Source organism: Pseudomonas sp. Marseille-Q5117 (assembly GCF_946901175.1).
Taxonomy (GTDB): domain Bacteria; phylum Pseudomonadota; class Gammaproteobacteria; order Pseudomonadales; family Pseudomonadaceae; genus Aquipseudomonas; species Aquipseudomonas iranensis.
Genome location: NZ_CAMPPP010000015.1, coordinates 35,001 through 150,343 on the forward strand (window position 1 = coordinate 35,001; position 115,343 = coordinate 150,343).

Annotated in this window: 93 protein-coding genes, 3 tRNA genes, 2 rRNA genes, 1 other RNA gene and 1 pseudogene (2 of these 100 cut by a window edge); 63 read left to right on the top strand and 37 right to left on the bottom strand. The window is 58.5% G+C overall.

The genetic code is table 11. The annotated features are described in order from the left end of the window. From OC605_RS21235 to OC605_RS21270, 8 genes are all read left to right on the top strand, one after another. A 23S ribosomal RNA gene (locus tag OC605_RS21235) occupies positions 1 to 2,021 on the top strand; it begins 873 nt to the left of the window's first position. Between the two features lie 147 nt (positions 2,022 to 2,168). Next, a 5S ribosomal RNA gene (gene rrf / locus OC605_RS21240) occupies positions 2,169 to 2,284 on the top strand. A gap of 153 nt (positions 2,285 to 2,437) precedes the next feature. Then, positions 2,438 to 5,890, top strand: a complete 3,453-nt coding sequence (recC, locus tag OC605_RS21245) for an exodeoxyribonuclease V subunit gamma (protein ID WP_262139288.1) — start codon at positions 2,438 to 2,440, stop codon at positions 5,888 to 5,890. Further along, the gene (gene recB / locus OC605_RS21250; RefSeq protein WP_262139290.1) at positions 5,887 to 9,573 is read left to right on the top strand and encodes an exodeoxyribonuclease V subunit beta; all 3,687 of its coding nucleotides are present in this window, start codon (positions 5,887 to 5,889) and stop codon (positions 9,571 to 9,573) included. The genes recC and recB overlap by 4 nt, the downstream gene beginning before the upstream one ends. After that, positions 9,570 to 11,678 (top strand): exodeoxyribonuclease V subunit alpha, encoded by a 2,109-nt coding sequence (gene recD / locus OC605_RS21255; protein WP_262139292.1) that lies wholly within the window; start codon positions 9,570 to 9,572, stop codon positions 11,676 to 11,678. The genes recB and recD overlap by 4 nt, the downstream gene beginning before the upstream one ends. A 119-nt stretch (positions 11,679 to 11,797) precedes the next feature. After that, positions 11,798 to 12,367, top strand: a complete 570-nt coding sequence (locus tag OC605_RS21260) for a YfiR family protein (protein ID WP_262139294.1) — start codon at positions 11,798 to 11,800, stop codon at positions 12,365 to 12,367. Next, positions 12,364 to 13,632, top strand: coding sequence for a diguanylate cyclase domain-containing protein (locus OC605_RS21265; RefSeq protein ID WP_110603516.1), 1,269 nt, complete (start codon positions 12,364 to 12,366; stop codon positions 13,630 to 13,632). Before OC605_RS21260 ends, OC605_RS21265 begins: the two co-directional genes overlap by 4 nt. 43 nt (positions 13,633 to 13,675) lie before the next feature. Further along, positions 13,676 to 14,131 carry an OmpA family protein gene (locus OC605_RS21270; RefSeq protein WP_262139421.1) on the top strand — a complete coding sequence of 152 codons (456 nt, stop codon included), beginning with the start codon at positions 13,676 to 13,678 and terminating at the stop codon, positions 14,129 to 14,131. On the opposite strand, the gene OC605_RS21275 is transcribed toward OC605_RS21270, so the two are convergent. Then, complete coding sequence (locus tag OC605_RS21275) at positions 14,128 to 15,075, bottom strand: LysR family transcriptional regulator (protein WP_076565624.1); 948 nt, start codon at positions 15,073 to 15,075, stop codon at positions 14,128 to 14,130. The genes OC605_RS21270 and OC605_RS21275 overlap by 4 nt on opposite strands. A 149-nt stretch (positions 15,076 to 15,224) precedes the next feature. On the opposite strand from OC605_RS21275, the gene OC605_RS21280 reads away from it, so the two are divergent. Both OC605_RS21280 and mmsB read left to right on the top strand, forming a co-directional pair. Further along, complete coding sequence (locus tag OC605_RS21280) at positions 15,225 to 16,751, top strand: CoA-acylating methylmalonate-semialdehyde dehydrogenase (protein ID WP_024011486.1); 1,527 nt, start codon at positions 15,225 to 15,227, stop codon at positions 16,749 to 16,751. A gap of 10 nt (positions 16,752 to 16,761) precedes the next feature. Then, positions 16,762 to 17,649 (top strand): 3-hydroxyisobutyrate dehydrogenase, encoded by an 888-nt coding sequence (gene mmsB, locus OC605_RS21285; RefSeq protein ID WP_016770578.1) that lies wholly within the window; start codon positions 16,762 to 16,764, stop codon positions 17,647 to 17,649. Positions 17,650 to 17,880: 231 nt separating this feature from the next. Here the strand turns inward: mmsB and OC605_RS21290 are convergent, their stop codons facing one another. Beyond that, positions 17,881 to 18,231 carry a cupin domain-containing protein gene (locus tag OC605_RS21290; RefSeq protein ID WP_016770579.1) on the bottom strand — a complete coding sequence of 117 codons (351 nt, stop codon included), beginning with the start codon at positions 18,229 to 18,231 and terminating at the stop codon, positions 17,881 to 17,883. 42 nt (positions 18,232 to 18,273) lie between these two features. Beyond that, positions 18,274 to 19,212 carry a LysR substrate-binding domain-containing protein gene (locus tag OC605_RS21295; protein ID WP_262139298.1) on the bottom strand — a complete coding sequence of 313 codons (939 nt, stop codon included), beginning with the start codon at positions 19,210 to 19,212 and terminating at the stop codon, positions 18,274 to 18,276. 215 nt (positions 19,213 to 19,427) lie between these two features. Between OC605_RS21295 and OC605_RS21300 the strand changes: the two genes are divergently transcribed. Continuing rightward, positions 19,428 to 20,192 carry a sulfite exporter TauE/SafE family protein gene (locus tag OC605_RS21300; protein WP_262139300.1) on the top strand — a complete coding sequence of 255 codons (765 nt, stop codon included), beginning with the start codon at positions 19,428 to 19,430 and terminating at the stop codon, positions 20,190 to 20,192. Here OC605_RS21300 and OC605_RS21305 read toward each other — a convergent pair. Next, positions 20,182 to 20,496 carry a putative quinol monooxygenase gene (locus tag OC605_RS21305; RefSeq protein WP_262139302.1) on the bottom strand — a complete coding sequence of 105 codons (315 nt, stop codon included), beginning with the start codon at positions 20,494 to 20,496 and terminating at the stop codon, positions 20,182 to 20,184. The genes OC605_RS21300 and OC605_RS21305 overlap by 11 nt on opposite strands. 182 nt (positions 20,497 to 20,678) lie before the next feature. Here OC605_RS21305 and OC605_RS21310 point away from each other — a divergent pair, with 182 nt between their 5' ends. The 7 genes from OC605_RS21310 to OC605_RS21340 all read left to right on the top strand — a co-directional run bounded on the left by OC605_RS21310 (position 20,679) and on the right by OC605_RS21340 (position 27,955). Continuing rightward, on the top strand, positions 20,679 to 21,269 hold the full coding sequence (locus OC605_RS21310) for an NAD(P)H-dependent oxidoreductase (protein ID WP_016771795.1): 591 nt from the start codon (positions 20,679 to 20,681) through the stop codon (positions 21,267 to 21,269). Between the two features lie 106 nt (positions 21,270 to 21,375). Next, on the top strand, positions 21,376 to 22,287 hold the full coding sequence (locus OC605_RS21315; RefSeq protein WP_125917861.1) for a LysR family transcriptional regulator: 912 nt from the start codon (positions 21,376 to 21,378) through the stop codon (positions 22,285 to 22,287). A gap of 103 nt (positions 22,288 to 22,390) precedes the next feature. After that, on the top strand, positions 22,391 to 23,284 hold the full coding sequence (locus OC605_RS21320) for an NAD-dependent epimerase/dehydratase family protein (protein WP_262139306.1): 894 nt from the start codon (positions 22,391 to 22,393) through the stop codon (positions 23,282 to 23,284). Between the two features lie 498 nt (positions 23,285 to 23,782). After that, positions 23,783 to 25,132 carry a GntP family permease gene (locus tag OC605_RS21325; RefSeq protein ID WP_073473925.1) on the top strand — a complete coding sequence of 450 codons (1,350 nt, stop codon included), beginning with the start codon at positions 23,783 to 23,785 and terminating at the stop codon, positions 25,130 to 25,132. Between the two features lie 16 nt (positions 25,133 to 25,148). Next, positions 25,149 to 26,009 (top strand): MurR/RpiR family transcriptional regulator, encoded by an 861-nt coding sequence (locus OC605_RS21330; RefSeq protein ID WP_130928126.1) that lies wholly within the window; start codon positions 25,149 to 25,151, stop codon positions 26,007 to 26,009. Position 26,010: 1 nt separating this feature from the next. After that, positions 26,011 to 27,468 (top strand): N-acyl-D-amino-acid deacylase family protein, encoded by a 1,458-nt coding sequence (locus OC605_RS21335; RefSeq protein ID WP_262139309.1) that lies wholly within the window; start codon positions 26,011 to 26,013, stop codon positions 27,466 to 27,468. A 118-nt stretch (positions 27,469 to 27,586) separates the two neighbouring features. Next, complete coding sequence (locus tag OC605_RS21340) at positions 27,587 to 27,955, top strand: glyoxalase superfamily protein (protein WP_042608820.1); 369 nt, start codon at positions 27,587 to 27,589, stop codon at positions 27,953 to 27,955. Between the two features lie 444 nt (positions 27,956 to 28,399). On the opposite strand, the gene OC605_RS21345 is transcribed toward OC605_RS21340, so the two are convergent. Further along, complete coding sequence (locus tag OC605_RS21345) at positions 28,400 to 28,765, bottom strand: DUF6124 family protein (RefSeq protein WP_262139313.1); 366 nt, start codon at positions 28,763 to 28,765, stop codon at positions 28,400 to 28,402. Between the two features lie 517 nt (positions 28,766 to 29,282). Next, the gene (locus tag OC605_RS21350; RefSeq protein ID WP_252868776.1) at positions 29,283 to 30,299 is read right to left on the bottom strand and encodes an AraC family transcriptional regulator; all 1,017 of its coding nucleotides are present in this window, start codon (positions 30,297 to 30,299) and stop codon (positions 29,283 to 29,285) included. A gap of 188 nt (positions 30,300 to 30,487) precedes the next feature. Between OC605_RS21350 and OC605_RS21355 the strand changes: the two genes are divergently transcribed. The 6 genes from OC605_RS21355 (at position 30,488) to OC605_RS21380 (ending at position 36,531) form a co-directional block, all read left to right on the top strand. Then, positions 30,488 to 32,092 (top strand): FAD-binding oxidoreductase, encoded by a 1,605-nt coding sequence (locus OC605_RS21355; protein WP_262139316.1) that lies wholly within the window; start codon positions 30,488 to 30,490, stop codon positions 32,090 to 32,092. Continuing rightward, complete coding sequence (locus OC605_RS21360; protein ID WP_262139318.1) at positions 32,089 to 33,684, top strand: glycerol-3-phosphate dehydrogenase/oxidase; 1,596 nt, start codon at positions 32,089 to 32,091, stop codon at positions 33,682 to 33,684. Before OC605_RS21355 ends, OC605_RS21360 begins: the two co-directional genes overlap by 4 nt. Beyond that, positions 33,681 to 35,231: an FGGY-family carbohydrate kinase gene (locus OC605_RS21365; RefSeq protein WP_262139320.1), complete on the top strand. Its 1,551-nt coding sequence runs from the start codon at positions 33,681 to 33,683 to the stop codon at positions 35,229 to 35,231. Before OC605_RS21360 ends, OC605_RS21365 begins: the two co-directional genes overlap by 4 nt. A 162-nt stretch (positions 35,232 to 35,393) precedes the next feature. Then, positions 35,394 to 35,699 carry a transposase gene (locus tag OC605_RS21370; protein WP_262139321.1) on the top strand — a complete coding sequence of 102 codons (306 nt, stop codon included), beginning with the start codon at positions 35,394 to 35,396 and terminating at the stop codon, positions 35,697 to 35,699. After that, positions 35,696 to 36,382: an IS3 family transposase gene (locus OC605_RS21375; RefSeq protein WP_262139323.1), complete on the top strand. Its 687-nt coding sequence runs from the start codon at positions 35,696 to 35,698 to the stop codon at positions 36,380 to 36,382. Before OC605_RS21370 ends, OC605_RS21375 begins: the two co-directional genes overlap by 4 nt. After that, the gene (locus OC605_RS21380; RefSeq protein ID WP_262139325.1) at positions 36,379 to 36,531 is read left to right on the top strand and encodes a hypothetical protein; all 153 of its coding nucleotides are present in this window, start codon (positions 36,379 to 36,381) and stop codon (positions 36,529 to 36,531) included. Before OC605_RS21375 ends, OC605_RS21380 begins: the two co-directional genes overlap by 4 nt. 555 nt (positions 36,532 to 37,086) lie before the next feature. On the opposite strand, the gene OC605_RS28215 is transcribed toward OC605_RS21380, so the two are convergent. The 13 genes and pseudogenes from OC605_RS28215 to OC605_RS21440 all read right to left on the bottom strand — a co-directional run bounded on the left by OC605_RS28215 (position 37,087) and on the right by OC605_RS21440 (position 50,032). Next, positions 37,087 to 37,950, bottom strand: a complete 864-nt coding sequence (locus OC605_RS28215; RefSeq protein ID WP_370593494.1) for a methyl-accepting chemotaxis protein — start codon at positions 37,948 to 37,950, stop codon at positions 37,087 to 37,089. After that, positions 37,945 to 39,006, bottom strand: a pseudogene (locus OC605_RS28220) (methyl-accepting chemotaxis protein); the annotation flags it as partial. The gene OC605_RS28215 and the pseudogene OC605_RS28220, both read right to left, overlap by 6 nt. Before the next feature lie 146 nt (positions 39,007 to 39,152). Further along, a complete protein-coding gene (locus tag OC605_RS21390; RefSeq protein WP_262139329.1) occupies positions 39,153 to 39,740 on the bottom strand; it encodes a GNAT family N-acetyltransferase in 588 nt (195 codons plus the stop codon). 238 nt (positions 39,741 to 39,978) lie between these two features. After that, positions 39,979 to 40,827, bottom strand: a complete 849-nt coding sequence (locus OC605_RS21395) for a hypothetical protein (protein WP_262139331.1) — start codon at positions 40,825 to 40,827, stop codon at positions 39,979 to 39,981. 1,093 nt (positions 40,828 to 41,920) lie between these two features. Further along, complete coding sequence (locus OC605_RS21400; RefSeq protein ID WP_262139333.1) at positions 41,921 to 43,264, bottom strand: adenylate/guanylate cyclase domain-containing protein; 1,344 nt, start codon at positions 43,262 to 43,264, stop codon at positions 41,921 to 41,923. 9 nt (positions 43,265 to 43,273) lie between these two features. Next, positions 43,274 to 43,810 (bottom strand): hypothetical protein, encoded by a 537-nt coding sequence (locus tag OC605_RS21405; protein WP_262139335.1) that lies wholly within the window; start codon positions 43,808 to 43,810, stop codon positions 43,274 to 43,276. A 300-nt stretch (positions 43,811 to 44,110) separates the two neighbouring features. Next, positions 44,111 to 45,241 (bottom strand): beta family protein, encoded by a 1,131-nt coding sequence (locus OC605_RS21410; RefSeq protein WP_262139337.1) that lies wholly within the window; start codon positions 45,239 to 45,241, stop codon positions 44,111 to 44,113. A gap of 10 nt (positions 45,242 to 45,251) precedes the next feature. Beyond that, positions 45,252 to 46,463, bottom strand: a complete 1,212-nt coding sequence (locus OC605_RS21415; protein WP_262139339.1) for an ImmA/IrrE family metallo-endopeptidase — start codon at positions 46,461 to 46,463, stop codon at positions 45,252 to 45,254. After that, positions 46,460 to 46,723, bottom strand: coding sequence for a type II toxin-antitoxin system HigB family toxin (locus tag OC605_RS21420; protein WP_262139341.1), 264 nt, complete (start codon positions 46,721 to 46,723; stop codon positions 46,460 to 46,462). Before OC605_RS21420 ends, OC605_RS21415 begins: the two co-directional genes overlap by 4 nt. A gap of 314 nt (positions 46,724 to 47,037) precedes the next feature. Beyond that, positions 47,038 to 47,334, bottom strand: a complete 297-nt coding sequence (locus OC605_RS21425; RefSeq protein ID WP_262139343.1) for a hypothetical protein — start codon at positions 47,332 to 47,334, stop codon at positions 47,038 to 47,040. Continuing rightward, positions 47,331 to 48,311 (bottom strand): integrase domain-containing protein, encoded by a 981-nt coding sequence (locus tag OC605_RS21430; RefSeq protein WP_262139345.1) that lies wholly within the window; start codon positions 48,309 to 48,311, stop codon positions 47,331 to 47,333. The genes OC605_RS21425 and OC605_RS21430 overlap by 4 nt, the downstream gene beginning before the upstream one ends. Then, positions 48,298 to 48,648 carry a hypothetical protein gene (locus OC605_RS21435; RefSeq protein WP_262139347.1) on the bottom strand — a complete coding sequence of 117 codons (351 nt, stop codon included), beginning with the start codon at positions 48,646 to 48,648 and terminating at the stop codon, positions 48,298 to 48,300. Before OC605_RS21435 ends, OC605_RS21430 begins: the two co-directional genes overlap by 14 nt. After that, positions 48,632 to 50,032, bottom strand: a complete 1,401-nt coding sequence (locus OC605_RS21440; protein WP_262139349.1) for a YfjI family protein — start codon at positions 50,030 to 50,032, stop codon at positions 48,632 to 48,634. The genes OC605_RS21435 and OC605_RS21440 overlap by 17 nt, the downstream gene beginning before the upstream one ends. A gap of 1,490 nt (positions 50,033 to 51,522) precedes the next feature. Between OC605_RS21440 and OC605_RS21445 the strand changes: the two genes are divergently transcribed. Next, entirely contained in the window at positions 51,523 to 53,301 is a 1,779-nt protein-coding gene (locus tag OC605_RS21445; protein ID WP_262139351.1) for a retron Ec67 family RNA-directed DNA polymerase/endonuclease, read from the top strand. Between the two features lie 327 nt (positions 53,302 to 53,628). Next, on the top strand, positions 53,629 to 56,259 hold the full coding sequence (locus OC605_RS21450) for a dsDNA nuclease domain-containing protein (protein WP_262139353.1): 2,631 nt from the start codon (positions 53,629 to 53,631) through the stop codon (positions 56,257 to 56,259). A 337-nt stretch (positions 56,260 to 56,596) separates the two neighbouring features. Here OC605_RS21450 and OC605_RS21455 read toward each other — a convergent pair whose 3' ends face one another. From OC605_RS21455 to OC605_RS21495, 9 genes are all read right to left on the bottom strand, one after another. After that, positions 56,597 to 57,853 (bottom strand): integrase domain-containing protein, encoded by a 1,257-nt coding sequence (locus OC605_RS21455; protein ID WP_262139354.1) that lies wholly within the window; start codon positions 57,851 to 57,853, stop codon positions 56,597 to 56,599. A gap of 186 nt (positions 57,854 to 58,039) precedes the next feature. Then, positions 58,040 to 58,428, bottom strand: a transfer-messenger RNA (tmRNA) gene (gene ssrA, locus OC605_RS21460). Positions 58,429 to 58,523: 95 nt separating this feature from the next. After that, a complete protein-coding gene (locus OC605_RS21465) occupies positions 58,524 to 58,799 on the bottom strand; it encodes a hypothetical protein (RefSeq protein WP_016771781.1) in 276 nt (91 codons plus the stop codon). A gap of 206 nt (positions 58,800 to 59,005) precedes the next feature. After that, complete coding sequence (locus OC605_RS21470; protein ID WP_016771780.1) at positions 59,006 to 59,287, bottom strand: hypothetical protein; 282 nt, start codon at positions 59,285 to 59,287, stop codon at positions 59,006 to 59,008. A gap of 110 nt (positions 59,288 to 59,397) precedes the next feature. Beyond that, positions 59,398 to 62,208: an FAD-binding and (Fe-S)-binding domain-containing protein gene (locus OC605_RS21475; RefSeq protein WP_262139357.1), complete on the bottom strand. Its 2,811-nt coding sequence runs from the start codon at positions 62,206 to 62,208 to the stop codon at positions 59,398 to 59,400. Continuing rightward, entirely contained in the window at positions 62,205 to 62,876 is a 672-nt protein-coding gene (locus OC605_RS21480) for a lactate utilization protein C (RefSeq protein WP_262139359.1), read from the bottom strand. Before OC605_RS21480 ends, OC605_RS21475 begins: the two co-directional genes overlap by 4 nt. Continuing rightward, positions 62,876 to 64,330, bottom strand: a complete 1,455-nt coding sequence (locus OC605_RS21485; RefSeq protein WP_262139361.1) for a LutB/LldF family L-lactate oxidation iron-sulfur protein — start codon at positions 64,328 to 64,330, stop codon at positions 62,876 to 62,878. Before OC605_RS21485 ends, OC605_RS21480 begins: the two co-directional genes overlap by 1 nt. Continuing rightward, positions 64,327 to 65,151, bottom strand: a complete 825-nt coding sequence (locus OC605_RS21490; protein ID WP_262139363.1) for a (Fe-S)-binding protein — start codon at positions 65,149 to 65,151, stop codon at positions 64,327 to 64,329. Before OC605_RS21490 ends, OC605_RS21485 begins: the two co-directional genes overlap by 4 nt. 149 nt (positions 65,152 to 65,300) lie before the next feature. Continuing rightward, positions 65,301 to 66,995 carry a lactate permease LctP family transporter gene (locus tag OC605_RS21495; RefSeq protein ID WP_262139365.1) on the bottom strand — a complete coding sequence of 565 codons (1,695 nt, stop codon included), beginning with the start codon at positions 66,993 to 66,995 and terminating at the stop codon, positions 65,301 to 65,303. Between the two features lie 263 nt (positions 66,996 to 67,258). Here OC605_RS21495 and OC605_RS21500 point away from each other — a divergent pair, with 263 nt between their 5' ends. Then, the gene (locus tag OC605_RS21500; RefSeq protein ID WP_016771775.1) at positions 67,259 to 68,026 is read left to right on the top strand and encodes an FCD domain-containing protein; all 768 of its coding nucleotides are present in this window, start codon (positions 67,259 to 67,261) and stop codon (positions 68,024 to 68,026) included. 134 nt (positions 68,027 to 68,160) lie between these two features. On the opposite strand, the gene smpB is transcribed toward OC605_RS21500, so the two are convergent. Continuing rightward, positions 68,161 to 68,643, bottom strand: a complete 483-nt coding sequence (gene smpB, locus OC605_RS21505; RefSeq protein ID WP_007953781.1) for an SsrA-binding protein SmpB — start codon at positions 68,641 to 68,643, stop codon at positions 68,161 to 68,163. Between the two features lie 119 nt (positions 68,644 to 68,762). Here smpB and OC605_RS21510 point away from each other — a divergent pair, with 119 nt between their 5' ends. From OC605_RS21510 to OC605_RS21520, 3 genes are read left to right on the top strand one after another with little or no spacing between them, the layout of a single operon-like run. Then, on the top strand, positions 68,763 to 70,166 hold the full coding sequence (locus OC605_RS21510; RefSeq protein ID WP_016771774.1) for a sodium-dependent transporter: 1,404 nt from the start codon (positions 68,763 to 68,765) through the stop codon (positions 70,164 to 70,166). 7 nt (positions 70,167 to 70,173) lie between these two features. After that, positions 70,174 to 70,608, top strand: coding sequence for a type II toxin-antitoxin system RatA family toxin (locus OC605_RS21515; protein ID WP_016771773.1), 435 nt, complete (start codon positions 70,174 to 70,176; stop codon positions 70,606 to 70,608). After that, positions 70,601 to 70,915, top strand: a complete 315-nt coding sequence (locus OC605_RS21520; RefSeq protein WP_262139370.1) for an RnfH family protein — start codon at positions 70,601 to 70,603, stop codon at positions 70,913 to 70,915. The genes OC605_RS21515 and OC605_RS21520 overlap by 8 nt, the downstream gene beginning before the upstream one ends. A 61-nt stretch (positions 70,916 to 70,976) precedes the next feature. Here OC605_RS21520 and OC605_RS21525 read toward each other — a convergent pair whose 3' ends face one another. After that, positions 70,977 to 71,504 carry an outer membrane protein assembly factor BamE gene (locus tag OC605_RS21525; RefSeq protein WP_110603496.1) on the bottom strand — a complete coding sequence of 176 codons (528 nt, stop codon included), beginning with the start codon at positions 71,502 to 71,504 and terminating at the stop codon, positions 70,977 to 70,979. A 97-nt stretch (positions 71,505 to 71,601) separates the two neighbouring features. Between OC605_RS21525 and fur the strand changes: the two genes are divergently transcribed. Further along, complete coding sequence (gene fur, locus OC605_RS21530; RefSeq protein ID WP_016771770.1) at positions 71,602 to 72,006, top strand: ferric iron uptake transcriptional regulator; 405 nt, start codon at positions 71,602 to 71,604, stop codon at positions 72,004 to 72,006. A 76-nt stretch (positions 72,007 to 72,082) separates the two neighbouring features. Here fur and recN read toward each other — a convergent pair whose 3' ends face one another. Next, positions 72,083 to 73,756 carry a DNA repair protein RecN gene (gene recN / locus OC605_RS21535; protein WP_016771769.1) on the bottom strand — a complete coding sequence of 558 codons (1,674 nt, stop codon included), beginning with the start codon at positions 73,754 to 73,756 and terminating at the stop codon, positions 72,083 to 72,085. A 240-nt stretch (positions 73,757 to 73,996) separates the two neighbouring features. On the opposite strand from recN, the gene grpE reads away from it, so the two are divergent. From grpE to OC605_RS21575, 8 genes are all read left to right on the top strand, one after another. Further along, positions 73,997 to 74,563 carry a nucleotide exchange factor GrpE gene (grpE, locus tag OC605_RS21540; protein ID WP_039759570.1) on the top strand — a complete coding sequence of 189 codons (567 nt, stop codon included), beginning with the start codon at positions 73,997 to 73,999 and terminating at the stop codon, positions 74,561 to 74,563. A 102-nt stretch (positions 74,564 to 74,665) separates the two neighbouring features. After that, entirely contained in the window at positions 74,666 to 76,582 is a 1,917-nt protein-coding gene (gene dnaK, locus OC605_RS21545) for a molecular chaperone DnaK (RefSeq protein WP_024011565.1), read from the top strand. A gap of 297 nt (positions 76,583 to 76,879) precedes the next feature. Then, positions 76,880 to 78,004 (top strand): molecular chaperone DnaJ, encoded by a 1,125-nt coding sequence (gene dnaJ / locus OC605_RS21550; protein WP_016771767.1) that lies wholly within the window; start codon positions 76,880 to 76,882, stop codon positions 78,002 to 78,004. A gap of 9 nt (positions 78,005 to 78,013) precedes the next feature. Then, on the top strand, positions 78,014 to 78,817 hold the full coding sequence (gene dapB / locus OC605_RS21555) for a 4-hydroxy-tetrahydrodipicolinate reductase (protein ID WP_016771766.1): 804 nt from the start codon (positions 78,014 to 78,016) through the stop codon (positions 78,815 to 78,817). Between the two features lie 258 nt (positions 78,818 to 79,075). After that, complete coding sequence (gene carA, locus OC605_RS21560; RefSeq protein WP_016771765.1) at positions 79,076 to 80,212, top strand: glutamine-hydrolyzing carbamoyl-phosphate synthase small subunit; 1,137 nt, start codon at positions 79,076 to 79,078, stop codon at positions 80,210 to 80,212. A 124-nt stretch (positions 80,213 to 80,336) separates the two neighbouring features. Further along, complete coding sequence (carB, locus tag OC605_RS21565) at positions 80,337 to 83,558, top strand: carbamoyl-phosphate synthase large subunit (protein WP_016771764.1); 3,222 nt, start codon at positions 80,337 to 80,339, stop codon at positions 83,556 to 83,558. Positions 83,559 to 83,560: 2 nt separating this feature from the next. Beyond that, a complete protein-coding gene (gene greA, locus OC605_RS21570) occupies positions 83,561 to 84,037 on the top strand; it encodes a transcription elongation factor GreA (protein WP_038861135.1) in 477 nt (158 codons plus the stop codon). A 28-nt stretch (positions 84,038 to 84,065) separates the two neighbouring features. Beyond that, positions 84,066 to 84,470, top strand: coding sequence for an MFS transporter (locus OC605_RS21575; protein WP_262139375.1), 405 nt, complete (start codon positions 84,066 to 84,068; stop codon positions 84,468 to 84,470). A 9-nt stretch (positions 84,471 to 84,479) separates the two neighbouring features. Here OC605_RS21575 and OC605_RS21580 read toward each other — a convergent pair whose 3' ends face one another. Further along, entirely contained in the window at positions 84,480 to 84,788 is a 309-nt protein-coding gene (locus OC605_RS21580; protein WP_016771761.1) for a YhbY family RNA-binding protein, read from the bottom strand. Between the two features lie 101 nt (positions 84,789 to 84,889). Here OC605_RS21580 and rlmE point away from each other — a divergent pair, with 101 nt between their 5' ends. From rlmE to OC605_RS21660, 16 genes are all read left to right on the top strand, one after another. After that, complete coding sequence (rlmE, locus tag OC605_RS21585; RefSeq protein WP_016771760.1) at positions 84,890 to 85,519, top strand: 23S rRNA (uridine(2552)-2'-O)-methyltransferase RlmE; 630 nt, start codon at positions 84,890 to 84,892, stop codon at positions 85,517 to 85,519. Positions 85,520 to 85,721: 202 nt separating this feature from the next. Next, entirely contained in the window at positions 85,722 to 87,629 is a 1,908-nt protein-coding gene (gene ftsH, locus OC605_RS21590) for an ATP-dependent zinc metalloprotease FtsH (RefSeq protein WP_016771759.1), read from the top strand. An 8-nt stretch (positions 87,630 to 87,637) separates the two neighbouring features. Beyond that, complete coding sequence (folP, locus tag OC605_RS21595; protein WP_110603492.1) at positions 87,638 to 88,489, top strand: dihydropteroate synthase; 852 nt, start codon at positions 87,638 to 87,640, stop codon at positions 88,487 to 88,489. Between the two features lie 16 nt (positions 88,490 to 88,505). After that, positions 88,506 to 89,843 (top strand): phosphoglucosamine mutase, encoded by a 1,338-nt coding sequence (gene glmM / locus OC605_RS21600; protein ID WP_262139377.1) that lies wholly within the window; start codon positions 88,506 to 88,508, stop codon positions 89,841 to 89,843. A gap of 65 nt (positions 89,844 to 89,908) precedes the next feature. Then, positions 89,909 to 90,664, top strand: a complete 756-nt coding sequence (gene tpiA, locus OC605_RS21605; protein ID WP_262139379.1) for a triose-phosphate isomerase — start codon at positions 89,909 to 89,911, stop codon at positions 90,662 to 90,664. A gap of 4 nt (positions 90,665 to 90,668) precedes the next feature. Next, entirely contained in the window at positions 90,669 to 91,052 is a 384-nt protein-coding gene (gene secG / locus OC605_RS21610) for a preprotein translocase subunit SecG (RefSeq protein WP_016771756.1), read from the top strand. 22 nt (positions 91,053 to 91,074) lie between these two features. Continuing rightward, a tRNA-Leu gene (locus OC605_RS21615) sits at positions 91,075 to 91,160 on the top strand. 97 nt (positions 91,161 to 91,257) lie between these two features. Beyond that, positions 91,258 to 91,334, top strand: a tRNA-Met gene (locus OC605_RS21620). A 139-nt stretch (positions 91,335 to 91,473) separates the two neighbouring features. After that, the gene (rimP, locus tag OC605_RS21625; RefSeq protein ID WP_007973115.1) at positions 91,474 to 91,932 is read left to right on the top strand and encodes a ribosome maturation factor RimP; all 459 of its coding nucleotides are present in this window, start codon (positions 91,474 to 91,476) and stop codon (positions 91,930 to 91,932) included. A gap of 47 nt (positions 91,933 to 91,979) precedes the next feature. Continuing rightward, positions 91,980 to 93,461 carry a transcription termination factor NusA gene (gene nusA / locus OC605_RS21630; protein WP_186618636.1) on the top strand — a complete coding sequence of 494 codons (1,482 nt, stop codon included), beginning with the start codon at positions 91,980 to 91,982 and terminating at the stop codon, positions 93,459 to 93,461. Positions 93,462 to 93,488: 27 nt separating this feature from the next. After that, complete coding sequence (gene infB, locus OC605_RS21635; protein WP_024011570.1) at positions 93,489 to 96,017, top strand: translation initiation factor IF-2; 2,529 nt, start codon at positions 93,489 to 93,491, stop codon at positions 96,015 to 96,017. Between the two features lie 159 nt (positions 96,018 to 96,176). Beyond that, positions 96,177 to 96,578: a 30S ribosome-binding factor RbfA gene (gene rbfA, locus OC605_RS21640; protein ID WP_016771753.1), complete on the top strand. Its 402-nt coding sequence runs from the start codon at positions 96,177 to 96,179 to the stop codon at positions 96,576 to 96,578. A gap of 4 nt (positions 96,579 to 96,582) precedes the next feature. Then, the gene (gene truB, locus OC605_RS21645; protein ID WP_024011571.1) at positions 96,583 to 97,500 is read left to right on the top strand and encodes a tRNA pseudouridine(55) synthase TruB; all 918 of its coding nucleotides are present in this window, start codon (positions 96,583 to 96,585) and stop codon (positions 97,498 to 97,500) included. Between the two features lie 143 nt (positions 97,501 to 97,643). Continuing rightward, positions 97,644 to 97,913 (top strand): 30S ribosomal protein S15, encoded by a 270-nt coding sequence (gene rpsO, locus OC605_RS21650; protein WP_016771751.1) that lies wholly within the window; start codon positions 97,644 to 97,646, stop codon positions 97,911 to 97,913. A 204-nt stretch (positions 97,914 to 98,117) separates the two neighbouring features. Next, a complete protein-coding gene (gene pnp, locus OC605_RS21655) occupies positions 98,118 to 100,223 on the top strand; it encodes a polyribonucleotide nucleotidyltransferase (RefSeq protein ID WP_024011572.1) in 2,106 nt (701 codons plus the stop codon). 291 nt (positions 100,224 to 100,514) lie between these two features. Next, a tRNA-Thr gene (locus tag OC605_RS21660) sits at positions 100,515 to 100,587 on the top strand. Positions 100,588 to 100,607: 20 nt separating this feature from the next. Here OC605_RS21660 and OC605_RS21665 read toward each other — a convergent pair. Both OC605_RS21665 and OC605_RS21670 read right to left on the bottom strand, forming a co-directional pair. Next, positions 100,608 to 100,949: a type II toxin-antitoxin system HicB family antitoxin gene (locus OC605_RS21665; RefSeq protein WP_262139384.1), complete on the bottom strand. Its 342-nt coding sequence runs from the start codon at positions 100,947 to 100,949 to the stop codon at positions 100,608 to 100,610. After that, positions 100,946 to 101,197 (bottom strand): type II toxin-antitoxin system HicA family toxin, encoded by a 252-nt coding sequence (locus tag OC605_RS21670; RefSeq protein ID WP_081489836.1) that lies wholly within the window; start codon positions 101,195 to 101,197, stop codon positions 100,946 to 100,948. Before OC605_RS21670 ends, OC605_RS21665 begins: the two co-directional genes overlap by 4 nt. A 355-nt stretch (positions 101,198 to 101,552) precedes the next feature. On the opposite strand from OC605_RS21670, the gene OC605_RS21675 reads away from it, so the two are divergent. Further along, positions 101,553 to 101,852 carry a DUF6388 family protein gene (locus OC605_RS21675; RefSeq protein WP_262139387.1) on the top strand — a complete coding sequence of 100 codons (300 nt, stop codon included), beginning with the start codon at positions 101,553 to 101,555 and terminating at the stop codon, positions 101,850 to 101,852. Between the two features lie 80 nt (positions 101,853 to 101,932). Here the strand turns inward: OC605_RS21675 and nadC are convergent, their stop codons facing one another. Beyond that, on the bottom strand, positions 101,933 to 102,781 hold the full coding sequence (nadC, locus tag OC605_RS21680; protein ID WP_016771747.1) for a carboxylating nicotinate-nucleotide diphosphorylase: 849 nt from the start codon (positions 102,779 to 102,781) through the stop codon (positions 101,933 to 101,935). Positions 102,782 to 103,047: 266 nt separating this feature from the next. On the opposite strand from nadC, the gene OC605_RS21685 reads away from it, so the two are divergent. The 4 genes from OC605_RS21685 to OC605_RS28225 all read left to right on the top strand — a co-directional run bounded on the left by OC605_RS21685 (position 103,048) and on the right by OC605_RS28225 (position 108,928). Next, positions 103,048 to 105,225 carry a DUF1631 domain-containing protein gene (locus tag OC605_RS21685; RefSeq protein ID WP_262139389.1) on the top strand — a complete coding sequence of 726 codons (2,178 nt, stop codon included), beginning with the start codon at positions 103,048 to 103,050 and terminating at the stop codon, positions 105,223 to 105,225. Positions 105,226 to 105,289: 64 nt separating this feature from the next. Then, positions 105,290 to 105,850 (top strand): 1,6-anhydro-N-acetylmuramyl-L-alanine amidase AmpD, encoded by a 561-nt coding sequence (ampD, locus tag OC605_RS21690; RefSeq protein WP_125927175.1) that lies wholly within the window; start codon positions 105,290 to 105,292, stop codon positions 105,848 to 105,850. Then, a complete protein-coding gene (gene ampE, locus OC605_RS21695; protein ID WP_076565795.1) occupies positions 105,847 to 106,686 on the top strand; it encodes a regulatory signaling modulator protein AmpE in 840 nt (279 codons plus the stop codon). Before ampD ends, ampE begins: the two co-directional genes overlap by 4 nt. Before the next feature lie 1,552 nt (positions 106,687 to 108,238). Further along, on the top strand, positions 108,239 to 108,928 hold the full coding sequence (locus tag OC605_RS28225; protein WP_370695133.1) for a methyl-accepting chemotaxis protein: 690 nt from the start codon (positions 108,239 to 108,241) through the stop codon (positions 108,926 to 108,928). Between the two features lie 124 nt (positions 108,929 to 109,052). Here OC605_RS28225 and OC605_RS21705 read toward each other — a convergent pair whose 3' ends face one another. Both OC605_RS21705 and cra read right to left on the bottom strand, forming a co-directional pair. After that, positions 109,053 to 109,829, bottom strand: coding sequence for a TatD family hydrolase (locus tag OC605_RS21705; protein ID WP_262139395.1), 777 nt, complete (start codon positions 109,827 to 109,829; stop codon positions 109,053 to 109,055). A gap of 3 nt (positions 109,830 to 109,832) precedes the next feature. After that, a complete protein-coding gene (cra, locus tag OC605_RS21710; RefSeq protein ID WP_262139396.1) occupies positions 109,833 to 110,828 on the bottom strand; it encodes a catabolite repressor/activator in 996 nt (331 codons plus the stop codon). Positions 110,829 to 111,133: 305 nt separating this feature from the next. On the opposite strand from cra, the gene ptsP reads away from it, so the two are divergent. The 3 genes in view from ptsP to OC605_RS21725 are tightly spaced (at most 11 nt apart) and all read left to right on the top strand, a layout consistent with a single transcriptional unit that may run on beyond the window. Next, positions 111,134 to 113,995 (top strand): phosphoenolpyruvate--protein phosphotransferase, encoded by a 2,862-nt coding sequence (gene ptsP, locus OC605_RS21715; RefSeq protein ID WP_262139397.1) that lies wholly within the window; start codon positions 111,134 to 111,136, stop codon positions 113,993 to 113,995. After that, positions 113,995 to 114,936, top strand: coding sequence for a 1-phosphofructokinase (pfkB, locus tag OC605_RS21720; RefSeq protein WP_262139399.1), 942 nt, complete (start codon positions 113,995 to 113,997; stop codon positions 114,934 to 114,936). Before ptsP ends, pfkB begins: the two co-directional genes overlap by 1 nt. 11 nt (positions 114,937 to 114,947) lie before the next feature. After that, positions 114,948 to 115,343, top strand: partial view of a PTS fructose-like transporter subunit IIB gene (locus OC605_RS21725; RefSeq protein WP_262139400.1) — the beginning only. Its footprint extends 1,338 nt past the window's final position; only the first 396 of its 1,734 coding nucleotides appear in the window; it begins with the start codon at positions 114,948 to 114,950; its stop codon lies off the right edge, out of view.

Genomic DNA, 115,343 nt, shown 5'->3' on the forward strand with positions numbered 1-115,343 from the left:
TCATCCCGACTTACCAAACCGATGCAAACTCCGAATACCTACAAGTGCCGAGCATGGGAGACACACGGCGGGTGCTAACGTCCGTCGTGAAAAGGGAAACAACCCAGACCGTCAGCTAAGGTCCCAAAGTTATGGTTAAGTGGGAAACGATGTGGGAAGGCTTAGACAGCTAGGAGGTTGGCTTAGAAGCAGCCACCCTTTAAAGAAAGCGTAATAGCTCACTAGTCGAGTCGGCCTGCGCGGAAGATGTAACGGGGCTCAAACCATACACCGAAGCTACGGGTATCACCTTCGGGTGATGCGGTAGAGGAGCGTTCTGTAAGCCTGTGAAGGTGAGTTGAGAAGCTTGCTGGAGGTATCAGAAGTGCGAATGCTGACATGAGTAACGACAATGGGTGTGAAAAACACCCACGCCGAAAGACCAAGGTTTCCTGCGCAACGTTAATCGACGCAGGGTTAGTCGGTCCCTAAGGCGAGGCTGAAAAGCGTAGTCGATGGAAAACAGGTTAATATTCCTGTACTTCTGGTTATTGCGATGGAGGGACGGAGAAGGCTAGGCCAGCTTGGCGTTGGTTGTCCAAGTTTAAGGTGGTAGGCTGAGATCTTAGGTAAATCCGGGATCTTAAGGCCGAGAGCTGATGACGAGTTACCCTTTGGGTGACGAAGTGGTTGATGCCATGCTTCCAAGAAAAGCTTCTAAGCTTCAGGTAACCAGGAACCGTACCCCAAACCGACACAGGTGGTTGGGTAGAGAATACCAAGGCGCTTGAGAGAACTCGGGTGAAGGAACTAGGCAAAATGGCACCGTAACTTCGGGAGAAGGTGCGCCGGTGAGGGTGAAGGACTTGCTCCGTAAGCTCATGCCGGTCGAAGATACCAGGCCGCTGCGACTGTTTATTAAAAACACAGCACTCTGCAAACACGAAAGTGGACGTATAGGGTGTGACGCCTGCCCGGTGCCGGAAGGTTAATTGATGGGGTTAGCTAACGCGAAGCTCTTGATCGAAGCCCCGGTAAACGGCGGCCGTAACTATAACGGTCCTAAGGTAGCGAAATTCCTTGTCGGGTAAGTTCCGACCTGCACGAATGGCGTAACGATGGCGGCGCTGTCTCCACCCGAGACTCAGTGAAATTGAAATCGCTGTGAAGATGCAGTGTATCCGCGGCTAGACGGAAAGACCCCGTGAACCTTTACTATAGCTTTGCACTGGACTTTGAATTTGCTTGTGTAGGATAGGTGGGAGGCTTTGAAGCGTGGACGCCAGTTCGCGTGGAGCCATCCTTGAAATACCACCCTGGCAACTTTGAGGTTCTAACTCAGGTCCGTTATCCGGATCGAGGACAGTGTATGGTGGGTAGTTTGACTGGGGCGGTCTCCTCCTAAAGAGTAACGGAGGAGTACGAAGGTGCGCTCAGACCGGTCGGAAATCGGTCGTAGAGTATAAAGGCAAAAGCGCGCTTGACTGCGAGACAGACACGTCGAGCAGGTACGAAAGTAGGTCTTAGTGATCCGGTGGTTCTGTATGGAAGGGCCATCGCTCAACGGATAAAAGGTACTCCGGGGATAACAGGCTGATACCGCCCAAGAGTTCATATCGACGGCGGTGTTTGGCACCTCGATGTCGGCTCATCACATCCTGGGGCTGAAGCCGGTCCCAAGGGTATGGCTGTTCGCCATTTAAAGTGGTACGCGAGCTGGGTTTAGAACGTCGTGAGACAGTTCGGTCCCTATCTGCCGTGGACGTTTGAGATTTGAGAGGGGCTGCTCCTAGTACGAGAGGACCGGAGTGGACGAACCTCTGGTGTTCCGGTTGTCACGCCAGTGGCATTGCCGGGTAGCTATGTTCGGGAAAGATAACCGCTGAAAGCATCTAAGCGGGAAACTTGCCTCAAGATGAGATCTCACTGGAACCTTGAGTTCCCTGAAGGGCCGTCGAAGACTACGACGTTGATAGGTTGGGTGTGTAAGCGCTGTGAGGCGTTGAGCTAACCAATACTAATTGCCCGTGAGGCTTGACCATATAACACCCAAGCAATTTGCGTCGAAAGGCCAGATTGCGGTGTGTGAAGACGAAACGAACCGAAAGTTCGAAACGCACAAACACCAGCTATCACATACCCAATTTGCTGAAGCGAGGCCATCTGGTCACGAGTCAGTACCCGAATTTCTTGACGACCATAGAGCGTTGGAACCACCTGATCCCATCCCGAACTCAGCAGTGAAACGATGCATCGCCGATGGTAGTGTGGGGTTTCCCCATGTGAGAGTAGGTCATCGTCAAGATTAAATTCCGAAACCCCAATTGCGAAAGCAGTTGGGGTTTTGTTTTGCCTGCGAGAAAGTTCTTACAGCCTTCGCAGACATCGTCCGGCTGTCACAGCCGGCCGACAATGCTAAGGTTCTGCCTCGGCTTCAGCGATTTTCCAAGGAATCCATATGTCGGACGCCCAGTCCCTCAACGCTGCATTCATGGTGGTTCAGAGCAACAGTCTCGATGAGCTGCGCAGCCTTGTGGTCAGCATCATGCGGCGCTATCCACTCGCACCCTTGGAAAATGAAATCGCTTTGGTGCAAAGCAACGGCATCGCCCAATGGCTCAAACTGGCATTGGCGGAGGATCCCGAAGACGACGACCTTGGCGGTTGCGGAATCGCTGCGGCGATTGACGTTCAACTACCCGGCAGTTTCATGTGGCAGCTCTATCGCATGGTATTGGGACGAGAAGAGATTCCGGCGAAATCCCTGCTCGATAAGGCTCCGCTGACCTGGCGCCTGATGCGCCTCTTGCCACAGGTAATCGATCGCCCCCACTTCGAGCCGCTGCAACGCTTCCTTACCCATGACAGCGATTTGCGCAAGCGCTATCAATTGTCAGAGCGTCTGGCCGACCTGTTTGACCAATATCAGGTCTACCGGGCCGACTGGCTGGAAGATTGGGCGGAAGGCCGCCACCAACTGCGCAATGTGCGAGGTGAAATCAAACCTCTGCCACCGACCAGTTGCTGGCAGGCCGAGTTGTGGCGAGCGCTGCTGGATGACGTCGGCGAACAAGGCATGGCGCAGAGTCGTGCCGGCGTCCATCAACGCTTCATGGAACGCATCAACACCCTTGATGAGGCTCCGGCTTCACTGCCACCGCGTGTGATCGTTTTTGGTATTTCTTCGCTACCCGCGCAGGTACTTGAAGCGCTCGCCGGTCTGGCACGTTTCAGCCAGGTGCTGCTTTGCGTACACAACCCCTGTCGCCATCACTGGGCCGATATCGTTGCCGACAAGGATCTGCTGCGGCATCAATACAAGCGGCAACAACGCAAAAGCGGGATGCCAGTGGTACTTGACGCCGAGACCCTGCATCAGCACGCGCATCCGTTGCTGGCCGCTTGGGGCAAGCAAGGTCGCGACTATATCAACCTGCTCGACAGCTACGACGACCCCAACAGCTACCGCGCAGCCTTTCGTGACGGCCGCATCGACCTGTTCAGCGAAGCCCAGCCCCACAACATGCTCAACCAGCTGCAGGACGACATTCTGGAGTTACGCCCCCTTAACGAGACACGCGAACTCTGGCCTGCGGTCGATTCAACCCAAGACCATTCAATACGTTTTCACATCGCCCACAGCGCCCAGCGTGAAGTCGAGATCCTGCACGATCAACTGCTGGCGCGTTTCAGTGCCGACCCGGACTTGCGCCCCCGCGACGTAATCGTCATGGTCCCGGATATCGACAGCTATGCACCGCATATCCGCGCGGTTTTCGGTCAGCTCGATCGATTCGACACGCGCTTCATTCCGTTCACTTTGGCGGATCAGGGCCAGCGTGGACGTGATCCGTTGCTAATCGCGGTCGAACATTTGCTCAAATTGCCGGACAGTCGTTTCCCGGTCAGTGAGATCCTCGACCTGCTCGATGTCCCGGCCCTGCGTGCGCGATTTGGCGTAGAAGAACGCGACCTGCCAACTTTGCATCGCTGGATCGAAGGCGCCGGCGTGCGTTGGGGCATGAGTGCCGAGCAACGGGCCGGTCTCGGTTTGCCGGAGGAACTGGAGCAGAACAGCTGGCATTTCGGCCTGCGCCGAATGCTGCTGGGCTACGCCGTCGGCAGTGCCGACGCATGTGCAGGTATCGAGCCTTACGACGAAATTGGTGGGCTTGATGCTGCCCTGATCGGTCCACTGGTGGCTCTGCTGGATGCCCTGGAAATCGCTCATCGGCAACTCACGCAACCGGCTCAACCGAAAGAGTGGGGGCTGCGTTTGCAGGCGCTGATGCAGGTGTTCTTTCAGGCGAGCAACGAGCACGACGACTACCTGCTGACCCAGTTGGAGGAGCTTCGCGAAACCTGGCTCGAGACCTGCGAGGCGGTCGGGCTGACTGACGAACTGCCGCTGACTGTCGTGCGCGAAGCCTGGCTCGCCGGGCTGGATCAGGGCCGTTTGTCGCAACGATTCCTCGCCGGTGCGGTGAATTTCTGCACTTTGATGCCGATGCGCGCGATTCCTTTCAAACTGGTCTGTCTGCTGGGCATGAATGACGGCGACTATCCGCGTGCCCAACCGCCTCTGGATTTCGACCTGATGGGCAGCGATTACCGACCTGGCGACCGCTCACGGCGTGAAGATGACCGCTACCTGTTACTCGAAGCGCTGTTATCCGCACGCACTCAGCTCTATATCAGTTGGGTCGGTCGCAGCATTCGCGACAACAGCGAACGACCTGCCTCGGTGCTCATCGGCCAGTTGCGCGATCACCTCGCCAGCGGCTGGCGTTCAATCGACCCAAGCCAGGATCTGTTAGACGCGCTGACCGAAGAACATCCCCTGCAACCTTTCAGCGCCCGCTATTTCCACGAAGGCGAGCAACTGTTCAGCTACGCCAGCGAGTGGCAGGTGTTGCATCAAGAGAAAGCGCAGCATAGTGAAGCACCCTTACTCGCGCCATATGTTCAAGAGGAACCGTTGACGCTGGCATTGCTGCAGGATTTTCTGCGTAATCCGGTTCGGCATTTTTTCACCCAGCGTCTCAAGGTCTATTTCGAGGCGGCGCAAGCGCCGTTGGCCGATGAAGAACCTTTCGTGCTGGACGCGCTACAGCGCTACACGCTGAGCGACAGTTTGCTGGAAGCCGCACTCAGCCAGCCGGAGGATGTCGAACAGGCGCTGCAAGCCCGGGCGCTGCGCCTGCAAAACAGTGGCTTGTTGCCGATGGCTGGCTTTGGCGAATGTCTGCAGCGCGAGTTGATCGAACCGCTGCCGGATCTTCTGCAGCGTTATCAACAGTTGCTGACGTTATGGCCGACGCCGTTGACCAGTGCGATCCCGGTCAGTCTCGACCTGCAAGGTTTGCGGCTGGAGGGCTGGCTCGCAAACCTGCATCAACGCGCCGATGGCGGTCTGCTGTCGGTCACGACCATTCCCAACAGCATCGGCTCGATCAAAACTCGCAAGTGGCATCGGCTGACCAAACCGTGGGTCACCCATCTGGTCGCCTGCGCCAGCGAGCATGCGTTGACCACGGCATTGGTCGCCAGTGATGACACATTGTTGCTGGAGCCAATGGAGCGAGACCGAGCGCTGCGTTTGCTCGGTGACCTGCTTCTTGCGTGGCAATCAGGCATGCGCCAACCCTTGCCGATTGCGATAAAAACCGCGTTCGCCTGGTTGTCTCAAACTGAGCCGGTCAAAGCCGAAGCCTCTGCACGAAAAGCCTATGAAGGTGACGGCCAGACCAGCGAGGGCGAGCGGCGTGAAAGCCCGGCACTGCTCCGGCAATATCCCGATTTCGATGCACTGTTGGCAGACGAAACCGTCACCGGCTGGTGCGACGCCTTATACCGCCCATTATTCGAAGCGCCTTGGCGTTCCTTGTCCAGCGAAGGTGCGCGCGCATGAGTACCAAAACACCGTTGGCACTGGCCTTCCCGCTGCGCGGCAGTCAGTTGATCGAAGCAAGCGCAGGCACCGGCAAAACCTTCACGATTTCGGCACTTTATCTGCGGCTGATTCTCGGTCATGGCGGCGAGGCAAGCGGTTTCGCACGCGAACTGCTGCCGCCGCAGATCCTCGTAGTGACGTTTACCGACGCTGCCACCAAAGAGCTGCGTGAACGGATTCGGACACGCTTGGCTGAGGCCGCGCGATTCTTCCGCGATGAAATCACCGCCCCCGACGGACTGATTGCCGAGTTGCGCGAACAGTTCGATCCGCAGCAATGGCCGGGCTGCGCCAACCGCCTCGATATTGCCGCGCAGTGGATGGACGAAGCCGCCGTCTCGACCATTCACAGCTGGTGTCAGCGCATGCTGCGCGAGCATGCGTTCGACAGCGGCAGCCTGTTCACGCAATCCCTGGAAACCGATCACAGCGATTTGCTTGGCGAAGTGTTGCGCGATTACTGGCGACTGTTCTGCTACCCGATGCAGGGCGATGCGCTGAACTGGGTGCGCAGCAATTGGGGTGGCCCCGCAGCATTGTTGCCTCGGGTACGAGGCTTGTTCGCCAGCGAGCGTGACACCGATGAAGGCAAGGTGCCTGCGGAGCTGATCGCCGAGTGTTTACTGGAGCGGCGAGCAGCATTGGTCGAACTGAAAGCGCCTTGGCGTGATTGGGCAGACGAACTGCTCGCGCTCTGCCATGAAGGCGTCGCCAGCAAAACCGTCGATGGCCGCAAGATGCAGGCGCGTTATTTCGAACCCTGGTTCGAGAAACTCAAGACCTGGGCCGAAGACGAGGCGCTTGAGCAACTGGACATTGGCACCGGCTTCACCCGTCTGACATCCGAAGGCATGGCCGAGGCCTGGAAAGGCCAGGCCCCGAGTCATCCGGGGCTGGACGCCATGTCCGCACTCAAATCGAGCCTCGACGCATTGCCGACGCCCGATGCCGCTGTTCTGCAACACGCTGCCAAGTGGGTCGGTGCACGCTTCGAAGAAGAGAAGCGTCGCCGCGCAGAAATGGGATTCGACGACATGCTGTTGCGTCTGGATGCCGCGCTGCAATCGGAGGGCGGCGAGCGTCTGGCAACGCTGATCCGCGAGCAGTTCCCGGTCGCGCTGATCGACGAATTCCAGGACACCGATCCGGTGCAATACCGCATCTTCGAAAGCATCTACCGCATCGAAGACAATCACCCTGACACCGGCCTGTTCCTGATCGGCGATCCCAAACAGGCGATCTACGCCTTTCGCGGTGCCGACATCTACACCTACCTGCGCGCACGTCAGGCCACCACCGGCCGTTTGCATACGCTCGGCACCAACTTCCGCTCCAGCCACGGTATGGTGACAGCGGTCAATCACGTATTCGAACGCGCCGAGTCTCGAGAACAGGGACGCGGCGCGTTTTTGTTTCGCGAGAAAACCGGCGAAAACCCGGTACCGTTCCTTCCGGTCGAGTCTCAGGGACGCAAGGAAACGCTGCGGATTGCCGGGCATGACGTCGCGGCACTGAATGTCTGGCTACTGCCCAGCGATCAGCCACTGTCCGGCGCGATCTATCGTCAGCAAATGGCCGCCGCCTGCGCGAGCCAGATCACCGCACTGCTCAATGGCGGGCAAACCGGTAGCGCTGGTTTCGTTCAGGCGGACGACTTCCGAGGTTTGCGTCCTTCGGATATCGCGATCCTCGTCCGCGACGGTAAAGAGGCCCAGGCCGTACGCGCCGAACTCGCCGCCAGAGGGGTGCGCAGTGTTTATCTGTCAGACAAGGATTCCGTGTTCGCCGCGCAAGAGGCGCACGACCTTCTGGCGTGGCTGAAGGCTTGCGCCGAACCCGATGTCGAACGCTCGCTCAAGGCTGCGCTGGCCTGCACCACCCTGAACCTGCCGCTGATCGAGCTGGAACGCCTGAACCAGGATGAAATGGTCTGGGAAGCCCGGGTCATGCAGTTCCGCGGCTATCGCGAGCTCTGGCGCAAACAGGGCGTGTTACCGATGTTGCGCCGCCTGCTTCACGATTTCCATTTGCCGCAGACCCTGATGCAGCGCAGTGACGGCGAGCGCGTGCTGACCAACCTTTTGCACCTCTCGGAACTGATGCAGCAAGCCGCCGCTGAACTGGACGGCGAGCAAGCATTGATCCGCCATCTGGCCGAGCTGCTGGCACTGTCCGGTCAGGCCGGTGAAGAGCAGATTCTGCGTCTGGAAAGCGACGAGCAACTGGTCAAAGTGGTGACCATTCACAAATCCAAGGGGCTGGAATATCCGCTGGTGTTCCTGCCATTCATTTGCTCGGCGAAACCGGTGGATGGCAGCCGTTTGCCGCTGCATTACCACGACGCTGCGGGCAAGGCGCAGATCAGCCTCAAGCCGACTCCCGAGTTGATCGCCTTGGCTGACGATGAGCGTCTGGCCGAAGATCTGCGTCTTCTGTATGTCGCATTAACGCGCGCGCAGCATGCCTGCTGGCTGGGCGTCACCGATCTCAAGCGCGGCAATAACAACAGCTCGGTGTTGCACCTGTCTGCGCTGGGTTACTTACTCGGTGGCGGTGCCGCTTTGGGCGAGTCCAGCGAATTGAATCGCTGGCTGCGCGATCTGCAGCAAGACTGCGCGGCAATTGGCATCGGCGAAATGCCTCAGCCCACTGACGAACATTACCAGCCGCCGCGCAATGAAGCAGTGCTACGAGCGACGCTACGGCCCAAGCGCAAAGCCAGTGAAAACTGGTGGATCGCGTCGTACAGCGCCCTGCGCATCAGCGACATAATGAGCATCGGCAGCGATGAAGCACCGGACAGTCCGCAGGCACAAAAGCTCTTCGACGACGAGCGCCTCGACCCCGACGCGCCACGAGAAATCATCAGCGGTGGCGCCGATATCCACCGTTTTCCCCGTGGCCCCAATCCCGGCACCTTTCTGCATGGCTTGCTCGAATGGGCGGGCGCTGAAGGTTTTTCGGTTACCCGCGAAGCGCTGGAAGATGCGATTGCCCGGCGTTGCAACCTGCGCGGCTGGCAAGGCTGGATTACCACGCTGACTGACTGGCTGCAGCATTTGCTCAAGTCGCCGTTGCCGATCGCTGGCGGGCAACCGCCGGTGGTTCTTGAGCAACTGAAGCAATACCGCGTCGAGATGGAGTTCTGGTTCGCCAGCCACAAAGTCGACGTGCTCAAGCTCGATGAACAGGTGCGCCAGCACACCCACAATGGCGTCGCTCGTGTTGCGGCAGAACCGGTGCAACTCAACGGCATGTTCAAGGGCTTTATCGACCTGACCTTCGAGCACGCTGGCCGTTATTACGTCGCCGATTACAAATCCAACTGGCTCGGCGTGGATGATCAGGCCTACACCGTGCAGGCCATGGAGCAGTCGATCCTCGATAACCGTTACGACCTGCAATACGTGCTGTATCTGCTGGCACTGCATCGCCAGTTGAAGGCGCGGCTGGCGGATTACGATTACGACCGCCATGTCGGCGGGGCGCTTTATCTGTTTCTGCGCGGAACGCGTGCGGAAAGTCGCGGCGTGTACTTCGTGCGGCCACCACGGGAATTGATCGAACGCCTCGACCGGATGTTCCAGGGCAAACCCGAACCCAAGTCCGAGCCCGCCTGGGAACAGGGAGTCCTGCTATGAGCCGCACATTCGCCGATCTGCTGCCGACACCGCTGGAAGCGGACAGCCTGTCGAAACTCTCGCCGCTGACCCGCGCCGATGATTTGCTGTTGTTGCTGAGCCGTTGGGTCGAGCGCGGTTGGCTGCGCGCGCTGGACCGCGCCTTTGTCGCTTTCCTGCATGAACTCGAGCCCGAGACCGACCCGTTGGTGCTGCTGGCGGCGGCGTTGACCAGTCACCAACTCGGCCATGGTCATGTGTGTCTGGATTTGTTCGAAACCCTCAAGGCGCCGGATTTTGCCCTGTCATTGCCGCCCGAAGGCGATGTGCAGGGCGGTGTGTTGTTGCTGCCTTCGCAATTGCTCGAAACGCTCGATGGAGCCCATTGGTGCAAAGTGCTGGCAAGCAGCTCGCTGGTCGCGCTGGCCGCCGATGCCAGTGAACCAGCGCAGACACGTCCGTTGGTGCTGTCTTCGAAACGCCTGTACTTGCGCCGCTACTGGACCTACGAACGCCGCATCGATGCAGCGTTGCGCCAGCGCTTGATGCAACCGGAGCCGACGCCGGATGATCTGCCGCAGCGTCTGAACGAATTGTTCGGCGGCGCGGAATCCGCAGCTGTCATCGATTGGCAGAAACTCGCCTGTGCGCTCGCTACGCGCAGCGCCTTCAGCATCATCACTGGCGGCCCGGGCACCGGGAAAACCACCACGGTGGTGCGCTTGCTCGCGTTGCTGCAGGCACCGGCCGTCGAGGCTGGCCATCCGCTGCGCATTCGTCTGGCCGCACCGACCGGCAAGGCCGCTGCACGTTTGACCGAGTCGATCAGTCAGCAAGTGCAATCACTGCAAGTCGCCGAAGCGGTGCGCGCGGCGATCCCCAGCGATGTGACCACCGTGCACCGTCTGCTCGGCAGTCGACCGGGCACCCGGCATTTCCGTCACCATGCCGGCAACCGCCTGCCGCTTGATGTGCTGGTGGTCGATGAAGCGTCGATGATCGACCTGGAAATGATGGCGAACTTGCTCGACGCCATGCCGGCCCATGCTCGGCTGGTGCTGCTGGGCGACAAGGATCAGTTGGCCTCGGTCGAGGCCGGTGCGGTGCTGGGCGATCTGTGTCGTGACGCCGAGGGCGGTTGGTACAGCCCGCAGACGCGGCAATGGCTGGAGTCAGTCAGTGGCGAGTCGTTGCAGGGCAGCGGTTTGCATGAAGATCGCGACGGCACCCACCCGCTGGCGCAGCAAGTGGTGATGCTGCGTCACTCGCGCCGCTTCGGCGAGGGCAGCGGTATCGGTCAGCTCGCGCGCCGGGTCAATCAGCAATTGGCCGATGAGGCGCGACAGTTGCTCGCCGCTGGCGGCTACGACGACGTGTATTCGCTGCCGCTCAAAGGCGAGCACGATCACAAGCTCGAACGCCTGCTGCTCGAAGGTCACGGCAACGGCCCGCAAGGTTATCGCCATTACTTGAGCGTACTGCGCGATCAGCGTCCACCGTCGACGCGGCCTCTTGAGCATGCGGACTGGACCGATTGGGCGCGGGAAGTCTTGCAGGCGTTCGATACGTTCCAGATGCTGTGCGCGGTGCGCAAAGGGCCGTGGGGCGTTGAAGGTCTGAACCAGCGCATTACCGCTGCGTTGCTCAAGGCGCGTCTGATCGAGAGCGATCAGCAGTGGTATGAAGGTCGGCCGGTGCTGATGACCCGCAACGACTATGGTCTGGGCCTGATGAACGGCGACATCGGCATCGCTCTGAAACTGCCCGAGCGTGAAGGCGCAGAGATCGGCAAAACCGTTCTGCGCGTGGCCTTCCCGCGTAACGATGGACAGGGCGGCGTGCGCTTCGTGTTGCCGAGTCGGCTCAATGATGTCGAAACCGTGTACGCCATGACGGTGCACAAGTCCCAGGGTTCTGAGTTCGCCCATACGGCGCTGATCCTGCCGGATGCGTTGAACCCCGTGCTGACCAAAGAACTGATCTACACCGGAATTACTCGCGCCCGGCACTGGTTCACCTTGATCGAGCCACGTGCCGGCGTGTTTGAGGAAGCGGTGCAGCGCAAGGTCAAGCGTCTGAGCGGGCTGATGCTGGAACTGGAGGAGGGCACCGAGTCTCAGGGATGAAGTGATGAATGACCGACAACGAATACTGACCAACCGGTCAGAGGCAGGTGCCTCGCTGGTGTTCTGGCGCTGTGCTATCGTTGCGGCATCATTTCGTTACGCTCCAAGAGAATCCCTCCATGAAGGTGGCCGTCTGGGCGACACAGCGTGTGGTTGCTTGCCAGCGCGCATTGCTGATCGTTTTGCTCTGGTTGTTCACGGGCAGCGTCATCGCCCAAGCGCAAACCGGGCCGGCCGAGCAACGGGCCAAAGCGGTCACGCAAGTGGTGCTTGGCATCCTCAGTTATGCACGCTGGCCGGTGGAACCGGCGCAATTGCGCCTGTGCATCGTCGGCCCCACCGAATACACCGATGACCTGGTCAAAGGCACCACCCAAGCCACGGGCCGGCCGGTGGCTGTGCGGCGTCTGCTGGCAGACAACCCGGGCATCGTCAGCGAATGCGATGCGGTGTACATCGGCAAGCTCACCGCCGATGAACGCAGTCGTCTGTTTGCATCGTTGATCGGGCACCCGGTGCTGAGCATCAGCGAAGCCGACGATCAATGCACCGTCGGCAGTCTGTTCTGCCTGCGCGTTGGCGATGAACAAGTGTCGTTCGAGGTCAATCTCGACTCCGTGGCTCGCAGTGGTGTGCGCATACACCCCAGCGTGTTGCAGTTGTCCCGTCGCAAAGCGGCGGCGCCATGAAGCTGTTCAGTTGGAAGGCTCGTCCCACCCTGGGCTCGGTCATCGGCCGTGGGCATTTGATTGTCGCGCTGGTGGCGGTGGCAATGGCCAGTGTTTCGCTGACCTTGCTGGGCGTGCTCGCGCTGCGGGTGTATGCCGACCACAACCTGCACTTGATCGCCCGGTCGATCAGCTACACCGTCGAAGCGGCCGTCGTGTTCAACGACAAAGCGGCGGCAACCGAGGCGCTGGCGATCATCGCTTCCACCGAGGAGGTGGCGGATGCCCGAGTGCTGGACGCGCAAGGCCAATTGATCGCGCAATGGCAGCGCGCCGAAACCGGCTTGTTCTCCGAGCTGGAAATGCAGATCACCCGCGCCATTCTGGAAAAACCGGTCAGCCTGCCGATCGAGCATCAGGACCGCGAAATCGGTCGGGTCCTGCTCATCGGTCACGGCGGCAGCCTGATGCGCTTCCTGCTCAGCGGCCTGGCCGGGATTGTGCTCTGCACCGCGATCAGCGCCTGGGTCGCGCTCTATCTGGCGCGGCGGCAGTTGCGCGCGATCATCGGCCCGTTGCACAGCCTCGCCGCCGTCGCCCACGCCGCCCGTAGCGAACGAGCGCTGGATCGGCGCGTGCCGCCGGCGCAAATCGCTGAACTGGATAATCTGGGCAACGACTTCAATGCCTTGCTCGGCGAACTCGAGTCGTGGCAAACCCATCTGCAGAACGAAAACGAAACCCTCGCCCATCAAGCGACCCACGACAGCCTCACCGGGTTGCCCAACCGCGCGTTTTTCGAAGGCCGCTTGATGCGCGCCTTGCGCAACGGCAAAAAACACGATGAGCGGGTCGCCGTGCTGTTTCTCGACAGCGACCGCTTCAAAGGCATCAACGATAACTTCGGCCACGCCTCGGGCGACGCCGTGCTGGTGGCGATCGCCAATCGAGTGCGAGCGCAATTGCGCGAGGATGATCTGGTCGCGCGGCTGGGCGGCGACGAGTTCGCCGTGCTGCTCGCGCCGCTGCACACGGTCGAAGACGCTGAGCACATCGCTGACAAGATCCTCGCCAGCATGGACATGCCGATCACCCTGCCCGGCGACAGCAGTGTAGTGACCTCGCTGAGTATCGGCATCGCCGTTTACCCCGATCATGGCGCCACGCCGGGTGCCTTGCTCAACGCAGCGGACGCGGCGATGTATCAGGCCAAGCGCCTGTCGCGTGGCGCGCAATTCACCGCCGGGTCGGAGCGCCCGGTCGATTCCGTTCACACCAGGAGCTGATGCCGTGTTCACTCTTCCCGTTCGACTTTTTTCCGCATTGCTGATGATCGCCGCGCTGACCCTGAGCGGTTGCCAGACCGCCCCGCAGAAAGGCCTGACACCGGCGCAGGTTGCCGTGCTCAAACAGCAGGGTTTCGAGTTGACCGACGACGGTTGGGAGTTCGGCCTGTCGGGCAAAGTGCTGTTTGGCAGCGATGTCGAAAGCTTGAACGCAGCCAGCACGGAAATCGTCGAACGCATCGGCAAGGCGCTGCTCGGCGTGGGTATCGAGCGCGTTCGGGTAGATGGCCACACCGATGCGTCGGGCAAGGAAACCTACAATCAGCAACTGTCGCTGCGCCGGGCCAAGAGCGTCGCCAACGTCCTCGGCACGGTCGGCATGAAGTCGGAGAACATTCAGCTGCAAGGCCTCGGCAGCAGCGAGCCGGTGGCTTCCAACGACACCGCAGCGGGGCGCACGGAAAATCGCCGGGTGTCGATTGTGGTCAGCGCCGATTAATCGGCAAAGCGCATCTCCCGCGTTTCACCCATCAACAGCGCCTGATTACGCTCAGTCACCTCGCGAATGTAATCCCACAACAAGGTAATCCGCTTCAACTTGCGCAGATCCTCGCGGCAGTACATCCAGAACTGCCGGGTGATGTCGATTTCCTCCGGCAACACCGGCAGCAATCGCGGATCCTGCGCGGCGAGGAAGCACGGCAGGATCGCCAGCGAGCGCCCCTGCTGCGCGGCGACGTATTGCGCGATCACGCTGGTGCTGCGCAAATGCGCGCTGGCGCCGGGCAGCACGTTGGCCAGGTAGAGCAGTTCCGAGCTGAACGCCAGGTCATCCACATAACTGATGAATTGATGCTTGCTCAAATCGGCCGGGCGGCGGATCGGTGGGTGTTTGTCCAGATAGTCCTGGGTTGCGTACAGCTGCAAACGGTAGTCGCAGAGTTTGCAGCAGACGTACGGCCCGTGCTCCGGCCGCTCGAGGGCGATGACGATGTCGGCCTCGCGCTTGGACAGGCTGATGAAGTGCGGCAGCGGCAGGATGTCCACCGAGATTGCCGGGTAGGCGTCGACGAAGTGGCTCAACTGCGGGGTGATGAAGAAACTGCCGAAGCCTTCAGTACAGCCCATGCGCACGTGCCCGGACAGGGCAACGCCCGAGCCCGAGACTTGCTCGCAGGCCATGTGCAACGTGCTTTCGATCGACTCGGCATAACCGAGCAAGCGCTGGCCTTCAGTGGTCAGGACGAAACCGCTGGTGCGGGATTTTTCGAACAGCAATGTGCCCAGCGCCGCTTCCAGCGAACTGATCCGTCGCGACACCGTGGTGTAGTCGACAGCCAGGCGTTTGGCGGCGGTGCTGGCCTTGCGGGTGCGGGCGACTTCAAGGAAAAACTTCAGGTCGTCCCAGTTCAGCGAGCCTAGCGAGGTGATGTTTTTTTGCATGATGGTCGGGCTTATATGTGCGTTCTTATTAGAAGTTTGCACATCTATACTCCAAAAACAGTCCGACAACCAATTCGTGACACACGCCTCATCTCAAGGCGAACCTTTCGCCTTGGCTCCTACGATAAAAACAAGTTCTGGAGACCAGCATGAACGCATCGCTTACGCCCAATGACACCACGCTGCAAAAGGTCAAACTGCTGATCGACGGCGAATGGGTCGAGTCGCAGACCACCGAGTGGCACGACATCGTCAACCCGGCCACCCAGCAAGTGCTGGCCAAGGTTCCGTTCGCCACCGCGGCAGAGGTCGATGCCGCTGTCAGCGCCGCGCAGCGTGCCTTCCAGACCTGGAAACTGACCCCGATCGGCGCGCGGATGCGCATCATGCTCAAGCTGCAAGCGCTGATCCGCGAACACTCCAAGCGCATCGCCGTGGTCCTCAGCGCCGAGCAGGGCAAGACCATTGCTGACGCCGAAGGCGATATTTTCCGTGGCCTGGAAGTGGTCGAGCACGCGTGCTCGATCGGCACCCTGCAAATGGGCGAGTTCGCCGAGAACGTCGCTGGCGGCGTCGACACTTACACCCTGCGCCAGCCAATAGGCGTGTGCGCCGGCATCACGCCGTTCAACTTCCCGGCGATGATTCCGCTGTGGATGTTCCCAATGGCGATCGCCTGCGGTAACACCTTTGTCCTGAAGCCTTCGGAGCAGGATCCGCTGTCGACCATGCTGCTGGTGGAACTGGCCATTGAGGCTGGCGTTCCGGCGGGCGTGCTCAACGTCGTTCATGGTGGCAAGGATGTGGTCGATGGCCTGTGCACGCACAAGGACATCAAAGCCGTGTCGTTCGTCGGTTCGACCGCTGTCGGCACCCACGTTTATGACCTGGCCGGCAAACACGGCAAACGCGTGCAGTCGATGATGGGCGCGAAAAACCATGCCGTGGTGCTGCCGGATGCCAATCGCGAGCAAGCGCTGAATGCCTTGGTCGGTGCCGGTTTCGGTGCCGCCGGGCAACGTTGCATGGCCACGTCGGTGGTGGTGCTGGTCGGTGCCGCAAAACAGTGGCTGCCAGACCTGAAAGCGCTGGCGCAGAAACTCAAGGTCAATGCCGGCAGCGAGCCGGGCACCGATGTCGGCCCGGTGATTTCGAAAAAGGCCAAGGCGCGGATTCTCGAACTGATCGAAAGCGGCATCAAGGAAGGTGCCAAGCTTGAACTCGACGGTCGCGACATCAGCGTGCCGGGCTACGAGCAAGGCAATTTTGTCGGCCCGACCCTGTTCTCCGGTGTGACCACCGACATGCAGATCTACACCCAGGAAATCTTCGGCCCGGTGCTGGTGGTGCTGGAAGTCGACACCCTCGATCAGGCGATCGCGCTGGTCAACGCCAATCCGTTCGGCAACGGCACCGGCCTGTTCACCCAGAGCGGTGCGGCGGCGCGCAAGTTCCAGACTGAAATCGACGTCGGGCAGGTCGGCATCAACATCCCGATTCCGGTACCGGTACCGTTCTTCAGCTTCACCGGCTCGCGCGGTTCGAAACTCGGCGACCTCGGCCCGTACGGCAAGCAAGTGGTGCAGTTCTACACGCAGACCAAAACGGTCACGGCGCGCTGGTTCGACGACGACAGCGTCAACGACGGCGTAAACACCACCATCAACCTGCGCTGAGGATTCGATCATGAAAATCGCATTTATCGGGCTGGGCAACATGGGCGCGCCGATGGCGCGCAACCTGATCAAGGCTGGCCACTCGTTGAACCTGGTCGACCTGAACAAAACCGTGCTGGCGGAACTCGAGCAACTGGGCGGCACCATCCGCGCTTCGGCCCGCGAGGCGGCGGAAGATGCCGAACTGGTGATCACCATGCTCCCGGCGGCTGTGCACGTGCGCAGCGTCTGGCTGGGTGAGGAGGGCGTGCTCGCCGGCATTCGCCAAGGCGTGCCGGCGGTGGATTGCAGCACCATCGATCCGCAGACCGCCCGCGACGTCGCAGCGGCCGCCGCCAAACACGGCGTGGCCATGGCCGATGCGCCGGTTTCTGGCGGCACTGGCGGCGCGACCGCCGGAACCTTGACCTTCATGGTCGGCGCTACCCCGGAACTGTTCGCCACCCTGCAACCGGTGCTGGCGCAGATGGGCCGCAACATCGTGCATTGCGGTGAAGTCGGCACCGGCCAGATCGCCAAGATCTGCAACAACCTGCTGCTGGCGATCTCGATGGTTGGCGTCAGTGAGGCGATGGCGTTGGGCGATGCGCTGGGGATCGACACCGGTGTTTTGGCCGGGATCATCAACAGCTCGACCGGCCGTTGCTGGAGTTCGGAGATGTACAACCCGTGGCCGGGCATCGTCGAAACGGCGCCGGCCTCGCGCGGTTATACCGGTGGTTTCGGCGCGGAGCTGATGCTCAAGGATCTCGGCCTGGCGACGGAAGCGGCGCGGCAGGCGCACCAACCGGTGGTGCTCGGCGCGGTGGCGCAGCAGTTGTATCAGGCGATGAGCCAGCGTGGTGACGGCGGGAAGGATTTTTCGGCGATCATCAACAGCTATCGCAAGCCGCAGTAATCGCGATCGGCCCTTTGTGGTGAGGGGATTTATCCCCGCTGGGTTGCGCAGCAGCCCCTGGATTGTGTCAGGTAAACCGGGTGCTCAGGGTTTGCGACTGCTGCGCAGTCGAGCGGGGATAAATCCCCTCGCCACAGGGTTCTCTATTTCCACAGGTAACAATGGGGGTGTTTAAAAATTGCAGTAGTGTTGCCGGGAAATCACGTCGGGTGATTTCCCGGCTTTTTTGCATCAGGCGAAGACGAAGTATTTGCGCACGGTCTCGACCACTTCCCACGTGCCCTTCATGCCCGGCTCAACGACGAAGATATCGCCGGCGCGCAGGTGGATCGGCGCCATGCCGTCCGGGGTGATCACGCAGTAGCCTTCCTGGAAATGGCAGTACTCCCACTTCACATAATCGACGCGCCACTTGCCCGGTGTGCAGATCCAGGTGCCCATGATCTTGCTGCCGTCTTCGCTGGTGTAGGCGTTGAGGTTGACGGTGTGCGGGTCGCCTTCGAGTTTTTCCCATTTGCAGGCGTCGAGCACTGGCAGCGGGTGGGTGTCGCGCAGAACGGTGATAGGGGCGGTCGCGGTCATGAGGGACTCCGGGCAAGTGGATTTGAGAATTGAAGTCGCACCCTATAGCGCCCGGTCGTCGCTCAGTTGTCTGGGGTCGACATCGGAGTGCTCAGAAACGCGCGCAGCGCTGAGCGCTTGTAACAACGCGTAGGCATAACCCGGCAGCGCGGCGAAGTCTCTCGCGCAAAGCAATAACCTGCGGCGCGCCCATGGCTCATTCAGAGTCACGCACTTGAACTGCTCGAGCATCGCGCGTTGGACCGCGGCCAAGGGCACGATGGCCAGTCCGGCACCACGGGCGACCATGCGCATCGCGCCATCAAAGCCATCGGCGCGAATGCGCACCTGCATCCGCGCGCCGCTGTGCAGCGCCTGTTCTTCCAGATAAATCGCCAGTGCGCTGTCGGCGCTGAGTCCGACAAAGTCGTGCTGCAACGCGTCGCTGAAACTGACCTCGGCGGCGTCAGACAACGGGTGATCGAGCGGCAGAATCAGCAGCAGCGGATCGTCGCGAAACGCTTGAGTCTGTAGGCCGTTGGTGTCGACCGCGTCGGACACAATCCCCAGATCCGCCGCTCCTTCCCGCAAGGCATGGGTGATCCGCGCGCTGGGCAGTTCCTGTAGATCGATGTCGAGATTGGGATGGCTGCGCAGGAAATCCGCGAGCACTTCCGGCAGGTACTCGGTGATCGCCGTGGTATTGCACAACAGCCGCACCTGGCCTTTGACGCCTTGCGCGTAATCGGCAAGGTCCTGCTGCATGCGTTCGGCCTGTTGCAAAAGGATGCGCGCATGGCGGGCGAGGGCTTTGCCGGCGGGCGTCGGGGTGACGCCACGGCGGCCGCGCTCGAGGAATTCAGCTCCCAGCGACGCTTCCATCGCGCGGATTCGGGCGCTGGCGGCGGCTAGGGACAAATGGCTGCGGGCGGCGCCGGCGGTGATGTTGCCGGTGTCGAGGATGTGCAGGTAGAGGCGCAGGTCGGTGAGGTCGAAGTGCATGAGGGTTGCCTGTGGTTTGCGGTGGCTGGGCTGGCCCTTTCGCGAGCAGGCTCGCTCCCACAGGGACTTATGTACAGCGCAGATCCCGTGTGGGAGCGAGCCTGCTCGCGAAGAGGCCAGATGCCTCAACGCCGATGTCAGCCTCTTGCAAAGGAAGAGGCTGCCTCAGTATATGGCAGATTTTCCCCCAGCCCGGATCAGTGCACATTACCCCAATGCACACACTAACCGACTTCTACCAAACCCTCGGCCTGACCCTGTCCCTGGTGGTCATCGCCACCTTCTTGCTCGCCGGTACGGTCAAAGGCGTGATCGGTCTCGGCCTGCCCACCGTCGCCATGGGCCTGCTCGGTCTGGCTATGGCGCCGGCGCAGGCAGCCGCGCTGTTGATCATTCCGGCGACCCTGACCAACCTCTGGCAACTGGCCTTCGGCGGTCATCTGCAAGGATTGATCAAACGCCTCTGGCCCATGCTGCTGATGATCTTCCTCGGCACCGGCATCGGCACCCTGTGGATCGGCATGGCCGGCGGCCATTGGGTGGTGCGCGGACTTGGCGCGGCGCTGTTGCTGTATGCATTGAGCGGACTGCTTCTGCCGACTTTGCACGTCAACCCGCGACATGAACGCTGGCTCGGCCCGCTGTGTGGCCTGATCACCGGCGTCATCACCTCCGCCACCGGCGTCTTCGTGATTCCAGCGGTGCCGTACCTGCAAGCGCTGGGGCTGAGCCGCGATGAACTGGTGCAGGCCCTCGGTCTGTCGTTCAGCGTTTCGACCTTCGCGCTGGCGCTCGGGCTGTTCTGGCACGACGCACTCGGCGGTGGCGAATTGAGCGCCTCGCTGCTGGCGCTGATCCCGGCCATGTTCGGCATGTGGCTTGGTCAGTGGCTGCGTCAGCGCATCAGTGCGGTGCTGTTCAAACGCGTGTTCTTTATCGGACTGGGCGCGCTCGGCGCCCATTTGCTGATCAGCGGTTAGCCGAGGATTCGCTGAGCATGTCGATCGCGCGGATATCGAAATCACGCTCCAGATAGTCCATGCGTTTGGCGAAGAACGCTTTCATGTGCGGCAATGCCGAGTGCTCATCCAGATGCGCCTGGCTGACCCAGATCTCGTAGAAGATAAACAGTGTCGGATCCTGCTGATCGCGCAGCATGTGGTACTCGATGCAGCCCGGTTCGGCGCGGCTCGGCTCCACGTAAGCACGGAACAGCGCTTCGAATTCGGCGGCTTTTTCCGGGCGGGTCTTGGCGTGCAGGATGAAACCCTGGCGTTCACTCATCACAACTTCCTCGAATGCAGAAAGCGCTGAATGCTACGGCAACAATTGGAGATCGATTCGTGCGTTTTGATCAAATGTATTTTGCGTCGATGTGGCTGTTTCCGCGCGAGATCGATGGTTAATCTGCCGCCATTCCAATTCCTGTTTCAATCCAGCCTTGAAGGCTGCGCCGAGGTTTTCCGATGAAGAAAGTGCTGTTGCTCAATGGCGGTAAAAAATTCGCCCACTCCGATGGCCGCTACAACACCACCTTGCACGAAACCGCGCTGAGCGTGCTCGATCGCGGCGGTGTCGACGTCAAGACCACGTTTATCGACGAGGGCTATGACGTTGCCGAAGAAGTGGCGAAATTCCTCTGGGCCGACGTGATCATTTATCAGATGCCGGGCTGGTGGATGGGCGCGCCGTGGACGGTGAAAAAGTACATCGACGAAGTCTTCACCGAAGGCCACGGCAGCCTCTACGCCAGCGACGGCCGCACCCGTTCCGATGCTTCGCAGAAGTACGGCAGTGGCGGTCTGATTCAGGGCAAGCAATACATGCTGTCGCTGACCTGGAACGCGCCGCAGCAAGCCTTCGATGACCCGACGGATTTCTTCGAAGCCAAAGGCGTGGACGCCGTGTACTTCCCGTTCCACAAGGCCAACGAATTCCTCGGCATGACTGCGCTGCCGACCTTCCTCTGCGTTGACGTAATGAAGCGTCCGAACATCGACAATGATGTAGTGCGCTATGAGCAGCATCTGACCGAGGTGTTTGGCCTCAAGGCTTGATGGGTTTCGGGCTACTATCCGGGTACAGCGAAAGATCGCAGCCTTCGGCAGCTCCTGCAGGGGGCATGGCGACAGGCTGCGATCGGCGATTCCAGCGAGGACACCCGTGAAAGCCAGATCCGATGAGTTGCAGATTTTCGTCTGCGTGATCGAGTGCGGTTCGATATCCGCCGCCGCCGAGCAGGTCGGCCAGACGCCGTCGGCCGTCAGTCGCACGCTGTCGAAGCTCGAAGCCAAGCTCGACACCACGCTGATCAACCGCACCACGCGGCGCATGGACCTGACCGAGGAGGGCAAGTATTTCTTCGAACAGGCCAAGCTGATTCTCGATCAGATGGATCAACTCGAAGAACGCCTGTCCTCGCGCCAGCAGACCCCATCCGGGCGCCTGCGCATCAACGCCGCCTCGCCGTTCATGCTCCACGCCATCGTTCCCTACATCGACGAATTCCGGCAGCTGTACCCGGACATCCAGCTCGAACTCAACAGCAATGACCTGATCATTGACCTGCTGGAACAAAGCACCGACGTCGCCATCCGCATCGGCACCCTCGCCGACTCGACGCTGCATGCGCGTTCGCTCGGTTGCAGTCCGTTGATGATTGTTGCCAGCCCTGCCTATTTGAAGAAGCATGGTGCGCCCCGGCAGGTCGCAGACCTGAGCGAACACACGCTGCTCGGCTTCACCCACAACGAAGGCCTCAACCAATGGCCGCTGCGCTATGTGCACGGCGACCGCTGGCCGATCAACCCGGCGATCAGCGCTTCCAGCGGCGAGACCGTCCGCCATCTGGCGCTGGAAGGGCAGGGCATTGCCTGTCTGTCGCACTTCATGACCATCGACGACATCCGTGCCGGGCGCCTGAAAGTCCTGCTCGGCGAATTCAACAGCGGCTACCGCCAGCCGATCAACGCCGTGTACTACCGCAACTCGCAACTGGCGTTGCGCATCCAGTGCTTCCTCGACTTTATCCAGAGCAAACTCGCCGCCTACGCCAGCGCCGAATTCAAGGGCTGATTCGTGATCCCTGCGCAAGAGTGAATTGGCCGAGAGCGGGTTTTTCACTGGGGTTCATCGGTCGATACTCGATGCATCACTTATTCACGCAGGGAGTTTCTCCATGAACGTATTCGTCACCGGCGCTGCCGGTTTTATCGGCGGTTCCATCGCCACCGGCCTGGTGCAGGCCGGGCACAACGTCACCGGCCTGGTGCGCAGCGCCGAGCAGGTTGATGAGCTGAAAGCATTGGGCATGAACGCGGTAATCGGCACCCTCGATGACAGCCAATTGCTGGCGCAACAGGCGCGTGCCGCCGATGCGGTGATCAACGCCGCCAGCAGCGATCATCGCGGTGCGGTGCAAGCGTTACTCGACGCTTTGCGCGGCTCGAACAAAGTCTTTCTGCACACCAGCGGTTCGAGCATTGTCGGCGACGCTTCCGGCGGCAAATCCAGCGACGACATTTACTACGAGGACAACCTGCCGGAGCCGACTGTCGACAAAGCTGCGCGCGTGGCCATCGACAACCTCGTGCTCGCGGCGGCGAAGGATGGCGTGAACTCGGCGGTGATCTGCAACACCCTGATCTACGGCCACAGCCTGGGCGTCAACCGCGACAGCGTGCAACTTCCGCGACTGCTCAAGCAGGCGCGCAAAAGCGGCGTCGTTCGCCACGTCGGAACAGGGCAGAACATCTGGTCCAACGTGCACATCGAAGACGTCGTCGCCCTGTATCAGCTGGCGCTGACCAAAAACGTGCCCGGCACTTTCTACTTCGTCGAGAGCGGTGAAGCCTCGTTCATCGACATGACCACCGCCATGGCCGAAGCCCTCAATCTGGGCGAACCGCAAGACTGGCCATTGCAAGACGCCGAAGCCGAATGGGGCTATGAAATGGCCAACTACGGCCTCGGCTCCAACAGCCGCGTACGCGGCAAACACGCCCGCGAACTGCTGGGCTGGACGCCAAAGCGCACCTCGGTGGTGGAATGGATTCGTAACGAAATGGTGTGAGTCCAGCGCGCACCGAGTGAAGCCATTCGCGAGCAGGCTCGCTCCCACAGGTTGACCGCGTTCGGCCTGAAGGAATGCGATCAAAAACTGTAGGAGTGAGCCTGCTCGCGAATGCGTCGTGTCAGTCAAATGATCTTGTTTTGACCCACCGCAATCGCGAGCAGGCTCACTCCTACAACTTGACCGCGTTCCAACTGGAGGAATGCGATCAAAAACTGTGGGAGCGAGCCTGCTCGCGAAAGCGGTGGGTCAGTCAATGAAGATGGTGAATGTGAAGCGGTCTTCGCGAGCAGGCTCGCTCCCACAGAGTTAAGTGGAGATTTGAAATGCCATGAAAATCCCGCCCTCTGATTTTCATTAATCACGACACGCCATACCCACCAACGACACCTCTTGTCTCTCCACGAAAATTACTTTCATGCGATTTGAAATCTCTATCTCGAAATGATTTATGAGTTTCACAACCCATTCGAACGTGACCCTTTCGAGGAGTACCGCATGACGCCTTCCCTCGGCTATTGGCTGCTGGTTTACGCCGCTGTGGCCATCATCGCGCTGATCGTGTTGATCGCCCGTTACCGGCTCAATCCGTTCATTGTCATCACCCTGATTTCCCTGGGCCTGGCGCTGGTGGCCGGGATGCCGCCGTCGGCTGTGGTCGGTGCGTATGAGGCGGGTGTCGGCAAGACGTTGGGGCATATTGCGCTGGTGGTGGCGTTGGGGACGATGCTCGGCAAGATGATGGCCGAGTCTGGCGGGGCTGAGCAGATGGCGCGCACGCTGATCGAGCGATTCGGCGAGAAGAACGCGCACTGGGCGATGGTTTGCATCGCATTTCTGGTCGGCTTGCCGTTGTTCTTTGAAGTCGGTTTCGTCTTGCTGGTGCCAATCGCTTTCACCGTGGCACGCCGCGTCGGCGTGTCGATTTTGATGGTCGGGCTGCCGATGGTTGCCGGCCTCTCGGTGGTGCATGCGCTGGTGCCGCCGCACCCGGCGGCGATGCTCGCGGTGCAGGCCTATCAGGCGTCGGTCGGGCAGACCTTGTTGTACGCGATCGCGATCGGCATTCCGACCGCAATCATCGCCGGGCCGCTGTACGCCAAGTTCATCGTGCCGCGTATTCAGTTGCCGGCGGACAACCCGCTGGAAAAGCAATTTCTCGACCGTGAACCGCGCGACAAACTGCCGGGTTTCGGCATTACCATGGCGACCATTCTGCTGCCGGTGGTGCTGATGTTGATCGGCGGCTGGGCCAACCTGATTTCCACCCCCGGCAGCGCGTTCAACCAGTTCCTGCTGTTCATCGGCAATTCGGTGATCGCGCTGTTGCTGGCGACTTTGCTGAGCTTCTGGACGCTAGGGATTGCCCAGGGTTTCAACCGCGAATCGATCCTCAAGTTCACCAACGAATGCCTCGCGCCCACCGCCAGCATCACCTTGCTGGTCGGCGCGGGCGGCGGCTTGAACCGGATTCTGGTGGATGCCGGCGTTACCGATCAGATCGTCGGCCTCGCTCACGAATTTCACCTGTCGCCGCTGATCATGGGCTGGTTGTTCGCCGCGCTGATGCGCGTTGCCACTGGCTCGGCCACCGTGGCGATGACCACCGCATCAGGCGTTGTCGCGCCGGTGGCCATCGGTCTGGGTTATCCACATCCTGAGCTTTTAGTGCTGGCGACCGGCGCGGGCTCGGTTATCTTTTCCCACGTCAACGACGGCGGCTTCTGGTTGATCAAGGAATACTTCAACATGACGGTCGCGCAGACGTTCAAGACCTGGACCGTGCTCGAGACGCTGATTTCGCTGGTCGCCTTCGCGCTGACCGTCGGCCTTTCCTACCTGCTGTAACCGGAGCCCGCCGCCCATGGACATCCTCTACCAGATCCGCGCCCGCCAGGATTCCTTCAGTGCCGGCGAGGGCCGCATTGCGCGGTTGATGCTCGACGATGTCGGGTTTGCCGCCAGCGCCAGCCTCGAAGACCTCGCACAACGCGCCGAGGTCAGCACCGCCACGCTGTCGCGCTTTGCCCGCACGGTCGGCTGCCGTGACCTGCGTGATCTGCGTCTGCAACTGGCCCAGGCCAGCGGCGTTGGCAGCCGGTTTCTCGATCCGGCGGGCACGCCTGAGCAGTCGGCGTTCTACGGGCAGATCGTCGGCGACATCGAAACCACGCTGCGCCAGCATCTGGCCGGTTTCGATGAATCGCGCTTCGCCGACGCAGTGAAATTACTCGGTCAGGCGCGGATGATTCACGCGTTCGGCATGGGCGGTTGCTCAACCCTGTGCAGCGATGAATTGCAGGTGCGTCTGGTGCGCCTCGGTTACTCGATTGCGGTGTGCCACGACGCGGTGATGATGCGCGTGACCGCCGCCAGTTTGAATGCCGAGCAAGTGCTGATCGCCTGCTCGCTGACCGGCATCACCCCGGAGCTTTTGGAAACCGTGGAGCTGGCGCGCAACTACGGCGCGCGCATCCTCGCCATCACTCGCGGCGATTCACCGCTGGCCGAACTGGCCGACGTCGTCCTGCCGCTGCAAGGCGCGGAAACCTCGTTCATCTACAAACCGACGGCGGCGCGCTACGGCATGCTGCTGGCTATCGACGTGCTCGCCACCGAGCTGGCGCTGGCCAGCCCTGAAGACAATCAAGAACGTCTGCGGCGAATCAAACTCGCCCTCGACGAATACCGTGGCGGCGACGATCACCTGCCGCTGGGAGACTGACATGCAGTACGACACCCTGATCCGCAACGCGCTGGTCATCGACGGCAGCAACACGCCCGGCTATAAGGCCGACGTGGCAATTCTCAATGGCCGCATCGAGCGCATCGGCGATTTGCCTGACGCCCGCGCCACCGAAGAAATCGACGCCGCCGGCCGGGTGCTGGCGCCGGGTTTCATCGACGTGCACACCCACGACGACACCGTGGTCATCCGCCAACCCGAGATGCTGCCCAAGCTCAGCCAGGGCGTGACCACGGTGATTGTTGGCAACTGCGGCATCAGCGCTTCGCCGGTCACTTTGAAGGGCAATCCACCCGATCCGATGAACCTGCTCGGCAGCGCAGCGGCGTTCGTCTATCCGCGCTTCAGCGACTACCGCGCCGCCGTCGAAGCGGCCAACCCCACGTTGAACGTCGCCGCACTGGTCGGCCACACCGCGCTGCGCAGCAATCACCTCGACGACTTGTTCCGCACTGCAACGCCCGGCGAAATCGCCGCCATGCGCGAGCAATTACGCGCCAGCCTCGAGGCTGGCGCGTTGGGTTTATCCACCGGCCTGGCCTACGCCAGCGCCTTCAACGCGTCCACAGATGAAGTCATGCAACTGACCGAAGAGCTGACGGCGTTCGGCGCGGTGTACACCACCCATTTGCGCAGCGAATTCGCCCCGGTGTTGGAGGCGATGGACGAAGCCTTTCAGATCGGCCGCCACGCGCAATCACCGGTGATCATTTCCCACCTCAAATGCGCCGGCGTGGGTAATTGGGGGCGCAGTCCGCAATTACTCGCAGCGCTGGAAGAGGCAGCGAAAACCCATCCGGTCGGCTGCGATTGCTATCCGTACGCGGCGAGTTCCTCGACCCTGGATTTGAAGCAAGTCACCGACGCCCACCGCATCACTATTACCTGGTCGACGCCGCATCCGGAAGTCAGCGGGCGCGACCTGATCGACATCGCTGGCGAATGGAACCTGTCGCTGGAAGAAACCGCGAAACGTCTGCAACCGGCGGGCGCGGTGTACTACGGCATGGACGAGGCCGATGTCAGAAGAATCCTCGCCCATCCGCTTTCGATGGTCGGCTCTGACGGACTGCCCGAAGACCCGTTCCCGCATCCGCGCCTGTGGGGCGCTTTCCCACGGGTGCTGGGCCATTTCAGTCGCGACGTCGGGTTGTTTCCACTGCACACCGCCGTGCACAAGATGACCGGCCTGTCGGCGGCGCGTTTTGGCTTGCAGGAAAGGGGCGAGATTCGGGAAGGACATTGGGCGGATCTGGTGTTGTTCGATCCGGCGACCGTGCGTGACGTGGCCGATTTCAACGATCCGCAGCGGGCGGCGCAGGGGATCGACGGGGTTTGGGTCAACGGCGTGTTGAGTTATCGCGATGGACAGGCGAATGGGGCGAGGGCAGGGCGGTTTCTTGCGCGACAGGGCGACCTGCGCGACCACTTTCGTTAAGGATTCGTGGTGTGCGTCACAGTGATGGCACATTGCAATTAAAGAAAGCCATCCACAAGCCGATTTGCTGACATCCTCCCCGTCTACACTGTGGGGCCAATCAGTCAGGGAGCACCCCATGAGCTTCGGCAAAACCACCCCGATCCTGCGGATCTTCGATGAGGCCAAGGCTGTCGAGTTCTACGTCGATTTTCTCGGTTTCAAGATCGACTGGCAGCATCGCTTCGAAGCGAATTTTCCGCTGTATCTGCAGGTGTCACGGGGCGAGTGTGTGCTGCATCTGTCCGAGCATCACGGCGATGCCTGCCCTGGTTCGGCGCTGCGTATCGAGACCGATGAGCTGGAGGCGTTTCAGCAGCAGTTGATGGCCAAGGATTACACCTTCTCGCATCCGCAGATTCAGGCGATGCCGTGGGGCAGCCAGGACATGACCATTGCCGATCCGTTTGGCAATCGGTTGGTGTTTACCAATGCGATCAGTCTTTGAGCTTGGCGCCTGAGATCAAAAGCCCCTCACCCTAGCCCTCTCCCGGGGGGAGAGGGGACCGATTGGGGGATGCTCGGGAGTTACGCCGACCTGAATGTGCTGTGCTGAATCCATAATCGAATTGAATGCATGGCGTCGAATCCATAATCGACTTGGTCTTTCAGGTCGACAGACAGCGCAAGACGACTGGGTCGGCCCCCTCTCCCTCTGGGAGAGGGGACCGATTGGGGGATGCTCGGGAGTTACGCCGACCTGAATGTGCTGTGCTGAATCCATAATCGAATTGAATGCATGGCGTCGAATCCATAATCGACTCGGTCTTTCAGGTCGACGGACAGCGCAAGACAACCGGGTCGGCTCCCTCTCCCTTGGGAGAGGGCTGGGGTGAGGGGCAACCCCTGACACCCCACAAAAACCAGCCCACACCAAATTCCTCAAAAACCCTCAATCAGTCGGCACCAACCGATCCAGCACCCGATTCACTGCCATCTCCGCGACCATCACAATCTGCGCGATGCCCTGCAACGTCTTGCGCTGCGAGCCGTTCACCAGCCCCGCCTGATCGTTGAGCATCACCGTCGCCGACCCTAGTGTTTCGCAGGCGTCGGCCAACAGCGATTCGTTGTCGGCCTCGGGATTGGCCATGTACAGCGTGTTGGACTTGTAGGGCGGGGCCATGAATTCGGCGCTGGATGGGCCGAGGTAATGGTCGAGGGCGCGGTCGGCGGCTTCGTGGAATTTCTTTGAGTCGGCGGATTCGTAGTGGGATGCCGAGTCGGTGGGTGGCGGGTTTGGGGTTACTTTGAACATATCCAGATCCTCATTTTGGCTGGCCACCGCTTTCCTACTAAAGAAAGTGGAGGCAGCTGTGCGCAGGTTAGTAGACCGGGGATCTGGGAAACCGGCGCGCCCGAGAGCGCCCTGCGCACAGCCACCATAAAGCTCAGGCGAGACCTGACTGTCTGATGAACGATGCACCCCAAATACTCCGGGCTACTAAACCCGATCACTGATAGGCAGTGACGCAATCACAGTAGCGATGAGGTCTGGGGCACACAAGCCGGCGGATTCTGGCGCAGGCGTAGGCAGCGGCGCAAGGAATTGTGGGTGGATTCGCGGAATGCCGTGTCGCTTTAAACAGTTGTGCCAAGACGTGTTTAATCGGTGTGGTGAATGACGCCTTCGCGAGCCTGCTCGCGAAGAGGCCATCAGCATCACCGCCGATTCCGCAGCCGAAACTCCCACAGGGGATCTGCGGTGAACTCGGAAATGCAGGCAACCGAGAACTACTGTGGGAGCGAGCCTGCTCGCGAAGAGGCCATCAGCATCACCGCCGATTCCGCAGCCGAAACTCCCCCGGCGGCATCCCGCGCCAGCTCTTGAAGGTGCGATGAAACGAGCGCGGTTCGGTGAAGCCCAGATACTGCGCAATGTCCTGAATCGGTAACGTACTGTTGAGCAAATAATGCTCGGCCAGTTCCTGACGCAGCTCATCAAGAATCTGCTGATACGACGTCCCGACCTGCTGCAACTGCCGCTGCAACGTGCGCACCGAGACGCTGAGCTGTTCGGCCACTTGCTCCTTGCGCGGCAGGCCCTCCTTGAGCAAACCGCGCAGAATGTTTTTCACCTGCTGCGCCAGCGACGCATCTTCCAGCGTCGCCAGCAGACCCATCGCGTGTTCTTCCAGGGTTCGCAGCAATTGCGCATCGGCCTGGCGCAGCGGCAACTGCAAATACGCCAGCGGCACCACCAGCGCCGAATACGCCTGATCGAACCGCACCGGGCAACCAAAAAACGCCTCGTACTCGGCCAGCGTCACCGCATCCGGCCGCGCATGCTCCAGCCATACGCAGGCCGGCGACAGCTGCGTGTCGGCGATCCAGCGCGCATAGTGCAGCCACGAACCGAGCACGTTTTCCACCAGATGCCGACGAATTCGTGGCCGCTCGTAGCGGCAGGTCCAGATCAGATGCACGTGCTCGCCCTGCACCTCGGCGCGGCTGACGCCCATGTCGCCGACGAGTTTTTCGAACGGCATGATCCGGCTCATCGCATCGCCCAGCGTCGCGCAATTCATGGTGATGTAACCGAGCACGCTCCAAGAATTGGGCAGGACGAAATTCGCCGCATGCAGCCCGAACAATCCATCGCCCGAGTGCTCGCAGAAATAATCCAGCAAGCGCTCGTGAACCTCACCCGGCAGGCGCAAGGTGTTGTCGCTCAACTGCTGCGCCTGCAACCCGGCCGCCGCCAACGCAGGCTCGATGGCCATGCCCAACTGTTCGGCGTGACGCAGGTATTTGAGCAGCGGCGGAACGGAAGTGAAGCCGAGCGATGGCATGGTCGCGGTCCTTTGATCGACGGCGCGTGAGCGAATGAATGCCGCAAGGTAAGTGGATTGCCCGGCGAAAGTAAATGCCCGGACGTTTGGCGCCATTGGCTACAGGTTCTGGCCGGATGCGACCGTGACAGATCTCCAGCGCTGACTAGTATGCAAGCTTGATCCAACGGCAGAAAAAGGACACACGCATGCGACGCTGGAACGGCTGGGGAGAGGCAGGCACGGTGGTCGAACTGCCGGCCCAGGGCGCGACATTTCTCCACGAACGCTTGGGCGCTGGCCGGGCATTGCCCGATGCGACACTGGCAGCGGCGTTGGCGCAAGTGCCGACCTCGCGCCTGGTGCCACATCGTTTGTACAGCGTCGATACTCACGACCGCCTGTTGCACGCGCGCGGCCAGAGCCTGCCGGACTGGCTGGCGTTGCGCGAAGGCGCACTGGGCACGTATCCCGATGCCGTGGCCTTTCCCGAAAGCGCTGAGCAGATCCGCCAATTGCTGGCGCTCGCCCATGATCAGGATCTGTGCCTGATTCCCTACGGCGGCGGCACGTCGGTGGCTGGGCACATTAATCCGCCAAACTCCGCGCGCCCGGTGCTGACGGTGTCGCTGGCGCGGATGAATCGCCTGACCGACCTCGACGAACAGAGCCTGCTGGCGACATTCGGCCCCGGCGCCAGCGGGCCGCAAGTGGAAAGCCAATTGCGCGCGCGCGGCTACACGCTGGGGCATTTTCCGCAGTCGTGGGAGCTGTCGACGCTGGGCGGTTGGGTGGCCAGTCGTTCCAGTGGCCAGCAGTCGTTGCGCTACGGGCGGATCGAGCAATTGTTCGCAGGCGGCACCCTGGAAACCTTCGCCGGGCCTCTGCAGATTCCGACGTTTCCGGCGTCGGCGGCTGGACCGGATCTGCGTGAAATGGTGCTCGGTTGCGAGGGCCGTTTCGGGATCATTTCCGAGGTCAAGGTGCGGGTCAGTGCGTTGCCGGCGGACGAACGTTTCTACGGTGTGTTCCTGCCCGACTGGCCGCAGGCGCTGCAAGCAATCCGGCAACTGGCGCAGGCGCGCGTACCGCTGTCGATGCTGCGCCTGTCCAACGCGGTGGAAACCGAAACGCAACTGGCGCTGGCCGGCCATCCGCAGCAGATCGCCTGGCTGGAAAAGTACCTCAAGCTGCGCGGCGCCGGCGACGGCAAATGCCTGCTGACCTTCGGCGTCACCGGCAATCGCCAGCAAAACGCACTGTCGCTGAAACACGCGCGCCAGCATCTGAAAGCCTTCGGCGGCGTATTCACCGGCACCCTGCTGGGCAAGAAGTGGGCGCAGAACCGCTTCCGTTTTCCTTACCTGCGCGAGAACCTGTGGAACGCCGGTTACGTGGTGGACACCCTCGAAACGGCCACCGACTGGAGCAACGTCGACCACTTGCTCAGCCTGATCGAAAACAGCCTGCGCGATGCCCTGGCCGCCGAGGGCGAGCGCGTGCATGTGTTTACTCATCTCTCGCACGTTTACGGCGAAGGATCGAGCATTTACACCACCTACGTGTTTCGCCCGGCAGCCGACTATGCCGCGACTCTTGCGCGCTGGCGGGTGCTCAAACACGCGGCCAGCCAGACCATCGTCGACAACCACGGCACCATCAGCCATCAGCATGGCGTCGGCAAGGATCACGCGCCGTACCTGTTGCGGGAAAAAGGCCCGCTGGCGATGCAGACGTTGCAGGCGCTGAGTGAACATTTCGACCCGGAGGGGCGCCTCAATCCCGGCACGTTATTGCCAGAGTCGCGGCCATGACGGCGAACTGGAACGCGCAATGGCGCGAGCAGATTCTGCCGACGCTGGCGGATGACACCTGGGACCTGATCGTCATCGGTGGCGGCATCAGCGGCGCCGGAATCGTCCGCGAAGCCGCGCGCCGGGGCTGGCGCTGTCTGCTGCTGGAGCAGCGGGATTTTGCCTGGGGTACGTCCAGCCGATCATCGAAAATGGTCCACGGCGGTTTGCGGTACATCGCCAAGGGCCAGTGGCGCCTGACCCGCGATTCGGTGCGCGAGCGTCAGCGCCTCCTCGACGAGGCGCCGGGGCTGGTCGAGCCGATGAGTTTCATGATGCCGCACTATCGCGGCGGCTTTCCCGGGCCGCGTGTCATGGGCGGCCTGCTCTCGGTGTACGACGCGCTGGCGGGGCGGCGCAACCATGCTTTTCATGACGCCCAGCAACTGCGTTTTCTTGCGCCGGGGGTGAAGGAAAACGGTTTGCTCGGTGGCAGCTGTTTTGTCGATGCGCTGACCGATGATGCGCGGCTGGTGATGCGCGTACTGCGCGAGGCCCGGGCCGATGGTGCGGTGGTGCTCAATGGTGTGCGGGTCACGCAACTGCTGCGTGAAGGCGGGCGGGTGTGCGGGGTTCAGATCGAAGATGGCGAGGGCGGGGCCACGCTGCAATTGCGCTCTGGCGTGCTGGCCGTGGCTACGGGCGCTTGGGCTGAGCGCTTGCGTCCCGTTGAGTCAGCGAAGCAATTGCGACCGTTGCGCGGCAGTCATCTGTTGCTGCCGGGCTGGCGTCTGCCAGTGGCGCAGGCGTTCACTTTTCTGCATCAGCGCGATCGGCGCCCGGTGTTTGTCTTTCCCTGGGAAGGCGCGACGGTGGTCGGCACCACGGACCTCGATCACCGCGAGGACCTCGACCACAGCGCGCGCATTTCCAGCGATGAACTCGACTATCTGCTCGCCGCGTGCCAGCAGCAATTTCCCGGCGCCGAAATTGGTGTCGACGACGTGCTGTCGACCTGGTCAGGCGTGCGTCCGGTGGTGGGCCGCGCGACGGGTGCGCAGCAGGACAAACCGTCCAACGAAACCCGCGAACATGTGCTGTGGCAGGAGCCCGGTTGCGTGACGTTGGCCGGCGGCAAACTGACCACGTTTCGCCCGCAAGCGATCGAAGTGCTCAAGGCGTGTGCGGCGATGCTCGGGCGCTCTTTTGTCGATGACGGCGCGCCCGTGTTTGCCGCTGTGCCGCCGCTGACAATTGCGGGACTGAGCGCCAGTCAATGGCGACGCTTGGCCGGACGTCACGGTCGAGACCTACCGAGGCTAAAGCAATTGCTCGGCGAACTCGGTCTGGAAACGGTTGGCGCCAGCGATACGTTGTGGGCAGAACTGGCGTTCGCCTGCGAGGCGGAAATGATTCTGCGCCTGGATGATTTGCTGCTGCGCCGCACCCGTTTGGGCCTGTTGCTGCCGCGCGGTGGTGAAGATTATCTGCCTGCAATTCGCACGCTCTGCCAGTCGCGATTGGCTTGGGACGATGAGCGCTGGCAGGCGGAAATCCAGCGCTACCGTTTGCTGTGGCTGCGCGATCACGGCTTGCCGGAGATCACACCATGAAATACCTACTGGCGATCGACAACGGCACTCAGAGCGTGCGCGCGTTGCTCTTCGATCTGCAGGGCAATCTGCTCGGCAAAGGCAAAGTCGATCTGCAGGCGTACTACTCGACGCAACCCGGTTGGGCCGAGCAGGATCCGGAGTATTACTGGGCGAAACTCGGCGAGGCCTGTCAGCAACTCTGGCAGCAGACTGGCATCGACCGAGCACAGATTGCCGGCGTGTCCCTGACCACTCAGCGCGGCACCGTGATCAATGTCGACGCCGAGGGCAAACCGCTGCGTCCGGCAATTGTCTGGCTCGATCAACGCCAGACCGAGGTCGAGGGCGGCATCAAAGGGCCGTGGGGCTGGCTGTTCAAATTGGTCGGCGCCCAAGCAACGGTGGATTATTTCCGCGCCCAGGCCGAGGCCAACTGGATCGCCCGGCATCAGCCCGAAGTGTGGGCGGCGACCGACAAGTTTTTGCTGCTCTCGGGTTTTCTGACTCATCGCTTGTGCGGACGCTTCGTCGATTCGGTCGGCTGTTGCGTCGGCTATCTGCCCTTCGACTTCAAACGGCTGAAGTGGGCGGCACCGCGTGACTGGAAATGGCAGGCACTGGCGGTGCGCCCGGAGCAGTTGCCGACCCTGCACAAACCCGGCGAAACCCTCGGCTACATCAGCGCCGAAGCCGCTCGGCACACCGGCATCCCCGAGGGCCTGCCGTTGATTGCAGCAGGCGCAGACAAGGCCTGCGAAGTAATCGGTTCCGGCGTGGTCGATGCGCGCACCGTGTGCCTGTCTTACGGCACCACCGCGACCATCACCAGCACCCGCTCACGCTACCTGGAAATCGTCCCGCTGATCCCGCCGTACCCCTCGGCCGTGCCCGATCAGTACAACTGCGAAGTGATGATCTATCGCGGCTACTGGATGGTCAGCTGGTTCAAGAACGAATTCGGCCTGCGCGAGATGCAGCAGGCAAAAGCCCAGGGCATCGAACCGGAGCAACTGTTCGATGCACTAGTCAACGAAGTGCCCCCGGGTTCGATGGGTTTGATGCTGCAACCCTACTGGTCACCGGGCATCCGCGAACCGGGCGTGGAAGCCAAGGGCGCGATGATCGGCTTCGGCGACGTACACACCCGCGCGCACATCTACCGGGCGATTCTCGAAGGCCTGGCCTACGCGCTGCGCCAAGGCATGGAGAACATCGAGCGACGTTCAAAGGTCTCGATCAAACGCCTGCGCGTCGCCGGCGGCGGCTCACAAAGCGACGCCGCCATGCAACTGACCGCCAACATCTTCGGCCTGCCGGCCGAGCGCCCGCATGTGTATGAAGCGTCCGGGTTGGGGGCGGCGATTTGCTGTGCGGTGGGGTTGGGACTGCATCGGGATTTCCCATCGGCCATTGCGGCGATGACTCGGGTTGGAGCGGTTTTCACACCGCAGCCTGAGGCGCAGAAGGTTTATGAGCAGTTGTACAGAGAGGTGTATTTGCGTATGTACCGGCAGCTCAAACCGCTGTACCAAAGCATCCGCAAAATCACCGGGTATCCCGAATAGTCCCGACACCCTGGACCCCTGTGGGAGCGAGCCTGCTCGCGAAGGCGGAGTTTCAGTCAATGATGATCTGAATGATCCACCGCTTTCGCGAGCAGGCTGAACTGGCCTAATAATTCCGGACACCTCTTAAGGGCGATATGATTTCGCCAATCTGGAGGTTTCATGAACGAAAGAAAGATTTATACCCGCGAATTCAAGCTACGTGCTGCCAGCATGGTGCTTGACGACAACTGCCCGGTTCCAGACGTTTGCGCATCGCTGGATATAGGCCCTACTGCCTTAAGGCGGTGGGTGGACCAAGTTCGCAAAGAGCGCGAAGGACAGCCGGTCAATGGCACTAAAGCGATTACCGAAGAAAAGCGCGAGATTCAGGAGCTGAAAGCCAAGATCAAACGCATGGAGATGGAAGCCGATATCTTAAAAAAGGCTACTGCTCTCTGGATGTCGGATCCCGATCGTTTTCGATGATCGCGGAGCTAAGAGAGTCTTTTCCGCCTGCCACTCTGTGTCGTGTTTTCGATGTGAAGCGCAGCAGCTTTTACGAGTGGCTTCAGCGGCTAGCCAAGCCACAGATAAAACGCGAAGAACTCAAGCTGAAAGTGGTTGAACTGCACAGCGAAAGCCGGGGTGCCATGGGCTCCAGAATGATCAGCAAAGGTCTGCAGGCCCAAAACATAGCGGCGGGAAGGAGGCTTGTCAGAGCGCTAATGAGAGAGGCAAAAATTGTCAGCAAACAGCGCCAACCGCATCCATTTAGATCCAGGGGAGTTGAAGCATTTGTCGCACCCAATCTACTCAAGCGAAATTTCAAGCCAACGGCGGTTAATCAGGTCTGGTGTGGAGACGTTACCAGTCTGATGGTGGGCAAGCGCTGGGTTCATCTAGCCATTGTGATCGACTTGTTTGCTCGCCGGGTCATTGGTTGGGCGTTCTCGCTGGTCAATGACGCTAACTTGGTCAGCAAGGCGTTACGCATGGCGACACAGATACGAACATGCCCGCCGGGACTGATGTTTCACTCGGATCAGGGTTGCCAATACACCAGTCGCAAGTTTCAACAGGAACTAATGAGCCATGGCATCTTGCAAAGCATGAGTCATCGTGGCCAGTGCTGGGATAACGCTCCGACAGAGCGTTTTTTGGAACCTTGAAATCAGAATGGGTGCCTCGCAGCGGCTACAGCCTGATCGATGAAGCAGAAACCGACATGGTGCGTTTCTTCGTGTATTACAACCGCACCCGGCTCCACAGCTACAACAGTTATCTGTCGCCAATAGCGATGGAGCAGAAAGCTGCCTAAAACACCGTAACCGGTGTCTGGGATTACTTGACCAGTTCAGGCTCGCTCCCACAGGGATTTTCGGTGAGCTCAAAATCCGGTGAGTCACACAAATCCAAATGTGGGAGCGAGCTTGCTCGCGAATGCGCAGTGTCAGGCAACATGGATTTGATTGACCCACCGCCATCGCGGGCAAGCCCGCTCCCACAAGGGATCTGCGGTGTGCTCAAAATCCTGTGACCCACACAAATCCAAATGTGGGAGCGAGCCAGCTCGCGAAGGCGCAGTGTCAGGCAATGTTGATTTGACTGACCCACCGCCATCGCGGGCAAGCCCGCTCCCACAGGGGTATTGCGGTGTGCTCAAAATCCAGCGTGGCACACAAATCCAGTGTGGGAGCGAGCCTGCTCGCGAAGGCGCAGCGTCAGGCAACTTTGATTTGATTGACCCACCGCCATCGCGGGCAAGCCCGCTCCCACAGTTATCGAGGTGAACACATCAACAGTGCTCGACCACGAAAACCTGTGGGAGCGGGCTTGCCCGCGATTCGGTTTCAGCCTCAGCGCAAAACCAACGTCATACGCGGAAGTGGCTGACCATCTGCTGCAACTGACCACCCAACCGCGCCAGCTCAACACTCGACGCTGCCGTCTCATCACTCGCCGCTGCGGTCTGCTCGGACACGTCACGGACGTTGATGATGCTGCGGCTGATCTCTTCAGCCACGGCGCTTTGCTGTTCGGCAGCGGCGGCGATCTGCTGGTTCATCGACTGGATGTTCGACACTGTACGGGTGATGTTTTCCAGCGAGGCGCCGGCCTTGCGCGTCAGGGCGACGCTGCTGTCGGTCAGCGCGCGGCTGTTGTTCATCACTGCCGAAACCTGCTGGGTGCCGTTCTGCAGACCGGCGACCAGACCCTCGATTTCCTCGGTGGATTTCTGCGTGCGTTGAGCCAAACCGCGCACCTCATCGGCCACCACGGCAAACCCACGCCCGGCTTCACCGGCACGTGCCGCTTCAATCGCGGCATTGAGCGCGAGCAGGTTGGTCTGTTCGGCGACAGCCTTGATCACGTCCATGACGCTGCCGATCTTGTCGCTTTCCTGCTGCAACACGCTCATCGCTTCGGTCGAGCGCACCACTTCACTGGCCAGACGCTCGATCTGCGCGATGGCCTCATTCACAACCTTGTCGCCCTCACGGGCCTCACCATCCGCAGCAGCGGCAGCTTGCGACGCTTCTTCGGCGTTGCGCGCAACTTCCTGCACGGTGGCAGTCATTTCGTGCATGGCTGTGGCGACCTGATCGGTCTCGACTTTCTGGCTGTTCACACCGGCGCTGGTCTGCTCGGTTACAGCCGACAACTCTTCGGCGGCGCTGGCAATCTGGGTGACGCCGTCGCGGATGCCACTGATCAAATCACGCAGGGTCACGCCCATGCGCGCAATGCCTTGCTGCAACACGCCGAGTTCGTCGCGACGGGTAACGGTGACATTCTGGGTCAGGTCGCCGCTGGCGATGCGCTCAACCACGGCCAGGGTTTCCTGCAACGGCCGGGTGATCTGACGGGTGATGATTACGGCAGCAATCACGCCAACCAACAGCGCCAGCAACGTGCTGATCAGCTGGAAAGTACGCGCTTGGGCGCTTTCAGTGTCACGGCGATCAAGCTGGATCTGGTACAGCTGCTCGCTCAGGGCGACGATGGTGGTGCCCTGATCGGTCATTTCCTTACGCGCCTGCACCGCATCGGCGTTGGCGTTCTTGTACGCCATCAACGCACTGCGATAGCTGCTCAGCGCGCTTTCCAATTGGCGCAGGGCATCCTGCTGAGTCGCGGCAAATTGCGCATTCAGTGGCTTGAGACTGGCGATGGCCGCATCGATCTGGCCGACGGCTTTCTGCTCGGTCTCGGCGTTGCTGGTCGCGGTGTAACCACGCACTTCATAGCGCGCGAGGATGAACGCTTCCTTCGCCGCAGTAACCGCCTGGAACTGCTCGAAACGCTGATCGCTCAACTCCATCTGCTGCACGCGCTGGCTGATCGATTCGATCAGGTTGTACGCGGTCTGAGCGTTAGCGCTCATGGTGTCGCGGGCAGAGTTGCCGGTGCGATAGGCGTTGCGCATTTTGTTCAGCGAGGTCTGGTATTCAGCGATGGTCGCGGCCTGCTGCTTGAGCAGTTTGACGTTCTCCGGACTCTTGAATTTGCTGATCAACGCCTGTTGCTGTGCGGCGAAACTTTCGAGGGTGGTCTGCACATTCTGCGCGGCGGTTTCGTCGCCGTTGGTCAGCATGTATTGCAGGCGCACCACGCGCAATTTGGTCAGGCCGGCATTGAGCTGGGTGATGTCGCTCATCCAGTTGCTGCGGTCGATCAGGCCGCCGAGGCTGGTCCAGCCGGTCAGCGCCAGAACGCAGGTCAGGGCCAGCACCAGGCCGAAGCCCAGGCCGAGTTTCATGTTCACGCTGATGTTACCGAACCAGCTATTCATGCAAATCCTCCAGAAACGTTGGGTTTCTTGGTCGTCAGTTAAGCTGGAAGATTGTTGTTCTTTTGAGCCAGCAGGGGTGTTAGCAGGTCTGTATCGGCCGCAAACCCGAGAGCTGAAAGGATTTTTGTCTGACGGATTTCGTGCACTCAACCCAGGCGCCGCGACCAGCGCTGATCCGGCGCCTCGAACCCCGGATTGACCAGCGCCGTCAGCACATGATCCTGCCAACGCCCAGCGATATTCAGATACGCCTTCGCATAGCCCTCGCGCTCGAAACCCAAGCGCTCAAGCAAACGCGCACTGCGCTCATTGCCGGGAATGTAATTGGCCATGATCCGATGCAGATTCTGCACATCGAACATATAACCAATCCCCGCCTCCAGCCCCTCCTGCATCAAACCCCGTCCCTGATGCGCCTCATCGATGTGATAACCCAAATAACACGCCTGAAACGCCCCCCGAATAATCCCGCTGAAATTGCACGCACCAATCATCTGCTGACCGTCCGGCGACAGCAGCGCGAAATGCATGGCTAACCCGGCTTCGAAGGCGCTGGCCTGGATCTCCAAGCGACGACGGATGTTGGCGGTGGAGAAGTAGTCGGTGGTGCGGATGGGTGACCAGCGGGCGAGGTGACGCTGGTTGCGTATGTAGAACGCGCTTTCGAGCTCGGCCTGATCGGGGGAGAGGATGGCAAGGGTCAGGCGCGGGCAGGGCAGGGATAACAGCGGCATCGAGCGCTCCTTGGCGAGGGATCTGCTGGCAGAGTCGCGCATATGCTGGGGAGCGGCAAGATATGGAGAAGCCGAGGCGAAAAAAAGCCCGCTAGGAGCGCGGGCGAACCGTAGTTTCTTGAATGAGCGGGGGGACTTTACAGGCTGTCCCGGTTGGGCGCAGTGAAGAAAAATTCATGTCGCTTCTGCCAACCGGGTTGGTGTCCCGCCAGTCGATCTTCAGTGCACGATGAAAATATCAGCGCCCATAAAGCACCGTATTCATCAACGCATTGACCTGATTTGGCATGGTGTGGATGAACCAGTCGAAAGCAAGACCCGAGGTAAGCAGGTACGCGAGAACCAGCAGGATAGGCATGAAGATGATGTTTTTGCGCAGATTGGCGTACTTGCGGGTTTTTCTGGAAAGCCAAGGTTCGTGAGTACCGTTGTTATTGGCATGTGCGCCCGCAACGATGAAGTAGGTTGAAAAAAGCATCATCCGAATGCTGGTATAGATAAACAGCATTACGCCTGTCAGGTGCAGCAGGAACCAATGCATGTCTAGCAGGACGAAATATTTCTTTATTCCCGTCAGGCCCTGCTCATTGATGATCTGCTGGCTGTACTGAAAATTTTGCGGCGCCAGGGTGGGCGTAAAAGCTTCATCAGTGAGATAGGTGGATGCCACGCAGAAGGCCATGGAAAAAAACAGCGAAATCACCCACTTGCTGCCCGCGAAGAAGCCCCGATAAAGGCTATGCAAGGTTCCGCCAGCCCACAGGGAAATGGTGAATAGCGTGATCCAGGAAAGCAGGTTGAGTATCTCGGCCCGGAAAAAAACATAAATCAGCCCGGCAATCACCATCATCATGAAGATGACTGGAGTCATATCCTGGCTTGTGCTGGCCGCGTTTACGCCCGGCGGTGGATTGACCACCGTATTGAAGGTCAGGTTTACCGAATGGCCCGGCTGATTGGCGGATTGTGGAGAATCGCCTTTGAGTACCCGATCCAGAATGGCTCCCAGAATCAGGCCGAGGATGGTGAAGAACGCCGATATGTAGATATCGACTTCCTTGGATTGGATCGTTTCGATGAAGCTCATGGTTTATTGCCTTCCTTGTGCAGGTTGAGTTTCCACATGCGAACCGGTTTTCTCTGCGAGGCTTCCAGCCAGCCGCGGAATGGTAAGGGGATGGCTGTAGTTTTGCTATCACACAAGCGCACTCGTCTTACAGCCAAACTGGTTTCGTTTAATTGGAGAGTGAGCCTAATTAGTGCCGCAGCCCCTAGCGTCCTTTTAGTAAGCGTCGAACATTCCCAGCCACCGGAAGGCCTGAGAATGGGAAGGAAATGGGCGGCCATTCGACTAACCCCAGATGCGACAAAGCCCGCACTGGGCGGGCTTTGTCGATGGGCTTGGCGGCTTTGATTTTAAGGTCTGAAAGGCGTGTGGCTCGGGCTCCCATGGGTACTCCAACGCTGTTTGTGTATTCCAAAATTTACCAGTCAGGGGCTTGGAATACGCCTTGGAATACATTTCAAAATGGATCTGCATGAAGCGCTGTGGAGCCCAATAGCCCTGAGACCCCCGTATTTACTGGATTTCAGGCACAAAAAAAGACGTCCGTGGACGTCTTTAGATGATGAAGTGGTGGGCCGGGGTAATTTGAATCGGTTCTGTAAATTATTGATTTATAACGTTAATAGCGATTTTAATTTTTTGTTGGAATACCAATTGGAATACTGCACTCCACTTGACCAGCCGTTTGCATTCGATCTGACCAGCACGCTTCGTAACCATGATTGGCAGTGAACTGTCCATAGCTGCCGGTGGCGACAGGCAGAAATCGGCCGAGGCCGTGTGAAAACACTTTCGTTCGGATGCAGTAATCAACAACGGCGCGAAAATCACGCTCCTAAGCAAAATCTAGGCCTGCTGACTAGCCGAACGTTTGCAGATTTGACGTAGAAGCGAGGACTTTAAAACGGCAGCGGAGAGCCAGATTTCTGCCAAGGTAGACATTAAATTGGGTGTCTACGCAAACTAGGGGCGATTCAGGATTTATTTTTCGCATTAGATCAGTTAATAAATACGTCCTCTTCACTTGCCCCGTCTTTAGTTTGCCTCAGAATATTCGACGCTATTCTGGCGTAGCTATTTTAATGAGCCTACCAGGGGGATTGCCCCACAAAGGTCACTTTATGAGAACTGCTATCTTGTTGCGATAAACTATAACACCATCAACATCTCGTACCTCACAACCCATTGTATGAAGCCCTCTATATGAGGTTCCCTCGTCAATAGTGCAACTAGAGTACGGATTGTCTTTTGCTTTCTTAATTGACTTCGTCTGAACATCCTCTTCACGTTCATCAAGAGGTACTTCGGGGCCGTGGTTTTTCTTTTTGAAGGTTGCAGTTAGAGGGAATCTTAATCTACTTGCTGTAATAGCTTCAACGACAAAAACAAGATCTAAATTTTTCTCTAAGAACCTTGTCCCTGAAACATAGTTGGTTCGCTCGCCATCAGAATTTACGACGTGACAAGTGAACTTAATAGAGCTATTTTCAATATGCTTGCTGCCTTTTAAAGTCGACTTTACTTCCGAACTTATTGGAAGGTACTCAAGACAACTCTCGTAACCTAAAAGTCTCATCGAGTAGTTAAGGTCGCTTCCGTCTTTTTTCACATAGTTTGGAGTGACAAATTTAACAGGTACATCCACGCCTGCGCGACTCTCTGTTTTGAAAGCCGAGTATTCCTCAGGCCAGCGAATGAAATCAATAATGCCCTGGCCGATCATTATTTCATTTTTACTTGCAAGGCCTTGGAGTTTCGCTGCTAAATCTACAGGAAGCCCAGTAGGTGACACCTCCCCTAAGTAACCAAATCCATAATTTCCCCAAAGTACTTCGTGATCGTCCCCAAAGTTGCATCCAATACGAAACCCGAATGTAGAAGCGTCAAAGCCCTTATGACGCTCGAGCCAGGGTTTTATTGCTTTTTCCAGCGTTAACTTGCACATTAGCGAGCAATTTATTGAATCTATTGCTGCCTGCTCTTTATCCATTGATTTAGAACCAAAAAACGCCATAAGCGCGTCGCCCATCAGTCGATGCACATACCCATCAAAAGATCTAACGATTTCAATGCAGGTCTGAAGCACAGCATTTTTGAATTTGTATATAAAATCTAAATCATATATAAGGGAAAGTCTTGTTGAGCCCTTTATATCTATGAACAGGGTCGATACGTATTGATTTATAGTCGTATTATCTATTGCAAGCGAGGCAAAATCTGGGTGCTGAGCAATCCCACCGCTATTTATCCCCGGCTTATCAAATTGTGCCCTCAGGTACTGTTGGATAACATATTCACGCTGCGGGCCTAGTGCCAGCGCACTATCTTCAGCGGCACGTGCTGTGCCAGTTATCTGATGACTTTCCAAGGATTCCGTTACGGACTTGAATATTTTTTTGCTATTGGCTTTGTTGAATATTTCATCAAAGCCACTTTCGTTCAAAAAGCTGGAAACCATGATACCCTCCTAGGAAAGAGCCTTAACAATCCCACACAGAATAGAAATAATCAGCGCCGAAAAGATATATTGCCGAGATGTTATTTCCATAACGCGCTTCTGATTATTAAATTTTTCGCCAACAATCTTCGCCAAGGCATTCGCCTGAAATGAGAGATCGTCTTGGAATCCCTCACACGTCATTCTCTTCACCGAATCCGCATATTCGATATGACTGAGCGACGCAACGTCACCAAAAAAAATAATTGACTTGGTTGGGGTTGAGGGGCTGCTTGTGTTTGGGAAAATTATCCTATGTACGCCAAGTAGGATTTGCATCACGAAAAACAAGTTTGCTACATACATCAAAATAGCTAAAGATTTCAGTATGTTCACGAATGGGGTATCAATAGCAAATTTCAATATGTCAGAGTAACCAAGTAGCGCGGCAATAGCCACACTCAGCGATATAACAAATGCCAGCAAATAGTTAGCCTTGTTGTTTGCTATCTCAATATAATGATCATACCTCTCAATCACTCTCAATAAACTATCAATTTTATCCATACATCATTCCTTAAGTGTGTAAACTTAAACCCGAGCCAAATTTAATTTCTGGCTTGAGGAAGACACGTCCATTCACGCCATGATGCTTTTTTTAAACTTGTGAAGATTCACAAGTACTCCGCCCGAGCCGTTCACTTGCCATCGCCATTATCCTATGTTTTGACGGCCTTTTGCCATGAGGTATCTTTATTTTTACGTTGCGATTTCTTCCTTCCCCCTCAGAGAGGAGATTGTTAATTGATGCATAACTAGGCCATTAGGCGCACAGCTCATTGAGCAGCGGCGACATCCCGTTCGTTCTTATGCGCGTGCAGCAACCGCCGCTAGTTGCGCAGTGAATTCATATATCTCACCAATCACAGACTTAACGTGATGGTTAGTATCATAAGCTATCCAGTTAGTAGGGCTGCCTACTACCTTCCCTAAACTGCATTGCTTAATCATAGCGTCTCCCCAGCTGAAACTAGACTCCCTGTAATGAATAGAATCCACAATAAATTTTGAGAGCTTCTGGCTTTGTGCAAAGCCATCCTCTCCTTGAACGGAGTGGCCGCGCACAACAAAGAACGCATTATTTACTGTGTATCTAATCTTAACATTCATATGTGTGGCGATAGTATCCGAAGACCGGGGATTTCTCACGCCATAGTCACTGAAATAAAGTGACGCTGTCGGATTGGCTGATAAAAAGCCCTTCCAAACGATCATTTCTTTCCTTTGAACTAAACCGCTTGAGTCGCGCTCTTTTACAGCTTTCTCAATAGAATCTGGTATCGAGCTTGCACTCATTATAACGCAGTCAAAGCCTAGCCCTTTCATGTGCCCGTATGCGGTTTCTACGATCTCCATCACATCCTGTATTGGTAGCTTGGTTACGTCTCCTATATCAATCAGTACTGGTGTTTGGGCTTCACTGAGCCCTGCACTCAGAACCATGTCTTCTAAAATTTCATCTAGGTGATCTGGATCGCCGAGGTCCTCAATAGCTAAACTATCCAATCTGATGCAGAAGAAGGCGCTGTCAGATAGAGCCATAGATTTTATTGTTTCTCGATACTCTACAGCCTCCCATCTGTCATAGCCGATTACCGGGCAAACTATAACCCCTAGCTCCTTTAAGCTATTACAGATGTAACTCAGAACCTGCTCGCCGCCTTCAGTGCAAAATCCTATGGGCCATTGCGAAACGTCTAAAATTACATGCTTTCTTCTAAAAATCTCAGCTATATTGTGCGCACGGGCGTCAAGATAGTCCTCAAAAGGAGTAGTGCTTCTATTTCTAGCGGCCTCAAGGGACTTTCCCTCAAGCTTAGTGATCTCGAATATAGGAGTACAGCGTGCAAGCGATGCTTTATCTAGCTTGTTCAATAATGTCAGAGCTTCCATCTCTCCGGCTTTAGCTCGAACGATCGGATAGTACTGATTATTCATGTTTGATACCTCAAAGATTTTCGAGTTGAGCCCTAACCATTCCCTGGCCAATTAGATCTGTAAACTGGTTGTAGTTACCCGCTTCTTTTCTAAGGCGTCCGGCCACAATTGCCGGGTGTATTTTCAATTCTTTCGCTAGCTCAACAATCGTCTCTCTACTGGGTTTCAGATATGCATCAGTACGTTTCCATATGGATCTGGGAATGAATGCATCACGTGCGATCCTATTAGCCTCAGATTCTCTTTTATCTGTACTGGCATGTTCTAAGTCATCAAGAATAGCTTCATTGGCATCGTCGATATGTTTCCAAACATGAACCAGTTCATGGACCAAGGTGAACCAGAAATTATCAACCCTGTCGTACCTCAGAGTGAGTGCAATTATAGGGGTTCCGTCCACCTCTTTAAGTGCGGCACCATCAAGCATAGTACCTTTTAACTGCGGCTCAATAATTACCGCTATGCCATGATTTTTGAGTAGCTCTATTGCCATTCGAGGGCCTTCCTCAAACCGACTGAGCTGAACGATTTCCTTAATTAGCGCGTCACCAATCTTAGTTTTATCAAACTCCGGCAGCTGGCTTTTAATTTCCCGAGTTCTTTGTATCACTCGGGCAAGCCATGCATACAGCGCATAAGTCGTCGTAGGCGTTGGCGAGTCGCCGGAAAGCGTGCGACGAAAGGAAGCTCCGCTCTCTTGCAACCCCATATCGCTAATAAAACCCTGAACGATTTCCCCAACGGTCTTTTTAGCTTTGCTAGTAATGCTATCAATCCAGCCTCTAGCTACCATTTCCTTTACCGGAAATTTGGTCCAGTCCACATTTGCTTTATTTTGGCTACTGCCGACTTCATCAAGTCCCACCAATGTATCAGCCGAAATGCCAAGACCTACAGCTAGAGCCCTTATCATCGGAACTGTAAGAGGTCGCTTTCTCGCCAAAACTTCCGACACTCTACTTCTAGTACCAAAATAGGGAACCAGGTCAGTCTGCTTCAAACCTTTTTCGGTCATCCGAAAAAGAATTGCATCAATTGGATCTGGAGCCTCTACCGGATACTTTTGCTTCTCGTAGTCCTCAATTAGCATTGAAAGCAGTTCGAGCCTATCACTTTCTTCCGTGCCTAGCTTCGGAGAAGAAATTATCAGCGAGTGCACCTCGTTAAAGTATTCGAGGTATTGTTCCTCTGTTTTGATAATTTTTGGGCTCAACGTATTCATAGTTTTTTCACTATTGCAGTGATGATTGCAATCCCTTGGGCAAAAGCGACCTTCAGTTCTAAGAGTGTGTTGGATTCACAGATAGAGAAGAGAAAGGTATCTTCGGCAATAGCAAGAGCATTCGGATATTGTTCGAGCAACTCGGCTGGGACTTTCCATCTTGCATGGCCGATTTCGCTAACCCATACACAAATCCATTTGCGGATATGCTCGCTTTCCCCCTGGAGAGGGGGCAATTTCTCTCTTCCAAGCAATCTCATGATCGTCGCTTTGTTCCCAATTTGGGAACAAATTACGCCGTCGTCTCGCGCAGGTCAAGAGAATGTTCCCAAATCGTGAACATCACGTTACCCCCTCAAGGCTTGCCATTCGATCTGAGTATGGCCAAAAGTGACCAGATACCATGACTCATTGGCCAGTACCAGTCGATCTCGAAGGGCTGTTATTGGCCGTTTTTGGCCTGTCACGGCTAACCGGTTCGAGTCGTTTTTTGTCATCGCGGCGGTGTTTTTCGAGCAGGTTTATCCGCCACGCTGAGATAAATGAACGCGGACAAGTGAGACTGGAGGGCTGCCTACCTATGACTAGTCGAGCGACCGATCAGCATTTCTCGGTCATTCCCTAATCGTTTCCAGATCAATAGGGCGGTGAGCCGATAGTAATACCGGGTGGCGTCGGAATGATCTTGCAGATGCTGAGTGAGAAACCAGCGCACATGCTTGAGCTGCCAGGTCCAGGGATTATCGCGTTGCCATCGCTGTTGAATGGCCGCTTGCATGATGCGGGCTTGCCGCAGGTGGCGTTGCTGAGTGGCCTTCGAGCCGCTCAGTACGCCGCTCAGGAACAGCGCCATATCGAACGGTTTGCTCACGCTCGTCCTCCAATATAGGCCGACACCACATCGATCCGGTTATGCCCGAGTTCAACGCTGATCTGTTGCCGCGCCTGTCGATCCAGTTCACGGTCAATGCGATAGCACTGACCACCATTGACCGGTGCGACGTGGCCAGTGAGCTGTTCGTAACGCTCGCAGGCGTAGGCAGCACGTAGCTCATGAAAGCCCTTCAGCCCTTGTTCATGCAGTATTTCGCGGGCGGGGAGCACGGTCTGTTGCAGAAACACGACGTAGCTTTCGTCTCGGGCCAGCAAGTTGCAGCTGCGGGGCGGCGATGCCTTACGAGCAAGCTGCAGCGCCGCTTTCACCGCTTCATTGACCACAACCCATCGCGGCGCTGAAGCCCCTGAGCGACCGCCTTTGGTGCCGTCCTGGATGTTGATGCGGCCTAAACGTTCGGCTTCGCGTTGTAAGCGTGGCAGGTCAGCCAGGATCGCTTCGCGCAGGCGCATACCGGTTGTTCGGGCCAACAGAACAATCGCGGCCACCCGCTCGCGGTGCTGTTCGCCAAGTACCTCAAGCACTCGCTGCACCTGTTGGCGGTCTTGGCCATCCGGCGCGCGGGTGCGTACGGTCGAGCGCTTCTGTCCCAACGCCTGACTCGGGCTGGCGATCCTCACGTCCTGATCACCGCGCAGCGCAGCGAGGGTGCGGTTAACGCTGCTCAGGCGGTTCTGCGCGGTGGCGATGCAGAGTTCACCTTGCTTGATCTGCTGGCGCAGAAACGCGGCGTAGTCTTGTAGCGTCTGTCGATCGATCTGGCGCGCATCGTTGTAACCGGGGCCGTCCTCTGATCGACACCAACGCACGAACGCTTGCCAGCGATCGCTATGCGCTTTGACCGTGGCGAAGTGGCCGCTGGCAAACAAATCCTTTAGCGCTTGTGAACCGGCATAGCTCAGCTGGCGGCCATAGCCAAAGTTGCGACCATCACGCCGACTAATCAAAGTCATCGTCATCACCGTTTTCGTTTGTTTGCAGAAAGAGCAGTAGGGCTTTCCAGTAAGGGCTGAGCCTGTCCACCTGCTGCCAATGTGTCGGGCGGATCAGGAGAGCGTTCTCGTGGTGTTGCAGCAGTGCCCCTTCCTCACGCAGTTGCTCGATCAGCCGGGCGAGGAGGACAGGGTCCAAGGGTGGTGTGGCGACAGCGGCGACAGTGGCGACAACCCGCGTCGTTTCTGGCTTGGCGCGTGGCGACAGGGTGGCGACAGAAGCGGCGACACGCCGCGATTCAGGTTGCGATTGATGTTGCGCCAGGTAGCGGCGCACCGCGTCATTGAGGCGAAACATGGCGGACCTCGAAAGTTTTTCCGTTGTGGCAGCTCAGCCAGCTATGAGTGATCAGCTCGACGAATAAAGAGGCAGTATGGTCAGCGCTCTTGCGGGCAAAACGAGGACCGTTGCGATTGACGTCGCGGACGGTGAAGTGGGTCCAGCCTTTCTGCACCAGCCAGCGCAGCAGCCGATCCGCTTCCTCGCGTCGGCTATTGACCGGCGCCTGTTCGGTCAGGCGCTGAATCTCGGCCAGGTAGTAATCCATTAGCGTGGAGGCGCGCTGGATGTGTGCTTCGTCCAACGCACTGGCTTCTTCAACCATGGCCAGCACGCCCGCGATACGCAGTACATTCGCCGCGGCCTTGCTCGCGACAGGCTGGACGCCGGCTAGCTCGCCGAACTCGCCAGACTGGCACTCGATGGTGTCGTGAATATCGATCCAGGCACGACGGGCGCGGGGAGTCAGCTCCAGTGTGGCGGGATTGAGTGATCCATCCTTGTGAAGCGACCAGGGCTTTTGTAGCAGGGCGGTGATCCGCTGTTGGTAGCGCTGGACTTTGGCATCTCGGGTCAGGTCGATTGCCTTGTAGAGTCGCTGGCCGGCCAGGCGCTCGGGCCAACTGATCAGGCAACGGCCCAGGATGCCTTGGCCATTGATCACCGGGTCTTTGAAAATCTGGTTGGCTAGGTAGGGCTGCAGCATCAGATGCAGGCTGAGGCGGCGGTCATAGGCACGCAGGCTTTCTCCGGCCATGGAACGCGCCCGGTCGATTGGGCTGCCATCCCACAGCAGCGACAAGGTGGTGATTGCCTTGAGCAGATTCTCTTTGCTCATGGTGCTGCTGCCCAAGAACTGGCCACCTTCATCATTGAACAAGCCCATGCTGGGCAAGCCATGGCACAGGTTTTTGACCAGGGCCTCAATGGTGGGCTCGGCAATGAAAAGTCTCGGTGGTACCGGCTCGGACAGCTCGCCATCTTCCGCCCCGGAGGTTGTCTTTGAGGTTTTGGGTTTGGCCATGATGCTGGTAGCGGCGCGATAGGCTTTGAGCTTTTCCTCATACAGGGTCCATTGCTGTCGTTCCCACTCGCGCGCCGCCTTCAGTACCAGGTGATCCACCGCGCTTTTGCGATCACCCGAAGACGCCACCGTCAGTAGGTAAAGGGACAACGGATAGGTTCGGCCATCGAGTTGGGCATTGGCATGGCCCTGGCTCACCAAGGCAGCGCTGGCCAGCACCGATTGAGCGGCCATGGCGCAGGGCACGCCGATCACCTCGGCCAGTCGTTCGACCGCAGGGCCCAACAGATCCCCGAGTGCTTCGACCGGGTAGGGCAGTGGCGCCTGCTGGTATTCCAGCAATGGTTGTGGTGGCTCGAACGCTTCGCACAGTTGCATCGCTATTCTCCTGAGATTGTCGACTTCGTCCTCACTCATCCCGCCACGGTTGTTGAGTGTTGCCAGGGATCAAGGCCCCTGCGACCTGTGAGGTTTGTCCACTAACGCGGGACTGGCGGCTCCTTACGGCCGGGAGCTTGGGCATCTCATGATCTGGCCTCCTGAACACCGATAGCGGTGGGCGGGTGGAGGCTGCACTGGCTGACGAGGCCGGTGTCGCGAGATCCTGAGTCGGGTGAAGGCAGTGATGCGATGACTGGGGCATGCCTGACTGTCAGTCATGTGCAGTCCATTTCAAGGGCTGCGGCACCATCATCGGCATCGCTGTGGCGAGTGAGCATTCGGTGTTTGTCACGCCGATTGTCACGAGGGGGAAAGCCGCAAAGGCCCGTGCGAGCAGGGCTGCAGCAGTGTGATATGCGCCCGTCTCTTTAGGGGGCAAAGAGACGGGCAAAAGGTTGGCGCAAGAAATAGCCAAGCGGATAAGTTGCTGCAGAGCAGCCAGGAGGGGGCATGAGTTGCCGCAGTGGGCATTCTGGAAGAAGTGGCATCCATCACATCGCTGTGACTGTGCGAGCCGCCGGACGCTAATCGCACTTGGGGTGAACCACCACGATGTGGCGTAGCCTCAAAGGTTCTGGCTACCTGGGTGCTGTCGAGGACAGCGCTGGTACGGTTCTGGTTTAGCGCTCGTTCTACTCACGGTCAACCATATTTTGGAGGCGACTCTTGCGCCAATCGGTAGTGCTAGAAGACCTTGGAGTCCGGTGGTTTTCCATAGCCGGGTGGTCGTTTGTCGGTTTTTAATGTGAGCCTGCGTAATTGCATGGACTTGACCGCCCATTTGCATCGTCACTGACCAGTCACTCGCATTCGCGCTGACCAACCGTTTGCATTCGACTTGACCAGCAAACGCCATAGTGACGACCGGCGGAGAACGGCCAGAAGCAGCCTATCAAATGCGTCAAGGAATTCAGACGCTATTCAGCCCTTTCGTATGTAGACACCTCCTAATAAACGCACTTCGCCGACTTCTGTCTGTCGTGACCGGCAGAGGTCGGCCAATAGACTTCGTTGGCATCCAAGTGCCCGCTATGAATATGCGCAATGGCAGCATTGTAAATGAGAGCGCAATTTTCGGAGACCCGTCTGCTGTCTAGGGCTTGGCCAGTGATAGGTGTCGGCATTGACCTGAGCGTATGCAGTGAGAGATCCGCTAATAGGATCAATGAGTACCAGTTGGCGTCGTAATCGAGCGCTGGCTCATTTCTTGCCTGAGTTGAGCAGCGGTAAAATTGTGTGTTTCGCGCTTGTAATTCCTAGGTGGCAGCGTGCTATTATTGGGATAGGCTTATAGATAGATTTTTGGTCGTGTTTCGCGACCTGTGATACCTAATGTCGGAGTACATTGCTCCTACAATTTGGCAAGCTGTTGGGCCATTCAGAGTGTCTTGAAGTTTCGCATAAGAGTATCTATAAGCCTATTTTATATGATTAAATTGAAACTTTTACAAAGCGCTTCCTCTCTCCGAGATCTTTCTATTATTCTCGGTTTTCAGCCGAAAGCTGTGTCGTACATTATTTATAAACACGGGAAAGAAAGGTTATATACTACTTTTACCATTCCCAAAAAATCTGGCGCGACCAGGGTTATTCACGCTCCCTGTCCGGAGCTGAAAAACCTGCAAAGTATCGTTTCAAAGTATCTTCAAGATTGCCTTGATGAAATCAACAATTCTAAGAATATAACCCGTAGTCTTTCGCATGGTTTCAAGCGGGGATATTCAATAGTTACGAATGCCAGCGCGCATAAAGGTCGACGTTTCGTATTGAATTTAGACTTGGAGAATTTTTTCGGGTCCATTAATTTCGGGCGAGTGCGTGGTTTTTTCATTACTAATAAAAATTTTGCATTACAACCTCCAGTAGCTACAGTGCTGGCGCAAATTATTTGTTTCGATAATAGTATCCCACAAGGAAGCCCGTGTTCACCCGTGGTATCCAACCTAATAGGGCATTTGTTAGATATAAAGCTTGCTCAGTTGGCATCAGAAACTAAATGTACCTATTCTAGATACGCTGATGATCTCACTTTCTCCACAAACAAGCAGCAGTTCCCTATCGATCTAGTCTCACCTGGTGCCTCGCCTCATGAATGGGTTGTAGGGGGGAGACTAGAGAAGATAATACAAAAATGTGGCTTTAAGGTTAATAGTAAAAAAACAAGGCTACAGTATCGAAACTCACGTCAAGATGTAACCGGCTTGATAGTGAACGAAAAAGTCAATGTCCCGGCGGAGTATCGGCGTCGCGCTAGGGCGATGGCGCATAAGCTTTTTGAAACAGGAAATTTTCAAGTTGAGAAACTTTCAATAACGGATTCAGGCAAGGTTACTACCGAAAAAAGAATCGGTAGTATAGATGAGCTATCCGGAATGTTTAGCCACATTGCGATGGTCTCTCAACACAATAATGCCCTAGCCATCAGCGCTAGCTTGAGTAATGTGGGCTCTGAGCTTTCCTCAATCGAGAAAATCCACCGAGATTTTATTTTTTACAAAAGTTTTTATGCTAATCCAATCCCGATGATAATCTGCGAAGGTAAAACCGATAATGTCTATCTAAGGTGCGCCATACGTAGTTTGGCGAAGCAATACCCTTCGCTAGCAACCGCTAGTGCTCCAGACAAAATTAAACTTTCAGTGTCGCTGTTCAAATATTCAAAGCTCAACTCACATCTGCTTGGTCTTAGCGGTGGATCCCCTCAGCTTAGGACATTTATATCTGAGTTTTCTAGGGTCGCAGCTAAGTATCATAGCCAAAAATCACCATTCCCAGTTATCGTTTTGATAGACAACGATAAGGGAGCTAAGGAAATATTTTCTACGATAAAGGCTACGACGAAGACCGCTGCGAAAATTGATGGAAGTTTGCCGTACTATCACATCGCTCAGGGCTTGTACGTAGTTCCCACCCCAAAACTAAACGGAGTTACTGAAAGCAAAATCGAAGATTTCTTCCCGGCTTTAACGTTGGGCGAAGTTTTGGATGGCAAAAAATTTAATTCCGAAAATGAGGATTTAAAGCCGGATGAGTATGGAAAGCATTATTTTGCTGAGTATGTAATAAAGAAAAAGCAAAGTACTATAGATTTTTCCGGATTCAAACCCCTGCTTGACGTGATTTCCACAATAATCTCTCAGAGTATAGGCTTGCATATGAGTGCTGTGACTCATGCTGCTACTCCCGTAGTGTTGAAGAAAAATTGAATGGGCTCACCAAAGTGGCTCGGGAGACTACTAATCCGCTTTGGTGCAACTAGCTAGGCAATTCCTTGATTTTGAATCCTCCACCCCGCGCTGCTATTGGCCAGAAGCGATCACTGAATTTCGCCTGTCGCTCTGTCAAGAATTGCGAGCATAATGAGCGACTCGAGCGAAGTACATGAGTCAGATTATGAGCGAAACGTATCAAACACAAATTTTGACCACTTGTTTAATTTTTCACAGTGACAAAGATGATCTATAACGGGTCGTGAGGAAGTATTTGTATTATTAAAGTAAATAGATCTACTCAGACATAGGTTGACCTGCTAAATGAGCACAAATTGGTGGATTGACGGTAACGCACTCTTTACCCGTCACAGATCTGGCGGCGCAATAGCGCTAAAGGGGTTTGAATTTCAGAAGGCCTATGCGCGACTGCGGCTGGTATGGTTACTGACAGGGAAAAATGGCATCGTCGAGGTTCGCTACGAAGGCGCTCAAGATATCGATGTTCGGTATGGCGATGGAAGCCAGCAGTTCGTCCAAGCCAAAGATTACGCGATGGGCAATCTGACTTTGTCTGCTGTATATGACGTTCTAGCAGGCTTTGCGAGAGATCTAATCTACGCCAAAGACCAAGGCTGCCAAAACTCAAGCCTTTTGCGATTTACTCTAGTAAGTACCACGCCACCAGTAGATGATAAGTCGTTGGAACTTTATCGTGGGGTTTTTTTTAAAACACATGCCTCAGAGATTTTGACGCGGATTGCAAGCAATTTTCGATATGGATTAGACGAAAAGTCCACTTTTAATGCCATTCTTGAGACGTTAGATCGCACCAAATTTGAAGTTGTGCACATGGGGAGCCCATGTGCAGATTTAGAAGCGATCGCTAGCTGGGAGCTTATTAAGTTTGGTGTGCCACTAGATCATGTCAGTGCAACATTAAGCCGCATTGGAGATCTACTTAAGGCTCGCGCATCGTTGCATGTAGAAGATGTCGCTGCAGTATTGGGAGGGCTTCCCTCTCGCCATCCAGCGCATGCGAGTAGTCCGTGCCGGTTACTGCCGAGCCGCGATACACTTGCGGAGATTAGTTTTGCGAAAAATCTATTTCTAAAAGGCGCCGCCCCCAGCCTGTGGGCTGCTGTTGCAAATAATCTTGACGTTCGCCGCACAGCGCAACCAGATATCGAAAGCAAGCTGCTGGCCCTCGTTCGCATGGGCGGGATGTTGGTTATTGAGGGCGCCGCAGGTACCGGTAAGTCGACGCTCGCGCGGCGCACGGCGTGGGATCTGCATCGTCAGGGGGAATTCGTTGCTTTGGAAGCCCAATTTCCCGCTAGCCTTGCAGAAGATGACTGGCAAGTTATTGTTCATATTTGCGAGGCCAGTGATAGGCCACTTTTAATTGTCGTTGATGATGTATGGAGACACGCAGCATTTCTCGAAAGCCTTGACCGAAATGTTCGCGCCCGACTATGTGTTCTCGCTACTTCCCGGCCTGGAGAGCAACGGAATAGCCGGCCATTACGTTTAACCACAGACGTGATGAAACTTGGAAAATTAGAGCGCCGAGAGATTGAAAGTCTTCGAGATTTAGTAGGCCTCCAATCTATTCGCTCGCGGAAACAAAAACCGCTCCAGAGGCTAGTCGATACCGGGCAGATTTTTATAGTTTCTCTGATACTCCAGAGTGGATCATTGGAGGAATATGCCACGCATCTAATAGAGCCATTGAAAAATACTGATTCAAACCACTTGGAGGGGTTCATTGACTTGTGTGTATGTGGCATGCACGATCATACAATACCGAAGCGAATCCTTCTACGTAGGATGGGGGGCAGCACAGAGTTCTGGCGGATGCCCCAGTATGCGGATTTAGTTTTTGATGCAGGAGATGGCGGTGATCGGCTCCGGTTAGGCCATGCTCTCGTGGGAACTGCGGTAATCCAAACAATCCAAGCGCCCGCCGTTAAGTTGGCATTATCAATCTGCAAAGATTGCGATCTTGATGATGCGGAAGAGCGCCGCTTTGCATTGCGGCTAATTTCCAATCTCGTGTACGATCCGCAGTGGCTAACACACTGTATCGCTTACAGAAGTCAGCTGATAGACTTCACTGCGCGTGTCAGCCCTATTGCTTCATATACTGAATTGATTCGTTTGGTCGATATCCTAGAGCGTTTAAAATGCAAAGGGGAGGCGGTAGCTGTCAAGAGTTTAGTTACCGGGCAGCGAATTAGAGGGGGGCCCGACGTTTGGTTGGCAATGTCTCATGCTACGCCAGAAAACTTTGAAGATTTTTTCGAAGGTGCGCTGACTTTTTACCGGGAGGATTCAACCGCCTACGCGAAGCGTAAGTTCCTTCTCGCTGTTATGACCTTTGGAGCAACGTGCTCCAAGGAGAAAACTGCAGAACATATGAGTAACTGGCTCAAACAACAAGGATTTCCTGCACAGGAAACTCGTATATTGTTCGATCTATGCAAACATGCCAGTCGAGAGCTATCCGAGCAGTACTCTTGGCTGGTAGGTGAATATGCAAGGGCATTGAATGTCACCATGGCGACCTCATTGGCGGCTATTCGATTGCTAGAAAGAGCAAAAGATGGCAAACAACTCCAGAGATTGGAGGAAAGACTGGTACAGGAGCTGTGTTCTTCACCGGCGGTTACTATTGAAGCCATGGAAGTAGCCATCCAACTCACCAACGCACGGCAGCGTCTGAATGCGAAAAACCTACAGCCCGCGCTGTATGAAATCGTAATGGAGATGTGCCTCCAAGCTCCCACGCGATTACTGAGGGTCAGATTGGTGAATTCTGCTATTCGCCTCGCAGGAGAAGACCAACGTGAACGCTTGTTACCGATTGTGGTAGAACTAACCCGCACGGTTCGAAGTAAAAAAGCGAAAAATTGTGCGGGGCTTTTTGCGAGCCGGTTTCCTGCATCCAAGTAGTGCTAGGTAACTAGGCCTCCCCGATGTGTTGAACGGCCCACAAACGGTTGGTCAGCGCGAATGCGAGTGACTGGTCAGTGGCAATGCATTTAGGTGGTCAAATGAGATGTAATTACGCAGAGCCCATGCGAGTGGGAATGCGGAGCCTTCCCGCTCGCGTGGGCTTGGGCGAGAAAGCCCCAAGAGAGAGGCTTGCAATGGCGACAGTCGCCATCTCTGTCGCCATGCTGCAGGCCAGGTATTACGCGGGTTGTCGCCGGTGTCGCCGCTGTCGCCAAATCAACCATCACTCTATCTGGGGAGTCATTTTCGGTTACCGGCGGCGTCCGGTGAGCGCTTAGCGTATCGGCACGACGTTGCGGTTCCTGGTTAGATTGATGGCAGATGCCGACAGGCTGCCGGTGGCCGATTTCTGGATGTGCTCACTCCACCAGGCCATCATCGGACGCCGGCGTTCGATGTAGTCAGCTCGGTTGTAAGCACTTCGGACTTCGTCCTTGTCGACATGCGCCAGCGCGACTTCGATCAGCTCTGGATCCCACCCATGTTCGTTCAGGATGGTGCTGGCCATGGAGCGCATGCCGTGGCTGACCAAGCGGTCCTGGAAGCCCATGCGTTTCAACGCCATGTTGGCAGTCTGACTGTTGGCGTGGGTGCGCGGGTTTCTATCTGCCGGGAACACGTACTCTCTGTGGCCGCTATGGGCCTTGAGTGTCTCCAGTAACGCGAGTGCCTGTTCAGTCAGCGGGATGGTATGCGGGCGACGCTTTTTCATGCGCTCCGGTGGGATGGTCCAAATGCGTTTGTCGAAATCGATGTCTGCCCACCGAGTGGTGGCTGCCTCGACAGGGCGGGTCATCGTGTGCAACTGCCATTCGATCAGACAGCGCGTGACTCGCTTGATGCTGGCATTCGCGATTTCCATCATGAGCTCCGGAAGCTCGTCAGGTCGTAGCGCGGCCATGTTCTCTTTCCTGGGTTTCTTGAACACCGCCCGAATGCCACTGAGGGGGTTCGCAAAGATAAGTCCTGAATTGACCCCGTAGGTCATGATCTCGTTGAGTCGTTGGCTCAGCCGCTTCACTGTTTCGAGGCTGCCTTTGGCCTCAATCGGGCGAAGGAGCTTGATCACCATAGGAGCACTGACTTCAGAAAGCGGCGTCGATTTCATGCTCGGAAAAACATGCAGCGTGAGTGAACGCCAAATGTCCTCGGCATACGCTGGCGTCACTGAGTCTTTCTTCAGTTCGAACCAGGCGGTGGCTATCTTCTCGAAGGTGTGTTCGGTCTCAGCCAATCTGGCTTGCCTTTGCTCATCGCGCTGGGCTTTGGGATCAATGCCTTGAGCAAGTAGCTCTCGCGCCTCGACTGCTTTCTTCCGAGCATTCGCTAATGAGAGGTCGGGGTATGGACCGAGCGCCATATTAAGACGGCTTCTGGTCAACGGCTCCCGATAATTGAAATTCCACATCATCGAGCCGCTGGCGCGTACTCGAAGCTGCAAGCCATCGCCGTCGCTGAGGACGAAGTCTTTACCAGTTGCCTTGACCGCCTTGAGCTGGCGATCGGAGAGGCGGGGTGCGTTAGTAGGCATGGGGGCTACCTCCAGCACCGTTTTGGTATCCTGAAAATAGCATTTGGTAGTCTGGGATACCACCTGGGATACCAAAGCGCCTGGAACTCAGAAACTCTCCAAAGACCCCAAAGGCGCCGAAACCCCTGTATTCACTGGATTTCAGACACAAAAAAAGACGTCCGTGGACGTCTTTAGATGATGAAGTGGTGGAGCCGGGGGGATTTGAACCCCCGTCCGCCAGTACTCCGCTGTCGGTACTACATGCGTAGCCGTGTCTATTAAGTTAACCCTCAGCGACCCGACGGGCAGGGTGCTTTGGGCGAGTTGTGTAAGTTTTAGCCGCTTCGTCCACAACGTACTGCACGGCGATTCTGTTCTATATGACAATCATTTCGGGTTTACAGACATCCCCTGATGATTGCTGGACCCGAAGGTACCAGGAGCATTGTCAGCTGCAATTAAGCAGCGAGAGCAACACCGTATTGGTCGTCATTGGCAACTATAAGTAGTTGCAACAGTGGATTTACGACTTCTGTTACCAAGTCGGCATGCACCTAGAGTTTCGCAACCGGCGTCGAATCCTAAACGGCCCCGAACTCATTGCCCGGTGAATCTGTTCGGGCAACAAGCGTGCACAGTGTACGTCAAAACGCTTGGCAGGCCAACCCGAAGGTTGGCCTGCGCGACATCAGTTACGCGTCGGGTTACGGATCTGCATCTTGCTGATGATGCCGTTGGTAACCTCGATGCATTCCTTGTCGTTGCCGGACGCCTGGGCCGCAGTGGCTTTTTCCTGTGCTTCCTTGATGTTATTCATGGAGCTTTCAGGAAGGGACGGCTGGCTGGTGACGAAGTCTTTGATGCTTTGAAGATTCCCGGCACAAAGGTCTTTGTCGGCCGCGAACACCGGCGAGGCCAGAAGTGCACCAGTGATAAACAATCCAGCAATTGCAGAATGCTTCATGGGTATCTCCTTGAACGATGGGGGCTCGGTGCTGCCGGACGGTCTGGCCGCGATGCCGAGGTCAAGACAAGCGAGGTCAGTATAGGACCTGTTTGGTTGACCGCTTCGCTGCGCAGGAATTCGGTTTTATTTGCAACGAATGTCAAATGGCCAGATCGGTCGACCAAGTGCCGATGCAGCCGACCTGTAAAAGGTCGGCGCATGAGTCATTTTTTGGTGTCACCGGTAGCGTTTTGAATGTCCAGCAGGGTTTGCTGGGTTTCAGCGAGGCAGTCGTCAATCTTGCCTTGTGCTTTCAGGGCGCGGGCTTTGCTGACACTGGCCGAGACGCGCGCATTCAGATCCGGTGACGTCTGGTATTGAGTCTTGGCGCTATCGATTCTCTGCAGATTGGCATCGCACAAATCGGCGGGTTTTTCAGCGGCGAACGAAGTGGACGCCATCATCGAGGCAGTGACAAACAGACCTAACATTACAGAGCGGTTCATGTGTATCTCCTTGAACTGAGGGTTCAGACTTCGCTGACCGTGAACAGGCCCCGAATGGTCCGGGGCATGTGCAGTGGACTACCGCCTCGCTCAAGGGTTCTGATTTTTGTTCAGCAGACTTTGGCCTGTGTCACCCGATCGACCAGATAAACCAGCCCGTGGTAGTCGATGCCACCGTGCTGGGTCAGGCCGATTTCGCAGGTGCGGCTGGTGGAAATGCCCTCGCTGCAGTGCTGCACGGCGTCCTTGAGCGTACGCAGCGAATGGCTGTTCAGCTCCGGTGTGGTGAAGCCTTTGTCGCCGGCAAATCCGCAGCAATGTATGCCTTCGGGAATCACCACGGTGTTGCTGCATTTGCGCGCCAGATCGATCAGCGCCTGGCTTTCGCCCAAGTGCTGAGTGCTGCAGGTCACGTGCACGGCAATCGGCGCTTCCTGGGGTGTGAAGTCCAGACGATTCAGCAGATGCGTACGGATGAAGCGCACCGGATCGTACAGATCCAGTCGTGTTTCGCCGATGTCCTGAACCAGTCGCAATGTACACGGGCTGGTGTCGCAATAGATCGGGTCGAGGCCGCCGCGACTGGCGTGGAGCAGGGCGCTGATCAGTTCCTGGCGTTTGTGCTCGGCCTGTTCGGCGTAGCCTTTGGAGGCGAACGGCTGACCGCAGCAGAGGTTGTCCTGGTTGTCGGGAAAGACGATCTGGTAACCGGCCTTTTCCAGCAGGCCACGGGTTTTGTCGTACAGCGACATTTGTTCTTTGTCGCCCGCCGCCGGGCCCATGACCCGCGAGACGCACGCCGCCAGATAAACCACGCGCGGGCGCTCGTCGGCCACGCTCGGGCTGAAGCGAATGGCTTTTTCCGGCTGTGGCATGGCGTTGGTCCACAGCGGCACCTGGCCTTTGGACAAGCGCGTCAGCGTCGCCGACAACGTTGCCAGACGCGGCGCGCCGAGCATCATTCGCGCGCCGTTGGCGACGTGCAGCGGGAAGCGTGCGCCTTGCAAGGTTTTGGCGAAATTTCCTTCGATCCAGTCAGCGGTTTTTTGATGCGTGGCGTGTCGGCCACGGAGCTTTTTCACCAGTTCGCCGGTATTGATGCCTACAGGGCAGCGTTGTGCACACAGGCCCGTCGCGGCGCAGGTGTCGATGCCTTGGTAGTCGAAGGCTTTTTCCAGTTCGGTGGTGTCGACGCCGGCGCGCTTTTTCGCCTGGATATCACGCCAGATCACGATGCGCTGGCGCGGGCTCAGGGTCAGGCCTTTCGATGGGCAGACCGGTTCGCAGAAACCGCACTCGATGCACTTATCCACAATCTCGTCAGCGGCCGGCAGCGGTTTCAGGTGCTTGAGATGGATCTGCGGATCTTCGCTGAGCACCACGTCCGGATTGAGAATGCCGTTGGGGTCGAGCAGGCGTTTGAGCTGCCACATCAGTTGATAGGCGTCGCTGCCCCATTCCAGTTCCACGAACGGCGCCATGTTGCGGCCGGTGCCGTGTTCGGCTTTCAGCGAGCCGCCGAATTCCACCGCGACCAGTTGCGCGACGTCGTCCATGAACGCTTGGTAGCGTGCGATTTCTTCCGGGCTGTTGAAGCCTTGGGTGAAGACGAAGTGCAGATTGCCTTCCAGTGCGTGTCCGAAAAGTATCGCTTCGTCGTAGGCATGTTTGTCGAACAGCTCGATCAGGCGATTGACGCCGATGGCCAGTTGTTCGACCGGGAAAGTCACGTCTTCGATGATTACTGTGGTGCCGGTTTTGCGCACGGCGCCGACGGCGGGGAAGGTGTCTTTGCGGATGGCCCAGAGGCGGGCGTTTTCCACCGGGTCTTCAGTGAAGTCGACCTGCTTCTCAATGGGGAAATCGCGCAGGGACGCCATGATTTGCGCCAGTTGTTCCTGCAGCAATGTCGACGAAGCGGCGCGGGATTCGATGAGCAGCGCGCAGGCATTTTCCGACAGAAGCTGTACGAAAGCGGGCATGCCTTTTTTGTCCTGCACCGAGCGCAGACTGCGTCGGTCGAGCAGTTCCACGGCGGATACCGGTTGGCTTTTCAGCACGGTCACCGCGTTGCAGCAGGTTTCGACATCGGGGAACACGATCAGCGCCGAGGCCTTGTTCGGGTGATCGATGACGGTGTCGTAAGTCACCGCGCTGATGAAGCCGAGCGTGCCTTCGGAGCCGACCAGCAGGTGGCTCAGGATATCCACAGGCTCGTCGAAATCCACCAGGGCGTTGAGCGACAGGCCGGTGGTATTTTTCAGACGGTATTTGTGGCGAATTCTCGCGGCCAGCTCGGCGTTGGCGCGGGTCTCGCGGCCTAAAGTCGCCAAGCGTTCGAGCAGTTCTCCGTGGCTTGAGCGAAATGCCGCGACGCTGGCAGGGTCTTCGCTGTCGAGCCGCGTGCCGTCGGCCAGCACCAAGCGAATTCCGGCCAAGGTGTGATAGGTATTCTGCGCGGTGCCGCAGCACATGCCGCTGGCGTTGTTGGCGACGATGCCGCCGATCTTGCAGGCATTGATCGACGCCGGGTCCGGGCCGATCTTGCGCCCGAACGGTGCCAGCCAGGCATTGGCCTGCGCGCCGATCACGCCCGGTTGCAGGCGGATCTGCGTGCCCTGGCCGCGAATCTCGCGGGCATTCCAGTTATCCCCAAGCACGATCAGCACCGAGTCGCTGATCGCCTGCCCGGACAGGCTGGTGCCGGCAGCGCGGAAGGTCACCGGCACCTTGTCGCGCTGGGCCAGTTGCAGCAGCGCCACCACTTCGTCTTCAGACTCGACGCGGATCACCAGTTTCGGGATCAGTCGATAGAAACTGGCGTCGGTGCCAAAGGCCAGGGTCGACAGCGGATCGTCGAAGCGCCGCTCTGGCGGAATCAGTCGCTCGGCATCACGCAGGAAAGCAGCAGGAAGACTCATTGATCCTCCAGAATCAGCACGACCAGATCTTTCGGGCCATGCGCGCCATACGCCAGCACCTGTTCAATATCGGCGGTTTTCGACGGGCCGGAGACCAGCAGCGCATTGGTCGGCATGCCTTGCGCCCATTCGAATTCCTGTTGCACCTGATAGAAGTTGTCGCGGATTTCGCTGGCCTTGAGCAGGGCGAAGTGCACCGGTGGCACCAGACTCATCAAGCGCGGTTCCTCACGGGTAGGCCAGATAATCAGGCTGCCGGTCGCGGCGATCGCACCGAGGGTGCCGGTGAGGCTGGCCGGGGTGTCGTTGAACAGCTCGGCTTTCCACGCTTCCATTGGCCGGTCGTAGGACTTCAGTGCTGGCAGTTCGGGATTGTTCGCCCAGTGCCGTGCGATGCGTTGCCCGTGCGGTGTGGTCGGTGCGATCAGCAGGCTCGGCAATTGGCGGTCGCGCAGCAGTTGCGCCAGTAATGCCGGCCACTCCGCGCCCGAGGTCAGGTGGATTTCGGTGTGCACCGCCTCCATCAGTTTGCGCAGTTGCGGGATGCGTTGCTCAGCGCTGTAGGTGTAGGGCTGGGTGACCAGATCGACATCGAAGTTGTCGGCAATTGGCGTGGTGCCGGTCAGACTTTTCCGCAGCTTGCCGAGGATATTTTGCTTGGCGCTCATCAACGCTCTCCCTGTTTGGCCAGATGCTCGCGGGCCATGTCATGCAACGAACGCGCGGCCGGTTTTGGCGCGCTGTGGTTTTGCGTCCATGGGCCGACGTTGCTCGGCGTAAGGGCGCGCAGGCGCGTGGCGAAAAAAGCGAACAAGCGGTACAGCGTCGGCGAGCTATTGAGTCTGGCCCAGGCGTTCCAGATGAAGCGCTCCTTGCGCGAATACTTGCTGCCCTGACCGCGCATCACCTGATTCGGCGCGTCCGCAGCTTTGACGTTTTCCTCACGCAGACGGCGCAGGATCGCCGGGATCGGAATCTTCACCGGGCAGACTTCACCGCAGGCGCCGCACAGTGAGGACGCGCTCGGGTGGTCCGGGACCTTGGCCAGGCCGACCATATGCGGGGTGATGATCTTGCCGATCGGGCCTGGGTAGACCTCGCCATAGGTGTGTCCGCCGACGCGGGTGTACACCGGGCAGTGATTCATGCAGGCGCCGCAGCGGATGCAGTTCAGGGTCTGGCGCAATTCACTGTCGGCGAAGGCCTGGCTGCGACCGTTGTCGAGCAGGACCAGATGCACTTCCTGCGGGCCATCGAGTTCGTGTTCCTTGCGCGGGCCGGAGATCATGTTGACGTAAGTGGTGATCGGAATGCCCAGCGCCGAGCGCGTCAGCAATGACAGCAGCGGCACCACGTCGCGCAGGTTTTCCACGACTTTTTCGATGCCGGTGACGGCGATGTGCACCGGGGGAACGGTGGTGGTCATGCGCCCGTTGCCTTCGTTTTCCACCAGCAGCAGGGTGCCGGTTTCGGCGATGGCGAAGTTGACGCCGGAGACGCCGATGTCGGCTTCGAAGAATTTCTGCCGCAGGACCCTGCGACCGATCTGGATGAGTTGGTCAACGTCCTTGGTGTATTCCACGCCAAGTTTGTCGTGGAACAAGGACGCGACCTGACCGGCATTCTTGTGGATCGCCGGCATAATGATGTGTGAAGGCTTCTCGTGGTCGAGCTGGACGATGTACTCCCCCATGTCGGACTCCAGACATTCAATGTCCCGAGCCTCGAGGAAATGGTTCATCTCCATCTCTTCGCTGACCATCGATTTGCCCTTGATCACTTGCCGCGCCTCGTGAGCGCGGATGATCGATAAGACGATGCCATTGGCCTCGTCCACCGTTTCCGCCCAGTGCACTGTCACACCGTTGCGGGTCAGGTTCTGTTCCAGTTGCTCGAGCAGGTCGGGCAACTTGGACAGCGCGCGGGCCTTGATCGAATTGCCCAGTGCGCGCAAGTGTTCTCTTTCGTGGGCATCGCTGAAAGCCGCTGCCCGCTTGGTCATCAGTGAATCCATGGCAGTGCGGAAGTTGTTCCGCAGCTGCTGATCACCCAGGGCATTGTGTGCCCGGGTGCGGAAATCTTCTTCTACGGCGACCGTAGGAATAATCGTCGAGGTGCTCATTGCGCACCTCCGGTTCGCTGCCAGAGGAAGCTCGCCAGATGTTGCCCGCGCAACGCTTGCTGCTGTTTCTCCAGAGCGCCGTTGATGTTCATCAAACAGCCGCAGTCGGCACTCAGTACCTTGTGCGCGCCGGACTCCTTCAGTGCGCGGGTCTTGTCAGCCACCATCGCGCCGGAAATGTCTGGCATACGGACGCTGAATGTCCCACCGAAGCCACAGCATTCGCTTTCGTGGTCGTGATTGACCCGTTCCACATTGCTCAACTGCGCCAACAACTCGCGGCCGTGCAGGTGGGTGTTCATTTCGCGGCGTGCCGAACACGAGGTGTGCAGCGCGACTTTCACCGGTTCGCCGCCGTCCTTGAGCTGCACCTTGCAGACGAACAGCAGAAACTCGGCCAGTTCATAAGTGCGAGCCGCAAGGGCCTGCACCCGTTTCAACGTTTCCGGCTCGTCCTTGAACAAGTCGGCGTAATGCTCACGCAGCATGCCGGCGCAGGAACCCGAGGGCACAACCACCGGATAATCCCCGGCAAACAACGCCAATTGCGAGCGCGCTACCGTCCGCGCCTGCTCGGTGTAACCCGAGGTGTAGGCCGGTTGGCCGCAGCAACTCTGCCCTTGCGGATACTCGACCCGGATCCCTTCGCGCTCCAGCAGATGGATCGCGTCCATCCCGGCTTCGGGGTAGAACAGGTCGACCACACACGTGCCGAACAGGTAGACCCGCGACGGTTTCTCGCTGGGGTATTGCCGAGGTTCGGGCAGTGGCGGTGCCACGCGGGTCGCGTTCGGCACGGCGTTGTAAAAAAGCTCGCTCATCAGGCGTGTCTCCGGGTGGGCCCGGTTATCCGTCTGCTGCGGCTGCCGAATATAAAGCGCATTGCTTTCAGCAGCCTTACAGACCCGGTGGTGAATTGCTGACGCCGGATCACGGGCCGGCGTCGGTTATTTCCGTCTTTTTTGTAGGTTTAGTGCACCAGCATGCCGGTGAACCAGTAGGCCTGAGCCAGGGTGATCAAACCGACAATCGTTGCAAAGAATAGGCTGTGCTTGAGGGTGAAGCGGAACAGATCCGATTCCTTGCCGACCAGACCGGTCGCGGCGCAGGCCACGGCGATCGATTGCGGCGAGATCATCTTGCCGGTCACGCCGCCGCTGGTATTGGCCGCCACCAGCAAGGTGTCATTGACGCCGATCTGGTGGGCGGTGGTCGCTTGCAACGAACTGAACAGCGCGTTCGACGACGTATCTGAACCGGTGAGGAACACGCCCAGCCAACCGAGGAACGGCGAGAAGAACGGGAACGCGGCGCCAGTACCCGCCAGCACCAGGGCCATGGTCGACGACATGCCGGAGTAGTTGGTGACAAAGGCGAACGCCAGCACCATGCCGATCGACAGGATTGGCCAGCGCAGTTCGTAGAAGGTCTCTTTCAAAGTGGTCAGACCAGTTTTGAAATTGATCTTCAGTACCAGCATCGAAATCAGCGCGGAGAAGAAAATCGCCGTTCCGGTGGCGGAAATCGGGTCGAGTTTGAACACCGCTGGAATGGCAGTCGGATTGGCCACGATCGGCGCAGTCTTGATCACCAGTTGATCAAGGTGCGGAATCGCGAAGTTGAACACCCAGCTGTACATCGAGCCGCCGGCAGCGAACATGGCTTTGAAAGGCTTCAGCGTCCAGATCGTCACCAGCACAGTGAGGATCAGGAATGGCGACCACGCCTTGAAAATTTCCCCGAGGCTGTAGGGCGAAGCGACGGTGGTGCGCTTCTGGCCGAAACCGCCGACGCTGGCGCTGACCACTGAAGCGGACACGGCGCCAACGATGTGCTGGCCGGCGGCGCGACGTGGTTGCCAGACCTTGAGGAACAGGGTCAGGGAAATCAGGCTGGCCAGTGCCGAGGTGATGTCCGGCAGTTCCGGGCCGATGAAGTTGGAAGTGAAGTATTGGGTGATGGCGAAACTCAAGCCTGCCACCAGCGCGGCCGGCCAGGTTTCGCGCACACCGCGCAGGCCGTCCATCATGAACACCAGCCAGAACGGCACGAACAGCGACAGCAGTGGCAGCTGGCGACCGGTCATGGCGCCGATCTTGAAGGCGTCGATGCCAGTGACCTGGCCCGCCACGATGATCGGAATCCCCAGCGCGCCGAACGCCACCGGAGCGGTGTTGGCGATCAGGCACAGGCCGGCGGCGTACAGCGGGTTTAAGCCCAGTCCTACAAGGAGTGCGGCAGTAATCGCTACCGGCGCGCCGAAACCGGCGGCACCTTCCAGAAATGCGCCGAAGCAGAAACCGATCAGCAGCACCTGCAAGCGCTGGTCATCGGTGATCGACAGGACCGAGCTGCGGATGACCTCGAACTGACCGCTTTTCACCGTCAGTTTGTAGAGGAACACCGCCGCGACAATGATCCAGGCAATCGGCCACAGACCATAAGCGAAACCATAACCAGCGGCGGCGAACGCCATGTCCACTGGCATCTGGAAGGCGAATATCGCTACGGCAATCGAAAGTGCGAGGGTGATGCTGCCGGCCACATGGCCTTTGAGGCGGAACACCGCCAGCGCGAGAAAGAAGAACACGATGGGAATGACGGCCGCGAGAGCGGAGACGCCAAGGCTGCCGAGCGGACTGTAGAGCTGTTGCCAGGTTTGCATGGTGGGGTGGCCCCTAATTGTTGTTGGTCAGGCACTGTGAGCGATCTTGGATAATTGGTAAGACCAATTTACAAGCGCTGTTGGCTAGGGTAAAAGCCTTGGTGGCGGTGTGTCAATTTGCCGCTCTGAAACTTTCGTCGAAGATGCGGTGCAGAGCGCAACTGATCCGCTTTGGCGAAGTGGTGTCTGGCAGGTGTCGGCGGCGCGCGGATAGGCCAGAATAGACACCCCGGCGAGCGGTCGGGATCGTGGAGAAATGAGTTATGGGCTTTGATCAGATACGTCAGCGCCGTTTGTCTGACGATATTGTCGAGCGCCTCGAAGGGATGATCCTTGAGGGCACGCTTAAGTCGGGCGAGCGGTTGCCGGCCGAGCGAACGCTGGCCGAACAATTTGGCGTATCACGCCCGTCATTGCGCGAGGCGATTCAGAAACTGGCGGCCAAAGGTTTGCTGGTCAGTCGCCAGGGCGGCGGCAATTATGTGGTGGAAGGCCTGGGCTCGACGTTCAGCGATCCGCTGTTGCAATTGCTTGAAAGCAATCCCGAAGCGCAACGTGATTTGCTCGAATTCCGGCACACCCTGGAGGCATCGTGCGCCTACTACGCCGCATTACGCGCCACCGATGTTGATCGCGAGCGCCTGACCGCTGCGTTCGAAGAGCTGCAGGATTGCTACTCGCGCCATGAAGAAGTCAGCCGGGCGGAAGAGGGCGCGGCGGATGCGAAGTTTCATCTGGCGATTGCCGAGGCCAGTCACAATGCGGTGTTGCTGCATACGATTCGCGGCTTGTTCGATCTGCTCAAGCGCAACGTCGTGACCAACATTGGCGGCATGTACAAACAGCGCACGGAAACCCGCGACATGCTGATCTCGCAGCATCGGGAATTGTATCTGGCGATTATCGAAGGGCGCGCCGAGCAGGCGCGGGAAGTGTCCAGCCGACATATTCTGTATGTGCAGGAAGTGCTGGAAGAGGTACGTCAGGAGGTGCAGCGCATGGCTCGGGCGGAGCGGCGCAAGGGGATGTAGTCAGTTAGTTCTGCAAACGATCGTTCCCACGCTCTGCGTGGAATACAGCAATGGACGCTCTGCGTCCGCGTTGTGACGCGGAGCGTCACGGGATGCATTCCCACGCAGAGCGTGGGAACGATCAGGGTGGAAAACTAATCTTCCTTGCCCTTGTTGCGCACCGCACGCTGCAATTCACGCCCGGCATCGCGCTCGCGCTCGGTGTCGCGCTTGTCGTATTCCTTCTTGCCCTTGCCCAGAGCGATTTCGCACTTGACCATGTGCTTGCTCCAGTACCAGGACAGGCAGACGCAGGCGTAACCCTTTTGCTGCACGGCGGCGGCGAGCTTGTCCAGCTCGCGGCGGTTGAGCAGCAGTTTGCGTGTGCGCACCGGGTCGGCGATGACGTGAGTGCTTGCGGTCATCAACGGCGTGATGTGGCTGCCGAGCAACCATGCTTCGCCATCCTTGAGCAGCACATAGCTGTCGACCAGCTGCAACTTGCTCGCCCGCAGACTTTTTACTTCCCAGCCGGCCAGGACCAGACCAGCCTCGAACTTGTGCTCGATGAAGTAATCGTGTCGCGCCTTTTTGTTCTGCGCGATGGTCCCTGTTGGGTGTTTCTTCTGTTTAGCCATAGGGGCGGCATTATATGGAGTTGTTCGGCTGTCGGCTACGGTGTTGCTGCGTGCTTGAGCAGGTTGAGTGAATCCCGGACAATGCGGCCTCTTTTTCTAACGCTTGGGCGTGATAAACGATGTCGACAGACAAGGTTTCTGTCCACGGCAGTTGGGCTAGCCGCTGGGTATTCATACTCGCCGCGACCGGTTCGGCCGTGGGACTGGGTAGTATCTGGAAGTTCCCCTACATGGTCGGGGTCTACGGCGGCGGTGCCTTTGTGCTGATGTTCCTGGCGTGCATCGCGCTCATCGGTGTCCCGGTCATGCTCGCGGAAACCCTGATCGGCCGGCGCGCCCGGCAAAGTCCGGCGAATGCCCTGAAGGTGTTGGCACTGGAAGCCGGGCACTCGGCGAAATGGTCGTGGGGCGCGTTTGCCGGGATGATCACGGCCCTGCTGATTCTTTCTTTCTACAGTGTGGTCGGCGGCTGGTCGCTGGATTACATCGTCGACATGGGCCGTGGCGATTTCCAGGGCGCGACGGCCGATCAGGTCGGCGCCTATTTCGGCAATGTCATCTCCAATCCATGGCGCCTGACACTTTGGCACACGATTTTCATGCTGCTGTCGGCCTTCGTGATCGCCAAAGGCGTGGTCGCCGGGCTTGAACGCAGCCTGCGAATCATGATGCCGCTGCTGTTCGTGATGATTCTGGTGCTGCTGGGCTACAGCATGACCACCGGGCATTTCATGGAAGGCGTGCATTTCATGTTCGACTTCCACCCGGAAAAAGTCCTCGACGGCCTGCTGCCAGCGATGGGGCACGCGTTCTTTTCGCTGAGCGTCGGCGTCGGCTCCATCATGATCTACGGCGCCTACATGCCGAAGAACACCTCGCTGTCGGGCACGGTGGTCGGCGTTGCGCTGCTGGATACTTTCGTATCGCTGGTGGCCGGTCTGGCGCTGTTTCCAATTGTATTTGCTGCCGGCCTGAACCCAAGCGAAGGCCCGGGGCTGATGTTCGTCAGCCTGCCGTTTGCTTTTGGTAACGTCTTTTTCGGCCAGTTGATGGGCGTGGTGTTCTTTGTGCTGGTCGCGGTGGCTGCCTGGAGTTCGGCTATTTCGCTACTCGAACCGATGGTGGCTTACCTGGTTGAGCGCACTAAAATCAGCCGCATCTGGGTGACGTTCTGGCTTGCGTTCACCTGCTGGTTCGTTGGTCTGGGTACGGTTTTTTCTTTCAATATCTGGAAGGAAGCCAAGTTTTTCGTGAACGAAGGCGGGGCGTTCAGCCTCTATCAATGGGGTGCGCAGAGCGGTCTCGACTTCTTCGGCGTGATCGATTTCTTCACCTCGCGGATCATGTTGCCCCTTGGTGGCTTGTGTTTCGTGCTGTTCGCGGGATGGGTAATGGGGCGTGAAGCGGTGCGGGATGAATTGTCCATCCGTAACCCGGTTCTATTTGCCCTGTCCCTGTTCTTGATGCGCTACGTGGCGCCTATCGGCATTCTTGTAGTCTTTGCCGCTCAGCTCTGGAAGTAACGCTTACATGACGACACATATCCAACGATCCGCGCTCCTGCCGTACCCGGCGCAATTTCTCTACGACCTGGTCAACGACGTCGCGCGGTACCCGGAGTTTCTGCCGTGGTGCTCGGAGGCTGAAGTGCTGGAAAGCTCCCCGGAACACATGCGCGCCAGTGTCGGCGTAGCGAAGGGCGGCCTCAGTCAGCATTTCGTCACGCGCAATACGCTGGTGCCGGGGCAGTCGATCGAGATGAATCTTGAAGAAGGCCCGTTCACTCAGTTGCACGGCATCTGGGTATTCAAGGCACTGAATGAAAAGGCCTGCAAGATCAGTCTGGATCTGTCGTTCGATTATGCCGGGCCGTTGGTGCGCGCTACGTTGGGCCCGCTGTTCAATCAGGCGGCTAACCAGCTGGTGGATGCTTTCTGTCAGCGCGCCAAGCAGATGCATGGTTAAGCCGGTGATCGAGATAGAAGTCGTGTACGCGGCGGTTGATCGCCAGGTTCTGCGTACGATCAGCGTTGCTGAGGGCGTTTGTGTTCGGGCGGCGGTGCACGCATCGGGCATCGTGGCCGAGTTTCCTGAGTTGAATCTGGCGCAGTGCCCGCTGGGGATTTTTGGCAAGGTCGTGGCTGACGCGGATTCGCGCCCTGTTCAGGCGGGCGACCGGATCGAAATTTATCGACCGCTGCTGGCTGATCCCAAAGAAGTTCGACGCTTGCGCGCGGCCAAGGCTGCCGAGGCCAAAGCACGCAATTCTTGATCAGACCAAACGGCAGGCAATAAAAAACCCGGAATGTCCGGGTTTTTTATTGCCTCGCCTATTACTGCGGCGAGGTGTCCAGCGGCTCTGGTGTCGGAACCGGTACGGTTTCCACACCATCGACGTCCTTCTGGATCTGATCCAGCAAGGAGCCTGGTTTGGCTGGCTTCTCAGCTTCTGGCTTGTCGGTGTTTTCAGCCGGCGCGGTCACGGTAGTACCGCTGTCCTTGCCGAGAATGGCTTCGTCACGGCTCACGCCGGGCATGAAGTCACCGGACAGGCTGACAAGCTGGTCGTTGGAATTGAAGATAACGCTGATTCGTTCCTGCTGGCGTTCACCGCCACCCGGTTGCAGGCTGTACAGATAATCCCAGCGATCGGCATGGAACGTGTCGGCAAGCAGAGGGTTGCCCATGATAAACCGTACTTGCGGCCGGGTCATTCCCGGGCGTAACTGGTCTATCATGTCCTGCGTGACGACATTGCCCTGCTGGATGTCGATTTTGTAAACCCCGGGGAATGAACAACCGGCGAGTGCGAGCAGTCCCACAAAGGTGAAACTAGTTAGCAAGAGCTTGGTGTTTTGCATCGGTGGGCGACTTCCACTATCTTGGCTGGGACAACGTAAACGCCGATCATACCCGCATTAAGAGAAGCTGCGAAGCAGCATCGCGAGAAAGCTGACCATGGTTGAAAATAGCGAACTACGCAAAGCCGGCCTCAAAGTGACCCTGCCACGGGTCAAGATCCTGCAAATGCTCGACTCTACCGAGCAGCGCCACATGAGTGCCGAGGACGTCTACAAGGCGTTGATGGAAGCTGGTGAGGACGTTGGTCTGGCCACGGTTTACCGTGTACTGACCCAGTTCGAAGCGGCCGGCCTCGTGGTCCGCCACAACTTCGACGGCGGCCACGCGGTCTTCGAACTGGCTGACGGTGGCCACCACGACCATATGGTCAACGTGGAATCGGGTGAAGTGATCGAATTCTTCGACGAAGAAATCGAAAAACTTCAGAAATCGATCGTCGAGAAGCATGGCTTCGAAATGGTTGATCACAACCTGGTGCTGTACGTACGCAAGAAAAAGTAAGCATGTCGCGCGAATTTCACATTCGCGAAACGAACGAAGGCGACCCAAGGGTCGCCTTCGTGCTTTCTACTATTTGTTACGCCTTGGCGGTCACCACCATTTTTTTCGCGTGAGCCAGGGATTCCTTGGTCAGATCGATGCCGCCGAGCATGCGCGCGACTTCTTCGATGCGCTCGTTCTTTGTGAGCTTGGCGACGGCGGTGTGAGTCGCCTTCTCGTCGCGGACCTTGTGCACGAACAGATGCTGATGCCCTTGCGCCGCCACTTGCGGCAAGTGCGTCACGGTCAGGACCTGGCCGCGATCACCGAGACGGCGCAGTAACTGGCCGACAATCTCGGCAGTCGGACCGCCAATACCTACGTCCACTTCGTCGAACACCAGCGTGGGCACGCGGGAGGTCTGGGCGGTAATGACCTGAATCGCCAGACTGATCCGCGACAGCTCACCACCGGAGGCGACTTTTGCCAGTGCCTTGAGCGGTTGGCCGGGGTTGGCGCTGACCAGCAGTTCGACCTGTTCCAGCCCGTTCGGCAGCAACTCGTCGCTGCTGTTGGCTTTCAGTTCGATGGTGAAGCGGCCGCCGGGCATGCCCAGGCGCTGGATTTCCTGCTCTACCGCACTGGCGAGGCTGCCGGCGGCTTGATGACGAAGGTCGCTCAGCTCGCGCGCTTTCTCCTGATAGTGGCGGGCATAGGACGCCAGTTCTTCACCCAGGCGCTCGATGGATTCATCGTTGGCGTTGAGGGTTTCGATTTCATCGAGCAGCTTCTGCTGCATCTCGCCGACTTCGGTCGGTTGAATCCGGTGTTTGCGCGCCAGTGTGTAGATCGCGTCGAGGCGCTCTTCCAAGTATTGCAGCCGAGCCGGGTCGGCATCGAAATTGTCGAGGAAGCGATTGAGCTCGCCGACTGCTTCTTCTACCTGAATCTGTGCGCTGGTCAGCAGACTGCTGGCTTCACCCAGCGCACCCACCGAACTGTTCACGCTGGACAGGCGATTGAGGCTGGCGGTCAGCGCATTCAGCACATTCCCGGAGTCGCTTTCGCTGCATTGCTCGACCACTTGCCGGCAAATGCCCAGCAAGGTTTCGGCGTTGGTGAGGTTCTTGTGTTCCTGCTCCAGCTGTTCCAGTTCGTTTTCGCCGAGGCCGAGGTTTTCCAGTTCTTCGAGCTGATAGCTGAGCAGTTGATGACGTGCGCGCTGTTCGTCGCCGGAGTTGGAGAGGCGCTCCAGTTCTTGGCGAGTCTGGCGCCAGCGCTGCGCGGCAAGTTGTACCTGACGCGCCAGGTCGGTAGCGCCGGCGTACTCGTCGAGCAAGCGGCGATGAGTATCAGTTTTCAGCAGGGATTGATGTTCATGCTGGCTGTGGATATCGATCAGCAGCTCGCCGAGGGCTTTGAGGTCGCCAAGCGGGCAGGGCGTGCCGTTGATATAACCGCGCGAACGACCTTCCGAGGTGATGACCCGGCGCAGAATGCACGGCCCGTCGTTTTCCAGATCGCGCTCGGCCAGCCAGGCGCTGGCTTCAGGAATGTCAGCCAGATCGAAGGTGGCGAGAATGTCGGCCTTGTCGGCACCCGGGCGTACCACGCCGCTGTCGGCGCGATCGCCGAGGGTGAGGCCCAGGGCGTCGAGCATGATCGACTTGCCGGCGCCGGTTTCCCCTGTGATCACGCTCATCCCGCGATCAAGTTCGAGATCGAGATGTTCAACGATGGCGTAGTTGTGTACGGACAGGTGCACCAGCATAAAGGCCGCTCCCAGGCTTGAGGTCTGGTTATTTATACAGTGTTTTGTTCAGGCCTGACAATGCCCTCCCTTAGCTCGATTTGCTTGAACGAAAAGTTTTCTTAGCGCATTCAAGAATGATCAATCAGCACTTTTTTGTAAGGACAATCGATTCCAGCCCTTGAAGCCTGATTTTGCGGCCCCATATATCGGGGCAGAAGCGCGAGTCAGGCTCGCGGACGAAATTGAAAGGAGAATTCTATGGCTGACGAACAGACAGTAGATACGCAAAACCCAGATGCCAATCAGGCGCCCGAAGGTTCGGGTGACGACCTGGCGACCCGTGTGCAAGTGCTCGAAGAGCAATTGGCCGCCGCGCAGGATCAGTCTCTGCGTGTTGCTGCCGATCTGCAGAACGTTCGCCGCCGTGCCGAGCAGGACGTCGAGAAGGCGCACAAGTTTGCCCTTGAGAAATTTGCCAGCGACCTGTTGCCGATCGTTGACAGCCTGGAGCGCGGCCTCGAGCTGTCGAGCCCGGACGACGAAAGCATCCGCCCGATGCGCGAAGGCATCGAGCTGACCCTGAAAATGTTCCACGACACCCTCAAGCGCTACCAGCTTGAAGCGATCGATCCGCATGGCGAACCGTTCAACGCCGTTCACCATCAGGCGATGGCCATGCAGGAAAGTGCCGACGTCGAGCCGAACAGCGTGTTGAAGGTTTTCCAGAAGGGCTACCAGCTCAATGGTCGCCTGCTGCGCCCGGCGATGGTCGTGGTCAGCAAGGCGCCGGCACCGGTTTCGCCTTCGATTGACGAGCAGGCTTGAAATTAGCCGCAAGGCCCCCATTTAGAAGTCAAGCGTTTAAGTGCTACCGCAGTCAGCCACCACTGCTGCAGCAACAAAATCCAAAGTTTCGGGAGAGTGAACATGGGCAAAATTATCGGTATCGACCTGGGGACTACCAACTCCTGCGTCTCCGTGCTGGAAAACGGCAAAGCCAAAGTTATTGAAAACGCTGAAGGCGCGCGTACCACGCCGTCGATCATCGCTTACGCCAACGATGGCGAAATTCTGGTAGGTCAGTCGGCCAAGCGTCAGGCTGTAACCAACCCGCACAACACCCTGTACGCGGTAAAGCGTCTGATCGGTCGTCGTTTCGACGAAGAAGTTGTGCAGAAAGACATCCAGATGGTCCCTTACAAGATCGTCAAGGCTGACAACAACGACGCCTGGGTAGAAGTGAACGGCCAGAAAATGGCACCGCCACAAATCTCGGCTGAAATTCTGAAGAAGATGAAGAAGACCGCCGAAGACTACCTCGGCGAGGCAGTGACCGAAGCGGTGATCACCGTTCCGGCCTACTTCAACGACAGCCAGCGTCAGGCCACCAAAGACGCCGGCCGCATCGCTGGTCTGGACGTAAAACGTATCATCAACGAGCCAACCGCAGCTGCTCTGGCTTACGGTATGGACAAGGCCAAGGGCGATCACACCGTGATCGTTTATGACCTGGGTGGCGGTACCTTCGACGTATCCGTGATCGAAATCGCTGAAGTTGACGGCGAGCACCAGTTCGAAGTGTTGGCCACCAACGGTGACACCTTCCTCGGTGGTGAAGACTTCGACATTCGTCTGATCGACTACCTCGTTGACGAATTCAAGAAAGAAAGCGGCATGAACCTCAAAGGTGACCCGCTGGCGATGCAGCGTCTGAAAGAAGCCGCTGAGAAAGCCAAGATCGAGCTGTCGTCCGCTCAGTCGACCGACGTCAACCTGCCGTACATCACTGCAGACGCGACCGGTCCTAAGCACCTGAACGTGAAAATCTCGCGTGCCAAGCTCGAAGCACTGGTTGAAGACCTGGTTCAGCGCACCATCGAACCTTGCCGCATTGCCATGAAAGACGCCGGTATCGACGTCAGCGCGATCAACGACGTGATTCTGGTCGGTGGTCAGACTCGTATGCCGCTGGTACAGAAGCTGGTTACCGATTTCTTCGGTAAAGAAGCGCGTAAAGACGTCAACCCGGACGAAGCCGTTGCCATGGGTGCTGCGATTCAGGGCGCTGTTCTGGCCGGTGACGTGAAAGACGTTCTGCTGCTCGACGTCAGCCCGCTGACCCTGGGTATCGAAACCATGGGTGGCGTGATGACCGCGCTGATCGAGAAAAACACCACGATTCCTACCAAGAAATCGCAAGTGTTCTCGACTGCCGACGACAACCAGGGCGCTGTGACCATTCACGTTCTGCAGGGTGAGCGCAAGCAAGCCGCACAGAATAAATCGCTGGGCAAGTTCGACCTGGCCGACATTCCACCAGCTCCACGTGGCGTGCCGCAGATCGAAGTGACCTTCGACATCGACGCCAACGGCATCCTGCACGTTGGCGCGAAAGACAAGGCTACCGGCAAGACCCAGTCGATCGTGATCAAGGCCAACTCCGGTCTGTCCGACGAAGAAATCGAGCGCATGGTGCGTGACGCCGAGGCGAATGCCGAGGAAGACCGCAAGTTCGAAGAGCTGGCCGCTGCCCGTAACCAGGGTGACGCACTGGTGCACTCGACTCGCAAGATGGTCGCTGACGCGGGCGACAAGGTCACCGCCGAAGAGAAGACTGCAATCGAAGCTGCAGTGGTTGCGCTTGAAGCCGCCGTCAAAGGCGACGACAAGGCTGCCATCGAAGCCAAGGTTGAAGAGCTGTCGAAAGTCTCCGCTCCGGTTGCTCAGAAGATGTACGCCGAACAGGCTCAGCCAGCTGATGGCGCGGCCCCGCAAGGCGAATCGGCTGAGAAGGCTGACGACGTTGTCGATGCCGAGTTCGAAGAAGTCAAAGACCACAAGTAAGTTGTTGGTCGCCCGGTTGACTGCCTTGCGGCGGTGACTGGTAGGATGTCGCCGCGCGGGAGCTTGCCTCCCGCGTTGGCGTATCTGGAATACGCGAATTTTTACAGCATGCGACACCGTTCGGATGCTGGCGGTATGGCCGGGAATGCTCCTGCTTTTCGCGCCGCAGATACCGCATCAATCAAGACCAGGATCGTTGAATTGACGTGAGTTGGGTCCGGGCCTTAATGGGGGCTCAACGAGTTTGGCGAGGCTCAGGAGGGGTTTGCCGAACGTCCTTAAGAGTGCAAAGAACTTATGGCAAAGCGTGACTATTACGAAGTATTGGGTGTCGAGCGGGGCACGAGCGAAGCGGACCTGAAGAAGGCCTATCGCCGTCTGGCCATGAAGCACCACCCCGACCGTAATCCCGGCGACAAAGCTTCGGAAGAAGCATTCAAAGAGGCCAACGAGGCCTATGAAGTGTTGTCCGACGCCAGCAAGCGCGCGGCATACGATCAGTACGGTCATGCCGGCGTTGATCCGAGCATGGGCGGCGGCGGTGCCGGCTTCGGTGGCCAGAACTTCTCGGACATCTTCGGCGATGTCTTCAGTGATTTCTTCGGTGGCGGTCGCGGCGGTGCCCGTGGCGGCGCTCAGCGTGGCAGCGATCTGCGCTACACCCTGGAGCTGAATCTGGAAGAAGCGGTGCGCGGTACGTCGGTGAATATCCGCGTTCCGACACTGGTCAACTGCAAACCGTGCGATGGCTCCGGCGCCAAGAAAGGCTCGTCGCCGACGACGTGCCCGACCTGCGGCGGCATCGGTCAGGTGCGCATGCAGCAGGGCTTCTTCTCGGTGCAGCAGACCTGTCCGCGCTGCCATGGCCAGGGCAAGATCATTTCCGATCCGTGCGACTCCTGCCACGGCGACGGTCGTGTCGAAGAGTACAAAACCCTGTCGGTCAAAGTGCCTGCCGGTGTTGATACTGGCGACCGCATTCGTCTGTCCGGCGAAGGCGAGGCGGGTACCCAAGGCGGGCCGACTGGCGACCTGTACGTTGTGATCAACGTGCGCGAACACGACATCTTCCAGCGTGACGGCAAGCATCTGTTCTGCGAAGTGCCGATCAGCTTCGTCGACGCTGCACTGGGCGGCGAGCTGGAGATTCCGACCCTCGACGGTCGGGTCAAACTGAAAATTCCTGAAGGCACGCAGACCGGCAAGCAGTTCCGCGTACGCGGCAAGGGCGTTGCGCCAGTGCGTGGCGGCGGTGCCGGCGACCTGATGTGTCGTGTCGCTGTGGAAACGCCGGTCAACCTCAACCGTCGTCAGCGTGAACTGCTGGAAGAATTCCGCAGCTCCCTGGCCGACGACAACAGCCACTCGCCGAAAACCACTGGTTGGTTCGATGGTGTGAAGCGTTTCTTCGGCGATTTGTAAGGAGTCGGCATGCGACGTATTGCAGTGATGGGCGCCGCCGGGCGCATGGGCAAGACCCTGATTGAAGCGGTGCAGCAGACGCCGGGCGCCGGGCTGACGGCGGCGGTCGATCGTCCCGACAGCACGCTGGTTGGCGCGGATGCCGGTGAGCTGGCAGCGCTGGGCCGTATCGGCGTGCCGCTGTCCGGTGATCTGGATCGTGTGGTTGAAGAGTTCGATGTGTTGATCGACTTCACTCACCCGACCGTGACCCTGAAGAATCTCGCGTTCTGCCGCAAGCACGGCAAAGCGATGATCATCGGCACCACAGGTTTCAGTGTTGAAGAGAAGCAATTGCTGGCCGAGGCGGGCAAGGACATTCCGATCGTCTTCGCCGCCAACTTCAGCGTCGGCGTCAACCTCTGCCTGAAGTTGCTCGACACCGCTGCGCGCGTGCTGGGCGACGATGTCGATATCGAGATCATGGAAGCCCATCACCGCCACAAGGTCGATGCTCCGTCAGGTACGGCTGTGCGCATGGGTGAAGTGATTGCCGATGCCCTGGGGCGTGATCTGAAGAAGGTCGCGGTCTACGGTCGTGAAGGCCAGACCGGTGCGCGTGAGCGTGAAACCATTGGTTTCGCCACCGTGCGTGCTGGCGATATCGTCGGTGATCACACCGTGCTGTTCGCTGCCGATGGCGAGCGCGTCGAGATCACCCACAAGGCATCGAGCCGCATGACCTTCGCCAAGGGCGCGGTGCGTGCGGCGCTGTGGCTGGACGGTCGCGAGCCGGGCCTGTACGACATGCAAGACGTGCTCGACCTGCGTTGAGTCGTTGCTGAACCCGGCGCAAACGTCCCGTTTTGCGCCGGTTTTTACCGCTTGGCGACGACCTGTCGCATTCTCCGGCCTTTAAGGCTCTTTAGCGGTGGACCAAAAACGCCCTTTTCTGTAAGCTACAGCTTTAGTGTGTCCACTAAAAGCGCGCAGAATAATTTCAGTGAAGAAGCGGGGTGACGTGTCCATACGTCACTCCGCTTTTTTACAACCTGCGATTGCCCTTTCATGCGTTATTTACGGGAGGTCTTCTTGACTAAGCCAGCCATACTCGCCCTTGCTGATGGCAGCATTTTTCGCGGCGAAGCCATTGGAGCCGACGGTCAGACCGTTGGTGAGGTGGTGTTCAACACCGCAATGACCGGCTATCAGGAAATCCTTACCGATCCTTCCTACGCCCAGCAGATCGTTACCCTGACTTACCCGCACATCGGCAACACCGGCACCACGCCGGAAGATGCCGAGTCCGACCGCGTCTGGTCCGCTGGCCTGGTTATCCGTGACCTGCCGCTGGTAGCGAGCAACTGGCGTAACACGATGTCCCTGTCCGATTACCTGAAAGCCAACAACGTGGTGGCAATCGCCGGTATCGACACCCGTCGCCTGACCCGCATCCTGCGTGAAAAAGGCGCTCAGAACGGCTGCATCATGGCCGGCGACAACATCTCCGAAGAAGCGGCCATCGCCGCTGCGCAAGGCTTCCCGGGCCTGAAGGGCATGGACCTGGCGAAAGTCGTCAGCACCAAGACCCAATACGAATGGCGTTCGACTGTCTGGGATCTGAAAACCGACAGCCACGCGACCATCGAAGCTTCCGAGCTGCCATATCACGTGGTCGCTTACGACTACGGCGTCAAGGTCAACATCCTGCGCATGCTGGTCGAGCGCGGCTGCCGCGTCACCGTAGTGCCTGCGCAGACTCCAGCCGCCGATGTGCTGGCGCTGAAGCCGGACGGCGTGTTCCTGTCCAACGGCCCTGGTGATCCGGAGCCATGCGACTACGCGATCCAGGCGATCAAGGAAGTGCTGGAAACCGAGACGCCGGTATTCGGCATTTGCCTCGGCCACCAGTTGCTGGCTCTGGCCTCCGGCGCCAAGACTCTGAAAATGGGCCACGGCCACCACGGTGCCAACCACCCGGTGCAGGATCTGGACACCGGCGTGGTGATGATTACCAGCCAGAACCACGGTTTTGCGGTAGACGAAGCCACCCTGCCAGCCAACGTGCGCGCGATCCACAAATCGCTGTTCGACGGCACCCTGCAAGGCATCGAACGCACCGACAAGAGCGCGTTCAGCTTCCAGGGTCACCCTGAAGCGAGCCCCGGCCCGAACGATGTTGCGCCACTGTTCGACCGCTTCATCAACGAGATGGCCAAGCGACGCTAAGCGTTCGCCTTGAGACTGTAGAGAGAAGCCCGCGAGGGCGGCCCCGGTTCCGGCGGCCCCCTCGGGACTTCAGAAATCGATCAAGACGGCTTGCCGACTGACCTGCGGATTTGAGTGACAAACCATGCCAAAACGTACAGACATTAAAAGCATCCTGATTCTCGGCGCTGGCCCGATCGTGATCGGCCAGGCCTGCGAGTTCGACTACTCCGGCGCCCAGGCCTGCAAAGCCCTGCGCGAAGAGGGTTACCGCGTCATCCTGGTGAACTCCAACCCGGCCACCATCATGACCGACCCGGACATGGCCGACGCCACCTATATCGAGCCGATCAAATGGCAGACCGTGGCCAAGATCATCGAAAAAGAGCGTCCGGACGCCGTGCTGCCAACCATGGGTGGCCAGACCGCTCTGAACTGCGCTTTGGACCTGGAGCGCGAAGGCGTTCTGGAGAAGTTCGGCGTGGAAATGATCGGTGCCAATGCCGACACCATCGACAAGGCTGAGGACCGTTCGCGTTTCGACAAGGCGATGAAATCCATCGGTCTGGCGTGCCCGCGTTCCGGCATCGCCCACAGCATGGAAGAGGCCAACGCGGTTCTCGAAACCCTCGGTTTCCCGTGCATCATCCGTCCGTCCTTCACCATGGGCGGCACCGGTGGCGGTATCGCTTACAACCGTGAAGAGTTCGAAGAAATCTGCGCCCGTGGTCTGGACCTGTCGCCGACCAAAGAGCTGCTGATCGACGAATCGCTGATCGGCTGGAAAGAATATGAAATGGAAGTTGTCCGCGACAAAAAGGACAACTGCATCATCGTCTGCTCGATCGAGAACTTCGACCCGATGGGCGTGCACACCGGTGACTCGATCACCGTAGCTCCTGCGCAAACCCTGACCGACAAGGAATACCAGATCCTTCGTAACGCCTCTCTGGCGGTATTGCGCGAGATCGGCGTCGAGACCGGCGGTTCGAACGTGCAGTTCGGTATCTGCCCGAACACTGGCCGCATGGTCGTGATCGAAATGAACCCGCGTGTTTCGCGCTCCTCGGCACTGGCTTCGAAAGCCACCGGTTTCCCGATTGCCAAGGTCGCGGCCAAACTGGCTGTGGGTTACACCCTCGACGAGCTGTCGAACGACATCACCGGCGGCAAGACCCCGGCGTCCTTCGAACCGTCGATCGACTACGTCGTTACCAAGCTGCCACGCTTCGCCTTCGAGAAATTCGCCAAGGCTGACGCACGCCTGACCACGCAAATGAAGTCGGTCGGTGAAGTCATGGCCATCGGCCGGACCTTCCAGGAATCCCTGCAGAAAGCCCTGCGCGGTCTGGAAGTCGGCGTTTGCGGTCTGGACGAGAAGCTCGATCTGAGCAACCCGGACAGCATGAGCGTCCTCAAGCGCGAACTGACAGTGCCGGGCGCCGAGCGTATCTGGTACGTGGCTGACGCCTTCCGCGCTGGTCTGTCGGTCGAAGACATCTTCGGCATGAACATGATCGACCCGTGGTTCCTGGTGCAGATCGAAGACCTGATCAAGGACGAAGAGAAGGTCAAGACCCTCGGTCTGTCCTCGATCGACCGCGACCTGATGTTCAAGCTCAAGCGCAAAGGCTTTTCCGATCAGCGCTTGGCGAAACTGCTGGGTGTCACTGAGAAAAACCTGCGTACGCACCGTCAGAAGCTGGAAGTGTTCCCGGTCTACAAGCGCGTTGACACCTGCGCCGCCGAGTTCGCTACCGACACCGCTTACCTGTACTCGACCTACGAGGAAGAGTGCGAAGCCGCGCCGTCGGGTCGCGACAAGATCATGATCCTGGGTGGCGGTCCGAACCGTATCGGCCAGGGTATCGAGTTCGACTACTGCTGCGTTCACGCTGCTCTCGCCCTGCGCGAAGACGGCTACGAAACCATCATGGTCAACTGCAACCCGGAAACCGTTTCCACCGACTACGACACTTCCGACCGTCTGTACTTCGAGCCGGTAACCCTGGAAGACGTACTGGAAATCTGCCGCGTCGAGAAGCCGAAAGGCGTGATCGTCCAGTACGGCGGCCAGACTCCGCTGAAACTGGCTCGTGCTCTGGAAGCCGCTGGCGTGCCGATCATCGGCACCAGTCCTGACGCCATCGACCGCGCGGAAGACCGTGAGCGCTTCCAGCAAATGGTCGAGCGCCTGAACCTGCGTCAGCCGCCAAACGCCACTGTGCGCAGCGAAGATGAAGCTGTTCGCGCTGCGGCGAAGATCGGTTATCCGCTGGTGGTGCGCCCGTCCTACGTGCTGGGCGGCCGTGCGATGGAAATCGTTTACAAGGAAGACGAACTCAAGCGCTATCTGCGTGACGCGGTGCAAGTGTCCAACGACAGCCCGGTGCTGCTCGACCACTTCCTCAACTGCGCCATCGAAATGGACGTGGATGCGGTCTGCGACGGCAAAGATGTAGTGATCGGCGCGATCATGCAGCACATCGAACAGGCGGGCGTTCACTCCGGTGACTCCGCGTGCTCGCTGCCGCCGTACTCGCTGCCTGCACACATCCAGGACGAGATGCGCGAACAGGTCAAGAAAATGGCTCTGGAACTGGGCGTTGTCGGCCTGATGAACGTGCAATTGGCTCTGCAGGGCGAAGACATCTATGTCATCGAAGTCAACCCGCGCGCCTCGCGTACCGTACCGTTCGTTTCCAAGTGCATCGGTGTTTCCCTGGCCATGATCGCTGCGCGCGTGATGGCCGGTAAGACCCTGAAGGAAATCGGCTTTACCAAAGAAATCATCCCGAACTTCTACAGCGTTAAAGAAGCGGTGTTCCCGTTCGCCAAGTTCCCTGGCGTTGACCCGATCCTCGGCCCAGAGATGAAGTCGACCGGTGAAGTGATGGGTGTCGGCGATACCTTCGGCGAAGCATTCGCCAAGGCGCAGATGGGTGCCAGCGAAGTGCTGCCGACCGGCGGTACCGCGTTCATCAGCGTGCGCGATGACGACAAGCCACTGGTTGCAGGCGTGGCCCGTGATCTGATCAACTTGGGCTTCGAAGTGGTCGCCACTGCCGGCACTGCCAAGCTGATCGAAGCCGCAGGTCTGAAAGTGCGCCGCGTGAACAAGGTGACTGAGGGTCGTCCGCACGTGGTCGACATGATCAAGAATGACGAAGTCACGCTGATCATCAACACCACCGAAGGTCGTCAATCGATCGCCGATTCGTACTCCATTCGTCGCAATGCCCTGCAGCACAAGATTTACTGCACCACCACTATCGCTGCGGGCGAAGCGATCTGCGAAGCGCTGAAGTTCGGTCCGGAAAAGACCGTGCGCCGCTTGCAGGATCTACACGCAGGATTGAAGGCATGAGCATAACCAAGTACCCAATGACTGTTCAGGGCGCTCGCGCCCTGGAAGAGGAGCATGCTCACCTGACCAAGGTCGTCCGTCCGAAGCTCAGCCAGGACATCGGTACGGCCCGCGAGTTGGGTGACTTGAAGGAAAACGCTGAATACCATGCTGCCCGCGAACAGCAAGGCATGGTCGAAGCGCGTATTCGTGACATCGAGGGCCGGATTCAGAATCAGGTCATCATCGATGTCACGACCATTCCTCATACCGGCAAAGTGATTTTCGGTACCACCGTCGAGATCGCCAACGTCGAGACTGATGAAAGCGTCACTTACCACATCGTGGGTGAGGATGAGGCTGACTTCAAACTCGGCAAGATCTCCGTCGGCTCGCCGCTGGCCCGCGCCTTGATTGGCAAGGAAGAGGGTGACGTCGTCGCCGTCAAAACGCCGAGCGGCGTGATCGAGTACGAGATTGTCGAAGTTCGTCACATCTGAAAGAAGGCGCCCGCTGCATGCGGGCGCCATGCTTTGGCAACTGACCCAGATGCTTTGGGTCGGTGGCCTATGGTTGATTCATATCGGTTTGCAGCCGGCGTTGGGCCAGATCGGCCTCGCGCCGCTGTTGATCGACGAAGTCGCCAGTGCATTCGAAGTGCTGGTGGTAGGGTTCGCCACTCTGTGCGTGATCTTCCAGGCTTTGGTGTTGGTACAGGCCGAGGGCCTTGGCAGTCTATGGCGGGATTTTCGCGGGCAGGTGCTGTTGATGGCGTTGTACGCGTGCGCGATGTATGTCGCCGTGCGTGTCGGCTGGCCGGATGCACAGCGCTGGCAGGTATTCAGTTATCTGGTACTGGGATTTTCCGGGCTGGTGCTGGTCATGCAGCCGGTGCCGGGATGGAGTGGCAGGGTGCGCGAAGCACACCCTTGACCCTGCGCATCACTTGAAGCGATGAACGTTCGACAGCTGCTTGTTGGCGCTGAAGTTCTTGCGGTAGACCAGAGCCATCTTGCCGATGACCTGGACCAGGTCCGCTTTGCCGACCTTGCACAGCTCGGCGATGTGCGCCAGGCGCGACTCGCGGTCGAGGATATTGAGCTTGATCTTGATCAGCTCGTGATCCGCCAGGGCGCGTTCAAGTTCGGCTAAAACACCTTCAGTCAAACCGTTGTCCGCCACCGTCAACACTGGTTTGAGGTGGTGGCCGATGGATTTGTACTGTTTCTTCTGCTCTGGAGTGAGCGGCATAATCTGACCCTTTCGTCTGGATTCTGTAAAATGGCGGCCATTTTACCCGAGGGTTCGTGGATCCGCCCAACTAATCACGACCCTAATCATCGAGGTGCCCAATGGCGCGTTCCAAGACAAGCCTTGGTTGGCTGAAAAGACATGTCAACGATCCTTATGTGAAGCAGGCGCAGAAGGATGGCTACCGCTCGCGTGCGAGTTACAAGCTTCTGGAGATCCAGGAAAAATACAAACTCATCCGCCCGGGCATGAGCGTGGTCGACCTCGGCGCGGCGCCAGGTGGCTGGTCGCAGGTCACCAGTCGGCTGATCGGTGGGCAGGGGCGTCTGATCGCCTCGGACATCCTCGAAATGGACAGCATTCCGGACGTGCATTTTATCCAGGGCGACTTCACTGAGGACTCGGTGCTCGCTGAGATCCTTGAGGCCGTGGGTAATTCGCAGGTGGACCTTGTGATTTCCGATATGGCCCCCAATATGAGTGGTACGCCCGAAGTAGATATGCCCAAGGCCATGTTCCTCTGTGAGCTGGCGCTGGACCTGGCGGAACGGATCCTCAAACCCGGTGGCAATTTCGTCATCAAGATTTTTCAGGGCGAAGGCTTCGACGTTTATCTGAAGGATGCTCGGAAGAAATTCGACAAGATCCAGATGATCAAGCCAGACTCTTCCCGTGGCAGCTCCCGTGAGCAGTACATGCTGGCCTGGGGTTATCGCGGCGGTGATGCGTAAAACGAGGTTTTTCGGCAGGGCGATAGGTTTTTCGTATTTCGCTCTGCAGGCATAAGCGAATATTGTGTAGAAAGTGTTTCACAAAGGGTTACAGACGGCGCCTGCCAGAGTTGTAGGTAATGTAGTAAGTTAGGCCGGTGAATATCATGCGAAGCGCGCGCCAGTAGCGGAGCTTGCTTCAGAGGGTAGTTAATTGAACGATATGGCAAAGAATCTGATCCTGTGGTTGATCATCGCGGCAGTCCTGGTGACGGTGATGAACAACTTCTCCAGCCCTAACGAGCCGCAGACCCTCAACTATTCCGACTTCATCCAGCAGGTCAAGGATGGCAAGGTCGAGCGCGTAGCCGTTGACGGCTATGTGATTACCGGCAAGCGCACCGATGGCGACAGCTTCAAGACCATTCGTCCGGCAATTCAGGACAATGGCCTGATCGGCGATCTGGTCGACAATCACGTTGTGGTTGAAGGCAAGCAGCCTGAACAGCAAAGCATCTGGACTCAGCTCCTGGTGGCCAGCTTCCCGATCCTGGTGATCATTGCGGTGTTCATGTTCTTCATGCGCCAGATGCAGGGCGGCGCCGGTGGCAAGGGCGGGCCGATGAGCTTCGGCAAGAGCAAGGCACGCCTGCTCTCCGAAGATCAGGTGAAAACCACTTTGGCTGATGTTGCCGGTTGCGACGAAGCCAAGGAAGAAGTCGGCGAGCTGGTCGAGTTCCTGCGTGATCCGGGCAAGTTCCAGCGTCTGGGCGGTCGTATCCCGCGCGGCGTACTGATGGTCGGCCCGCCGGGTACCGGTAAAACCTTGCTGGCCAAGGCGATTGCCGGCGAAGCGAAAGTGCCATTCTTCACCATCTCCGGTTCCGACTTTGTCGAAATGTTCGTCGGTGTCGGCGCCAGCCGCGTCCGCGACATGTTCGAGCAGGCTAAGAAGCACGCGCCTTGCATCATCTTCATCGACGAAATCGACGCCGTCGGTCGCCATCGTGGCGCCGGCATGGGTGGCGGTCACGACGAACGTGAGCAGACTCTCAACCAGTTGCTGGTGGAGATGGACGGCTTCGAAATGAATGACGGCATCATCGTGATTGCTGCAACCAACCGTCCGGACGTACTCGACCCTGCGCTGCTGCGTCCGGGCCGTTTCGACCGTCAGGTGGTCGTGGGCTTGCCGGATATTCGTGGTCGCGAGCAGATTCTGAAAGTGCACATGCGTAAAGTGCCAATGGGCGACGACGTTGCTCCGGCAGTGATCGCACGCGGTACTCCGGGCTTCTCCGGTGCTGACCTGGCCAACCTGGTCAACGAAGCGTCGTTGTTCGCTGCTCGTAGCGGCAAACGCATCGTCGAGATGAAAGAGTTCGAACTGGCGAAAGACAAGATCATGATGGGCGCCGAGCGCAAATCCATGGTCATGTCCGAGAAAGAAAAGCAGAACACTGCTTACCACGAAGCCGGCCACGCCATCGTTGGTCGCGTCGTGCCTGAGCATGATCCAGTCTACAAGGTGTCGATCATCCCGCGCGGTCGTGCGCTGGGTGTGACCATGTTCCTGCCGGAAGAAGATCGTTACAGCCTGTCCAAGCGTGCGCTGATCAGCCAGATCTGCTCGTTGTACGGTGGCCGTATCGCAGAAGAAATGACCCTGGGCTTTGACGGTGTAACCACCGGTGCGTCCAACGACATCATGCGTGCAAGTCAGATTGCCCGGAACATGGTGACGAAATGGGGCCTGTCGGAAAAACTCGGTCCGCTGATGTATGCCGAAGAAGAGGGCGAAGTGTTCCTCGGTCGCGGCGGTGGCGGCCAGGCTGCCAGCTTCTCCGGTGAGACCGCCAAGCTGATCGACTCGGAAGTGCGCAGTATCATCGATCAGTGCTACGGCACCGCCAAGCAAATCCTCACGGACAACCGTGACAAGCTGGATGCCATGGCTGATGCGCTGATGAAGTACGAAACCATCGATGCCGAGCAGATCGACGACATCATGGCCGGCCGCACACCTCGCGAACCTCGCGACTGGTCGGGCGGCACCGGTACGCCTCCGCCTCCTGTGGTGCAGGACGAGCGCCCGGAAAAACCGATTGGCGGTCCGGCTGCTGACGTTTAAGGTTTGAAATGACTTCTGTTCAGTCCCTGACCCGGTTGCCTTGCGGCAACCGGGTTCTTGATTTGGCCCAGACGCATGTCATGGGCATTCTCAATGTCACTCCTGATTCCTTTTCCGACGGCGGCCGCTACAGCCAGCTCGATGCGGCGCTGCGCCATGCCGAAGCCATGGTGCTGGCTGGCGCGACGCTGATTGATGTCGGCGGCGAATCGACCCGGCCGGGGGCGCGAGCGGTTTCTCCTCTTGAGGAGCTCGAGCGCGTCGCGCCGATTGTCGAGCTGATCAATCGCGAGCTGGATGTCATCATCTCGGTCGATACTTCCACCCCGGCAGTCATGCGCGAAACCGCCCGGCTCGGTGCCGGACTGATCAATGATGTGCGTTCGTTGCGTCGCGATGGCGCGCTGGATGCGGCGGCGGCGACCGGATTGCCGGTTTGTCTCATGCACATGCTCGGCGAGCCGGGCGATATGCAGGACAATCCGCAGTATCAGGATGTCACCCGCGAGGTCGGTGAGTTTCTCGTCGAACGCATGGATCAATGTGCCCAGGCGGGCATTCCCGCTGAGCGAATCATTCTTGATCCCGGCTTCGGCTTCGCCAAAACCCTGCAGCACAATCTAAGCTTGTTCAAGCACATGGAGGCCCTGCATGCACTGGGTCGACCACTGCTGGTAGGTGTTTCGCGCAAGAGTATGATTGGCCACGCTTTGAATCGTCCCGTGGGCGAGCGTCTGCATGGCGGACTGGCACTGGCGGCGCTGGCGTCAGTTAAAGGCGCACGTATATTGCGGGTCCACGATGTGGCGGAAACCGTCGATGTCGTGCGAATGATCGCGGCCGTAGAATCAGCCGAATAAGAATGATGGAGCACTTATGAGCAAGAAATATTTTGGTACCGACGGCATTCGCGGTCGCGTTGGTGAATACCCGATCACGCCTGACTTCATGCTCAAGCTCGGCTGGGCTGCTGGTATGGCTTTTCGCAAGATGGGTGCCTGCAAGGTGCTGGTCGGCAAGGACACGCGGATCTCCGGCTATATGTTCGAGTCGGCACTCGAGGCCGGGCTGACCTCGGCGGGTGCCGATGTGATGCTGCTCGGCCCGATGCCGACGCCGGCCATCGCCTATTTGTCGCGTACGTTCCAGGCTGAAGCCGGCATCGTGATCAGTGCTTCGCACAACCCGCATGATGACAACGGCATCAAGTTCTTCTCCGGCAAAGGCACCAAGCTGCCCGATGAATTGGAGCTGATGATCGAAGAGTTGCTGGATACGCCGATGACCGTCGTCGAGTCGAGCAAGATCGGTAAAGTGTCGCGAATCAATGATGCATCGGGCCGCTACATCGAGTTCTGCAAGAGCAGCGTGCCTACCGGGACCAATTTCGCCGGCCTGAAGATCGTTATCGACTGCGCGCATGGTGCGACCTATAAGGTAGCGCCGAGCGTCTTCCGTGAATTGGGTGCCGAAGTCGTCGTGCTTTCCGCTCAGCCGAACGGGCTGAACATCAACGATAACTGCGGTTCCACGCATATGGGGCCGTTGCAGGCCGCCGTTCTGGCCGAGCATGCGGACCTGGGTATCGCCTTCGATGGCGATGGCGATCGGGTATTGATGGTCGATCACACCGGCGCCATTGTTGATGGTGACGACCTGCTGTTTATCATTGCCCGCGATCTGCATGAGCGTGGCAAGTTGCAGGGTGGCGTCGTCGGTACGTTGATGAGCAACCTTGGCCTCGAACTCGCTTTGGCGGATCTTTCGATCCCGTTCGTTCGCGCCAATGTCGGTGACCGCTATGTGATTGCCGAGCTGCAAGAGCGCAACTGGCTCGTTGGCGGGGAAAACTCCGGGCATGTCGTCTGCTTCAATCACACCACCACGGGCGACGCGATCATCGCGGCCTTGCAGGTGTTGATGGCGCTGAAATCGCGCAATGAAGGTCTCGCGCAAACTCGACAGGCGTTGCGCAAGTGCCCGCAAGTGCTGATCAACGTCCGTTTTGGTGGCGGCGAGAGTCCACTGGAGCATCCGGCTGTCAAGGAGGCCAGTGCGCGTGTGACTGAGGCAATGGCGGGGCGCGGTCGCGTGCTTCTGCGCAAGTCCGGCACAGAGCCTCTGGTGCGCGTAATGGTCGAAGGCGAGGACGAAAACCAGGTTCGCGGCTATGCCGAAGAGCTGGCAAAACTGGTAACCGAAGTTTCTGCCTGATACGGCTTGCAAGCCATGATTGTGTTGGGTAACATCTGCGCCCACTTTGACCGACGAGGTACAGCATGCGTCGCCCTATGGTAGCTGGTAACTGGAAGATGCACGGTACCCGCGCCAGCGTCGCTGAGCTGATCAACGGCCTTCGTCATCTGGCCTTGCCAAGCGGTGTTGATGTCGCGGTGTTCCCGCCTTGCTTGTATATCAATCAAGTGATTGATGGCTTGAAAGGCAAGTCGATTTCGGTCGGCGCGCAGAATTCTGCGGTGGAAGCCATGCAAGGTGCGTTGACTGGTGAGATTGCTCCCAGCCAATTGGTGGATGCAGCTTGTTCCCTGGTGCTTGTCGGGCACTCCGAACGCCGTCAGATTATGGGCGAGCGAGACGGGATGCTGAATCGCAAGTTCGCAGCGGCACAGGCATGTGGCTTGATTCCGGTGTTGTGTGTAGGGGAAACCCTCGAGCAGCGCGAAGCCGGAAAAACTCTTGAAGTTGTCGGGCGTCAGCTGGGCAGCATCATCGAGGAGCTTGGTGTCGGTGCCTTTGCCAAGGCAGTGATTGCATACGAGCCGGTCTGGGCCATTGGTACCGGGCTGACTGCAACGCCGCAACAGGCTCAGGATGTGCATAAAGCCATTCGCGAGCAGTTGGCGGCAGAGAATTCTGAAGTCGCACGAGGTGTGCGGCTTCTATACGGCGGCAGCGTGAAGGCGGCCAATGCGGTCGAACTGTTCGGCATGCCGGATATCGATGGGGGGCTCATTGGTGGAGCTTCCCTGAATGCAGATGAGTTCGGTGCGATCTGTCGCGCCGCGGGAAACTGAAAAAATGCTGGAAACAGTCGTAGTCGTTTTTCATCTGCTGGGTGCATTGGGCGTAGTTGCTCTGGTTTTGCTGCAGCAGGGTAAGGGTGCGGACGCTGGCGCGTCTTTCGGAGCAGGTGCTTCAAATACTGTGTTCGGAAGCCAAGGTTCCTCTACCTTTCTTAGTAAGTTTACTGCTATACTTGCCGCCGGTTTCTTCATAACCAGCTTGGGGTTAGGTTACTTTGCTAAAGAGAAAGCTCATCAGCTGACTCAAGCAGGTCTTCCAGATCCAGCAGTGTTGGAAGTACCTAAGCAACAACCGGCTTCTGATGATGTCCCGGTGCTTCAAGAGCAAAAGTCGGCTACTCCAGCGACTGACGTGCCTCCAGCTCAAGAGCAGAAGTAAGAAGAGTTCCAAACGTAGTATTGCCGAGGTGGTGGAATTGGTAGACACGCAACCTTGAGGTGGTTGTGCCCATAGGGTGTAGGGGTTCGAGTCCCCTTCTCGGTACCAATTAGTCAGGAGAGCCCGCTGTTGCGGGCTTTCTTGCAGGTGGAAGGTTACATTGACCCTAAAAGGGATCGGTCGTATACTTCCGCCCCAGCTTTGTCGCGGGGTGGAGCAGTCTGGTAGCTCGTCGGGCTCATAACCCGAAGGTCGTCGGTTCAAATCCGGCCCCCGCAACCAGTTTAAGGAGCCCCTTTTAAGGGGCTTTTTGTTAGCTGGATACTTTCAACGCCGCTGTTCGACGGCGTTTCAAGGATGGGCGTTATGCCCATTTTTTTATTTTGCAAAGCATGCACATATCATGCACTAGGGGGTTCAGGTGTCGAGCAAGCTAGAAGAGTTGCAGGCCTTGCTGGCCCCGGTGGTCGTGGCCCTGGGCTATGAATGCTGGGGTATCGAGTTTTCGGCTCAGGGTCGTCACTCGATGTTGCGCGTTTATATCGATAAAGAGGGTGGCGTGCTGGTGGACGATTGCGCCATTGTCAGCCGTCAGATCAGCGGTGTTCTGGATGTTGAAGATCCTATCTCCGTTGAATACACCCTTGAAGTTTCCTCGCCTGGCATGGAGCGCCCGCTGTTCACTCTTGAGCAGTTTGCCAAATTTGCCGGTGAACAAGTGAAGATCAAGCTGCGCTCGCCTTTCGAAGGTCGACGCAATTTTCAGGGCCTTCTGCGCGGTGTAGAAGAGCAGGACGTCGTGGTGCAGGTAGAAGACCACGAGTTCCTGTTGCCGATCGATATGATCGACAAGGCCAACATTATTCCCAGTTTTGACTGAGACGCGGATCCCGCGGATCCAATGGCTTGCGAAAGGCGAGGCGTACGATGAGCAAAGAAGTACTGCTGGTTGTTGAGTCGGTATCCAATGAAAAGGGTGTACCGGCAAGCGTAATTTTTGAAGCGCTGGAGCTGGCTCTGGCCACTGCTACCAAAAAGCGTTTTGAAGACGAAGTGGACCTGCGTGTGGAAATCAACCGCCACACCGGTGCCTACGAAACCTTCCGTCGCTGGACGGTCGTCGAAGAGAATGATCTCGACGATCCGGCCATCGAGACCTGGCCAAGCAAGGTTGCCGAAACGCATCCTGGCGCCAAGGTTGGTGACGTCGTCGAAGAGAAAATCGAATCCATCGAGTTCGGCCGCATCGCTGCACAGACTGCCAAACAGGTTATCGTGCAGAAAGTTCGCGAAGCCGAGCGCGCTCAAGTGGTTGACGCCTATCGCGAGCGCCTGGGAGAAATCATCTCCGGCACCGTGAAAAAAGTCACCCGCGACAACGTGATCGTCGATCTGGGCAACAATGCTGAAGCGTTGCTGGCCCGTGAAGACATCATTTCTCGCGAAACCTTCCGTGTCGGCGTGCGTCTGCGTGCGCTGCTCAAGGAAATCCGCACCGAGAACCGCGGCCCGCAGCTGATCCTGTCGCGTACCGCGCCGGAAATGCTGATCGAGCTGTTCCGTATCGAAGTGCCGGAAATCGCCGAAGGCCTCATCGAGGTCATGGCCGCCTCCCGTGATCCGGGTTCGCGTGCCAAGATCGCCGTCCGCTCCAAGGACAAGCGCATCGACCCACAAGGTGCCTGCATCGGTATGCGCGGTTCGCGCGTCCAGGCGGTATCGGGTGAGTTGGGCGGTGAGCGTGTTGATATCGTGCTGTGGGACGACAACCCGGCCCAGTTCGTGATCAACGCCATGTCCCCGGCCGAGGTTGCGGCAATTATCGTTGACGAAGATGCCCATGCCATGGACATCGCCGTTGGCGCAGACAATCTGGCTCAGGCCATCGGTCGCGGCGGTCAGAACGTGCGTCTGGCCAGCCAGTTGACTGGCTGGACCCTGAACGTGATGACCGAATCGGACATCCAGGCTAAGCAGCAAGCAGAAACCGGCGACATCCTGCGCAACTTCATCGACGAGCTGGAAGTCGACGAAGAACTGGCTCAGGTGCTGGTAGATGAAGGCTTCACCAGCCTGGAAGAGATTGCCTACGTACCGGTGGAGGAGATGCTCAACATCGACGGCTTTGACGAGGATATCGTCAACGAGCTTCGTGCTCGCGCCAAGGATCGCTTGTTGACCAAAGCCATCGCTACTGAGGAAAAGCTGGCAGACGCCCATCCGGCCGAAGACCTGCTCTCGCTTGAGGGTATGGACAAGGATTTGGCGATGGAACTGGCGGTGCGCGGCGTAATTACCCGCGAAGACCTGGCCGAGCAGTCTATTGACGACCTGCTCGACATCGACGGCATTGACGATGATCGTGCCGGCAAGTTGATCATGGCCGCCCGAGCCCACTGGTTCGAGTAATTAGGCGCGGCCTGAGGAGAGAAGTGCATGACGCAAGTCACGGTGAAACAACTGGCCGATGAGGTCAAAACACCGGTAGAGCGCCTGTTGCAGCAGATGCGTGAGGCAGGTCTGCCGCACACCGCCGCCGACGAAAATGTGACTGACAGTGAGAAGCAATCCCTGCTGACTCACTTGAAGAGCAGTCACAAGGCGAAAGTGGAAGAACCACGCAAGATCACGCTGCAGCGTAAAACCACCAGCACCCTGCGCGTGGCTGGTAGCAAGAGCATCAGCGTTGAAGTTCGCAAGAAGAAAGTTTTCGTACAGCGCAGCCCGGAAGAAATCGAAGCCGAACGCAAGCGTGAACTGGATGAGCGTCGCGCAGTAGAAAATGCTGCCCGTCAGAAGGCTGAAGAAGAAGCCAAGCAGCGCGCCGAAGAAGAAGCGCGTCGCCAGCCTGCTGCTGCGCAAACCGCTGCCAGCGACGCCGTTGCGGCGCCGGCTGCCGCTGCCGAACCTGTTCGCGAAAGCGCACCGGTGGCTGCTGCTCCTGCTCCATCGGCTGACGTTCGCAACAAGCAGAACGAACAGCGCCGTCCGGACAAGCCACGTGCCGACGATAACAATCGTCGCAGCGGCGGCGGTGATGGCGAGCGCAAAAACGCTCCGCATCGCGCATCGGTCAAAGAAAAAGCCCCGGCGCCACGTGTGGCACCACGTACTACCGACGAAGAAAGCGATGGCTTCCGTCGTGGTGGTCGCGGCAAGGCCAAGCTGAAGAAGCGCAACGCCCACGGTTTCCAGAGCCCGACCGGCCCTGTCGTGCGTGATGTGCAGATCGGCGAGACCATCACTGTTGGCGATCTGGCCAACCAGATGTCGGTCAAAGCGGCTGAAATCATCAAGTTCATGTTCAAACTGGGTACCCCAGCGACCATCAACCAGGTGCTTGATCAGGAAACTGCTCAACTGGTAGCCGAAGAACTGGGCCACAAAGTGACCCTGGTCAGCGACACCGCTCTGGAAGATTCCCTGGCCGAGTCCCTGAAGTTTGAAGGTGAGTCGTTCTCCCGTGCACCAGTCGTGACCGTAATGGGCCACGTTGACCACGGTAAGACTTCCCTGCTCGACTACATCCGTCGTGCCAAGGTAGCTGCTGGCGAAGCCGGCGGTATCACCCAGCACATCGGTGCATACCACGTTGAAACTGATCGCGGCATGGTCACTTTCCTCGACACCCCGGGTCACGCTGCGTTTACCGCAATGCGTGCCCGTGGCGCCAAGGCGACCGACATCGTGATCCTCGTGGTTGCAGCGGACGACGGCGTGATGCCGCAAACCATCGAAGCAGTTCAGCATGCTCAGGCAGCTGGCGTGCCGCTGGTGGTAGCAGTGAACAAGATCGACAAGCCGGGCGCCGATCTCGATCGCATCCGCAGCGAGCTTTCGGTTCACGGCGTGACTTCCGAAGACTGGGGTGGCGACACACCATTCGTTCCGGTTTCGGCGAAGATGGGTACTGGCGTGGACGAGCTGCTTGAAGCCGTTCTGCTGCAGGCCGAAGTTCTCGAACTCAAAGCAACTCCGTCGGCTCCTGGACGTGGTGTTGTGGTTGAATCGCGTCTCGACAAGGGTCGTGGCCCGGTGGCAACCGTGCTCGTTCAGGACGGTACGCTGCGTCAAGGCGACATGGTTCTGGTCGGTTCGAACTACGGCCGTGTACGTGCCATGCTCGACGAGAACGGCAAGCCAATCAAGGAAGCCGGTCCATCCATCCCTGTCGAGATCCTCGGCCTGGACGGTACCCCGGACGCTGGCGACGAGATGAGCGTGGTTGCCGACGAGAAGAAAGCCCGTGAAGTGGCTCTGTTCCGTCAGGGCAAGTTCCGCGAAGTCAAACTGGCTCGCGCTCACGCCGGCAAGCTGGAAAACATCTTCGAAAACATGGGTCAGGCCGAGAAGAAGACGCTCAACATCGTCCTCAAATCCGACGTCCGTGGTTCGCTGGAAGCGTTGAACGGTGCCTTGAATGGCCTGGGCAACGACGAAGTACAAGTGCGCGTCGTGGGTGGCGGTGTCGGTGGTATCACCGAATCCGACGCCAACCTGGCACTGGCTTCCAACGCTGTACTGTTCGGCTTCAACGTGCGTGCCGATGCCGGCGCTCGCAAGATCGTCGAGCAGGAAGGTCTGGATATGCGTTACTACAACGTGATCTACGACATCATCGAAGACGTCAAGAAAGCCCTGACCGGCATGCTCGGCAGCGATGTTCGCGAGAACATCCTGGGTGTGGCCGAAGTGCGTGACGTGTTCCGTTCGCCGAAGTTTGGCGCGATCGCCGGTTGCATGGTGATCGAAGGTGTCGTGCACCGTAACCGTCCGATCCGTGTACTGCGTGAAGACATCGTTATCTTCGAAGGCGAGCTGGAATCCCTGCGCCGCTTCAAGGATGACGCTTCCGAAGTACGTGCCGGCATGGAGTGCGGTATCGGCGTGAAGAGCTACAACGACGTCAAAGTCGGCGACAAGATCGAAGTCTTCGAGAAGGTTCAGGTTGCTCGCAGCCTCTGACTCGCGCACTTCAAGGGCCACGATGGGCCGTAGCATGCAAATGCACGGCACAGCGTCCGGACTCTAAACGCAACGCCCGGTCTGGCTTTTGTCAGGCCGGGCGTTTGCCGCTTTCAGACCTTGCGGGTTTCACCGCTGGGCAGTAACAGGTAACAAATCATGGCAAAAGAATACAGCCGTACCCAACGTATCGGCGATCAGATGCAGCGCGAGCTGGCGCAACTGATCCGTCGCGAAGTCAAAGATCCGCGCGTCGGCCTGGTCACCATCACCGCTGTGGAAGTGTCCCGGGACGTCGGTCACGCGAAGATTTTCATCACCGTGATGGGGCAGGACAACGCTGAAGACATCGCGCAAAGCATCAAGGTGCTCAATGCCGCCGCAGGCTTCCTGCGCATGCAATTGGCCCGCGAGATGAAGCTGCGCAGCGTGCCGCAATTGCACTTCCACTACGACGAATCCGTCGTGCGTGGTGCGCACCTGTCGGCATTGATCGAGCGCGCCGTGGCTGAAGACAATCAGCACGTTGCCGCTCCAGCACCTGAAGACACCAAGGAGTAATTCGGTGGCTCAGGTCAAACGTATCCGTCGTAACGTCAGCGGCATCATCCTGCTCGACAAGCCATTGGGGTTCACCTCCAACGCTGCCTTGCAGAAGGTGCGCTGGCTGCTCAATGCCGAGAAGGCCGGGCACACCGGCAGCCTCGACCCGTTGGCCACCGGCGTGTTGCCGCTGTGCTTCGGCGAGGCGACCAAGTTCTCGCAATACCTGCTCGATTCCGACAAGGGCTACGAGACCCTGGCACAACTGGGCAAGACCACCACCACGGCCGATGCCGAAGGTGAGGTTTTGCAGGAGCGTCCGGTGACCGTTGGTCGCGCCGATGTCGAAGCGGTTCTGCCGAAATTTCGTGGGCAAATCAGTCAGATACCGCCGATGTACTCGGCACTCAAGCGTGATGGCCAGCCGCTGTACAAACTGGCACGTGCAGGCGAAGTAGTGGAGCGCGAACCGCGTTCTGTTACTATTGCGCGCTTGGAATTGCTGGCCTTCGAAGGCGATACTGCGCGGCTTGCGGTGGACTGCAGCAAGGGCACCTATATTCGCACCCTGGTGGAGGATATCGGCGAGCAACTCGGTTGTGGTGCGTACGTCGCAGAATTGCGTCGGACCCAGGCCGGGCCTTTCACCCTGGCGCAGACTGTTACCCTCGAAGAGCTGGAAGCGGTACATGCCGAAGGCGGCAATGAAGCGGTCGATCGCTTCCTGATGCCATCGGACAGCGGCCTGCAGGATTGGCCATTGCTGCACTTTTCCGAAGCGAGCGCGTTCTACTGGCTCAACGGCCAGCCGGTACGTGCCCCGGATGCACCGAAGTTCGGCATGGTACGAGTACAGGATCACAATGGTCGTTTCATCGGTATCGGTGAAGTGAGCGAAGACGGGCGTATCGCGCCGCGTCGCTTGATTCGGTCAGAATGACCGGAACCGGTCTGCGTTAAGTGGGCCGGCGAGTGTGGCTGTTAACAGGCATGGTCACTACTCATTTATAGATACAGGGATTTGTCCCTGGCCTGTTGAAGCTGTTTCCCTGAAACAGTTTCCTGATAAGGAAGGATTGCCTCATGGCTCTCGACGTTCAAGAAAAAGCTCAAATCGTTGCTGACTACCAGCAAGCTGTTGGTGACACTGGTTCGCCAGAAGTGCAGGTTGCACTGCTGACCGCCAACATCAACAAACTGCAAGGTCACTTCAAGGCCAACGGTAAAGATCACCACTCCCGTCGTGGTCTGATCCGCATGGTTAACCAGCGTCGCAAGCTGCTGGACTACCTGAAAGGCAAGGACGTAAGCCGGTACGCCGCGCTGATCGCTCGCCTGGGTCTGCGTCGCTAATCAGCGATTGCGCTATGAGGTTGGTGGTCTGTCGGGCGTCAGCGGTTTTCCGCTGGCGCCTTGCAGGCTCCCAGCCTCAAGTTTTATCTGCAGCATGGCTTTACCTGTAGTACCCGGACAATTGCCATCGGGCCGATTCCCGAGATTGCCCAAGAATTCGCAAGAAACCGTTTCCCCCAAGAGCCACAAAGAAGGTAGGACACCGTGAACCCGGTAATCAAAAAATTCCAGTTCGGTCAATCGACCGTTACCCTCGAGACAGGCCGTATCGCCCGTCAGGCCTCCGGCGCAGTATTGGTCACCGTTGACGACGACGTCAGCGTGTTGGTGACTGTTGTCGGTGCAAAGCAAGCCGATCCGGGCAAGGGCTTCTTCCCTCTGTCCGTTCATTACCAGGAAAAGACTTACGCTGCCGGTAAGATCCCTGGCGGTTTCTTCAAGCGTGAAGGCCGTCCTTCCGAGAAAGAAACCCTGACTTCCCGACTGATCGACCGTCCGATCCGTCCGCTGTTCCCAGAAGGCTTCATGAACGAAGTGCAGGTTGTCTGCACCGTCGTTTCCACCAGCAAGAAGACCGATCCGGACATCGCTGCGATGATCGGTACCTCGGCTGCCCTGGCCATTTCCGGCATTCCGTTCGACGGCCCGATCGGCGCTGCTCGCGTGGCTTTCCACGAAAGCACCGGCTACCTGCTGAACCCGACTTACGAGCAGCAGGCCGCTTCGAGCCTGGACATGGTCGTTGCCGGTACTTCCGACGCCGTGCTGATGGTTGAATCGGAAGCCAAAGAGCTGACCGAAGACCAGATGCTGGGCGCGGTACTGTTCGCTCACGACGAATTCCAGGTTGTGATCAACGCTGTGAAGGAACTGGCTGCCGAAGCCGCCAAGCCAACCTGGAACTGGGCTCCTGCGCCAGAAGCCACCGAACTGCTGGGCGCTATCCGTGCCGAGTTCGGCGAAGCGATCTCCCAGGCTTACACCATCACCATCAAGGCCGACCGTTACGCTCGCCTGGGTGAGCTGAAGGACCAGGTGGTTGCCAAGCTGTCCGGTGAAGAAGGCCAGCCAAGCGCTGCTGAAGTCAAAGCAGCCTTCGGTGAAATCGAATACCGCACCGTTCGCGAAAACATCGTTAACGGCAAGCCACGTATCGACGGTCGCGACACCAAGACTGTACGTCCGCTGAACATTGAAGTCGGCGTTCTGCCGAAGACTCACGGTTCGGCACTGTTCACCCGTGGCGAAACCCAGGCGCTGGTTGTGGCAACACTGGGCACCGCCCGTGACGCGCAACTGCTGGACACCCTGGAAGGCGAAAAGAAAGACCCGTTCATGCTGCACTACAACTTCCCGCCGTTCTCGGTAGGCGAGTGTGGTCGCATGGGTGGCGCCGGTCGTCGCGAAATCGGTCACGGCCGTCTGGCCCGTCGTTCGGTTTCGGCCATGCTGCCAGCCGCTGACGTGTTCCCGTACACCATCCGCGTGGTGTCGGAAATCACCGAATCCAACGGTTCGAGCTCGATGGCTTCCGTGTGCGGCGCTTCCCTGGCACTGATGGACGCTGGTGTACCGATGAAAGCACCGGTGGCCGGTATCGCCATGGGTCTGGTTAAAGAAGGCGAGAAGTTCGCCGTCCTGACCGACATCCTCGGCGACGAAGATCACCTGGGCGACATGGACTTCAAGGTAGCCGGTACCGCCAAAGGCGTGACTGCGCTGCAGATGGACATCAAGATCAAGGGCATCACCGAAGAGATCATGGAAATCGCTCTGGGCCAGGCCCTTGAAGCGCGCCTGAACATCCTCGGCCAGATGAACCAGATCATTGGCCAGTCGCGTACCGAGCTGTCGGCCAACGCTCCGACCATGATCGCGATGAAGATCGACACCGACAAAATCCGTGACGTTATCGGTAAAGGTGGCGCGACCATCCGTGCGATCTGCGAAGAAACCAAGGCTTCGATCGACATCGAAGACGACGGCTCGATCAAGATCTTCGGCGAAACCAAGGATGCCGCAGAAGCTGCTCGTCAGCGCGTTCTGAGCATCACTGCAGAAGCCGAGATCGGCAAGATCTACGTCGGCAAGGTTGAGCGCATCGTCGACTTCGGCGCATTCGTAAACATCCTGCCGGGCAAGGACGGTCTGGTGCACATCTCGATGCTGAGCGACGCTCGCGTAGAGAAAGTCACCGACATTCTGAAAGAAGGTCAGGAAGTGGAAGTGCTGGTGCTGGACGTGGACAACCGCGGCCGTATCAAGCTGTCCATCAAAGACGTGGCAGCTGCCAAGGCTTCGGGCGTTTAATCAGCCCAACGCTTTAGCGCGATGAAGATGCCCCCGCCGTGCAAACGGCGGGGGCATTTTTTTATCTGAAATAAAGAAATTGTGGCGAGGGGATTTATCCCCGTTCGGCTGCGAAGCAGTCGTAAAGCCAGACACTGCCGACCGCCTGAAACACCGAAGTGCCAGATTCACGGCCGCTTCGCAGCCGAACGGGGATAAATCGCCTCGCCACAAATGTGGTTCTCAAAAGAAAACCATCAGACAACCCACAAATTTGCCGCAGCTCGAGACCGGTGCTAGGTTTAGCCCACCGCCCGTGTAGCTCAGCCGGTAGAGCAGCGCACTCGTAACGCGAAGGTCGCAGGTTCGATTCCTGTCTCGGGCAAAAAATTTTCGCCGTCGGTTTTATGCGTGGTGTTGGAGGTATTCGTTCAATGCCTGACGTGTCAGATCATTCAACGACACATTTTGACGGGTTGCCGCCAGAGCCGCTGCTAAATGCAGATCGTGACCGATGCGAACATTGAACGATCCTTTGCATGGGATTTCAGGCTTCTGCTCGAGCTGCTCACAGGTTTGTAAATAGTCATCTACCGCCTCGCGAAAGGCTGCTTCCAGTTCAGCCACCGTTTGTCCTTCATAATTAACCAGCGCCCTGATGAAAAGGAGTTTTCCGAACAGGCACTTGTCTTCCGTGCTCGCCTCGATAGAGCCAACATAGCCTTTGTAGTGCAGCTGGGAACTCATGGAATCAGGCCTCCTGTTTTCAGTTGCTCGATAATCTGGCGTCTTGCGTATGTTTTGATTTCATTTCCGGGATGTGGCTTGTGCAGGTTGATCAATGCGCTCGGATTCCCGTTGTCGAATTTGATCCTGCTACCGGATCCTTCCAGCTGAGAGTAACCAAGACGCGCCAACAGAGTGACAAGCTCGGACCATGTGAATGCGCTTCGGCCGTTGACTAGTTTGGCGAGAAGTTTTTCAGTCTTTGACATGCTGGCCTAGGATTGCAACTGAATATAGTTGCCTGTTTTTGGGCGGTCAATGTGAAGGTTTCGTTCGCCTTGACCATCAAAGGCGACGGCGAGGATTTATACGCAGTGAATTTCGCGCATGGAAACAGGAAACTGTAACCAAGCGCATACCACCCTTCATTTCATTCCCCCGGTTGCACTGGCTTGCGTCTCTGTTAGGATTCCTTCGTACCAGACAAGCAAGCACCGTTGTTTTCAGATGATCCACGAATGGTCCTGAAGGCCAGGAAAAACCGAGCTTCCAATGGCTTCCTGCGTCAGAGAGATCCTTGATGATCCAGATCCATCCTCCATTCCTAAGATCAGCGAGAACCCCATGACTGAATTGACCCAAGAGCAACGCCACGAACAAGCGCTGGAAAAATACCTTCTGGATGTGCCGGACCTGAAGGATGAGATCAAGGACCTGAGTGCCGATGATCAGAAAGACCAGATCCAGTGGGCCTTCGAAGACGAAGCCGAAGCGCAGGGCTTGCAGCCGTGGGAGCTGACCCTCAAGTACACGAGCACGCCGGAGGAATTCGAGGCGCAGCGCCTCGTGCTGCACAAGGAAGCGGCGGAAGTCTTGGGTGTCGAGTGGGACGAATACTGCGAGATGAACAATCTCGTCGTATAAGAGCAGCTGCGAGCTTCTAGCTACAAGCTGCAAGTCAAAGCAGAGTCGCTTGGCTTGTAGCTTGTAGCTTGCCGCTGCGTTTAGAGGCTTAGTCGCATCGACAGATCCACCGCTTTGACATCCTTGGTCATCGCACCGATCGAAATGTAATCCACGCCCGTTTCGGCGATCGGCAGCAGCGTGCTTTCGTTGATGCCGCCGCTGGCTTCCAGTTTCGCTTTGCCGGCGGTCAGGCGTACCGCTTCGCGCATGTCGTCCAGGCTCAGTTCGTCGAGCATGATGATGTCGGCGCCGGCTTCCAGCGCCTGCTTCAGCTCTTCAAGACTTTCCACCTCGATCTCAACCGGTTTGCCCGGGGCGATCTTGTGTGCGGCGGCCACGGCTTCGGCGATGCCACCACTGGCGGCGATGTGGTTTTCCTTGATCAGGAAGGCGTCGTAGAGACCGATGCGATGGTTGTGGCAGCCGCCGCAGGTTACGGCGTATTTCTGTGCCAGACGCAGGCCGGGCAGGGTTTTGCGGGTGTCGAGCAACTTGACCTGCGTCTCGCCGACGAAGTCTGCCAGGTACTGCGCGCGCGTCGCCACGCCGGACAGCAACTGCAGGAAGTTCAGCGCGCTGCGTTCACCGGTCAGCAGTGAGCGCGCCGGGCCTTCCAGATGAAACAGCGGCTGATTGGCTTTGACCCGCTGGCCGTCGACCACTTGCCAATGCACCGCCACACGCGGATCGAGCTGGCGAAACACCGCATCGACCCACGCGGTGCCGCAGATGACGGCGTCGTCACGGGTGATGATGGTGGCTTTGGCCAGGCGTTCGGCCGGGATCAGTTGCGCGGTGATGTCGCCGCTGCCGACGTCTTCGAGCAACGCACGGCGCACGTTGTTTTCGATTTCGGCGGTCAGATCGGCGAGACGTAGATTCGGCATAACGGACTCCACAAACAAAGTGGTTCGATTATAGGGGCAGGGCGCGAGCCAACCCAAGGCGAGAACGTGCGTGCCTGGCGCATCTGGTCGATTTTCCTGTGCTGAGTGCGAGGTGTATGGCGTATAGGGGAAACCCTGAGGCCTATAGCATCGCCGGCCTCTTTTGCCAGATAATCCGCCTTGTATTTGACGTCATGGCTTTGACGAACGAGTCCAGTTGGGCAGTGTCAAAGTGACGAACCGAATCACCGTTCCAGGAGGCTTGGATGCGCAACGACGGGAAAGTGGTGCCTTTGCACCGGGCGACTGCCGATCTGGCGGACCACTCGCCGCTTGCCCGCTTGCCGGTGATTCTGCTGCAGGTTCGCGACAAGGCTGCGCAGCAGCTGCGCCACGATTTGCAGGAGCTGTTCGATAACGCCGACGACACGCTGTTCGAAATGGCCGACCGGGCGCGCAACGACGTCGATCAGAACATCTTTTTCGAAGCCATGCGCGACCTGCGCCTCAAGCGCAAGAATATCGAGCGCGGCTTTCTTGAACTGTTCTTTGAAGCCTTCGCCGGCCTTACCCAATACGACCCCGCCGCCAACACTCTGCCACGCACGCCGGTGGTCGAAGAGTCGGCGCCGCGCACCGATGCCATGGAGCGTACCGTGGCCGTGCAGACCATGGTCAGTCGCGTGCTCAAGCGCGACGGCTTCGCTCTCGATCAACTGACCGCACGCTTCAGCTCGATGCTCGGCAAGCGTCTGGACGATCAGCACAACCCGCTGAGTCCGGCGATGCTCTGCGAATATTTCCTGCAGGCCGGGCGTAACCTCGGCGTCGAGATCAAGGTCAAGTTGATCCTGCTCAAACTGTTCGAACGCTATGTGCTGGCTGACACCGAGCAGCTGTATGGCGAGGCCAATCAGCTGTTGCTCGCGACCGGCGTGTTGCCACATCTGAAGCCCGCCGTGGCTCGTCGCATGGTCGAGCCTGCGGACAGCGACACATTGATTGAAGATCTCGACGAGCCGCCAGCGGACGAAGGCATCGAGGAAGTGTTCGCCGCGATGCAGCAATTGCTCGCCCAGGTGCGCGGCCGCGTCACACCGACCCTGGAGCCCGGCGCCCCGGCGCATCCGATCAACACCCGCGACCTGCTGCGGTTGTTGTCGCACTTGCAGCAATACGTACCGGCGCTTGAGGCCCAGGAAGATTTCGATCTGCGCCATCAGCTCGAGCAACTGCTGACCCGGGTCAGCGTCAGAAGTGGCCGCTCCCGCGTCGTCGCGACTGCCGACGAAGATGTGATCAACCTGATCGCCATGGTCTTCGACTGCATCCTCGACGATCGCAACGTGCCTGACGCGCTCAAGGCGCTGATCGGCCGATTGCAGATTCCGATGCTCAAGGTTGCCGTGCTCGACAAGAGTTTCTTCAGCCGCAGCACGCACCCGGCGCGACGCCTGCTCAACGAAATCGCCGAGGCCGCAATGGGCTGGAGCGATTGCGACGGCGCTGAGCGCGACAGCCTCTACGTGCGCATCGAGCAAGTGGTGCAACGCTTGCTGAGCGAGTTTGTCGACGACCCGGCGATCTTCTCCGAACTGCTCGCCGACTTCCTCGCCTTCACTCAGGAAGAACGCCGTCGCACTGAACTGCTGGAACAACGCTTGCGGGACGCCGAGGAAGGCCGGGCGAGGGCCGAGCTGGCTCAGCGGCGTGTCGCGCAGGCGTTGCAACAGGCGCTACTGGGCAAAGTGCTGCCGGCGACGGTGGTGAGCTTCGTCCAGCAGGCCTGGAGCAAAGTGCTGTTGCTGACCTGCCTCAAGCACGGTGATCAGTCCGCCGAATGGCACGCCGACGTGCAGACCATGGAACAGTTGGTCTGGAGCGTGCAGCGCCATGACGACGGCGAATCCAGCCTGCGCCTGCTGGCACTGGTCCCGGGTTTGCTCAAGTCACTGCGCGATGGCCTGAGCAGCACCGCGTTCGACCCGTTTGCCACCAGCGAATTTTTCAGTGAGCTGGAGGCTCTGCACGTACGCGTGCTGGAGCGTTCCGACGATGCCGAGCACAGCGTTACGCCGCTGATCGAAGTCACGCCCGAGGTCTTGCAGCACAGCGCCGGCCAGGCAGCAGCTACCCCGGCGCCGCGCCTGGCGCAAGGCGATGCCGGCCTGTCTCAGGTTGAGCAGTTGCGTGTGGGCCACTGGGTGGTGTTCGACGCAGACGACGAACAGACCTTGCGTTGCAAACTCGCCGCGATCATCGAAGAGACCGGCAAATATGTCTTCGTCGACCGCACCGGGACGAAAGTGCTGGAGCACAGCCGCACCGACCTCGCCTTGGCTTTCAGCCGTGGCGCCGCGCGTGCGCTGGATGACACCTTGCTGTTCGACCGCGCACTGGAGTCGGTGCTGGGCGACCTGCGGCGACTCAATCGCGGCAAGTGATCGCGCGCCGGGTGCGGATCGCGGCATACTGGGCGCCCACATGGTCGGCGTTGAAGGAATCGGTATGCAGTTGGATCCCGCGAGCGGGTGGTGTCATGGCGTGCAGATCTGCCCGTCGCCCAACTTCAATGAGCGCCCGGCGGGCGAAGTGTCCCTGTTGGTCATCCACAACATCAGCTTGCCGCCGGCGCAATTTGCCACGGGCAAGGTGCAGGAATTTTTCCAGAATCGTCTGGATGTCACCGAACATCCCTACTTTGCAGGCATCGCTGACCTGCGCGTCTCGGCGCATTTTCTGATCGAACGTGACGGCAAGGTCACCCAGTTTGTCTCTTGTCTTGCGCGGGCGTGGCACGCAGGCGTTTCAGTGTTCGAGGGTCGTGAAACCTGTAACGATTTTTCCGTCGGCATCGAGCTGGAAGGCACCGATGATCTGCCGTTCACCGACGAACAGTATCGAGCGCTGACGGCGCTGACCCGGCAGTTGCAGAAACGCTTTCCGGCGATCACCGCTCAGCGTATCTGCGGCCACAGCGATATCGCTCCGGGGCGCAAGACCGATCCGGGACCGGCATTCGACTGGGCACGCTACCGCGCCGCCCTGGCAAAAGAGGAAGGACAATGAGTTTTCTGGTGTTACTGCTGGCGGTGTGGATCGAGAAGTTTTCGGCCCTGCGCCATCGGCTTCAACGCGACGGCGGATGGATCCGCGAACTGCACAAACTCGAAAACAGCAAACGGCTGGCCAGGCAACCGTGGCTGGTGCTGACGATTCTGGTGCTGTGCCCGGTGGCGTTGCTGGCGCTGTTGCTGCTGGTGCTGGAACCGGTGGCGTACGGTTTGCTGGCGCTGCCGGTGCATTTGCTGGTGGTGATTTACAGCCTCGGGCGTGGCGACCTGCTCGGCGGCCTCGGGCCGTTCCGCGACGCCTGGCGCCGTGAGGATCTGCAAGCGGCGGCCCACGTGGCCAAGCGCGACCTGGACATCTGCGCCGACAGCGGCGAGCAATTGCTTGAACAAGTGCAGGGGCATCTGCTGTGGCAGGCCTACCAGAGTTTCTTTGCGGTGATCTTCTGGTACTTCCTCCTCGGTCCGGTGGCGGCATTGGCTTATCGCCTGTTGGCGCTGGCCGAAGAGCACGGCAGCAATCCGGCGCTGGTGGAGCGTGCTGCGCAGTTGCGCCATGCCTTCGATTGGGTGCCGGTGCGTTTGCTGGCGGCGAGTCTGGCATTGGTTGGCAACTTCGTCGCGGTCAGCCGGGTGATGCTGCATGAGCTGCTGAACTGGAACATCAGCGCTGCACAGTTGATCAACAAGGTCGGCCTGGCAGCCGGGGAAGTTCCACCGCCAGTGGTCGGCCCGGACGGCATCAACACCCTCGATTGCCTGTGGGAACTGCTGCTGCGCGCGGCGGTGCTGTGGTATGCCGGGTTTGCCTTGTGGACGGTTCTGGTTCACTGATAAGCCAGCGTGAAACTTCATTGTGGCGAGGGGATTTATCCCCGATGGGCTGCGTCGCAGCCCTGAAAACCCTGTTCCATCATTCATCAGTAACCTTAAGTTACAAAACCTCCCGCCAATTTACGCTATACAGAGATAGCGCCCGATAGTGGCTATCTGCTGTCGTCCCGCGCCTGCCAATAAAAACAAGAAAAACCAAGGGAGACTTCCAGTGAAGAGCTTGCTCTATCCCGCCGTCTCGCTGATGAACCGTCTGAGCTTCGGCATGAAGTTCAGCCTGATCAGCGTGCTGTTCCTGGTGCCGATGCTGGTGACCAATTTCTATCTGGTGCGCGATTCCTATCGCGAATTTCAGGGCACCCGCGTCGAACTGCAAAGCCTCGACCTGTTGGGCAGCAGCCTGAGCCTGCGCCGGGATCTGGAAACCCTGAACAATCTGGTGCAGATCGACGTTACCCTCGGCCAGTCCGGCAAGGCCGGCAATGTCGAAGCGCAGATCCAGACGCTGGAGCAGGCTGTGCTCGCGCGCCTCGAAGGGCTGACGGCGATGACCGAAGATCCCGAACAGATCAAGCAGTTCGAGGCCAAGCGCGATGAAATGATCGCCGCGTTCAAGGCCCAGCAAGCGGAGAGCTCGCTGCAAAGCAAAAGCGCGTTGATCGGCAAGTTGCTGGCCAGTGCGCAGATTTTCAGCCAGATCATCACCAGTCAGGCCGGGTTGAGCCGCGACAACCAGAGCGACATTCGTCAGCTCAGCGAACTGGTGACGCTGATTACCCCTAGCGTGACGCAGACCCTCGGTGAGGGCCGGGCGATGGGTTCGTATTCGTTGGGCCAGGGCTTTCTCAACAGTTCTTCCAGCACACGTTTTGACGAATTGCTGGTGCAGATCGAAAAACTCCAGGCCGAGTACGCCCTGAAACTGCAAGACGCGCTCGGCTCCAGCAACCCCGCACGCGAATCCCTCACTGCTCAGGCTGCCAGCAGCAAGGCTTCGCTCAAACAGGCGAGCGAGCTGTTCGAAGAACAAGTGGTGATGGCCGACACCCTCGATGCGCCGTGGCAGGCGTTCTACGATCAGGTCACCGGGCTGATGGAGCACACCTACCAGCTCAATCAGGCCACGCTGAAATTTCTCGACAACCAGTGGCAGCAGCGTCTGGCGCAGAACCGCACGCACATGATTCTGCAAGCCTCGGCGCTGTCGGTGGTCTTTGTGCTGATTTTCTATCTTTATGGCGGTTTCTACGCCTCGACCCGCACCACCCTGAAAAGCCTGGGCGCGATGATGGACAAGGTCGCGGCCGGCGACATGACGGTCAACTTCAAGGCCAGCAGCCGCGATGAACTGGGCGAGTTGGGCGAGGTGTTCAACGGTACGGTGAAGAAGATTCACGACCTGATCGAGCGCGTCAGCCACACCGTTGGCGAAGTCGAGCGTCAGGCCGGACAGGTCGAAAGCGTGTCGGCGCAGAGCAATCAGGCTGTCGCTGGGCAGCGCTCGCAAATCGAACAAGTGGCGACGGCGATGAACCAGATGTCGGCGACTTCAATGGAAGTCGCGCGCAGTGCTGCTGCGGCGGTGAGCAGCGCCCACAGCGTCAACGACGAAACCCTCAGCGGTCGCGGTCTGGTGGAATCGCAGCAGGGCAGCATTGCCGCGCTGGCCAGCGAAATCGACCAGTCGGTGCTGGTGATCAATCAACTGGCCAGCGACAGCCAGTCGATCAGCCGTGTGCTTGAGGTGATCAAGAGCATCGCCGAACAGACCAATCTGCTGGCGCTCAACGCCGCTATCGAAGCCGCGCGGGCCGGCGAGCAGGGGCGCGGTTTTGCCGTGGTCGCCGACGAAGTACGCACCTTGGCCAAGCGCACCCAACAATCGACCGAAGAAATCGAGCAGATGATCGCCAAGCTGCACGGTGGCGTCGGCGCGGCGGTGAAGGCCATGGGCGTCAGCCATCAGATGGCAAATGGCACGGTGGGGCAGTCGGAGAAGGTCCAGCAGGCGCTGGAAAATATTCTTGGCGCGGTGGGCATGATCGTCGACCAGAACCAGCAGATCGCCGCTGCCGTGGAACAGCAGACCGCCGTGGCCCATGACATCGACCAGAACATCGTCGAGATCAACCGCGCCGGCGAACGCACGGCGCAAGGTGCACACCAGACCGAAGATGCCAGCCGCGCGCTGTCGGCGCAGGTGGTTGAGCTCAAACAACTGATCAGCGCGTTTCGTGTTTGAGAGGCTGGAACCGGATCAAAAATGTGGGAGCGAGCCTGCTCGCGAAGTCGGTGGGTCAGGCATTGACGAAGTCACTGACAGATCGCTTTCGCGAGCAGGCTCGCTCCCACAGGGGATGGCGGAGTTACCAGCCGAAGACTTCGCAGCAGTTGGCGGTGCTGGCGTTGGCCAGTTGTTCAGGCGTGACATTCATCAACTCAGCCAACGCCGCACAGATCGCCGGCAGATGCGCCGGGCTGTTGCGCTGGCCGGGGAACATGGCGGGGGCCATGTCTGGTGAGTCGGTTTCCAGTACCACCGATTGCAGCGGCAGTTCCGGCAGGACCCGATGCATGCGCAGCGCCTGCGGCCAGGTCGGTGCGCCGCCGAGGCCCAGTTTGAAACCAAGCTTGATGTATTCCCGCGCTTCTTCGCGGCTGCCGGCGAAGGCGTGGATGATGCCGGCGCGTTTGAGTTTGAAGCGCTTGAGCGTGGCGATCACCGCTGCGTGGCTGCGGCGTACGTGGATCAGCGCCGGCAACCCGAAGTCTGCGGCCAGTTGCAGCTGCGCTTCGAACAACCCTTGTTGTCGCTCGCGATTGAGGTTTTCGATGAAGTAATCCAGGCCTATCTCGCCCACCGCACACAGCTGACGATGTCCGCGCAAGCGCGTCAGCCAGTCCCCCAGCGCATGCAAATCTTCGGGGCGATGCTGATCGAGAAACACCGGGTGCAATCCGAACGCCGCGTACAGGTCGGCATCGCTCTGCACCAGATCCCAGACCCGTTGCCAGTTGCCCTGATGCACGCCCAGCACGACGATGCGCCGCACGCCGAGAGCGCGGCTTTCGGCCAGCAACTCGGCGCGATCGGCGTCGAAGTCGGGGAAGTCGAGGTGGGTGTGGCTGTCGATCAGCTCCACGCTTCAGTCCCGATGAATACGCTGCTTGAAGGTCCGCGCGATGGCTTGCACGCCCGGTTGGTAGTCATCCTGCTCGACCGCGGCCAAGGCCAGTTCCAAGGCCTTGTCGGCGATCAACTGGTGTTGCTGGGACATGGCGTTGACCGGCAGCGGCAGGAAATCCAGCAACTGCGTGTCGCCGAAGGTGCCGAGGCGCAGCGGCCGCGATTTCAGCGGGAAATCATGCAGGGCATCGAACACGCCTTGCAGCAGCACGTAGGAGGTGGTCACCAGTGCGTCAGGCAAATGCCCCAGACGCTGCAGGAGTTCTTCCATCAATTGCTTGCCGCACTCGCGGCTGAACGACTCGGCGTGCTCGATCAGCACCTCACCTTTGAAGCCTTTGAGCGCTGCGCGGAAACCGGCGGCACGCTCCTGGCTGATGCTCAGCTCCGGGCGTGCGCCGAGCAGCACGATCTGCTTTGGCTGCGGATCGAGCAGGCTCTGGGTCAGATGCAGGCTGGCCTCGCGGTCGTCGCTGATCACCGAGCAGAAATGCTCCGGCTCCATGACCCGGTCGATGGCGATGATCGGCAGACCCTTGGCCTGCAACTGCCGATAGCTGTCATCACCGGCCGGCAGGCAACTGGCGACGATCAGCGCATCGCAGCGACGCGCGCGGAACAGTTGCAGCAACTGGCGCTCGCTGTCCGGCGCGTCGTCGGAGCTGGCGATCAGCAATTGATAACCGCGAGCTCGCGCGCCTTGTTCGAGCAACTTGGCGATCCGCGCGTAACTGGGGTTTTCCAGATCCGGCAGGATAAAGCCCAGGGTGCGCGTGTGCCGACTGCGCAGGCCGGCCGCTTGCGGATTGGGCGTGAAGCCGTGCAGATCGACCACCGCGCGCACGCGCTCGACGGTCGCGTTGCTGATGCGTTGCTGTTCGGCCTTGCCGTTGATGACGTAGCTGGCGGTGGTGACGGAGACGCCGGCCAACCGCGCGATATCACTGAGTTTCAACCCGGTATTTCCTTGTTTTTTCGAGCATGCCGCGACATTTTCGCCAATCCTACCCGATAAGGGCAGTCGACTTGTTGCCTGGGCAGATCCGACCAGTTGGACTTCAAGGATGAGACATTATCGAGTAACGTGCCGATCAATCTAGATTAAACGTTTCAGCAAGCGTATTTTCTACGTTTTAGACGCCTTTGGCCGGTCCTGCCGTGAAACCGCCAAAACTGCCGCTGAAAAGCGCGGCAGAGCGCCTAAGCTGTGAACCATTCAAAACAATACCTGGCGTTGAACTGCGCCAAAAAGGAGATCGCATGCTCGAGCTCACTATAGAGCAGATATCCATGGGCCAGTCGGCCGTGGATAAACCCGCTGCCCTGCAATTGCTGGCCAGTCATCTGGTCGCCGACGGTCTGGTTGCCGACGGCTACCTCGCCGGCCTGCAGGCCCGGGAAGCCCAGGGCTCGACCTTTCTCGGTCAAGGCATCGCCATTCCCCACGGCACCCCGGAAACCCGCGATCAGGTATTCGCCACCGGCGTGCGCCTGATGCAGTTTCCCGACGGCGTCGACTGGGGCGATGGCCAGATCGTTTATCTGGCCATCGGCATCGCAGCGAAATCCGATGAACACCTGCGCCTGCTGCAACTGCTGACCCGCGCCCTCGGCGAGACCGATCTGGGCCAGGCCTTGCGTCGCGCCAGCTCCCGCGAAGCGCTGCTGAAACTGTTGCAAGGCGCGCCGCAGGAACTGGCGCTGGATGCGCAGATGATCGGCCTCGGCGTGTCGGCCGACGATTTCGAAGAACTGGTCTGGCGCGGCGCACGTCTGCTGCGTCAGGCCGATTGTGTGAGCAACGGCTTTGCCGGCGTGTTGCAGCAAGTCGAAGCGCTGCCACTGGGCGATGGCCTGTGGTGGCTGCACAGCGAGCAGACCGTGAAGCGTCCGGGACTGGCGTTCGTCACCCCGGACAAACCGATGCGCTACCTCGGCCAGCCGCTCAGCGGACTGTTCTGCCTCGCCAGTCTGGGCGAAGCGCATCAGGCGTTGCTCGAGCGTTTGTGCGCGTTGCTGATCGAAGGTCGCGGCCACGAACTGGGCCGCGCCACCAGCAGCCGCAAAGTTCTCGAAGTGCTCGGCGGTGAACTGCCGGCCGACTGGCCGAGTGCACGTATTGCCCTGGCCAATGCCCATGGTTTGCACGCACGACCAGCGAAGATTCTTGCGCAACTGGCGAAGAGTTTTGATGGCGAAATCCGCGTGCGCATCGTCGACAGCCAGGACAGCGCCGTGTCGGTGAAGAGCCTGAGCAAACTGCTCAGCCTCGGCGCCCGCCGCGGTCAGGTGCTGGAGCTGATTGCCGAACCGAGCATCGCCAGCGATGCCTTGCCGGCCTTGCTCGCGGCGATTGAAGAAGGCCTCGGTGAGGAAGTCGAGCCGCTGCCGGCCGTGAGTCAGCAGCGCGAAGTGATCGCCGACATCGCCGAAGTGCTGATCGCCCCGGCCTCCGGCAGCCTGTTGCAGGCGATTCCCGCCGCACCGGGCATCGCCATCGGCCCGGCGCACATTCAGGTGCTGCAAGCCATCGATTACCCGTTGCGCGGCGAATCTGCCGCGATCGAGCGCGAGCGCCTCAAGCAAGCGCTCAGCGACGTGCGCCGCGACATTCAGGGCTTGATCGAACGCAGCAAGGCCAAGGCGATCCGCGAGATTTTCATCACCCACCAGGAAATGCTCGACGACCCGGATCTGACCGACGAAGTCGACACCCGCCTCAAGCAAGGCGAAAGCGCCGAAGCGGCGTGGATGGCGGTGATCGAAGCCGCCGCCAAACAGCAGGAATCGCTGCAGGACGCGTTGCTCGCCGAGCGTGCCGCCGATCTGCGCGACATCGGTCGCCGGGTGCTGGCGCAATTGTGTGGCGTGCAGACCGCGAATGAACCCGAGCAACCGTACATTCTGGTGATGGACGAAGTCGGCCCGTCCGATGTCGCGCGCCTGGATCCTGCGCGAGTGGCGGGGATTCTCACCGCGCGCGGCGGCGCTACTGCGCACAGCGCCATCGTCGCCCGCGCGCTCGGTATTCCAGCACTGGTCGGCGCGGGTGCAGCGGTGCTGTTGCTCGAACCGGGCACGCCGCTGTTGCTCGACGGTCAGCGTGGCCGTCTGCATGTCGACGCCGATGCCGCGACCCTCAAGCGTGCCGCCGAAGAGCGCGACACCCGCGAGCAACGCCTGAAGATCGCCGCCGAACAACGCCATCAACCGGCACACACCACCGACGGCCACGCCGTCGAAGTGTTCGCCAACATCGGCGAAAGCGCAGGCGTGACCAGCGCGGTGGAGCAGGGCGCCGAAGGCATTGGTCTGCTGCGCACCGAACTGATTTTCATGGCCCACCCACAGGCGCCGGATGAGGCGACCCAGGAAGCTGAATACCGTCGCGTCCTCGATGGTCTGGCCGGGCGGCCGCTGGTGGTGCGTACGCTCGACGTCGGCGGCGACAAACCGTTGCCGTATTGGCCGATTGCCAAGGAAGAAAACCCGTTCCTCGGCGTGCGCGGCATTCGCCTGACCCTGCAGCGGCCGCAGATCATGGAAGCGCAACTGCGCGCCTTGCTGCGCTCGGCCGACAACCGTCCGCTGCGGATCATGTTCCCGATGGTCGGCAGCGTCGAAGAGTGGCGCCAGGCCCGTGACATGACCGAGCGTCTGCGCTTGGAAATTCCAGTCGCCGATCTTCAGCTGGGGATCATGATCGAGGTGCCGTCGGCCGCGTTGCTTGCGCCGGTACTGGCCAAGGAAGTCGACTTCTTCAGCGTTGGCACCAACGACCTCACGCAATACACCTTGGCCATTGACCGTGGTCATCCGACGCTGTCTGCTCAAGCGGATGGCTTGCACCCGGCGGTGCTGCAACTGATCGACATCACCGTGCGCGCCGCCCATGCCCATGGCAAATGGGTGGGCGTCTGCGGCGAACTGGCGGCGGACCCGCTGGCGGTGCCGGTGCTGGTTGGCCTCGGTGTCGACGAGCTCAGCGTGTCCGGTCGCAGCATTGCCGAAGTCAAGGCGCGCATCCGTGAACTCAGCCTGACCCAGGCGCAAACCCTCGCTCAACAGGCCCTGGCCGTGGGCAGCGCGAATGAAGTGCGCGCATTAGTGGAGGCCCTGTAATGGCCAAGATTCTCACCCTGACCCTCAACCCGGCACTCGACCTCACCGTCGAGCTGTCACGGCTGGATGCCGGTCAGGTCAATCGCAGCGAGGAGATGCACACCCACGCTGCGGGCAAAGGCGTCAATGTCGCCCAGGTGCTGGCGGATCTCGGCCATCAGGTCACCGTCAGCGGTTTTCTCGGCGAAGACAATCAGCAAGCGTTCCAGACCCTGTTCGCCAAGCGCGGTTTCGTCGATGCGTTCATCCGCGTGCCGGGCGAGACGCGCAGCAACATCAAAGTCGCCGAACAGGACGGGCGCATCACCGACATCAACGGGCCTGGCCCGGTGGTTGATGCAACGGCGCAGCAAGCCTTGCTTGATCGCTTGCAGCAGATCGCACCGGGGCACGATGCGGTGGTGGTCGCCGGCAGTCTGCCGCGTGGCGTCACCGCGCAATGGTTGCGCGAGCTGATTGAACGGTTGAACGCGCTCGGCTTGAAAGTCGCCCTCGACTCCAGCGGCGAAGCCTTGCGCGTCGCGTTGCAGGCCAGCCCCTGGCTGATCAAGCCGAACACCGAAGAACTGGCCCACGCCCTCGGCTGCGAAGTGGTCTCGCCGATCGCCGAAGCACAAGCCGCCGCACGTTTGCATGCGCAAGGCATCGAGCACGTGGTGATCTCCCACGGCGCCGACGGGGTCAACTGGTTCAGTGTCGGCTCGGCCCTGCACGCTACGCCGCCGAAGGTCAGCGTGGCCAGCACGGTCGGTGCCGGCGATTCATTGCTGGCTGGCATGCTCCACGGTCTGCTCAGTGCTGATACGCCGGAGCAAACCCTGCGCACCGCTACCGCGATCGCGGCGATGGCGGTGACCCAGATCGGTTTTGGCATCAACGACGCAGCGCGACTGGCGCAGCTCGAACAGGGTGTGCGCGTGCGCCCCCTGACAGAACAATAAGAGGGTTTGTGATGAAGTTAGCCATTGTTACGGCTTGCCCGAACGGCATGGTCACCAGTGTGCTGTGCGCGCGTCTGCTCGATGCAGCGGCGCAGCGTCAGGGCTGGAGCACCAGCGTTGAAGTGGTCGATCCGGCGCACCCGGAACGCGAATTGTCGGCGGCGACCATCGAAGCCGCCGAGTGGGTGTTGCTGGTCACCACTGGCGCGGTGGACACGAGTCGCTTCGTCGGCAAGCGCGTGTTCCAGATCGCTCCGGCGCAGGCCTTGCAGGATGTCGAAGCGGTGCTGCGTCGCGGTGCTGAAGAAGCCGAAGTCTATGTGGCGAGCGAAGTCGAACCGGCTATTGATGCGCCACGTGCGCCACGCATCGTCGCCATCACGGCCTGCCCGACCGGCGTCGCCCAC

Bases quoted from the DNA above. Each gene is read 5' to 3' on its own strand.
- recC (WP_262139288.1), top strand. From the start codon at position 2,438: ATGTCGGACGCCCAGTCCCTCAACGCTGCATTCATGGTGGTTCAGAGC.
- recB (WP_262139290.1), top strand. From the start codon at position 5,887: ATGAGTACCAAAACACCGTTGGCACTGGCCTTCCCGCTGCGCGGCAGT.
- recD (WP_262139292.1), top strand. From the start codon at position 9,570: ATGAGCCGCACATTCGCCGATCTGCTGCCGACACCGCTGGAAGCGGAC.
- OC605_RS21260 (WP_262139294.1), top strand. From the start codon at position 11,798: ATGAAGGTGGCCGTCTGGGCGACACAGCGTGTGGTTGCTTGCCAGCGC.
- OC605_RS21265 (WP_110603516.1), top strand. From the start codon at position 12,364: ATGAAGCTGTTCAGTTGGAAGGCTCGTCCCACCCTGGGCTCGGTCATC.
- OC605_RS21270 (WP_262139421.1), top strand. From the start codon at position 13,676: ATGATCGCCGCGCTGACCCTGAGCGGTTGCCAGACCGCCCCGCAGAAA.
- OC605_RS21275 (WP_076565624.1), bottom strand. From the start codon at position 15,075: ATGCAAAAAAACATCACCTCGCTAGGCTCGCTGAACTGGGACGACCTG.
- OC605_RS21280 (WP_024011486.1), top strand. From the start codon at position 15,225: ATGAACGCATCGCTTACGCCCAATGACACCACGCTGCAAAAGGTCAAA.
- mmsB (WP_016770578.1), top strand. From the start codon at position 16,762: ATGAAAATCGCATTTATCGGGCTGGGCAACATGGGCGCGCCGATGGCG.
- OC605_RS21290 (WP_016770579.1), bottom strand. From the start codon at position 18,231: ATGACCGCGACCGCCCCTATCACCGTTCTGCGCGACACCCACCCGCTG.
- OC605_RS21295 (WP_262139298.1), bottom strand. From the start codon at position 19,212: ATGCACTTCGACCTCACCGACCTGCGCCTCTACCTGCACATCCTCGAC.
- OC605_RS21300 (WP_262139300.1), top strand. From the start codon at position 19,428: ATGCACACACTAACCGACTTCTACCAAACCCTCGGCCTGACCCTGTCC.
- OC605_RS21305 (WP_262139302.1), bottom strand. From the start codon at position 20,496: ATGAGTGAACGCCAGGGTTTCATCCTGCACGCCAAGACCCGCCCGGAA.
- OC605_RS21310 (WP_016771795.1), top strand. From the start codon at position 20,679: ATGAAGAAAGTGCTGTTGCTCAATGGCGGTAAAAAATTCGCCCACTCC.
- OC605_RS21320 (WP_262139306.1), top strand. From the start codon at position 22,391: ATGAACGTATTCGTCACCGGCGCTGCCGGTTTTATCGGCGGTTCCATC.
- OC605_RS21325 (WP_073473925.1), top strand. From the start codon at position 23,783: ATGACGCCTTCCCTCGGCTATTGGCTGCTGGTTTACGCCGCTGTGGCC.
- OC605_RS21330 (WP_130928126.1), top strand. From the start codon at position 25,149: ATGGACATCCTCTACCAGATCCGCGCCCGCCAGGATTCCTTCAGTGCC.
- OC605_RS21335 (WP_262139309.1), top strand. From the start codon at position 26,011: ATGCAGTACGACACCCTGATCCGCAACGCGCTGGTCATCGACGGCAGC.
- OC605_RS21340 (WP_042608820.1), top strand. From the start codon at position 27,587: ATGAGCTTCGGCAAAACCACCCCGATCCTGCGGATCTTCGATGAGGCC.
- OC605_RS21345 (WP_262139313.1), bottom strand. From the start codon at position 28,765: ATGTTCAAAGTAACCCCAAACCCGCCACCCACCGACTCGGCATCCCAC.
- OC605_RS21350 (WP_252868776.1), bottom strand. From the start codon at position 30,299: ATGCCATCGCTCGGCTTCACTTCCGTTCCGCCGCTGCTCAAATACCTG.
- OC605_RS21355 (WP_262139316.1), top strand. From the start codon at position 30,488: ATGCGACGCTGGAACGGCTGGGGAGAGGCAGGCACGGTGGTCGAACTG.
- OC605_RS21360 (WP_262139318.1), top strand. From the start codon at position 32,089: ATGACGGCGAACTGGAACGCGCAATGGCGCGAGCAGATTCTGCCGACG.
- OC605_RS21365 (WP_262139320.1), top strand. From the start codon at position 33,681: ATGAAATACCTACTGGCGATCGACAACGGCACTCAGAGCGTGCGCGCG.
- OC605_RS21370 (WP_262139321.1), top strand. From the start codon at position 35,394: ATGAACGAAAGAAAGATTTATACCCGCGAATTCAAGCTACGTGCTGCC.
- OC605_RS21375 (WP_262139323.1), top strand. From the start codon at position 35,696: ATGATCGCGGAGCTAAGAGAGTCTTTTCCGCCTGCCACTCTGTGTCGT.
- OC605_RS28215 (WP_370593494.1), bottom strand. From the start codon at position 37,950: ATGGGCGTGACCCTGCGTGATTTGATCAGTGGCATCCGCGACGGCGTC.
- OC605_RS21390 (WP_262139329.1), bottom strand. From the start codon at position 39,740: ATGCCGCTGTTATCCCTGCCCTGCCCGCGCCTGACCCTTGCCATCCTC.
- OC605_RS21395 (WP_262139331.1), bottom strand. From the start codon at position 40,827: ATGAGCTTCATCGAAACGATCCAATCCAAGGAAGTCGATATCTACATA.
- OC605_RS21400 (WP_262139333.1), bottom strand. From the start codon at position 43,264: ATGGTTTCCAGCTTTTTGAACGAAAGTGGCTTTGATGAAATATTCAAC.
- OC605_RS21405 (WP_262139335.1), bottom strand. From the start codon at position 43,810: ATGGATAAAATTGATAGTTTATTGAGAGTGATTGAGAGGTATGATCAT.
- OC605_RS21410 (WP_262139337.1), bottom strand. From the start codon at position 45,241: ATGAATAATCAGTACTATCCGATCGTTCGAGCTAAAGCCGGAGAGATG.
- OC605_RS21415 (WP_262139339.1), bottom strand. From the start codon at position 46,463: ATGAATACGTTGAGCCCAAAAATTATCAAAACAGAGGAACAATACCTC.
- OC605_RS21420 (WP_262139341.1), bottom strand. From the start codon at position 46,723: ATGAGATTGCTTGGAAGAGAGAAATTGCCCCCTCTCCAGGGGGAAAGC.
- OC605_RS21430 (WP_262139345.1), bottom strand. From the start codon at position 48,311: ATGACTTTGATTAGTCGGCGTGATGGTCGCAACTTTGGCTATGGCCGC.
- OC605_RS21435 (WP_262139347.1), bottom strand. From the start codon at position 48,648: ATGTTTCGCCTCAATGACGCGGTGCGCCGCTACCTGGCGCAACATCAA.
- OC605_RS21440 (WP_262139349.1), bottom strand. From the start codon at position 50,032: ATGCAACTGTGCGAAGCGTTCGAGCCACCACAACCATTGCTGGAATAC.
- OC605_RS21445 (WP_262139351.1), top strand. From the start codon at position 51,523: ATGATTAAATTGAAACTTTTACAAAGCGCTTCCTCTCTCCGAGATCTT.
- OC605_RS21450 (WP_262139353.1), top strand. From the start codon at position 53,629: ATGAGCACAAATTGGTGGATTGACGGTAACGCACTCTTTACCCGTCAC.
- OC605_RS21455 (WP_262139354.1), bottom strand. From the start codon at position 57,853: ATGCCTACTAACGCACCCCGCCTCTCCGATCGCCAGCTCAAGGCGGTC.
- OC605_RS21465 (WP_016771781.1), bottom strand. From the start codon at position 58,799: ATGAAGCATTCTGCAATTGCTGGATTGTTTATCACTGGTGCACTTCTG.
- OC605_RS21470 (WP_016771780.1), bottom strand. From the start codon at position 59,287: ATGAACCGCTCTGTAATGTTAGGTCTGTTTGTCACTGCCTCGATGATG.
- OC605_RS21475 (WP_262139357.1), bottom strand. From the start codon at position 62,208: ATGAGTCTTCCTGCTGCTTTCCTGCGTGATGCCGAGCGACTGATTCCG.
- OC605_RS21480 (WP_262139359.1), bottom strand. From the start codon at position 62,876: ATGAGCGCCAAGCAAAATATCCTCGGCAAGCTGCGGAAAAGTCTGACC.
- OC605_RS21485 (WP_262139361.1), bottom strand. From the start codon at position 64,330: ATGAGCACCTCGACGATTATTCCTACGGTCGCCGTAGAAGAAGATTTC.
- OC605_RS21490 (WP_262139363.1), bottom strand. From the start codon at position 65,151: ATGAGCGAGCTTTTTTACAACGCCGTGCCGAACGCGACCCGCGTGGCA.
- OC605_RS21495 (WP_262139365.1), bottom strand. From the start codon at position 66,995: ATGCAAACCTGGCAACAGCTCTACAGTCCGCTCGGCAGCCTTGGCGTC.
- OC605_RS21500 (WP_016771775.1), top strand. From the start codon at position 67,259: ATGGGCTTTGATCAGATACGTCAGCGCCGTTTGTCTGACGATATTGTC.
- smpB (WP_007953781.1), bottom strand. From the start codon at position 68,643: ATGGCTAAACAGAAGAAACACCCAACAGGGACCATCGCGCAGAACAAA.
- OC605_RS21510 (WP_016771774.1), top strand. From the start codon at position 68,763: ATGTCGACAGACAAGGTTTCTGTCCACGGCAGTTGGGCTAGCCGCTGG.
- OC605_RS21515 (WP_016771773.1), top strand. From the start codon at position 70,174: ATGACGACACATATCCAACGATCCGCGCTCCTGCCGTACCCGGCGCAA.
- OC605_RS21520 (WP_262139370.1), top strand. From the start codon at position 70,601: ATGGTTAAGCCGGTGATCGAGATAGAAGTCGTGTACGCGGCGGTTGAT.
- OC605_RS21525 (WP_110603496.1), bottom strand. From the start codon at position 71,504: ATGCAAAACACCAAGCTCTTGCTAACTAGTTTCACCTTTGTGGGACTG.
- fur (WP_016771770.1), top strand. From the start codon at position 71,602: ATGGTTGAAAATAGCGAACTACGCAAAGCCGGCCTCAAAGTGACCCTG.
- recN (WP_016771769.1), bottom strand. From the start codon at position 73,756: ATGCTGGTGCACCTGTCCGTACACAACTACGCCATCGTTGAACATCTC.
- grpE (WP_039759570.1), top strand. From the start codon at position 73,997: ATGGCTGACGAACAGACAGTAGATACGCAAAACCCAGATGCCAATCAG.
- dnaK (WP_024011565.1), top strand. From the start codon at position 74,666: ATGGGCAAAATTATCGGTATCGACCTGGGGACTACCAACTCCTGCGTC.
- dnaJ (WP_016771767.1), top strand. From the start codon at position 76,880: ATGGCAAAGCGTGACTATTACGAAGTATTGGGTGTCGAGCGGGGCACG.
- dapB (WP_016771766.1), top strand. From the start codon at position 78,014: ATGCGACGTATTGCAGTGATGGGCGCCGCCGGGCGCATGGGCAAGACC.
- carB (WP_016771764.1), top strand. From the start codon at position 80,337: ATGCCAAAACGTACAGACATTAAAAGCATCCTGATTCTCGGCGCTGGC.
- OC605_RS21575 (WP_262139375.1), top strand. From the start codon at position 84,066: ATGCTTTGGCAACTGACCCAGATGCTTTGGGTCGGTGGCCTATGGTTG.
- OC605_RS21580 (WP_016771761.1), bottom strand. From the start codon at position 84,788: ATGCCGCTCACTCCAGAGCAGAAGAAACAGTACAAATCCATCGGCCAC.
- rlmE (WP_016771760.1), top strand. From the start codon at position 84,890: ATGGCGCGTTCCAAGACAAGCCTTGGTTGGCTGAAAAGACATGTCAAC.
- ftsH (WP_016771759.1), top strand. From the start codon at position 85,722: ATGGCAAAGAATCTGATCCTGTGGTTGATCATCGCGGCAGTCCTGGTG.
- folP (WP_110603492.1), top strand. From the start codon at position 87,638: ATGACTTCTGTTCAGTCCCTGACCCGGTTGCCTTGCGGCAACCGGGTT.
- glmM (WP_262139377.1), top strand. From the start codon at position 88,506: ATGAGCAAGAAATATTTTGGTACCGACGGCATTCGCGGTCGCGTTGGT.
- tpiA (WP_262139379.1), top strand. From the start codon at position 89,909: ATGCGTCGCCCTATGGTAGCTGGTAACTGGAAGATGCACGGTACCCGC.
- secG (WP_016771756.1), top strand. From the start codon at position 90,669: ATGCTGGAAACAGTCGTAGTCGTTTTTCATCTGCTGGGTGCATTGGGC.
- nusA (WP_186618636.1), top strand. From the start codon at position 91,980: ATGAGCAAAGAAGTACTGCTGGTTGTTGAGTCGGTATCCAATGAAAAG.
- infB (WP_024011570.1), top strand. From the start codon at position 93,489: ATGACGCAAGTCACGGTGAAACAACTGGCCGATGAGGTCAAAACACCG.
- rbfA (WP_016771753.1), top strand. From the start codon at position 96,177: ATGGCAAAAGAATACAGCCGTACCCAACGTATCGGCGATCAGATGCAG.
- rpsO (WP_016771751.1), top strand. From the start codon at position 97,644: ATGGCTCTCGACGTTCAAGAAAAAGCTCAAATCGTTGCTGACTACCAG.
- OC605_RS21665 (WP_262139384.1), bottom strand. From the start codon at position 100,949: ATGAGTTCCCAGCTGCACTACAAAGGCTATGTTGGCTCTATCGAGGCG.
- OC605_RS21670 (WP_081489836.1), bottom strand. From the start codon at position 101,197: ATGTCAAAGACTGAAAAACTTCTCGCCAAACTAGTCAACGGCCGAAGC.
- OC605_RS21675 (WP_262139387.1), top strand. From the start codon at position 101,553: ATGACTGAATTGACCCAAGAGCAACGCCACGAACAAGCGCTGGAAAAA.
- nadC (WP_016771747.1), bottom strand. From the start codon at position 102,781: ATGCCGAATCTACGTCTCGCCGATCTGACCGCCGAAATCGAAAACAAC.
- OC605_RS21685 (WP_262139389.1), top strand. From the start codon at position 103,048: ATGCGCAACGACGGGAAAGTGGTGCCTTTGCACCGGGCGACTGCCGAT.
- ampD (WP_125927175.1), top strand. From the start codon at position 105,290: ATGCAGTTGGATCCCGCGAGCGGGTGGTGTCATGGCGTGCAGATCTGC.
- ampE (WP_076565795.1), top strand. From the start codon at position 105,847: ATGAGTTTTCTGGTGTTACTGCTGGCGGTGTGGATCGAGAAGTTTTCG.
- OC605_RS28225 (WP_370695133.1), top strand. From the start codon at position 108,239: ATGGAAGTCGCGCGCAGTGCTGCTGCGGCGGTGAGCAGCGCCCACAGC.
- ptsP (WP_262139397.1), top strand. From the start codon at position 111,134: ATGCTCGAGCTCACTATAGAGCAGATATCCATGGGCCAGTCGGCCGTG.
- pfkB (WP_262139399.1), top strand. From the start codon at position 113,995: ATGGCCAAGATTCTCACCCTGACCCTCAACCCGGCACTCGACCTCACC.